The sequence below is a fragment of the Pseudomonas sp. B16(2017) genome (assembly GCF_002113205.1).
Taxonomy (GTDB): Bacteria; Pseudomonadota; Gammaproteobacteria; order Pseudomonadales; family Pseudomonadaceae; genus Aquipseudomonas; species Aquipseudomonas pharyngis.
In genome coordinates, this window is the sequence record NZ_NEKA01000018.1 from 1 (window position 1) to 107090 (window position 107090).

The 107090-nt window shown below is 61.0% G+C and carries 117 protein-coding genes and 2 pseudogenes; 65 read left to right on the forward strand and 54 right to left on the reverse strand.

Translation table 11 applies throughout. The features are described from left to right. Positions 1 to 174: 174 nt before the first annotated feature. Together CAG25_RS24675 and CAG25_RS24680 are read right to left on the reverse strand one after the other, a co-directional pair. Positions 175 to 417, reverse strand: coding sequence for a DUF1652 domain-containing protein (locus CAG25_RS24675; protein ID WP_085613184.1), 243 nt, complete (start codon positions 415 to 417; stop codon positions 175 to 177). Between the two features lie 190 nt (positions 418 to 607). After that, positions 608 to 2098: a helix-turn-helix transcriptional regulator gene (locus CAG25_RS24680; protein ID WP_085613185.1), complete on the reverse strand. Its 1491-nt coding sequence runs from the start codon at positions 2096 to 2098 to the stop codon at positions 608 to 610. A gap of 170 nt (positions 2099 to 2268) precedes the next feature. On the opposite strand from CAG25_RS24680, the gene CAG25_RS24685 reads away from it, so the two are divergent. After that, the gene (locus tag CAG25_RS24685; protein WP_039767201.1) at positions 2269 to 2475 is read left to right on the forward strand and encodes a hypothetical protein; all 207 of its coding nucleotides are present in this window, start codon (positions 2269 to 2271) and stop codon (positions 2473 to 2475) included. 60 nt (positions 2476 to 2535) lie between these two features. On the opposite strand, the gene CAG25_RS24690 is transcribed toward CAG25_RS24685, so the two are convergent. Beyond that, on the reverse strand, positions 2536 to 3819 hold the full coding sequence (locus CAG25_RS24690) for a Zn-dependent hydrolase (RefSeq protein WP_085613186.1): 1284 nt from the start codon (positions 3817 to 3819) through the stop codon (positions 2536 to 2538). Positions 3820 to 3849: 30 nt separating this feature from the next. Next, the gene (locus CAG25_RS24695; protein ID WP_085613187.1) at positions 3850 to 5334 is read right to left on the reverse strand and encodes an NCS1 family nucleobase:cation symporter-1; all 1485 of its coding nucleotides are present in this window, start codon (positions 5332 to 5334) and stop codon (positions 3850 to 3852) included. Positions 5335 to 5954: 620 nt separating this feature from the next. Here CAG25_RS24695 and hydA point away from each other — a divergent pair. The 3 genes from hydA (at position 5955) to preA (ending at position 10122) form a co-directional block, all read left to right on the forward strand. After that, positions 5955 to 7394, forward strand: a complete 1440-nt coding sequence (hydA, locus tag CAG25_RS24700) for a dihydropyrimidinase (RefSeq protein ID WP_085613188.1) — start codon at positions 5955 to 5957, stop codon at positions 7392 to 7394. Positions 7395 to 7479: 85 nt separating this feature from the next. Next, positions 7480 to 8847: an NAD(P)-dependent oxidoreductase gene (locus CAG25_RS24705; RefSeq protein WP_085613189.1), complete on the forward strand. Its 1368-nt coding sequence runs from the start codon at positions 7480 to 7482 to the stop codon at positions 8845 to 8847. Then, positions 8848 to 10122: an NAD-dependent dihydropyrimidine dehydrogenase subunit PreA gene (preA, locus tag CAG25_RS24710; RefSeq protein WP_085613190.1), complete on the forward strand. Its 1275-nt coding sequence runs from the start codon at positions 8848 to 8850 to the stop codon at positions 10120 to 10122. A gap of 109 nt (positions 10123 to 10231) precedes the next feature. Here the strand turns inward: preA and CAG25_RS24715 are convergent, their stop codons facing one another. Further along, positions 10232 to 10852: a TetR/AcrR family transcriptional regulator gene (locus CAG25_RS24715; RefSeq protein ID WP_007952885.1), complete on the reverse strand. Its 621-nt coding sequence runs from the start codon at positions 10850 to 10852 to the stop codon at positions 10232 to 10234. A gap of 146 nt (positions 10853 to 10998) precedes the next feature. Here CAG25_RS24715 and CAG25_RS24720 point away from each other — a divergent pair, with 146 nt between their 5' ends. From CAG25_RS24720 to copD, 3 genes are read left to right on the forward strand one after another with little or no spacing between them, the layout of a single operon-like run. Beyond that, on the forward strand, positions 10999 to 11433 hold the full coding sequence (locus tag CAG25_RS24720; RefSeq protein WP_085613191.1) for a GNAT family N-acetyltransferase: 435 nt from the start codon (positions 10999 to 11001) through the stop codon (positions 11431 to 11433). A 47-nt stretch (positions 11434 to 11480) separates the two neighbouring features. After that, positions 11481 to 11843 carry a copper homeostasis periplasmic binding protein CopC gene (gene copC / locus CAG25_RS24725; RefSeq protein WP_085613192.1) on the forward strand — a complete coding sequence of 121 codons (363 nt, stop codon included), beginning with the start codon at positions 11481 to 11483 and terminating at the stop codon, positions 11841 to 11843. A gap of 3 nt (positions 11844 to 11846) precedes the next feature. Then, positions 11847 to 12704 carry a copper homeostasis membrane protein CopD gene (gene copD / locus CAG25_RS24730; RefSeq protein WP_085613193.1) on the forward strand — a complete coding sequence of 286 codons (858 nt, stop codon included), beginning with the start codon at positions 11847 to 11849 and terminating at the stop codon, positions 12702 to 12704. A gap of 2 nt (positions 12705 to 12706) precedes the next feature. On the opposite strand, the gene CAG25_RS24735 is transcribed toward copD, so the two are convergent. After that, positions 12707 to 13849, reverse strand: a complete 1143-nt coding sequence (locus CAG25_RS24735) for an HlyD family secretion protein (RefSeq protein ID WP_085613194.1) — start codon at positions 13847 to 13849, stop codon at positions 12707 to 12709. Further along, positions 13846 to 15501: an MFS transporter gene (locus tag CAG25_RS24740; RefSeq protein ID WP_085613195.1), complete on the reverse strand. Its 1656-nt coding sequence runs from the start codon at positions 15499 to 15501 to the stop codon at positions 13846 to 13848. Before CAG25_RS24740 ends, CAG25_RS24735 begins: the two co-directional genes overlap by 4 nt. 203 nt (positions 15502 to 15704) lie before the next feature. Between CAG25_RS24740 and CAG25_RS24745 the strand changes: the two genes are divergently transcribed. The 7 genes from CAG25_RS24745 to CAG25_RS24775 all read left to right on the forward strand — a co-directional run bounded on the left by CAG25_RS24745 (position 15705) and on the right by CAG25_RS24775 (position 22949). Further along, on the forward strand, positions 15705 to 16655 hold the full coding sequence (locus tag CAG25_RS24745; protein WP_085613196.1) for a polysaccharide deacetylase family protein: 951 nt from the start codon (positions 15705 to 15707) through the stop codon (positions 16653 to 16655). Between the two features lie 171 nt (positions 16656 to 16826). Beyond that, positions 16827 to 18122, forward strand: coding sequence for an OprD family porin (locus tag CAG25_RS24750; RefSeq protein ID WP_085613197.1), 1296 nt, complete (start codon positions 16827 to 16829; stop codon positions 18120 to 18122). A 149-nt stretch (positions 18123 to 18271) separates the two neighbouring features. Beyond that, entirely contained in the window at positions 18272 to 19096 is an 825-nt protein-coding gene (locus CAG25_RS24755) for an NAD(P)-dependent oxidoreductase (protein WP_085613198.1), read from the forward strand. Between the two features lie 41 nt (positions 19097 to 19137). Then, entirely contained in the window at positions 19138 to 20031 is an 894-nt protein-coding gene (locus CAG25_RS24760; RefSeq protein ID WP_085613199.1) for an SMP-30/gluconolactonase/LRE family protein, read from the forward strand. A gap of 60 nt (positions 20032 to 20091) precedes the next feature. Next, positions 20092 to 21063 (forward strand): TRAP transporter substrate-binding protein, encoded by a 972-nt coding sequence (locus tag CAG25_RS24765; RefSeq protein WP_039767234.1) that lies wholly within the window; start codon positions 20092 to 20094, stop codon positions 21061 to 21063. A 78-nt stretch (positions 21064 to 21141) separates the two neighbouring features. Next, the gene (locus CAG25_RS24770; protein ID WP_039767235.1) at positions 21142 to 21669 is read left to right on the forward strand and encodes a TRAP transporter small permease; all 528 of its coding nucleotides are present in this window, start codon (positions 21142 to 21144) and stop codon (positions 21667 to 21669) included. Then, positions 21669 to 22949 (forward strand): TRAP transporter large permease, encoded by a 1281-nt coding sequence (locus CAG25_RS24775; RefSeq protein ID WP_039767236.1) that lies wholly within the window; start codon positions 21669 to 21671, stop codon positions 22947 to 22949. Before CAG25_RS24770 ends, CAG25_RS24775 begins: the two co-directional genes overlap by 1 nt. A 48-nt stretch (positions 22950 to 22997) precedes the next feature. Here CAG25_RS24775 and CAG25_RS24780 read toward each other — a convergent pair whose 3' ends face one another. Genes CAG25_RS24780 through CAG25_RS24790 form a run of 3 tightly spaced genes read right to left on the reverse strand, consistent with a single transcriptional unit; the run spans position 22998 to position 25429 of the window. Then, the gene (locus CAG25_RS24780) at positions 22998 to 23798 is read right to left on the reverse strand and encodes a sulfite exporter TauE/SafE family protein (RefSeq protein WP_085613200.1); all 801 of its coding nucleotides are present in this window, start codon (positions 23796 to 23798) and stop codon (positions 22998 to 23000) included. Positions 23799 to 23807: 9 nt separating this feature from the next. Then, positions 23808 to 25052, reverse strand: a complete 1245-nt coding sequence (locus tag CAG25_RS24785) for an FAD/NAD(P)-binding oxidoreductase (protein ID WP_085613201.1) — start codon at positions 25050 to 25052, stop codon at positions 23808 to 23810. A 38-nt stretch (positions 25053 to 25090) separates the two neighbouring features. Beyond that, positions 25091 to 25429 carry a helix-turn-helix transcriptional regulator gene (locus CAG25_RS24790; RefSeq protein ID WP_007952897.1) on the reverse strand — a complete coding sequence of 113 codons (339 nt, stop codon included), beginning with the start codon at positions 25427 to 25429 and terminating at the stop codon, positions 25091 to 25093. Positions 25430 to 25527: 98 nt separating this feature from the next. On the opposite strand from CAG25_RS24790, the gene CAG25_RS24795 reads away from it, so the two are divergent. Both CAG25_RS24795 and CAG25_RS24800 read left to right on the forward strand, forming a co-directional pair. Next, positions 25528 to 26391, forward strand: a complete 864-nt coding sequence (locus CAG25_RS24795; RefSeq protein WP_085613202.1) for an MBL fold metallo-hydrolase — start codon at positions 25528 to 25530, stop codon at positions 26389 to 26391. A gap of 127 nt (positions 26392 to 26518) precedes the next feature. Continuing rightward, the gene (locus tag CAG25_RS24800) at positions 26519 to 27364 is read left to right on the forward strand and encodes a tyrosinase family protein (protein ID WP_085613203.1); all 846 of its coding nucleotides are present in this window, start codon (positions 26519 to 26521) and stop codon (positions 27362 to 27364) included. Between the two features lie 12 nt (positions 27365 to 27376). Here CAG25_RS24800 and bkdR read toward each other — a convergent pair whose 3' ends face one another. Continuing rightward, positions 27377 to 27865, reverse strand: coding sequence for a Bkd operon transcriptional regulator BkdR (bkdR, locus tag CAG25_RS24805; RefSeq protein WP_007915088.1), 489 nt, complete (start codon positions 27863 to 27865; stop codon positions 27377 to 27379). A gap of 185 nt (positions 27866 to 28050) precedes the next feature. On the opposite strand from bkdR, the gene CAG25_RS24810 reads away from it, so the two are divergent. The 5 genes from CAG25_RS24810 (at position 28051) to CAG25_RS24830 (ending at position 34190) form a co-directional block, all read left to right on the forward strand. Then, a complete protein-coding gene (locus tag CAG25_RS24810; protein WP_007965287.1) occupies positions 28051 to 29286 on the forward strand; it encodes a 3-methyl-2-oxobutanoate dehydrogenase (2-methylpropanoyl-transferring) subunit alpha in 1236 nt (411 codons plus the stop codon). 1 nt (position 29287) lies between these two features. Continuing rightward, positions 29288 to 30346 carry an alpha-ketoacid dehydrogenase subunit beta gene (locus CAG25_RS24815; RefSeq protein ID WP_003224000.1) on the forward strand — a complete coding sequence of 353 codons (1059 nt, stop codon included), beginning with the start codon at positions 29288 to 29290 and terminating at the stop codon, positions 30344 to 30346. After that, positions 30347 to 31627 carry a dihydrolipoamide acetyltransferase family protein gene (locus tag CAG25_RS24820; RefSeq protein ID WP_085613204.1) on the forward strand — a complete coding sequence of 427 codons (1281 nt, stop codon included), beginning with the start codon at positions 30347 to 30349 and terminating at the stop codon, positions 31625 to 31627. Between the two features lie 4 nt (positions 31628 to 31631). Next, a complete protein-coding gene (gene lpdA / locus CAG25_RS24825) occupies positions 31632 to 33005 on the forward strand; it encodes a dihydrolipoyl dehydrogenase (RefSeq protein WP_085613205.1) in 1374 nt (457 codons plus the stop codon). A gap of 165 nt (positions 33006 to 33170) precedes the next feature. Beyond that, entirely contained in the window at positions 33171 to 34190 is a 1020-nt protein-coding gene (locus CAG25_RS24830; RefSeq protein WP_085613206.1) for a branched-chain amino acid aminotransferase, read from the forward strand. Positions 34191 to 34242: 52 nt separating this feature from the next. On the opposite strand, the gene CAG25_RS24835 is transcribed toward CAG25_RS24830, so the two are convergent. Both CAG25_RS24835 and CAG25_RS24840 read right to left on the reverse strand, forming a co-directional pair. Next, positions 34243 to 35082 (reverse strand): TIGR03915 family putative DNA repair protein, encoded by an 840-nt coding sequence (locus tag CAG25_RS24835; RefSeq protein ID WP_085613207.1) that lies wholly within the window; start codon positions 35080 to 35082, stop codon positions 34243 to 34245. Next, entirely contained in the window at positions 35079 to 36299 is a 1221-nt protein-coding gene (locus CAG25_RS24840; RefSeq protein WP_085613208.1) for a putative DNA modification/repair radical SAM protein, read from the reverse strand. The genes CAG25_RS24835 and CAG25_RS24840 overlap by 4 nt, the downstream gene beginning before the upstream one ends. 261 nt (positions 36300 to 36560) lie before the next feature. Between CAG25_RS24840 and CAG25_RS24845 the strand changes: the two genes are divergently transcribed. Then, complete coding sequence (locus CAG25_RS24845; RefSeq protein ID WP_085613209.1) at positions 36561 to 37304, forward strand: SDR family NAD(P)-dependent oxidoreductase; 744 nt, start codon at positions 36561 to 36563, stop codon at positions 37302 to 37304. Here CAG25_RS24845 and CAG25_RS24850 read toward each other — a convergent pair. Beyond that, positions 37301 to 38062: a helix-turn-helix transcriptional regulator gene (locus CAG25_RS24850; RefSeq protein ID WP_085613210.1), complete on the reverse strand. Its 762-nt coding sequence runs from the start codon at positions 38060 to 38062 to the stop codon at positions 37301 to 37303. The two genes, CAG25_RS24845 and CAG25_RS24850, sit on opposite strands and share 4 nt — an antisense overlap. 79 nt (positions 38063 to 38141) lie before the next feature. Here CAG25_RS24850 and CAG25_RS24855 point away from each other — a divergent pair, with 79 nt between their 5' ends. From CAG25_RS24855 to CAG25_RS24865, 3 genes are all read left to right on the forward strand, one after another. Then, positions 38142 to 39242 (forward strand): cytochrome P450, encoded by a 1101-nt coding sequence (locus CAG25_RS24855; RefSeq protein ID WP_085613211.1) that lies wholly within the window; start codon positions 38142 to 38144, stop codon positions 39240 to 39242. A 437-nt stretch (positions 39243 to 39679) separates the two neighbouring features. Next, positions 39680 to 40051: a DUF6124 family protein gene (locus CAG25_RS24860; RefSeq protein WP_085613212.1), complete on the forward strand. Its 372-nt coding sequence runs from the start codon at positions 39680 to 39682 to the stop codon at positions 40049 to 40051. A 9-nt stretch (positions 40052 to 40060) separates the two neighbouring features. Then, the gene (locus CAG25_RS24865; protein ID WP_064597585.1) at positions 40061 to 40342 is read left to right on the forward strand and encodes a hypothetical protein; all 282 of its coding nucleotides are present in this window, start codon (positions 40061 to 40063) and stop codon (positions 40340 to 40342) included. Between the two features lie 85 nt (positions 40343 to 40427). Here the strand turns inward: CAG25_RS24865 and CAG25_RS24870 are convergent, their stop codons facing one another. The 3 genes from CAG25_RS24870 to CAG25_RS24880 form a co-directional block, all read right to left on the reverse strand. Continuing rightward, a complete protein-coding gene (locus tag CAG25_RS24870; protein ID WP_064380576.1) occupies positions 40428 to 40766 on the reverse strand; it encodes an FKBP-type peptidyl-prolyl cis-trans isomerase in 339 nt (112 codons plus the stop codon). Positions 40767 to 40921: 155 nt separating this feature from the next. Then, on the reverse strand, positions 40922 to 41386 hold the full coding sequence (locus CAG25_RS24875) for a hypothetical protein (protein WP_085613213.1): 465 nt from the start codon (positions 41384 to 41386) through the stop codon (positions 40922 to 40924). 100 nt (positions 41387 to 41486) lie between these two features. Then, on the reverse strand, positions 41487 to 41795 hold the full coding sequence (locus CAG25_RS24880; protein ID WP_064597595.1) for an RcnB family protein: 309 nt from the start codon (positions 41793 to 41795) through the stop codon (positions 41487 to 41489). Positions 41796 to 41995: 200 nt separating this feature from the next. Here CAG25_RS24880 and CAG25_RS24885 point away from each other — a divergent pair, with 200 nt between their 5' ends. The 5 genes from CAG25_RS24885 to CAG25_RS24905 all read left to right on the forward strand — a co-directional run bounded on the left by CAG25_RS24885 (position 41996) and on the right by CAG25_RS24905 (position 46970). Next, positions 41996 to 42592: a LemA family protein gene (locus tag CAG25_RS24885; RefSeq protein WP_074688846.1), complete on the forward strand. Its 597-nt coding sequence runs from the start codon at positions 41996 to 41998 to the stop codon at positions 42590 to 42592. A gap of 24 nt (positions 42593 to 42616) precedes the next feature. Continuing rightward, positions 42617 to 43663 carry a M48 family metallopeptidase gene (locus CAG25_RS24890; RefSeq protein WP_085613214.1) on the forward strand — a complete coding sequence of 349 codons (1047 nt, stop codon included), beginning with the start codon at positions 42617 to 42619 and terminating at the stop codon, positions 43661 to 43663. A 28-nt stretch (positions 43664 to 43691) separates the two neighbouring features. Continuing rightward, entirely contained in the window at positions 43692 to 44753 is a 1062-nt protein-coding gene (locus CAG25_RS24895) for a M48 family metallopeptidase (protein WP_085613215.1), read from the forward strand. Between the two features lie 143 nt (positions 44754 to 44896). After that, positions 44897 to 46189, forward strand: a complete 1293-nt coding sequence (locus tag CAG25_RS24900) for an MFS transporter (RefSeq protein WP_064597597.1) — start codon at positions 44897 to 44899, stop codon at positions 46187 to 46189. A 10-nt stretch (positions 46190 to 46199) separates the two neighbouring features. After that, a complete protein-coding gene (locus CAG25_RS24905; protein WP_085613216.1) occupies positions 46200 to 46970 on the forward strand; it encodes a substrate-binding domain-containing protein in 771 nt (256 codons plus the stop codon). On the opposite strand, the gene CAG25_RS24910 is transcribed toward CAG25_RS24905, so the two are convergent. Then, complete coding sequence (locus CAG25_RS24910) at positions 46960 to 47874, reverse strand: LysR family transcriptional regulator (RefSeq protein ID WP_064597602.1); 915 nt, start codon at positions 47872 to 47874, stop codon at positions 46960 to 46962. The genes CAG25_RS24905 and CAG25_RS24910 overlap by 11 nt on opposite strands. Before the next feature lie 303 nt (positions 47875 to 48177). On the opposite strand from CAG25_RS24910, the gene CAG25_RS24915 reads away from it, so the two are divergent. Then, entirely contained in the window at positions 48178 to 49986 is a 1809-nt protein-coding gene (locus CAG25_RS24915; RefSeq protein ID WP_085613217.1) for a monovalent cation:proton antiporter-2 (CPA2) family protein, read from the forward strand. 111 nt (positions 49987 to 50097) lie between these two features. Here CAG25_RS24915 and hcnC read toward each other — a convergent pair whose 3' ends face one another. The 4 genes from hcnC to CAG25_RS24940 all read right to left on the reverse strand — a co-directional run bounded on the left by hcnC (position 50098) and on the right by CAG25_RS24940 (position 54415). Next, positions 50098 to 51357, reverse strand: coding sequence for a cyanide-forming glycine dehydrogenase subunit HcnC (gene hcnC / locus CAG25_RS24920; RefSeq protein WP_085613218.1), 1260 nt, complete (start codon positions 51355 to 51357; stop codon positions 50098 to 50100). After that, complete coding sequence (gene hcnB, locus CAG25_RS24925) at positions 51350 to 52759, reverse strand: cyanide-forming glycine dehydrogenase subunit HcnB (protein ID WP_085613219.1); 1410 nt, start codon at positions 52757 to 52759, stop codon at positions 51350 to 51352. Before hcnB ends, hcnC begins: the two co-directional genes overlap by 8 nt. Next, the gene (hcnA, locus tag CAG25_RS24930) at positions 52756 to 53070 is read right to left on the reverse strand and encodes a cyanide-forming glycine dehydrogenase subunit HcnA (protein ID WP_085613265.1); all 315 of its coding nucleotides are present in this window, start codon (positions 53068 to 53070) and stop codon (positions 52756 to 52758) included. Before hcnA ends, hcnB begins: the two co-directional genes overlap by 4 nt. A 406-nt stretch (positions 53071 to 53476) precedes the next feature. Next, positions 53477 to 54415 carry a hypothetical protein gene (locus CAG25_RS24940; protein ID WP_085613221.1) on the reverse strand — a complete coding sequence of 313 codons (939 nt, stop codon included), beginning with the start codon at positions 54413 to 54415 and terminating at the stop codon, positions 53477 to 53479. 297 nt (positions 54416 to 54712) lie between these two features. Here CAG25_RS24940 and CAG25_RS24945 point away from each other — a divergent pair, with 297 nt between their 5' ends. Beyond that, positions 54713 to 55396 (forward strand): response regulator transcription factor, encoded by a 684-nt coding sequence (locus CAG25_RS24945; protein ID WP_007952956.1) that lies wholly within the window; start codon positions 54713 to 54715, stop codon positions 55394 to 55396. Next, entirely contained in the window at positions 55374 to 56768 is a 1395-nt protein-coding gene (locus tag CAG25_RS24950) for a HAMP domain-containing sensor histidine kinase (RefSeq protein WP_085613222.1), read from the forward strand. The genes CAG25_RS24945 and CAG25_RS24950 overlap by 23 nt, the downstream gene beginning before the upstream one ends. A 122-nt stretch (positions 56769 to 56890) precedes the next feature. Here CAG25_RS24950 and CAG25_RS24955 read toward each other — a convergent pair whose 3' ends face one another. From CAG25_RS24955 to CAG25_RS24965, 3 genes are read right to left on the reverse strand one after another with little or no spacing between them, the layout of a single operon-like run. Beyond that, positions 56891 to 57301 carry an SRPBCC family protein gene (locus tag CAG25_RS24955; protein WP_064597619.1) on the reverse strand — a complete coding sequence of 137 codons (411 nt, stop codon included), beginning with the start codon at positions 57299 to 57301 and terminating at the stop codon, positions 56891 to 56893. Positions 57302 to 57326: 25 nt separating this feature from the next. Further along, positions 57327 to 58124: an SDR family NAD(P)-dependent oxidoreductase gene (locus CAG25_RS24960; protein WP_085613223.1), complete on the reverse strand. Its 798-nt coding sequence runs from the start codon at positions 58122 to 58124 to the stop codon at positions 57327 to 57329. Further along, positions 58121 to 59143, reverse strand: a complete 1023-nt coding sequence (locus tag CAG25_RS24965; RefSeq protein ID WP_085613224.1) for an aldo/keto reductase — start codon at positions 59141 to 59143, stop codon at positions 58121 to 58123. The genes CAG25_RS24960 and CAG25_RS24965 overlap by 4 nt, the downstream gene beginning before the upstream one ends. Before the next feature lie 112 nt (positions 59144 to 59255). Between CAG25_RS24965 and CAG25_RS24970 the strand changes: the two genes are divergently transcribed. Both CAG25_RS24970 and CAG25_RS24975 read left to right on the forward strand, forming a co-directional pair. Continuing rightward, positions 59256 to 60149: a LysR substrate-binding domain-containing protein gene (locus CAG25_RS24970; RefSeq protein WP_085613225.1), complete on the forward strand. Its 894-nt coding sequence runs from the start codon at positions 59256 to 59258 to the stop codon at positions 60147 to 60149. Between the two features lie 63 nt (positions 60150 to 60212). After that, complete coding sequence (locus tag CAG25_RS24975; protein ID WP_085613226.1) at positions 60213 to 61139, forward strand: LysR substrate-binding domain-containing protein; 927 nt, start codon at positions 60213 to 60215, stop codon at positions 61137 to 61139. Here CAG25_RS24975 and CAG25_RS24980 read toward each other — a convergent pair. Continuing rightward, positions 61054 to 61653: a DinB family protein gene (locus CAG25_RS24980; RefSeq protein ID WP_085613227.1), complete on the reverse strand. Its 600-nt coding sequence runs from the start codon at positions 61651 to 61653 to the stop codon at positions 61054 to 61056. The two genes, CAG25_RS24975 and CAG25_RS24980, sit on opposite strands and share 86 nt — an antisense overlap. 108 nt (positions 61654 to 61761) lie before the next feature. Beyond that, positions 61762 to 61899, reverse strand: a pseudogene (locus CAG25_RS28955) (pyridoxal-5'-phosphate-dependent protein subunit beta); the annotation flags it as partial. Positions 61900 to 61986: 87 nt separating this feature from the next. Here CAG25_RS28955 and CAG25_RS24985 point away from each other — a divergent pair. Further along, entirely contained in the window at positions 61987 to 62646 is a 660-nt protein-coding gene (locus CAG25_RS24985) for an isoprenylcysteine carboxylmethyltransferase family protein (protein ID WP_039767303.1), read from the forward strand. On the opposite strand, the gene CAG25_RS24990 is transcribed toward CAG25_RS24985, so the two are convergent. After that, on the reverse strand, positions 62640 to 63308 hold the full coding sequence (locus CAG25_RS24990; protein WP_085613228.1) for an HAD family hydrolase: 669 nt from the start codon (positions 63306 to 63308) through the stop codon (positions 62640 to 62642). The two genes, CAG25_RS24985 and CAG25_RS24990, sit on opposite strands and share 7 nt — an antisense overlap. A gap of 63 nt (positions 63309 to 63371) precedes the next feature. Then, positions 63372 to 63785: a response regulator gene (locus tag CAG25_RS24995; protein WP_039767308.1), complete on the reverse strand. Its 414-nt coding sequence runs from the start codon at positions 63783 to 63785 to the stop codon at positions 63372 to 63374. A gap of 188 nt (positions 63786 to 63973) precedes the next feature. Here CAG25_RS24995 and CAG25_RS25000 point away from each other — a divergent pair, with 188 nt between their 5' ends. Continuing rightward, complete coding sequence (locus CAG25_RS25000) at positions 63974 to 64915, forward strand: class I SAM-dependent methyltransferase (RefSeq protein ID WP_085613229.1); 942 nt, start codon at positions 63974 to 63976, stop codon at positions 64913 to 64915. Positions 64916 to 64929: 14 nt separating this feature from the next. Here CAG25_RS25000 and CAG25_RS25005 read toward each other — a convergent pair whose 3' ends face one another. Then, positions 64930 to 65514 carry an NAD(P)H-dependent oxidoreductase gene (locus CAG25_RS25005; protein WP_085613230.1) on the reverse strand — a complete coding sequence of 195 codons (585 nt, stop codon included), beginning with the start codon at positions 65512 to 65514 and terminating at the stop codon, positions 64930 to 64932. Positions 65515 to 65614: 100 nt separating this feature from the next. Here CAG25_RS25005 and CAG25_RS25010 point away from each other — a divergent pair, with 100 nt between their 5' ends. Continuing rightward, positions 65615 to 66247, forward strand: coding sequence for a TetR/AcrR family transcriptional regulator (locus tag CAG25_RS25010; RefSeq protein WP_085613231.1), 633 nt, complete (start codon positions 65615 to 65617; stop codon positions 66245 to 66247). Between the two features lie 193 nt (positions 66248 to 66440). Here the strand turns inward: CAG25_RS25010 and CAG25_RS25015 are convergent, their stop codons facing one another. Further along, entirely contained in the window at positions 66441 to 67067 is a 627-nt protein-coding gene (locus CAG25_RS25015) for a TetR/AcrR family transcriptional regulator (RefSeq protein ID WP_085613232.1), read from the reverse strand. A gap of 160 nt (positions 67068 to 67227) precedes the next feature. On the opposite strand from CAG25_RS25015, the gene CAG25_RS25020 reads away from it, so the two are divergent. Beyond that, the gene (locus CAG25_RS25020; protein ID WP_085613233.1) at positions 67228 to 67668 is read left to right on the forward strand and encodes a hotdog fold domain-containing protein; all 441 of its coding nucleotides are present in this window, start codon (positions 67228 to 67230) and stop codon (positions 67666 to 67668) included. A 66-nt stretch (positions 67669 to 67734) separates the two neighbouring features. Here CAG25_RS25020 and CAG25_RS25025 read toward each other — a convergent pair whose 3' ends face one another. Continuing rightward, positions 67735 to 68421: a GNAT family N-acetyltransferase gene (locus CAG25_RS25025; RefSeq protein ID WP_085613234.1), complete on the reverse strand. Its 687-nt coding sequence runs from the start codon at positions 68419 to 68421 to the stop codon at positions 67735 to 67737. Positions 68422 to 68603: 182 nt separating this feature from the next. On the opposite strand from CAG25_RS25025, the gene CAG25_RS25030 reads away from it, so the two are divergent. After that, positions 68604 to 68831 (forward strand): YXWGXW repeat-containing protein, encoded by a 228-nt coding sequence (locus CAG25_RS25030; protein WP_039767335.1) that lies wholly within the window; start codon positions 68604 to 68606, stop codon positions 68829 to 68831. Positions 68832 to 68837: 6 nt separating this feature from the next. On the opposite strand, the gene CAG25_RS25035 is transcribed toward CAG25_RS25030, so the two are convergent. Both CAG25_RS25035 and CAG25_RS25040 read right to left on the reverse strand, forming a co-directional pair. Beyond that, the gene (locus CAG25_RS25035) at positions 68838 to 69395 is read right to left on the reverse strand and encodes a YceI family protein (RefSeq protein WP_085613235.1); all 558 of its coding nucleotides are present in this window, start codon (positions 69393 to 69395) and stop codon (positions 68838 to 68840) included. An 85-nt stretch (positions 69396 to 69480) separates the two neighbouring features. Continuing rightward, positions 69481 to 70836 carry an MATE family efflux transporter gene (locus tag CAG25_RS25040; protein ID WP_085613236.1) on the reverse strand — a complete coding sequence of 452 codons (1356 nt, stop codon included), beginning with the start codon at positions 70834 to 70836 and terminating at the stop codon, positions 69481 to 69483. Between the two features lie 146 nt (positions 70837 to 70982). Here CAG25_RS25040 and CAG25_RS25045 point away from each other — a divergent pair, with 146 nt between their 5' ends. The 5 genes from CAG25_RS25045 to CAG25_RS25065 all read left to right on the forward strand — a co-directional run bounded on the left by CAG25_RS25045 (position 70983) and on the right by CAG25_RS25065 (position 73594). Next, a complete protein-coding gene (locus CAG25_RS25045; RefSeq protein ID WP_085613237.1) occupies positions 70983 to 71549 on the forward strand; it encodes a chorismate mutase in 567 nt (188 codons plus the stop codon). Positions 71550 to 71675: 126 nt separating this feature from the next. Next, a complete protein-coding gene (locus tag CAG25_RS25050) occupies positions 71676 to 72116 on the forward strand; it encodes a phage infection protein (protein ID WP_085613238.1) in 441 nt (146 codons plus the stop codon). 113 nt (positions 72117 to 72229) lie between these two features. Continuing rightward, positions 72230 to 72631, forward strand: a complete 402-nt coding sequence (locus CAG25_RS25055; RefSeq protein WP_085613239.1) for a hypothetical protein — start codon at positions 72230 to 72232, stop codon at positions 72629 to 72631. 89 nt (positions 72632 to 72720) lie between these two features. Continuing rightward, positions 72721 to 73038 (forward strand): hypothetical protein, encoded by a 318-nt coding sequence (locus CAG25_RS25060; RefSeq protein WP_085613240.1) that lies wholly within the window; start codon positions 72721 to 72723, stop codon positions 73036 to 73038. Between the two features lie 115 nt (positions 73039 to 73153). Continuing rightward, the gene (locus CAG25_RS25065; RefSeq protein ID WP_085613241.1) at positions 73154 to 73594 is read left to right on the forward strand and encodes a phage infection protein; all 441 of its coding nucleotides are present in this window, start codon (positions 73154 to 73156) and stop codon (positions 73592 to 73594) included. A 72-nt stretch (positions 73595 to 73666) separates the two neighbouring features. Here CAG25_RS25065 and CAG25_RS25070 read toward each other — a convergent pair whose 3' ends face one another. Continuing rightward, positions 73667 to 74002, reverse strand: coding sequence for a hypothetical protein (locus tag CAG25_RS25070; RefSeq protein WP_039767351.1), 336 nt, complete (start codon positions 74000 to 74002; stop codon positions 73667 to 73669). 174 nt (positions 74003 to 74176) lie between these two features. Here CAG25_RS25070 and CAG25_RS25075 point away from each other — a divergent pair, with 174 nt between their 5' ends. Further along, entirely contained in the window at positions 74177 to 75856 is a 1680-nt protein-coding gene (locus CAG25_RS25075) for a diguanylate cyclase (RefSeq protein WP_085613242.1), read from the forward strand. A gap of 124 nt (positions 75857 to 75980) precedes the next feature. Here CAG25_RS25075 and CAG25_RS25080 read toward each other — a convergent pair whose 3' ends face one another. Beyond that, positions 75981 to 76367 (reverse strand): c-type cytochrome, encoded by a 387-nt coding sequence (locus CAG25_RS25080; RefSeq protein WP_085613266.1) that lies wholly within the window; start codon positions 76365 to 76367, stop codon positions 75981 to 75983. Between the two features lie 55 nt (positions 76368 to 76422). Beyond that, positions 76423 to 77754 (reverse strand): PLP-dependent aminotransferase family protein, encoded by a 1332-nt coding sequence (locus CAG25_RS25085; protein ID WP_085613243.1) that lies wholly within the window; start codon positions 77752 to 77754, stop codon positions 76423 to 76425. 89 nt (positions 77755 to 77843) lie between these two features. Between CAG25_RS25085 and CAG25_RS25090 the strand changes: the two genes are divergently transcribed. Beyond that, positions 77844 to 78737, forward strand: coding sequence for a DMT family transporter (locus CAG25_RS25090; protein WP_085613244.1), 894 nt, complete (start codon positions 77844 to 77846; stop codon positions 78735 to 78737). Positions 78738 to 78740: 3 nt separating this feature from the next. Here the strand turns inward: CAG25_RS25090 and CAG25_RS25095 are convergent, their stop codons facing one another. Then, positions 78741 to 79562 carry an AraC family transcriptional regulator gene (locus CAG25_RS25095; RefSeq protein WP_085613245.1) on the reverse strand — a complete coding sequence of 274 codons (822 nt, stop codon included), beginning with the start codon at positions 79560 to 79562 and terminating at the stop codon, positions 78741 to 78743. Positions 79563 to 79696: 134 nt separating this feature from the next. On the opposite strand from CAG25_RS25095, the gene CAG25_RS25100 reads away from it, so the two are divergent. After that, the gene (locus tag CAG25_RS25100; protein WP_085613246.1) at positions 79697 to 80215 is read left to right on the forward strand and encodes a carboxymuconolactone decarboxylase family protein; all 519 of its coding nucleotides are present in this window, start codon (positions 79697 to 79699) and stop codon (positions 80213 to 80215) included. Between the two features lie 19 nt (positions 80216 to 80234). On the opposite strand, the gene CAG25_RS25105 is transcribed toward CAG25_RS25100, so the two are convergent. After that, the gene (locus tag CAG25_RS25105) at positions 80235 to 81680 is read right to left on the reverse strand and encodes a SulP family inorganic anion transporter (protein ID WP_085613247.1); all 1446 of its coding nucleotides are present in this window, start codon (positions 81678 to 81680) and stop codon (positions 80235 to 80237) included. A 174-nt stretch (positions 81681 to 81854) separates the two neighbouring features. On the opposite strand from CAG25_RS25105, the gene CAG25_RS25110 reads away from it, so the two are divergent. Beyond that, entirely contained in the window at positions 81855 to 82151 is a 297-nt protein-coding gene (locus tag CAG25_RS25110; protein ID WP_064600887.1) for a hypothetical protein, read from the forward strand. 79 nt (positions 82152 to 82230) lie between these two features. Next, positions 82231 to 82776, forward strand: coding sequence for a hypothetical protein (locus tag CAG25_RS25115; RefSeq protein WP_039767367.1), 546 nt, complete (start codon positions 82231 to 82233; stop codon positions 82774 to 82776). A gap of 57 nt (positions 82777 to 82833) precedes the next feature. Here CAG25_RS25115 and CAG25_RS25120 read toward each other — a convergent pair whose 3' ends face one another. Both CAG25_RS25120 and CAG25_RS25125 read right to left on the reverse strand, forming a co-directional pair. Further along, on the reverse strand, positions 82834 to 83448 hold the full coding sequence (locus CAG25_RS25120; RefSeq protein ID WP_074688914.1) for a hypothetical protein: 615 nt from the start codon (positions 83446 to 83448) through the stop codon (positions 82834 to 82836). Between the two features lie 123 nt (positions 83449 to 83571). Beyond that, complete coding sequence (locus CAG25_RS25125; protein WP_085613248.1) at positions 83572 to 84030, reverse strand: GNAT family N-acetyltransferase; 459 nt, start codon at positions 84028 to 84030, stop codon at positions 83572 to 83574. A 123-nt stretch (positions 84031 to 84153) separates the two neighbouring features. Here CAG25_RS25125 and CAG25_RS25130 point away from each other — a divergent pair, with 123 nt between their 5' ends. Then, on the forward strand, positions 84154 to 84795 hold the full coding sequence (locus CAG25_RS25130) for a TetR/AcrR family transcriptional regulator (RefSeq protein WP_085613267.1): 642 nt from the start codon (positions 84154 to 84156) through the stop codon (positions 84793 to 84795). A gap of 55 nt (positions 84796 to 84850) precedes the next feature. Then, positions 84851 to 85123, forward strand: coding sequence for a DUF3630 family protein (locus CAG25_RS25135; protein WP_085613249.1), 273 nt, complete (start codon positions 84851 to 84853; stop codon positions 85121 to 85123). Between the two features lie 121 nt (positions 85124 to 85244). On the opposite strand, the gene CAG25_RS25140 is transcribed toward CAG25_RS25135, so the two are convergent. After that, positions 85245 to 85778, reverse strand: a complete 534-nt coding sequence (locus tag CAG25_RS25140; protein ID WP_085613250.1) for a cysteine hydrolase family protein — start codon at positions 85776 to 85778, stop codon at positions 85245 to 85247. A 66-nt stretch (positions 85779 to 85844) separates the two neighbouring features. Beyond that, positions 85845 to 87572: a gamma-glutamyltransferase gene (gene ggt, locus CAG25_RS25145; RefSeq protein WP_085613251.1), complete on the reverse strand. Its 1728-nt coding sequence runs from the start codon at positions 87570 to 87572 to the stop codon at positions 85845 to 85847. Positions 87573 to 87707: 135 nt separating this feature from the next. Here ggt and CAG25_RS25150 point away from each other — a divergent pair, with 135 nt between their 5' ends. After that, positions 87708 to 88223: a methylated-DNA--[protein]-cysteine S-methyltransferase gene (locus tag CAG25_RS25150; RefSeq protein ID WP_085613252.1), complete on the forward strand. Its 516-nt coding sequence runs from the start codon at positions 87708 to 87710 to the stop codon at positions 88221 to 88223. Here the strand turns inward: CAG25_RS25150 and CAG25_RS25155 are convergent. From CAG25_RS25155 to CAG25_RS25170, 4 genes and pseudogenes are all read right to left on the reverse strand, one after another. Beyond that, positions 88220 to 88810 (reverse strand): NUDIX domain-containing protein, encoded by a 591-nt coding sequence (locus tag CAG25_RS25155; protein WP_085613253.1) that lies wholly within the window; start codon positions 88808 to 88810, stop codon positions 88220 to 88222. The genes CAG25_RS25150 and CAG25_RS25155 overlap by 4 nt on opposite strands. A gap of 167 nt (positions 88811 to 88977) precedes the next feature. Then, positions 88978 to 89979 (reverse strand): annotated as a pseudogene (locus CAG25_RS25160) (chitinase); the annotation flags it as partial. 40 nt (positions 89980 to 90019) lie between these two features. Continuing rightward, positions 90020 to 90655, reverse strand: coding sequence for a lytic polysaccharide monooxygenase auxiliary activity family 9 protein (locus tag CAG25_RS25165; protein ID WP_085613255.1), 636 nt, complete (start codon positions 90653 to 90655; stop codon positions 90020 to 90022). A gap of 223 nt (positions 90656 to 90878) precedes the next feature. Next, the gene (locus CAG25_RS25170; protein ID WP_085613256.1) at positions 90879 to 91316 is read right to left on the reverse strand and encodes a hemerythrin domain-containing protein; all 438 of its coding nucleotides are present in this window, start codon (positions 91314 to 91316) and stop codon (positions 90879 to 90881) included. A gap of 137 nt (positions 91317 to 91453) precedes the next feature. Here CAG25_RS25170 and CAG25_RS25175 point away from each other — a divergent pair, with 137 nt between their 5' ends. Then, on the forward strand, positions 91454 to 91879 hold the full coding sequence (locus CAG25_RS25175; protein WP_064597705.1) for an N-acetyltransferase: 426 nt from the start codon (positions 91454 to 91456) through the stop codon (positions 91877 to 91879). Positions 91880 to 91940: 61 nt separating this feature from the next. On the opposite strand, the gene CAG25_RS25180 is transcribed toward CAG25_RS25175, so the two are convergent. After that, positions 91941 to 92291 carry a hypothetical protein gene (locus CAG25_RS25180; RefSeq protein WP_011334933.1) on the reverse strand — a complete coding sequence of 117 codons (351 nt, stop codon included), beginning with the start codon at positions 92289 to 92291 and terminating at the stop codon, positions 91941 to 91943. Positions 92292 to 92426: 135 nt separating this feature from the next. Here CAG25_RS25180 and CAG25_RS25185 point away from each other — a divergent pair, with 135 nt between their 5' ends. The 8 genes from CAG25_RS25185 (at position 92427) to CAG25_RS25220 (ending at position 97050) form a co-directional block, all read left to right on the forward strand. Then, positions 92427 to 92756 carry a DUF6388 family protein gene (locus CAG25_RS25185; RefSeq protein WP_085613257.1) on the forward strand — a complete coding sequence of 110 codons (330 nt, stop codon included), beginning with the start codon at positions 92427 to 92429 and terminating at the stop codon, positions 92754 to 92756. Between the two features lie 24 nt (positions 92757 to 92780). Then, positions 92781 to 93482 (forward strand): YoaK family protein, encoded by a 702-nt coding sequence (locus CAG25_RS25190; protein ID WP_085613258.1) that lies wholly within the window; start codon positions 92781 to 92783, stop codon positions 93480 to 93482. A 100-nt stretch (positions 93483 to 93582) separates the two neighbouring features. Further along, positions 93583 to 93975: a sulfurtransferase complex subunit TusD gene (gene tusD / locus CAG25_RS25195; protein ID WP_085613268.1), complete on the forward strand. Its 393-nt coding sequence runs from the start codon at positions 93583 to 93585 to the stop codon at positions 93973 to 93975. Position 93976: 1 nt separating this feature from the next. Next, positions 93977 to 94333, forward strand: a complete 357-nt coding sequence (tusC, locus tag CAG25_RS25200) for a sulfurtransferase complex subunit TusC (protein ID WP_039767393.1) — start codon at positions 93977 to 93979, stop codon at positions 94331 to 94333. Further along, positions 94333 to 94626 carry a sulfurtransferase complex subunit TusB gene (tusB, locus tag CAG25_RS25205; protein ID WP_085613259.1) on the forward strand — a complete coding sequence of 98 codons (294 nt, stop codon included), beginning with the start codon at positions 94333 to 94335 and terminating at the stop codon, positions 94624 to 94626. The genes tusC and tusB overlap by 1 nt, the downstream gene beginning before the upstream one ends. After that, the gene (locus tag CAG25_RS25210) at positions 94623 to 94958 is read left to right on the forward strand and encodes a TusE/DsrC/DsvC family sulfur relay protein (protein WP_085613260.1); all 336 of its coding nucleotides are present in this window, start codon (positions 94623 to 94625) and stop codon (positions 94956 to 94958) included. The genes tusB and CAG25_RS25210 overlap by 4 nt, the downstream gene beginning before the upstream one ends. After that, positions 94955 to 95956, forward strand: coding sequence for a glycosyl transferase family protein (locus CAG25_RS25215; RefSeq protein ID WP_085613261.1), 1002 nt, complete (start codon positions 94955 to 94957; stop codon positions 95954 to 95956). The genes CAG25_RS25210 and CAG25_RS25215 overlap by 4 nt, the downstream gene beginning before the upstream one ends. A 92-nt stretch (positions 95957 to 96048) precedes the next feature. Further along, positions 96049 to 97050, forward strand: coding sequence for a glutathione S-transferase family protein (locus tag CAG25_RS25220; RefSeq protein WP_085613262.1), 1002 nt, complete (start codon positions 96049 to 96051; stop codon positions 97048 to 97050). Between the two features lie 45 nt (positions 97051 to 97095). Here the strand turns inward: CAG25_RS25220 and cysG are convergent, their stop codons facing one another. The 6 genes from cysG to CAG25_RS25250 all read right to left on the reverse strand — a co-directional run bounded on the left by cysG (position 97096) and on the right by CAG25_RS25250 (position 104615). After that, entirely contained in the window at positions 97096 to 98490 is a 1395-nt protein-coding gene (cysG, locus tag CAG25_RS25225) for a siroheme synthase CysG (RefSeq protein WP_085613263.1), read from the reverse strand. Further along, a complete protein-coding gene (serS, locus tag CAG25_RS25230) occupies positions 98491 to 99771 on the reverse strand; it encodes a serine--tRNA ligase (RefSeq protein ID WP_074688938.1) in 1281 nt (426 codons plus the stop codon). 15 nt (positions 99772 to 99786) lie between these two features. Next, entirely contained in the window at positions 99787 to 100161 is a 375-nt protein-coding gene (crcB, locus tag CAG25_RS25235) for a fluoride efflux transporter CrcB (RefSeq protein ID WP_007958188.1), read from the reverse strand. Further along, positions 100161 to 101483 (reverse strand): replication-associated recombination protein A, encoded by a 1323-nt coding sequence (locus tag CAG25_RS25240; protein WP_007958186.1) that lies wholly within the window; start codon positions 101481 to 101483, stop codon positions 100161 to 100163. The genes crcB and CAG25_RS25240 overlap by 1 nt, the downstream gene beginning before the upstream one ends. 24 nt (positions 101484 to 101507) lie before the next feature. Next, entirely contained in the window at positions 101508 to 102128 is a 621-nt protein-coding gene (gene lolA / locus CAG25_RS25245) for an outer membrane lipoprotein chaperone LolA (protein WP_011334944.1), read from the reverse strand. A 78-nt stretch (positions 102129 to 102206) separates the two neighbouring features. Further along, a complete protein-coding gene (locus tag CAG25_RS25250; protein ID WP_045121862.1) occupies positions 102207 to 104615 on the reverse strand; it encodes a DNA translocase FtsK in 2409 nt (802 codons plus the stop codon). Positions 104616 to 105136: 521 nt separating this feature from the next. Here CAG25_RS25250 and aat point away from each other — a divergent pair. The 3 genes from aat to infA all read left to right on the forward strand — a co-directional run bounded on the left by aat (position 105137) and on the right by infA (position 106914). Continuing rightward, a complete protein-coding gene (gene aat / locus CAG25_RS25255; RefSeq protein ID WP_085613264.1) occupies positions 105137 to 105817 on the forward strand; it encodes a leucyl/phenylalanyl-tRNA--protein transferase in 681 nt (226 codons plus the stop codon). 58 nt (positions 105818 to 105875) lie between these two features. After that, positions 105876 to 106583: an arginyltransferase gene (locus CAG25_RS25260; RefSeq protein WP_007958178.1), complete on the forward strand. Its 708-nt coding sequence runs from the start codon at positions 105876 to 105878 to the stop codon at positions 106581 to 106583. A gap of 112 nt (positions 106584 to 106695) precedes the next feature. Beyond that, on the forward strand, positions 106696 to 106914 hold the full coding sequence (gene infA / locus CAG25_RS25265) for a translation initiation factor IF-1 (protein ID WP_002553999.1): 219 nt from the start codon (positions 106696 to 106698) through the stop codon (positions 106912 to 106914). The last annotated feature ends 176 nt before the right edge of the window (positions 106915 to 107090 follow it).

Here is a 107090-nt window from a genome sequence, read left to right on the forward strand (position 1 = left end):
TTTAAGGGCTCAACTGGCTAACAACGATTGGAACAAGGCGACAGGTGCCTTGACACGCACCGCGTTTGCCAAAAGTGACCCGCCGTAAGGGCGGAACCCCAAGAAGCCGTTACCGCAGCAGCGGATATTCACCCAAACCGAACAAGAATCTGGTCGGCCCAAAGGCCGCCAAGTTTAACTGGGCGAACGCAAAGAATTACTCTCAAGCTCATACCGCAACTCATCAACCAAAGCATCCACCGCTTCCGAAGTACGCAAGGCATCCAGACTCAACCCACTAATCACCAGATCAACCTGCCCTGAAGCCGGGTGATACAACTTCACAGTAAGGGAATGATCCCCATCCACCACACACTCACAAGCCAACGGCGAAAAACTACGCTCAAGTTGCGCCCGCAACTGCGCCAGATAAATCATCGCGCCAGCTCCGAAAATCGACGCAACACGCCAGGTTCAATGACAAACAACACATTCATGGTCTGATCCAATAACAACGACGGAAGGGACACGATCACGAACGAAACCCGCATCGCACCCCATCAGACTAAGAACTGCCTGCCTCGTGAGACACCCGAATTTGCACCCCATGAACTAGTGCATTTGCACCTTAACGCTGTCCCCGGCTGCTCCCCGAGAACAACCCCCGTTCGCGGGCCCAGACAATCGCCTCGCTGCGGCTGTGCACATCCAGCTTGGAATAAACCGTCGCCACATGATTGCGTACTGTATTCGGCGCCAGTTTCAACCGTGCAGCAATTTCCTTGTCCGCCAGCCCCTCGCAGATCAGCCCCAGAACATCGCGCTCGCGGGCGGTGAGATCGGTGAACGAAACGCTGGGCAACTGCGGCGAGTTGATCTTCTTCACATTGGCCAGCTTTTCGATCAGCGTGCGGCTGAACCACGACGCATCCTTCATCACCTCTTCAATCGCTGCCACAAGTTCAAGCTCAGTGTGCTTGCGCTCGGTGATGTCCATCAGCACCAGCAGATAGCACACCGTGTCCTGGATGTTGACGGTGTCAGCGGACACCGCGCACTCCAGCACTTCGGCGTTTTTCTTGCGGATTCGCATATCGGCGCGATCGACCCGGCCGGTCTTCTCCAGCGCCGCCAGCAAGCGGGCGCGCTCAGCCTGTTCATCGATGAAGTCCAGTTGCGCGACGGTCTTGCCGAGCACGTCGTCGCTGTCGTAAGCCAAGGTATCGAGGAAGGCCTGGTTGACATCGATCAGCCGCTGCTCGTCGGCACTGCAAATCAGGATCGGCACCGGCGTCAGGCGAAAGGCCTTGGCGAACCGTTCCTCACTCTGGCGCAGGGCGACCTCGGCCTTGTGCCGGGGCTCCATGTCGACGAACGAAAACAGCATGCAGTCTTCGTCGTTGAGCACCAACGGCTGGCCGGCGACGATAACCTGTTTGCTGCCACCGTCCGGCAGACGCAGTTCGGCCTGCATCTGCGGAATGGTCGCGACATCACGCAGGCGCTGGATCGCCAGATCCTTGCGCTCGGCCCGTTCGAGAATATCCAGCTCATAAGTCGAGGCGCCGATCACCTGATCGCGGGCGTAGCCGGTCATTTCCAGAAATCCCGGATTGACCTTGATATAACGCAGATCGCTGAGGCGGCAGATCACCGCAGGCGCCGGGTTGGCATTGAAGGTTTTTTCAAAGCGCTGCTCGGCGTTGGCCCAATCGGTGACGTCGCTCATGATCAGCACCAGCGACTCGATGTCGCCGTCGCGATCGGTCAGCACCATGCTCCGCACGCTGTGTACCCAGGTGCGTTCCTCGTCACTGCACGGGGAGACTTCGACCAGCACGTCGCTGAAGGTTTCGCCGGCGGCCACACGGCAGATCGGGTACTGCTCCGGTGCCAGCGCGTGGTTGTTGCGATACCGCAGATTGAAGCGCTCGGCATATTCCCCGGCGTTGTTGCCCAGCTCTCCGATGCGGCTGACGCCATGCATCGCCAGCGCCGCTTCATTGGCCCAGAGAATCGTCTGGTCGATCTCCAGCAGAATCACCCCGTCGGACAGCCCGGCAATGATTTGCTGCAACTGACGGCGATTGGTTTCGGTGGTCAGGACGTCCCGGCTCATTGATTCTCCACAAGTTCGCGCATGTGAAATTTACGACCGCGGACGGTTGTGATCGTGCCAACCACGATTGAGCGTTGACTATTCGCGCCTCGCGGCTTTCTCGTCTAACGTTAGTACCTCGACGGATTGTGTCCGCGCCTGCGGCCGGGCATCTGATCAAGGAGAGACAAATGACGAGCGACCGTATTACCGAACGGACCTATCGCACGTGGTCCACACCCATTCTGTTGGAGCTGAAAAAGCGCGAACACCAGATGGACCCGGCAGAGCGGCAGGCACTGGAAAACGTGATGATCGAAAGAAGGCTGTTGAACATCGGCAGCCCGGATGGCAAGGAACGGCGCAAGGCAGAGCTGAGCCACAAAAGAACAACTTGAGCCGGGTGTCTGTGGCGATCTGCCAGATCGCCACAATCTCTTGCCTACCCAACCCTGGCTTTACGCCGCGCGTTGCTTGCCCGCCACCGCCGCCGAAGCCGCCAGCATCGCCCGCAGCAACACCGCACAGCCGGCCGCCAGATCGTCCGGCGCGGCGTTTTCGATTTCGTTGTGGCTGATACCGCCTTCGCACGGCACGAAAATCATCCCGGCCGGGCCCAGTTCGGCGAGGAAAATCGCGTCGTGGCCGGCGCCGCTGACAATGTCCATGTGCGACAGGCCCAGACCTTTGGCGGCGCCGCGCACGGCTTCGACGCAGCCTTTTTCGAAGTACAGCGGCGGGAAGTCGGCGGTCGGGGTCAGTTCATAGGTCAGGCCGTGTTCTTCGCAGGTGGCTTCGATGACTTGCTTGACCTCGGCGATCATCGAGTCGAGGCGTGCCGGTTCCAAATGCCGGAAATCGAGGGTCATGCGCACTTCGCCGGGAATGACGTTGCGTGAGCCGGGATAGGCTTGCAGGCAACCGACCGTGCCGCAGGCGTGGGGTTGGTGGCCGAGGGCAGCGCGATTGACCGCGCCGACGATCACCGAGGCGCCGACCAGAGCGTCCTTGCGCAGGTGCATCGGGGTCGGACCGGCGTGGGCTTCGACGCCGCGCAGTTTCAGGTCGAACCACTTCTGCCCCAGTGCGCCGAGTACTACGCCGATGGTTTTGTGTTCGTCCTCAAGAATCGGGCCTTGCTCGATATGCGCTTCGAAATAGGCGCCGACCTTGTGCCCGCTGACCTTGCGCGGTCCGGCGTAACCGATGGCGTTCAACGCTTCGCCAACCGTTATGCCGTCGGCATCGACCTTGGCCAGGGTTTCTTCGAGGGTGAATTTTTCTGCGAACACGCCGGAGCCCATCATGCACGGGGCGAAGCGCGAGCCTTCTTCGTTGGTCCAGACCACCACTTCCAGCGGCGCCTCGGTTTCCACGCCCAAATCATTGAGGGTGCGCAGCACTTCGACGCCGGCGAGCACGCCGAAGCAGCCGTCGAACTTGCCACCAGTGGGCTGGGTGTCGATGTGGCTGCCGGTCATCACCGGGGGCAGGTTCGGGTTGCGGCCGGGGCGGCGGGCGAAGATGTTGCCGACTTCATCGACCGTGACGCTGCAACCGGCGTCCTTGCACCACTGCACGAACAGGTCGCGGGCCTGGCGGTCGAGGTCGGTCAGGGCCAGGCGACAGACCCCGCCCTTGACCGTGGCGCCGAGCTTCGCCAGCTCCATGAGCGACGCCCATAAGCGGTCGCGGTTGATGTGCTGATGGGTCGATTGCAGAACGTCTACGGCTGCGTTCATGGGGATCTCCTCAGGCAGTTCTTATGGGAATTACAACGGCGATTTGACGGCCACCGGCGTCGCACGCATCGCGCACAACCCGTAATAGATCAACCCGCCCAGCGCCGAGCCGGTGAACCAGCCGTAGCTGTAGAACCAGCTGAATGCGCTGCTGCCCAGCGACAGCAGGGTCAGCACCACCGGCACGCCAAAGGCGATGAATCCGGACCAGTTCCACGCCGGGTACACGTCGTCGCGGTACAGGCCAGCCAGGTCCAGTTGCTGTTTCTTGATCAGGAAATAGTCCACCACCATGATCCCTGCAATCGGTCCGAGCAGGCTGGAATAGCCCAGCAGCCAGTTCGAATACACGGTTTCCAGGCTGACATCGGAGACGATCAGCCCGAGCTTCTTCAGCAGCTCATGGCCCATCAGCGCCAGACCGACGAACCCGGTGAGAATCACCGCTTTGGTGCGGTTGATGACTTTGGGCGCGATGTTCTGGAAGTCGTTGGTTGGCGAGACGATGTTGGCGGCAGTGTTGGTCGACAGCGTAGCGATGATGATCAGCGCCATGGCCACCGCGACCCACACCGGGCTCTGGATATGACCGATCAAAGTCACCGGATCGGAGACGCTGACGCCCACCAGTTTCACCGAGGCGGCGGTCATCACCACGCCCAGTGCGGCGAACAGGAACATGGTCAGCGGCAGACCGAAAATCTGCCCGAGGATCTGATCCTTCTGGCTGCGGGCATAACGGCTGAAGTCAGGAATGTTCAGCGACAACGTGGCCCAGAAACCGACCATCGCCGTCAGCCCGGCGGCGAAGTAGCTCACCACGCTCGCGCCTTCGGGACGCTTCGGCGGAATCGCCAGCAACTCGGTCATTGACACATTCGGCATGGCCCACACCAGCAACCCGATGCCAACCGCCACCAGCAGCGGCGCCGACAGGGTTTCCAGCCATTTGATCGACTCGGCGCCACGGATCACCACCCACAGGTTGAGCGCCCAGAAGACCATGAAACCGATCACCTCTCCCGTCCCGCCGAGGGATTTCCAGCCCTCGAACACCGAGCCGAGAAACAGGTGAATCGCCAGCCCGCCGAACATGGTCTGGATGCCGAACCAGCCGCACGCCACCAGCGCGCGGATCAGGCACGGTACGTTGGAGCCGAGAATGCCGAACGACGAACGCAGCAGCACCGGAAACGGAATCCCGTATTTGGTGCCGGGAAACGCGTTGAGCGTGAGAGGAATCAGGACGATGACGTTGGCAAACAGAATCGCCAGCAAGGCTTCGCCGACGGTGAGGCCGAAATACGCGGTGAGCACACCACCGAGGGTGTAGGTCGGCACGCAGATCGACATGCCGACCCACAGCGCGGTGATGTGCCATTTGTTCCAGGTTCGTTCGCGCACCTTGGTCGGTGCCATGTCGTGGTTGTAACGGGGACTGTCGAGGACGTCGCTGCCGGCTTCGAGTTCGAACAAGCCGTCGCGCTCGGTCACTTGCGATCTGTTCTGCTGCATGGCCGCTCCACTGTTCTTCTGATTATTTTTTGCTCATCAGGCGGCTGCACACGCAGGTGCGAGCCGGACGATGGCCGGAGGAACTGACAACTTTCATGCACCGGCCATGGTGTCAGCGGCGGCATCAATAAACGTGCCGGGGGAACCGCTTGGCGCTGGGACCGTGCTTCGATCTTTTTGTAACTGACTGATGTTTATCAGTTTTAATTATTCACCTTGTGAGGCCGCGAAAACTTGACTGAACACTCAGGCTAAATGCCAGGCAAGTTGTCCGAACTGTCAGGACTCAATCTGGTGCACTGCATTATTTTTCTTCAGGACGCCTCACTCTCCGCTTAACTTCAAGCGGCTGATTTCACATAGGAAATCTTGCTCATATTTCCAACCTGTCAAGTGCGTCAAAATGGTGAAGCGCCTCACCATTTTGGTGATTTCGTATTTTTATCTTTATTTATCAGCCACTTAAAACAGTCATAAGCTTATAAAAAATAATCTTGATCAATTGCAGAACTGCGACTAGCGTCTATTCCTGACAGCGCTGACAAGATTACGCATTTGGCGCTGCAGACAATAAAACACTAGAACCGGCACAAGTCGGTCATGCCTGCGAGGAACTCGGAATGTCTCTGTTGATCCGTGGCGCCACCGTTGTTACCCATGATGAAAGTTACCGCGCCGATGTCTATTGCGCTGACGGCGTGATCAAAGCCATTGGTGAAAACCTGGATGTTCCCGCCGGCGCCGAAATGCTCGACGGCAGCGGTCAATACCTGATGCCCGGCGGCATCGATCCGCACACCCACATGCAACTCCCGTTCATGGGCACCGTGGCCAGCGAAGACTTCTACAGCGGCACCGCCGCTGGCCTGGCCGGCGGCACCACCTCGATCATCGATTTCGTGATTCCCAATCCGCAGCAATCGCTGCTCGAGGCGTTTCACCAGTGGCGCGGCTGGGCGGAAAAGTCCGCCTCCGACTACGGCTTCCACGTCGCGATCACTTGGTGGAGCGAGCAGGTGCGGGAGGAAATGGCCGAGCTGGTCAGCCATCACGGGATCAACAGCTTCAAGCATTTCATGGCCTACAAGAACGCGATCATGGCCGCCGATGACACGCTGGTGGCGAGCTTCGAGCGCTGCCTGGAGCTCGGCGCGGTGCCGACCGTGCACGCGGAAAACGGCGAGCTGGTTTATCACCTGCAACGCAAGTTGATGGCCCAGGGCATCACCGGGCCGGAAGCGCATCCGCTGTCGCGGCCATCTCAGGTCGAAGGTGAAGCCGCGAGCCGGGCAATCCGGATCGCTGAAACCATCGGCACGCCGCTGTACCTGGTGCATGTTTCGACCAAAGAGGCCCTCGACGAAATCACCTATGCCCGCAGCAAGGGCCAACCGGTTTACGGCGAAGTGCTGGCCGGGCATCTGCTGCTGGACGACAGTGTCTACCAGCACCCGGACTGGCAGACCGCCGCCGGTTACGTGATGAGCCCGCCGTTCCGTCCGCGCGGGCATCAGGACGCGCTTTGGCATGGCTTGCAGAGCGGCAATCTGCACACCACCGCCACCGACCACTGCTGCTTCTGCGCCGAGCAGAAAGCCGCCGGCCGTGACGATTTCAGCAAGATCCCCAACGGCACCGCCGGCATCGAAGACCGCATGGCGGTGTTGTGGGATGAAGGGGTGAACTCGGGGCGGTTGTCGATGCAGGACTTCGTCGCCCTCACCTCCACCAACACCGCGAAAATCTTCAATCTCTATCCGCGCAAGGGCGCGATCCGCGTCGGCGCCGATGCCGACCTGGTGCTGTGGGACCCGCAAGGCACTCGCACCATCTCTGCCAAGACCCACCATCAGCAGGTGGACTTCAACATCTTCGAAGGCAAGACCGTGACCGGTGTGCCGAGCCATACCGTCAGCCAGGGCCGGGTGGTCTGGGCCGACGGCGACCTGCGCGCCGAGCGTGGCGCAGGCCGCTATATCGAACGGCCGGCGTATCCGGCGGTGTTTGATTTGCTGAGCAAGCGGGCGGAGTTGCACAGGCCTGTGACCGTCAAGCGCTGATCAGAGCGTGGGAACGATCAACACTACAAAAAAACCACTGCCCGACAGAGGCAGAAAACCTCAATTAACCGTGAGGCAAAAAATCGTGATCGAGACCCTGAACCATCTCCCGCACCCGCACGAAAGTGCGGCCGCCCTCGCCGGCCATTTCACCGATCTGGCGCCGCCGCTCAACGACCGCCAGGCACATCTGGAAGCCTCGCGCTGCCTGTATTGCTACGACGCGCCGTGCGTGAACGCGTGCCCGAGCGAGATCGACATTCCGTCGTTCATCCGCAATATCCATCAGGACAACGTGCCAGGCGCGGCGCAGAAAATCCTTTCGGCAAACATCCTCGGCGGCAGTTGCGCCCGAGTCTGTCCGACCGAGATCCTCTGCCAGCAAGCCTGCGTGCGCAACAACGCCCACGAATGCGCGCCGGTGCTGATCGGCCTGCTGCAGCGTTATGCCGTGGACAACGCGCACTTCACCGAGCATCCGTTCCAGCGCGCCGCCGCCACCGGCAAACGCATCGCCGTGGTCGGTGCCGGCCCGGCGGGTTTGTCCTGCGCGCATCGCAGCGCCATGCACGGCCATGACGTGGTGATTTTCGAAGCGCGGGAGAAGGCTGGCGGGCTCAACGAATACGGGATCGCCAAATACAAACTGGTCGACGACTACGCGCAGAAGGAGCTGGATTTCCTCCTGCAGATCGGCGGCATCGAAATCCGCCACGGACAGAAACTCGGCGACAACCTGACTTTGAGCGAACTGCATCAACAGTTCGACGCAGTGTTCCTCGGCCTCGGTCTTAATGCGAGCAAGCAACTCGGCCTGGCCCACGAAGACGCCCCCGGCCTGCTCGCCGCCACCGACTACATCCGCGAACTGCGTCAGGCCGACGACCTGTCGCAACTGCCGTTGGCCGAACACTGCATCGTCCTCGGCGCCGGCAACACCGCCATCGACATGGCCGTGCAAATGGCCCGCCTCGGTGCCCGCGACGTCAACCTGGTCTATCGCCGTGGCGCAGCGGACATGGGCGCCACCGGCCATGAACAAGACATCGCCAAGGCCAATCAGGTGCGGCTGCTGACCTGGGCACAACCGGAGGAAGTGCTGCTCGACGCTCAAGGCAAAGTACGCGGCATGCGCTTCGCCCGCACCCAGCTGGTGGACGGTCGCCTGCAAAACACCGGCGAGACTTTCGAGCTGGCCGCCGATGCGATCTTCAAAGCCATCGGCCAGGCCTTCGACGGCAGCGCCCTCGCCGACCCACTGGCCCGCGAACTCAAGCGTCAGGGCGAACGGATTCAGGTCGATGAAAACCTGCGCACCAGCATCCCCGGCGTCTATGCCGGCGGCGACTGCACCGGCCTCGATCAGGACCTGACCGTGCAAGCGGTGCAACACGGCAAGCGCGCCGCCGAGGCGATCAACGCTCAACTGATGCTCAATGTGGAGGCTGCGTAAATGGCCGATCTCTCGATTGTCTTCGCCGGTATCAAAGCCCCCAATCCGTTCTGGCTGGCCTCCGCGCCGCCGACCGACAAGGCCTACAACGTGGTGCGCGCCTTCGAAGCCGGCTGGGGTGGCGTGGTCTGGAAAACCCTGGGTGAAGACCCGGCGGCGGTCAACGTGTCTTCGCGTTATTCGGCGCATTACGGCAACAACCGCGAAGTGCTGGGCATCAACAACATCGAACTGATCACCGACCGCTCGCTGGAAATCAACCTGCGGGAAATCACTCAGGTGAAAAAGGATTGGCCGGACCGCGCGCTGATCGTTTCGCTGATGGTGCCGTGCGTCGAAGAGTCGTGGAAACACATCCTGCCGCTGGTGGAAGCCACCGGCGCTGATGGCATCGAACTGAATTTCGGCTGCCCCCACGGCATGCCGGAACGTGGCATGGGCGCGGCGGTCGGTCAGGTGCCGGAGTACGTCGAACAGGTTACGCGCTGGTGCAAGACCTATTGCTCGCTGCCGGTGATCGTCAAGCTGACGCCGAACATCACCGACATCCGCGTCGCCGCCCGCGCTGCGCACCGGGGTGGCGCGGATGCAGTATCGCTGATCAACACCATCAACTCGATCACCAGCGTCGACCTGGAACGCATGGTCGCCCTGCCCACCGTCGGCAGCAAAAGCACCCACGGCGGGTATTGCGGTTCGGCGGTCAAGCCGATCGCGCTGAACATGGTCGCGGAAATCGCCCGTGATCCGCAGACCCAGGGCCTGCCGATCTGCGGCATTGGCGGCATTGGCAGCTGGCGCGACGCGGCGGAGTTCATCGCTTTGGGCAGCGGCGCGGTGCAGGTGTGCACGGCGGCGATGCTGCATGGCTTCCGGATTGTCGATGAAATGAAGGATGGCCTGTCGCGGTGGATGGACAGTCAGGGTTACGCCAGCATCGCCGAGTTTTCCGGGCGTGCGGTGGGCAATACGATCGACTGGAAGTACCTGGACATCAACTATCAGGTGATCGCGAAGATCGACCAGGAGGCGTGCATCGGTTGCGGGCGTTGCCACATTGCCTGCGAGGACACGTCACACCAGGCGATCATCAGCCTGAAACAGGCCGATGGTACGCATAAATATGAAGTGATCGATGATGAGTGTGTGGGGTGCAATCTGTGCCAGATCACTTGTCCGGTGGCGGATTGCATCGAGATGGTGCCGATGGAAACGGGCAAGCCGTTTCTGGACTGGAATCATGATCCGCGCAATCCCTATCACGTCAGCCCTTGAATGATCGTTCCCACGCTCCGCGTGGGAATGCAGCCCGGGACGCTCTGCGTCCCACTGGAACGCGGAGCGTCACTTGAGGCATTCCCACGCGGAGCGTGGGAACGATCAGTTACGGTTCTAATCCGATCCCCCGCAAAATCACGCTAGTCACCGTCTGCACCGCCCGCTCGAACTGCATGTCCGACAACGGCTGGTGCTCATTCAGAATATTCACCTGATGATCAAAGTCGGCATAGTGCTGGGTTGAGGCCCAGATCATGTACAGCAGGCTCGACGGCTCCACCGGCAGAATCCGCTTGTCCTCCACCCACTGCCGGATCTTCGCCTCCTTCATCTTCGCCCAGTCGTACAGGCTCACATCCAGCGCCTCGCCGAGGGTCGGCGCGCCGTGGATGATTTCGTTGGCCCAGACTTTCGACCCGTAAGGCCGGCTGCGCGAGTGGTTCATCTTGGCGCGGATGTAGCTGCTGAGCACCACGCGCGGATCGTCGAACATCTCGAAGCACAGCGCGTCCTGCTTCCACACTTCCAGCAGGTCGAACAGCACCGCGCTGTACAGCTCGCTCTTGGTCGAAAAGTAGTAATGCAGGTTGGATCGCGGCAATTGCACTTCAGCAGCGATGTCGGCCATGGCGGTGCCGCCGAAACCTTTTTCGGCGAAGACTTTTTCCGCCGCCAGCAGGATCTTGTCGACGTTGGTGCGGCGGATTTCGATCTTGTGATTGCCCATGAGGGCTCCCTGAAGACAACGTGGTTGAAGACTAGCATCCGCTCTGGGCAAGGGGCGACAGCCAAGAACGATTCTTCACACACTTGGGCTTTTTTCTGGTTTAGGATCGCCCTCCTTCTCCCCGTCAGACACTGAAGGATCTGCCCATGACCATTCGAAAGCGCATCGCTGCGGATGATCCGCAGCTCGCCGCACTGTGGGAGCGCTCGGTCCGCGCCACCCACGATTTCCTCCCGGAAGACGACATCCATAGGCTGTTCCCGCTGGTGCGTGACACCTACCTGCCCGCGCTGGATGTGCAGGTTTTCGAAAACCCCGATCAATCCCCGGCAGGCTTCATCGCCACCGACGACGACACCGTGCAGATGCTATTCATCGACCCGGCCCAGCGTGGCCAGGGGATCGGCCGGCGCTTGCTCGACCATGTCCGCCGCCCACTGCTGAAGGTCGACGTCAACGAACAGAACCCGCAAGCCCACGGCTTCTACCGTCACTACGGATTCGAAGACATCGGCCGCTCGGCACTCGACGGCGAAGGCCGGCCCTTTCCGGTCATTCACATGCGCCTGAAAGCCCTGTGATCCAGGTTCTATACTCAGCCCGCCATTTCACTGAAAGGAATCTTTCCATGCCGATGAAAAAACTCTTCACCGCTGGCGCGCTGCTGGCTTCGCTGATCGTCACTTCCCAGGCGTTCGCACACGCCCATCTGAAAAGCCAGACTCCGGCTGCCGACAGCACCGTCGCCGCACCGGCAGATCTGCGCCTGGTGTTTTCCGAAGGCGTCGAAGCCAGCTTCACCAAAGTCACCGTGACCCACGACGGCAAGCCGGTGGCGGTCAAACCGCTGACCACCGAAGGTGACAAGAAAACCCTGATCGTCACCCCCGAAGCACCGCTGACCGCTGGCGAATACAAGGTCGAATGGCATGCGGTGTCGGTCGACACACACAAAAGCGAAGGCGCCTATCAGTTCAAGGTTGGCCAGTAATTCATGAGTGAAGCGCTGCTGCTGTGCCGGTTCCTGCATTTCATCGTGGTGTTGATGCTGTTCGGGGCCTGGCTGTTCCGGCCGCTGCTGCTCAAAGGTGAAGCGCCGGCGCTGGATCGGCAGCTGGCGCGACTGTCCCGCTGGTTGGCGGCGATTGCCTTGGCCAGCGGCGTCACCTGGGCGTTGTTGATTACCGCAAGCATGGCCGGTTCGGCGGCTGCCGCGTTTGATCCGCCCACCGTCGAGCTGGTTCTCGGTCATACGTTTTTCGGTCAGGTCTGGCGCTGGCATCTGCTGATCAATGCCCTGTTGCTGGCGTTGCTGTTTACGCCGTGGCGTTCGAACCGGCCATTGCGGTTGGGCCTGAGCGCGCTGCTGCTGATGACGCTGGCACCAGTCGGACACGGCGCGATGCTCGACGGTTTCAGTGGCCAGATGCTGATCCTCAATCAGGTCATTCACCTGACCTGCGTCGGCGCCTGGCTCGGTGGGTTGTTGATGCTGGTGATGATCCTGCGCCAACCTGACAAAGACATGCGCGAAGTCTTGCAGCGTTTCAGCGGGCTCGGTTACGCACTGGTCGCCGGCCTGCTGATCACTGGTTTGATCAACGTGCGCGTGCTCACCGGCCAATGGTGGCCGACACCGCTGTTCTCGGGCTTCGCCCTGATCCTGTTGATCAAGGCGCTGCTGGTGTTTGGCATGCTCGCCCTGGCGCTGTTCAATCGCCTGCGGATCAACGATTGCGAACAGCGGCTCGACACCCTCAAGCGCAGCGTCATGCTCGAATGGCTGCTGGGGATCGGCGCCGTGGCGGCGGTTTCCGTGCTTGGCACCTTGCCGCCGATGATCGCCGCCTGAGGTCAGTGTTTCTGGGTGTCACCCGCCGCCGTATCAATGCTGACCACCACCGACATCCCCGGCCGCAGGCGCTCGCTCTCCTGCTGATCCGGATCGATGGTGATGCGCACCGGCACCCGCTGGGCGATTTTCACGAAGTTGCCGGTGGCGTTATCGGCCTGCAACAACGCGAATTCGGAACCGGTGCCCGGCGAGATGTGCTGCACGTGGCCGGTGAATTTGCGGTGGTTCAAACCATCGACGGTGAAGCTCGCCGGTTGCCCGACGCGCACATTGTCCATCTGGGTTTCCTTGAGGTTGGCGATCACCCATTTCTGGTTCGGCACCAGCGCCATCAACTGCGCCCCGGAGTTGACGTAGGCGCCGAGACGCACGCCGATCTGCCCGAGCTGACCGTCGCGCGGGGCGATGATCCGGGTGTTGGACAAATCGATCCGCGCCAGCTGCACCGCCGCCTCGGCGCTGGTCACCGCCGCTTCCAGCGAGCCGCGATTGACGATCACCGTTTGCAGATCCTGCCGGGCGATTTCCAGATTGGCCTTGGCCTGCGCCACCGAAGCAATGCTTTGTGCGTTGGCGGCCAGCGCCACGTCCATCTCGCGCTTGGACACGGAACCGTCATTGACCAGCGCCTTGTTGCGTCGCAAGTCAGCCTCGCTTTTGCGCAGCTGCGCTTCACTGTCGGCCACCACCGCCTGCCGCAGTTTGATCGTGGCTTCGGCGCTGTTGCGCTGCTGCACCACGTTGGCCAGCGAGGCCTTCTGTACCGCCAGTTGCGCCAGCGACTGGTCGAGACGTTGCTGATAGATGCGGTCATCGAGACGTACCAGCAAATCGCCCTCCTTCACAAACTGGAAATCCTGCACCGGCACTTCAAACACATAGCCACTGAGCTGCGGGCCGATGATCGTTACCTGACCGCGCACCAAGGCGTTTTCGGTGGTCTCAACTGCGCTGCTGAACGGCGGTAGCTGCCAGGCGTAAAGCACGATCAGCACGCCGACGATGGCAATCGCGGCAAACCCCAGCGATGAGATGATCCGCACCCGCAACGAGCGCGGCTCGGTGTTCGGTGATGACGGCGGCGCCACACCTTCAGGGGTGGCGGCGATGGCATTGGTGGTCGTAGTGGTCGGTTCGGTCATGAAGAAGTGGCACCGCTGGAAGGTACGGAAGGTGTCGGGGCGACGGCTTTGGTGGTACTGATCAGCCACAGCGCACGGATGGAAATCCAGATCATGGTCAGGATCGCGATCACCGCAATCAGCATGAACACATCGTTATAGGCCAGTACGTTGGCTTCGCGGGTGGCGGCATTGGCCAGACTGCGAATGCCTTGCAGGTTGCGCAGGCTCGGGTCGGCAATCACGGAGCCGACCGCCGATCCGCCGCTCTGTACCCGGGCGGCGACACGCGGGTCGGACATCACCAATTGCTCGACGATATGGCTGGAATGAAACTTCTCGCGCACGATCTGGAACGTCCCCAGCAACGCCGCGCCGATCAGGCCGCCGAGGTTGTTGCAGATCCCGAACAACACCGAAAAACTCACAAGGTTGCGCGGGTTGGTCAGCACGTTGCGCGTGCCCAGCACCATGGTCGGGCCGAGGAAGAACGTACTGCCGAACGCCAGCAGGAACTGGCTGAAATACAGGTTGCCGGGGCGGGTCAGGTTGTTCGATGAGCTGTCCATGATCGAGCCGGTGGCCATCAACGCCAGCGAAATGATCAGCGGCATCAACAGGTGTTTCGGGTCGATGGTCAGCGCACTGGTCAGCAGCCCGGCGACGCTGCCGATCAGCATCACCACATACAGGCTATGAAGCTGCTGGCTGCTCATGTTCAGGTTCTGCATGAAGCCCACGGCGCCGGTGGATTGCTCCGAGGTCACCATGCGAATCAGGATCACCGCCAGCGCCAGGCGGATCATCACCCCGCTGCCGAGCCAGCGGGTCATCAGCATCGGGTTGCTGCGGTTATGTTCGATGGCCAGCCCCGCGAGAATCAGCGCAATCGACGCGGCGAGGGCGATACCGATCCAGTCGGCCTCCAGCCACCAGTCGATCCGCCCCAGGGACAACACCGCGCACAACAGCGCGACGCCGCTGGCGAGGATCGCGAAGGTCAGGAAGTCGAGCGGTTCGAAGGTCTTGAACCGGTCACCCGGCGGCAGTTTGAGCATCAGGACGCAGCCCAACGACAGCAGCGCCATACCCAGTTCAAACAGGTACAGGCCGCGCCATTCGGCGATCTGCAGCAGGTCTTCGGAAAACAGTCGCGCCAGTGGCAAGGCCAGCTGTGAGGTGCCGAGGCCCAGCACCAGCGCCTTCATCCGCCATTTGGCCGGGAACGCCTGCACCATGTAATACAGGCCCAGTGAACTGAGCGCCGCGCCAACCATGCCGTGGGCCGCACGCACGGCGATCGCCGAATTCAGGTCATTGACGAACAGATGGCCGAAGGTCACCAGCGCATACAGCACCAGAAACACCTCGGTGAACGCCCGCAGGCCGAACTGCTGGCGAAACTTCACCAGCAGCAGGTTCATCGACACGTTGGTCATCACATACGCCGCCGGCAGCCAGGCCATCTCCGCCGTCGTCGCCCCGAGCGCGCCTTGCAGATAAGGCAGGTTGGCGACCACCAGCGCATTACCCAGCCCACCGGTTACCGCCACCAGCAAGCCCACCAGCGCATAAGCCAGACGCTTGGGGTTGGAGTGCAGCGGCGTCGAGGGGGAACCGGGCAGACTGGGCTTCTCGTGCGGCTGCCAGTTGCGCGGGGCGTATTGATCCATTGAAAGGCCTTGTCTTGTAGTCGCTTAAGTGTGCCGCAAATCCTGGCCAAACACCTATCCAGTGTGGGAGCGAGCCTGCTCCCACAAGGGATTTTGGGTGGATTCGTAAATTTTGTTTAAAGGTCATCTCGCCCGCAGCGGATTTTTCCCAAGCGTAGCGGATGCCAACCTTGCAGCACTTCTCAACCTGCAAGGTGCCCGATATGACCTCTCCCCGTTGGCAACGCTCCCCGCGTCTGCTGAAAAACCTGCTGGCCGCCGCGCTGTTGCTGCCAGCCCTCGCTTTTGCCCAGGAACGCCCGTGGCCGGACGGCTCGCAACTGGTGATTTCGGTGTCGATGCAATTCGAAACCGGCGGTCAGCCCGAAGGCGCTGAAAGTCCGTTTTCCGGTACACCGCTGCCAAAAGGCTACCCGGATCTACCGGCGCAGACCTGGTTCGATTACGGCTACAAGGAAGGCCTGTGGCGCATGCTCGATCTGTGGGATCGCACCGGCATCAAAGTCACCTCCCACGTGGTCGGCGAAGCGGCGCTCAAGCACCCGGAACTGGCCAAGGCGATTGCCGAGCGTGGCCATGAACTGGCGGCCCACGGCATGCGCTGGGCCGACTCGTACAACATGAATTACGCCCAGGAAAAACAGTTCATCGGTGATGGCGTCGCGGCGGTGGAAAAAATCACCGGTCAGCGCTCGGTCGGCTACAACGCCAACTGGCTGCGCCGCAGCCCCAATACGTTGAAGGTGCTGCAGGATCTGAATTTCACCTATCACATCGACGATGTCAGCCGCGACGAGCCGTTCGTGACCATGGTTCGCGGGCGAAAATTCGCCGTGGTGCCGTACACCCTGCGCAACAACGACATCGTGCTGGTCGAGGGCCGGCATTTCTCTGCCGAGCAGTTCTATCAGCAACTGGTGCTGGAATTCGATCGCCTCTACGCCGAAGGCGCGAGCAAGCGGCGGATGATGTCGGTGAGTCTGCACGACCGCATCGGCGGCACCCCGGCGATGATCGAGGCCATGGAGCGCTTCATCCGGTACGCCCAGTCGCATTCGAAGGTGAGTTTCATGCGCAAGGATCAGATCGCGCAGATAGTGCTGACCGAAAAAAATCCCCTGATCGATAACACTGAAGCGCTCTACAACCAGTAAACGTGCCGACAGCAGCCCTCTTCACAGCGCTTTGAGGGCTGCCCGCTCACCCAAAGTCATCGTACGACACCCTGTTGACTTTTCCGGAAAACCTCGCAAATATCCGCAACCATGTTGTACGACGACGTATAACAAATAATAAAAACAACAAATGAAACAGGGAGCGTCACAGTGAGCACACTCGTCTGCAATTCCGTCCGCACGTCCCGTTTTTCTATCCCCCGCCCGCGTTCCACCCTGAGCCTGATCGGCTGCGGCAGTCTCGCCCTCGCCTTGCCGATGAGCGCCGATGCCGAGGGCTTCCTCGAAGACAGCAAAGCCACGCTGAACCTGCGCAACGCCTACTTCAACCGCAACTTCGTCAACCCGAACTATCCCCAGGGCAAGGCTGAAGAGTGGACGCAGAACTTCATCCTCGACGCCAAATCCGGTTTCACCCAGGGCACCGTCGGCTTTGGCCTGGACGTGCTGGGTATGTATTCGCAGAAGCTCGATGGCGGTAAAGGTACGGGCGGTACGCAGTTGTTGCCGATTCACGATGACGGGCGTCCGGCGGACAACTTCGGGCGCCTCGGCGTAGCACTCAAGGCCAAGGTGTCGAAGACCGAATTGAAGGTCGGCGAGTGGATGCCGGTGTTGCCCATCCTGCGCTCGGACGACGGCCGCTCCCTGCCGCAGACGTTTCGCGGCGGCCAGATCACGTCTACCGAAATCAATGGCCTGACCCTTTACGGTGGCCAGTTCCGTGGCAACAGCCCGCGCAACGATGCCAGCATGGAAGACATGTCGATGAACGGCCGCGGCGCCTTCACCTCCGACCGCTTCAATTTCGGCGGCGGTGAATACACCTTTAACGACAAACGCACGCTTGTCGGTCTGTGGTACGCCGAACTCAGCGACATCTACCAACAGCAGTACTTCAACCTCAGCCACAGCCAGCCGCTGGGCGACTGGACGCTGGGCGCCAATCTCGGTTTATTCACCGGCAAGGAAGACGGCAGCGCCCAGGCCGGCGACCTCGACAACAAAACCGCATTCGCCATGCTCTCGGCCCGGTACGGCGGCAACACGTTCTACATCGGCCTGCAAAAGCTCAGCGGCGACGATGCCTGGATGCGCGTCAACGGCACCAGCGGCGGCACCCTGGCCAACGACAGCTACAACGCCAGTTACGACAACGCGCAGGAGCGTTCCTGGCAGATCCGCCACGACTACAACTTCGTAGTCCTCGGCGTCCCCGGGCTGACGCTGATGAACCGCTACATCAGCGGTGACAACGTGCACACCGGCACCATCACCGACGGCAAGGAATGGGGGCGCGAGTCGGAGCTGGCCTACACCGTGCAGAGCGGTCCGCTGAAAAACCTCAACGTCAAATGGCGCAACGCGACGATTCGCCGGGACTTCAGCACCAATGAATTCGACGAGAACCGGATCTTCATCAGTTACCCGATTTCGTTGTTGTAAACCCTGGCATGGGGTGAACGGAGGGTGAATCGGCCTTCCGTCACTTACACCGAAAGTCGCGTTGACAAGTTCCGGAAACCCTACCGATACTTCAGCGCAGTCATACGACAACCTACAACAAACCTAATAACAACGTGTAAGGGATTGCCATGACGTCCACCTCCACCGCCCCAACTCCGTTCAATCGCCTGCTGCTGACCGGCGCCGCCGGTGGCCTGGGCAAAGTCTTGCGTGAACGTCTGCGCCCGTATGCCAACGTGCTGCGCCTGTCGGACATCGCGGCCCTCGCCCCGGCCATCGATGACCGGGAAGAAGTCGTGCTCTGCGACCTCGCCGACAAAGCTGCCGTGCATCAGCTGGTCGAAGGCGTGGATGCGATCCTGCACTTCGGTGGCGTCTCGGTGGAGCGCCCCTTCGAAGAAATCCTCGGCGCCAACATCTGCGGCGTATTCCATATCTATGAAGCGGCACGCCGACACGGTGTGAAGCGGGTGATTTTCGCCAGCTCCAACCATGTCATCGGCTTCTACAAACAGAACGAACACCTCGACGCCAGCTCTGCTCGCCGTCCCGACGGCTACTACGGTCTGTCCAAGTCCTATGGCGAAGACATGGCCAGTTTCTACTTCGATCGCTATGGCATCGAAACTGTCAGCATCCGCATCGGCTCGTCGTTTCCCGAACCACAGAACCGCCGAATGATGCACACCTGGCTGAGCTTCGACGATCTCACCCAACTGCTCGAACGTTCGCTGTACACCCCCAACGTCGGCCACACCGTGGTTTATGGCATGTCCGCCAACAAGGATGTGTGGTGGGACAACCGCTTCGCCAGTCACCTCGGTTTCGAAGCCAGGGACACCTCCGAAGTGTTTCGCGAAAAGGTCGAGGCGCAGCCCATGCCGGCAGCCGATGACCCGGCGCGGATCTACCAGGGCGGAGCCTTCGTCGCGGCCGGCCCGTTCGGCGATTGACCGGCGCGATTCACGTCTCCAATAAAACCAAGGGAATGAGTATGCAAGCCGAATTGATCGTCGACGCCCGCAACGCGGTGGGTGAAAGCCCGGTCTGGGTATCGCAGGAGAACGCCTTGTACTGGGTCGATATCCCCAACGGTGGCCTGCAGCGCTGGAGTGCCGACACTGGCCATGTCCATGCCTGGAAGACTCCCGAAATGCTTGCCTGCCTCGCCCGCCACAGCAAGGGCGGTTGGGTTGCCGGGATGGAGAGCGGGTTCTTTCACTTGCAACCGCATGCCGATGGCAGCCTTGACAGCGACTTGCTCGCGACCGTGGAACACAGCCGCCAGGACATGCGCCTGAACGACGGTCGCTGCGACCGCCAGGGCCGGTTCTGGGCCGGCAGCATGGTGCTGAACATGGGCCTGAATCTGCCCGAGGGCCGGCTCTATCGTTACGGTGCCGGGCAAACAGGCGTGATCGAGGCACAGCTTGATGGCTTCATCGTGCCCAATGGCCTGGGCTTCAGCCCGGACGGCAAAACCATGTACCTGTCGGACTCGCACCCGAACGTCCAACTGATCTGGGCTTTCGATTACGACAACGAGACAGGCACACCCTCCAACCGGCGGGTGTTCGTGGACATGAACCATTTTTACGGCCGCCCCGACGGCGCTGCCGTGGATGCCGATGGCTGCTACTGGATCTGCGCCAACGACGTCGGCCTGATCCATCGTTTTACCCCCGACGGTCGCCTTGACCGCTCGCTGCAGGTACCGGTGAAAAAACCCACCATGTGCGCCTTCGGCGGCAGCCGGATGGACACCTTGTTCGTGACTTCGATTCGCCCCGGCGACGACCAGGATCCGCAGTCCCTGGCCGGCGGCGTGTTCGCCCTCAACCCCGGCGTCAAAGGCCTGCCGGAGCCAATGTTCGACGATCTGCTGTAACCCGCCCTTGCTGCATTGCTGTGCCTTGAACACAAAAATAACAAGACTGGAGAACCCCTCATGGACTTCAAACGCACGTTGCTCGCCGCCGCCCTCCCCCTCGCGCTCACCTTCGGCAGCGCGGCCCAGGCGCTGGAAATCAAATTCGCCGACATCCACCCCGCCGGGTATCCGACCGTGGTCGCCGAAGAACAGTTGGGCAAGACCCTGGTTGCCGAAAGTGACGGCAAGCTGACCTTCAAGATGTTCCCCGGCGGTGTACTCGGCTCGGAAAAGGAAGTGGTCGAACAGGCCCAGGTCGGCGCCATCCAGATGGCCCGTGTCAGCCTCGGGATTGTCGGCCCTGTGGTGCCGGACGTGAACGTGTTCAACATGCCGTTCGTGTTCCGTGACCAGGCGCACATGCGCAAAATCATCGACGGTGAAATCGGTGACGAGATCCTCGACAAGATCACCAACTCCGAATTCAACCTCGTGGCGCTGGCGTGGATGGATGGCGGCACGCGCAACATCTACACCAAGAAACCGGTGCGCAGCCTGGCGGACCTCAAGGGCATGAAAATCCGCGTGCAGGGCAACCCGATGTTCATCGAAACCATCAACGCCATGGGCGGCAACGGTATTGCCATGGACACCGGCGAAATCTTCAGTGCCCTGCAGACCGGCGTCATCGATGGCGCGGAAAACAATCCGCCGACCCTGCTTGAACACAACCACTACCAGAACGCCAAGTTCTACAGCCTGACCGGGCACCTGATCCTGCCCGAGCCCATCGTGATGTCGAAAATCACCTGGGAAAAACTCAGCCCCGATCAGCAGACGCTGGTGAAAAAAGCCGCCAAGGCTGCGCAGGCCCAGGAGCGCACCTTGTGGGATGCCAAGTCGGCCAGCAGTGAAGAGAAACTCAAGGCCGCTGGCGTCGAGTTCATCACCGTCGACAAGAAACCCTTCTACGAGGCCACCGCTTCGATCCGCGAAAAATACGGCGCGCCCTACGTCGACCTGATCAAACGCATCGAAGCCGTTCAGTAACCTCCCTGCCCTCAATACAAGGCCCGGCAGCGCTGGCGTCGCTCGACGCTCACGCCTGCCCGGTTACGGTGGAACCCGATGAAGAATTTGCTGCTGCGCATCAATGACCGGATCTACATGGCCTGCATCTGGGTCGCCGGTCTGTCGGTGCTGACCATTTCCCTGATCATTCCCTGGGGCGTGTTCGCCCGTTACGTCCTCGGCACCGGTTCAAGCTGGCCGGAGCCCACCGCCATCCTGCTGATGATGGTTTTCACCTTCATCGGTGCCGCCGCCAGCTATCGCGCCGGCGCGCACATGGCGGTGGCGATGGTCACCGACCGCCTGCAACCGAACATGCGTCGAACCATGAGCATCGTTTCCCAAGTGCTCATGGGCACCATCTGCCTGTTCATGACCATCTGGGGCACCAAGCTCTGCCTGTCGACGTGGAACCAGTTCATGAGCGCCCTGCCGACATTGCGCGTCGGCATCACCTACATGCCGATCCCGATTGGCGGCGCGCTGACGCTGATTTTCGTGCTGGAAAAACTCTTGCTCGGCGATCAAAGCAATCGCCGCGTGGTGCGATTCGACCTGGTTGAAGAAAACGAAGGGGCTGCCTGATGGACGCATTGATTCTGCTGGGCAGTTTTATCGCACTGATCCTGATCGGCATGCCGGTGGCCTATGCGCTCGGGCTGTCGGCCCTGATTGGCGCTTGGTGGATCGACATCCCGTTCCAGGCCTTGATGATCCAGGTGGCGGGCGGGGTGAACAAATTCTCGCTGCTGGCGATTCCGTTCTTCGTGCTCGCCGGCGCAATCATGGCCGAGGGCGGCATGTCGCGACGGCTGGTGGCGTTCGCCGGGGTTCTGGTGGGCTTCGTGCGTGGCGGGCTGTCGCTGGTCAACATCATGGCCTCGACGTTTTTTGGTGCGATTTCCGGCTCGTCGGTGGCCGATACCGCGTCGGTGGGTTCGGTACTGATCCCGGAAATGGAGCGCAAGGGTTATCCCCGGGACTTCTCCACGGCAGTGACCGTCAGTGGTTCGGTGCAGGCCTTGCTGACTCCGCCGAGTCACAACTCGGTGCTCTACTCGCTGGCAGCCGGCGGCACCGTGTCCATCGCTTCGCTGTTCATGGCCGGTGTCGTGCCGGGCCTGCTGATGAGCGCGTGCCTGATGGTGCTTTGCCTGATCTTCGCGCGCAAACGCGACTATCCCAAAGGCGAAGTGATCCCGATGCGCGAAGCCTTGAAGATCTGCGGCGAAGCGCTGTGGGGGCTGATGGCGATGGTGATCATTCTCGGCGGGATTCTCTCGGGGATCTTCACGGCCACCGAGTCGGCGGCCATCGCCGTGCTGTGGTCGTTTTTCGTCACCATGTTCATCTACCGCGACTACAAATGGAGTGAGCTGCCGAAACTGATGCATCGCACGGTGCGCACCATTTCCATCGTGATGATCCTGATCGGCTTCGCCGCCAGCTTCGGCTACATCATGACCCTGATGCAGATCCCGGCGAAAATCACCACGCTGTTCCTGACCCTGTCCGACAACCGCTACGTGATCCTGATGTGCATCAACGTCATGCTGCTGTTGCTCGGCACCGTGATGGACATGGCGCCGCTGATCCTGATCCTTACGCCGATTCTGATGCCGGTGATCCTCGGAATCGGCGTCGACCCGGTGCAGTTCGGCATGATCATGCTGGTCAACCTCGGCATCGGCCTGATAACGCCGCCGGTGGGCGCCGTGCTGTTCGTGGGTTCTGCGGTGGGCAAGGTCAGCATCGAAAGCACCGTGAAGGCGCTGCTGCCGTTCTATGCGGTGCTGTTCCTGGTGCTGATGCTGGTGACCTATGTTCCGGCACTGTCGCTGTGGTTACCGCACCTGGTGTTGTAACGCGATCACTGTGGCGAGGGCGCTTGCTCCCTCGCCACAGGTGTTGTCTCACGCCCGCAGCAACATATAAGCCGCAACCACCAGGCACACACTGGCAAACCCCACCTGCAACGTCCTCGCCGGTACTCGCGCGCAAAGTTGGCGACCGATGATCATGCCGATGATGCTCGCCACAATGAACGCAGCACCCAGTCGATCTATCCGCACACCCGCGTGAAACGCTCCGATCACGCCGATGGCGGAAATCAGGCTGATGACCATCAGTGAAGTAGCGACGATCCCGCGCATCTGTACATCGGTCAGTTGCTTGAACGCCGGCACGATCAGAAACCCGCCGCCCACCCCCAGCAACCCGGACACTACACCGGTGACAGCGCCCAGCGCCGCAAGGGTCGCGGTGCATTTGGCGGTCCAGTCGAAACGCCCAGTCTGTTCATTGAGCATGCAGTTCTTCTGGCCCCAACTGGCGTGGCCATGGTCGCTCGGGCCCTCCTGCTGGCGTTCGCGGCGCAGCATTCGCCACGCCACCATCACCATCAGCAGGCTGAACAGAATCATCAAAACTTTTTCCGGCAACTGATGGGCGAAGTAGATGCCCACTGGCGAAAACACCGCGCCGAGCGCTGCAATCAGCAGCGCCGCGCGATAGCGCACCAGACCGTGGCGCAAACCATCAATCGCGCCGACTGCCGCCGCGCTGCCCACTGCAAACAACGCCACTGGCGCCGCTTGCGTCATCGTCCAGCCCAGCCCCAGCACCAGCGCCGGCACGGCGAGAATCCCGCCGCCGGCCCCGGTCAGACCAAGGACCAATCCCATCACCACGCCAAACAGACTTGCCAGCAACATAGAGTGTTCTCAGTCGACCCTGGACAGACGCGTCAGCCATTCGCGGCCCTTGAGCATGCCGTTCCAGTAGAACCACGGCAGCAGCGTCGCCTTAAGCCACCACGCGGAGCGGCGCGGCACGGTCGGGTCGAGGGGAAAGGTCGGCAGCAATTTTCCACCGTAGCCGAACTCGGCGAGGATCACCTTGCCCTTCTCTACCGTCAGCGGGCAGGAACCATAGCCGTCGTACTTCAGCGGCAGTGCCAGATCCTTGCGCAGGGCCAGCAGGTTTTCCGCCACCACCACGACCTGTTTGCGCACTGCTGCGGCGGTTTTCGCATGGGTGGTGCCGCAGATATCGCCCAGGGCAAACACGTCGGGATAACGCGGATGTTGCAGCGTGTGCGGGTCGACCTCGCACCAGCCGCTGGCGTCGGCCAACTGACTCTGCGCGATGAAATCCGGCGAAACCTGCGGCGGGACGACGTGCAACAGATCGAAGGTTTTCGCCTGACGGGTGACATTGCCGTCCGCGTCCTTGACGTCGAACCAGGCGGTTTTCGCCGGGCCGTCGACCTTCACCAGATTGGAATTGAACGCCAGCCGCGCGTTGTATTTTTCGATGTACTTCATCAGCGGCGGCACGAAGGTCGGTACGCCGAACAATGCGGCGCCGGCCAGATTGAACTCGACCTCGACCTTGCTCAGCACGTTGCGCTTGAGCCAGTGATCGCAGGACAGGTACAGCGCCTTCTGCGGCGCGCCGGCGCACTTGATCGGGATCGGCGGTTGAGTGAACAGGGCTTTGCCGCCGCGCAGTTTCTGCACCTGATCCCAGGTGTATTGCGCGTGCTGATAGCTGTAGTTGGAAGTGACGCCGTACTGGCCGAGGCTTTCCTGCAAGCCTTCGATGTTCTCCCACGCCAGGCGCAGGCCGGGGCAGACGATCAGGTTCTGATAGGTGACGCTGCGTTGGTCGTTGAGGGTGAGGCGGCGCTGGTCGGGGTCGATGCCGGTCACTGCAGCCTGAATCCAGGTGGCCTGACGCGGCATCACTTTGTTCATCGGTCGGGCAGTGTCTTTGGCGTCGAAAGCGCCACCGCCGACCAGCGTCCAGGCCGGCTGGTAGTAATGCAGGGTGCTCGGCTCGATCACCGTGATTTTCAGGCCGGGATCGCGCTTGAGCAGGCTCGCGACAAAACCGATACCGGCAGTGCCGCCGCCGATGACCACGATGTCCGCACTGATGGATGGGCCCCAGTGTTGATCGTTCATTGTTTGTTCCTTATGGCTGCACGCAAGGATAGCCGGGTCTATTGCGCCCAGCTTTTGAGCACGGCTCCGCAGTAGAGTCCGGAAAGGGTTTTCATCACCTGGATCACTTCGTGACTGGCGAGACCGTAAAAAATGTACTTGCCTTCACGACGGGTCGCGACCAGCCCTTCATCACGCAGGATGCCCAGTTGCTGGGACAGGGTCGGCTGCCGCACGCCGGTCATTTTCTCCAGCTCGCCGACGTTGCGCTCGCCCTGGGTCAACTGGCACAGGATCAGCAGCCGATCCTCATTGGCCAGGGCCTTGAGCAAAGAACAGGCCTTGGAAGCCGAGGCGCGCAGTTGCGCCACTTCACATTCGGTCAGACTGGATTGCATTTGCAGGATGCCTTCAACGTCACTTAAGCTGCGGACATTATGTGTTTACATAAAGTGTTGCAACCCTGACTTCCCACCTTCTGCACAGGACCGTGTTCATGCCCGCGCTGATTGAAGCTTTCCTCGACCCCGCCTCCTCGACCTACAGCTATGTGGTCTACGAGGCCGACGGCGGGCAGTGCGCAATCGTCGATCCGGTGCTCGATTACGACGGCGCCGCCGGCCGCACCTGCACGGCTCAGGCCGACAAGATCATCGCCTTCGTTCGCGCCCACAACCTGCAAGTGCAATGGCTGCTGGAAACCCACGCCCACGCCGATCACTTGTCCGCCGCGCCGTACCTGCGCCGGGAACTGGGCGGGAAAATCGCGATTGGCGAATCGATCAGCAAAGTGCAGAACGTGTTCAAGGCGCTGTTCAACCTGGAGCCGGAATTTCGCGTCGACGGCTCACAGTTCGATCATCTGTTCGCACCCAACGAGTCGTTCCGAATCGGCAATCTCAAGGCCACCGCCCTGCACGTCCCCGGCCACACCCCGGCGGACATGGCCTATTTGATCGATGGCGAGCAGATCCTGGTCGGCGACACGCTGTTCATGCCCGACGTCGGCACCGCCCGTTGCGACTTTCCCGGCGGCAACGCCCATCAATTGTTCAATTCGATTCACAAGCTGCTGGCTTTCCCGGCCAGCGTGAAGCTCTACGTCTGCCACGACTACCCGCCGCAAGGCCGTGACTCGCAGTGCCAGACCACCGTCGGCGAACAGCGCAAAAGCAATATCCATGTGCATGACGGCATCGATGAAGCCACGTTCGTTGAAATGCGCACACGGCGGGACGCGGGGTTGGGAATGCCGACGCTGTTGCTGCCGGCGATTCAGGTCAATGTCCGGGCGGGAAACCTGCCGCCGGCGGAAGGCAATGGCGTTGTCTACCTGAAGATCCCCATCAACTCTGTGTAGGAAAAACTCAATTCAAGAAACGGGAATAACGGTTTTCGTACCTGTCGCGTCGGATGCGATGAACTGGGCGTATTCTCGGCCAGAAGGCAGACTTCATGGGGTAATCAACCCATGGAGATTTGGCAATATGGATATTCGCCGCAACCACCGGGATCTGTCCCCGGAGGAAAAGGCCGCCTTCGTCAACGCGGTTCTGACGCTGAAAAACAACGTGAACAGCGTGCTGCGTCCCGGCCAGCAAAGCCGTTACGACGATTTTGTACAGATCCACAAGAATTCAATGGGACGAGGTAATCCTCTTGTTCCCAATCCGCATCGCAGCCCCCTGTTCTATCCGTGGCACCGTGTGCTGATCCGCCAGTTCGAGTTGGCGCTGCAGGCCGCGGCTGATGACCCTCGCATCACCCTGCCCTACTGGAACTGGCAACTCGGCGGCGCCGACAATCCGTTCACTTCGGACTTCATGGGCGGCAACGGTGACAATACCCAAAACATGCTGGTAACAACCGGTCCCTTTTCCAGTACACAGTCGTCATTCATTGTCTCCGTATGGGACGAGGGGTTCGGTAACGCCGGGGTGCGCCGCAATCTCGGTGCTGCGGGTGCCTTGCCGTCACCAGAAACCGTCATTTCGGCGCTGAACAGAACGTCCTACTGGATGGAGCCGGGCGGTTGGGAAAACGTCTCCGAGCGCGAACTGCACAATCAGGTACATGCCTGGATCGGGGGCAGCATGATGGAAGCATCGTCCCCCAACGACCCGATATTCTTCCTGCATCATTGCTATCTGGATCTGCTCTGGGAGCGCTGGAAGAAGCTGCATCCGAACGTCCCCTCCTTCACGCAGGACGACCTGAGTCACTCGACACTGGTCTTTCACCCGGAAAACGAACCCGCTCCCTGGCCTCAGAGCTTTACCGTTCAGCAGACACTTGTTACCAAAGACCTGGAATATCGCTATGAATACCTGTGAACTGCATCGCACTCAGTTACCCAGCGTCAAGCCATTCGCCGGCAACGGCAACGCCGTCTTGTAGCGCACCTGCTTGAGCGCAAAACTTGACCGGATGTTGGCCACGCCCGGCACCTTGGTCAGAAAGTCCATCATGAAGCGTTCGAGCGACTGGATGGTCGGCACCAGCACCCGGATCAGATAGTCCGGGTCGCCGGCCATCAAGTAGCACTCCATGACTTCGGGCCGATCGGAAATCGCCTCTTCGAAATGCTGCAGGGCCTCTTCCACCTGCTTCTCCAGGCTGACGTGGATGAACACGTTGACGTGCAGCCCCAGCAGGTCGGCATCCAGCAGGGTCACCTGCTCGCGGATCAGCCCCAGCTCTTCCATTGCCTTGACCCGGTTGAAGCACGGGGTCGGTGACAGATTGACCGAACGGGCCAGGTCGGCGTTGGTGATACGCGCGTTCTCCTGAAGGCTGTTGAGAATGCCGATATCGGTACGGTCCAGTTTGCGCATGAGACAAAACCACCTGTTTTTTATGTTTATGCAGAATTTCTATCTGCAAATGATCTTGAGCGCAACGAAACAGAGAGAAATATTCTTCTTGCCCGGGCCTATGATTGTTGTAGGACAAGATTTCTTTTATCGAAGAATGACTGCCAGCTCACTACAAGAAATTCACAAGATCGAGCGTAGAAGCCATGACCCAAGCGTATGAACCGCTGCGTCTGCACGTCCCTGAACCCTCGGGCCGCCCAGGCTGCAAAACCGATTTCTCCTACCTGCATCTGACCGATGCCGGCACGGTGCGCAAACCTTCCATCGACGTAGAACCCGCCGACACTGCCGACCTGGCCCGTGGCCTGATCCGCGTGCTTGACGACCAGGGCAACGCCCTCGGCCCATGGGCTGAAAACGTGCCGGTCGAGATCCTGCGCAAAGGCATGCGTGCCATGCTCAAGACCCGGATCTACGACAACCGCATGGTGGTCGCCCAGCGTCAGAAAAAAATGTCGTTCTACATGCAAAGCCTCGGCGAAGAAGCCATCGGCAGCGCCCAGGCCCTGGCCTTGAACATCGACGACATGTGCTTCCCGACCTACCGCCAGCAAAGCATTCTGATGGCCCGCGACGTGCCATTGGTCGACCTGATCTGCCAACTGCTGTCCAACGAGCGCGATCCGCTCAAGGGCCGTCAGCTGCCGATCATGTACTCGGTCAAGGACGCCGGTTTCTTCACCATTTCCGGCAACCTCGCCACCCAATTCATTCAGGGCGTGGGCTGGGGCATGGCTTCGGCGATCAAGGGCGATACCAAAATCGCCTCGGCCTGGATCGGCGACGGCGCCACCGCCGAATCGGACTTCCACACCGCCCTCACCTTCGCCCACGTTTACCGGGCGCCAGTGATCCTCAACGTGGTCAATAACCAGTGGGCGATCTCGACCTTCCAGGCCATCGCCGGTGGTGAAGCCACCACCTTCGCCGGACGCGGCGTCGGTTGCGGCATCGCTTCGCTGCGGGTTGACGGCAACGACTTCTACGCGGTCTACGCAGCCTCCGCCTGGGCTGCCGAACGCGCGCGCCGCGGCCTCGGCCCGACCATGATCGAATGGGTCACCTACCGCGCCGGCCCGCACTCGACCTCCGACGATCCGTCCAAATACCGTCCTGCCGACGACTGGAGCCACTTCCCGCTGGGCGACCCGATTGCCCGCCTGAAACAGCACCTGATCAAGGTTGGCCACTGGTCGGAAGAAGAGCACGCCGCCGTCAGCGCCGAGCTCGAAGCCGAAGTGATCGCCGCACAGAAACAGGCCGAACAGTACGGCACCCTCGCCGGCGGGCAGATTCCGAGCGCCGCGACCATGTTCGAAGACGTCTACAAAGAGATGCCGGAGCACTTGAAGCGCCAGCGTCAGCAGTTGGGGATCTGACATGAACGATCACAACAACAATATTCAGTTGGAAACCGCCATGACCACGACCACCATGACCATGATCCAGGCCCTGCGCTCGGCCATGGATGTGATGCTTGAGCGTGACGACAACGTGGTGGTGTTCGGCCAGGACGTCGGTTACTTCGGCGGCGTGTTCCGTTGCACCGAAGGCTTGCAGACCAAGTACGGCACCTCGCGGGTGTTCGATGCGCCGATCTCCGAAAGCGGTATCGTCGGCGTCGCGGTGGGCATGGGCGCTTATGGCTTGCGTCCGGTGGCCGAGATTCAGTTCGCCGACTACGTGTACCCGGCGTCCGACCAGATCATTTCCGAAGCCGCCCGCTTGCGTTATCGCTCGGCCGGCGAGTTCACCGCCCCGATGACCCTGCGCATGCCGTGCGGCGGCGGCATCTACGGCGGCCAGACCCATAGTCAGAGCATCGAGGCGATGTTCACTCAGGTCTGCGGCCTGCGCACCGTCATGCCGTCCAACCCGTATGACGCCAAAGGCCTGCTGATCGCCTCCATCGAAAACGATGACCCGGTGATCTTCCTCGAGCCGAAACGCCTGTACAACGGCCCGTTCGACGGGCACCACGACCGCCCGGTAACCCCGTGGTCGAAACACCCGCAAGCCCAGGTGCCGGACGGTTACTACACCGTGCCGCTGGACGTGGCCGCCATTACCCGTCCGGGCAAGGACGTGACCGTGCTGACCTACGGCACCACCGTGTACGTGTCGCAAGTCGCCGCCGAAGAATCCGGCGTGGATGCGGAAGTCATCGACCTGCGCAGCCTGTGGCCGCTGGACCTGGAAACCATCGTCAAATCCGTGAAGAAAACCGGCCGTTGCGTCGTGGTTCACGAAGCCACCCGCACCTGCGGTTTCGGCGCCGAACTGGTGTCGCTGGTGCAAGAGCATTGCTTCCACCACCTGGAGGCGCCGATCGAACGCGTCACCGGTTGGGACACCCCCTACCCGCACGCGCAGGAGTGGGCGTATTTCCCTGGGCCGTCCCGAGTGGGCGCGGCGCTGAAACGGGTCATGGAGGTCTGAATGGGCACGCACGTTATCAAGATGCCGGACATCGGCGAAGGCATCGCAGAAGTAGAACTGTCGCAGTGGCACGTCAAGGTTGGCGATCTGGTCGTTGAGGATCAGGTGCTGGCGGATGTGATGACCGACAAGGCGATGGTCGATATTCCCTCGCCAGTCCACGGCAAGGTGATTGCGCTGGGCGGTCAGCCGGGTGAAGTGATGGCGGTCGGCAGTATGCTGATCAGCATCGAGGTCGAGGGCGCCGGCAATCTGAAGGAGTCGGACAAACCGGCGCCAGTTGCGGCGAAAGAAACGCCAGTCGCACCCAAAGTTGAAGCTGTCGTTGAAAGCAAATCTGCTGCCGCCGCACCGCGTCCGGCGGCTGCCGTTTGCCAAGGCCCGATGGTCGCTCGCGAAGCCGATGAGCGCCCGCTCGCCTCGCCGGCCGTGCGCAAACATGCGCTGGATCTGGGCATTCAATTGCGTCTGGTGCGCGGCTCCGGCCCAGCCGGTCGCGTGTTGCACGAAGATCTCGAGGCGTATCTGGCGCAAGGTCAATCGAACGCTTCGGCGCCGGTCGCTGCCGCGTACGCCCAGCGTCACGATGAAGAACAGATTCAAGTGATCGGCATGCGCCGCAAGATTGCCCAGCGCATGCAGGACGCCACTCAGCGTGCCGCGCACTTCAGTTATGTTGAGGAAATCGACGTCACCGCGATTGAAGAACTGCGTGCCCAACTGAACGAAAAACACGGCGCCAGCCGTGGCAAGCTGACCTTGCTGCCGTTCCTGGTGCGTGCGCTGGTCGTTGCCCTGCGCGACTTCCCGCAGATGAACGCCCGCTACGACGATGAAGCCCAGGTCATCACCCGCCTCGGCGCGGTGCATGTCGGCGTCGCGACCCAAAGCGATGTCGGCCTGATGGTGCCGGTGGTGCGTCACGCCGAGGCTCGCAGCCTGTGGGACAGCGCGGCGGAAATCTCCCGCCTGGCCACCGCCGCGCGCAATGGCAAGGCCAGCCGCGATGAACTGTCCGGCTCGACCATCACCCTGACCAGCCTCGGCGCCCTCGGGGGCATCGTCAGCACCCCGGTGCTGAACCTGCCGGAAGTGGCGATCGTCGGCGTCAACAAGATCGTCGAACGCCCAATGGTCGTCAAAGGCCAGGTGGTGATCCGCAAGATGATGAACCTCTCCAGCTCCTTCGATCACCGCGTGGTCGACGGCATGGACGCGGCGCTCTTCATCCAGGCCATTCGTGGTCTGCTCGAACAACCCGCGACCCTGTTTGTGGAGTGATCGCATGCAAACTCTGAACACCACGCTGCTGATCATCGGCGGCGGCCCCGGCGGTTACGTAACGGCCATTCGCGCCGGGCAACTGGGCATCCCGACCATTCTGGTCGAAGGCGAATCGCTGGGCGGCACCTGCCTGAACATCGGCTGCATTCCGTCGAAAGCGCTGATCCATGTGGCCGAGCAGTTTCATCAGACTCAACATCACAATCAGCATTCGGCACTGGGCATTAGCGTTTCGGCGCCGACCCTCGACATCACCAAGAGTGTCGAGTGGAAGGATGGCATCGTCGATCGCCTGACCACCGGCGTCGCGGCGTTGCTGAAGAAGCACAAGGTTCAGGTCATCAACGGCTGGGCCAAGGTCATCGACGGCAAGACCGTGGAAGTCGGCGACACCCGCATCCAGTGCGAGCATCTGGTGCTGGCCACCGGATCGAAAAGCGTCAACCTGCCGATCCTGCCGATTGGCGGGCCGATCATTTCGTCCACCGAAGCGCTGGCACCGAAGTCGGTACCGAAACGCCTGATCGTGGTCGGCGGTGGTTATATCGGTCTGGAGCTGGGCATTGCCTATCGCAAGCTCGGCGCCGAGGTCAGCGTGGTCGAGGCGCAGGATCGGATTCTGCCGGCCTACGACGCCGAACTGACCCAACCGGTGCACGACGCGCTGAAGCAACTGGGCGTGAAGTTGTACCTCAAGCACAGCGTGCTGGGCTTCGACGGGACATTGCAGGTGCGCGATCCGAACGGCGACACCCTCAACCTGGAAACCGATCAGGTGCTGGTGGCTGTCGGCCGCAAACCCAATACCCAAGGCTGGAACCTCGAAGCGCTGAACCTGGACATGAACGGCTCGGCGATCAAAGTCGACAGCCGCTGCCAGACCAGCATGCGCAATGTCTACGCCATCGGCGACCTGAGCGGCGAGCCGATGCTGGCCCACCGCGCCATGGCCCAGGGCGAGATGGTTGCCGAGCTGATCAGCGGCAAGACCCGCGAATTCAACCCGACCGCCATCGCTGCCGTGTGCTTCACCGACCCGGAACTGGTGGTCGTCGGCAAGACCCCGGACGAGGCCAAAGCGGCAGGACTGGACTGCATCGTGTCGAGCTTCCCGTTTGCGGCCAATGGCCGGGCCATGACCCTGGAATCGAAATCCGGCTTCGTGCGGGTGGTCGCTCGTCGGGACAATCATGTGATTGTCGGTTGGCAGGCGGTCGGTGTCGGGGTTTCGGAATTGTCGACTGCGTTCGCGCAAAGCCTGGAAATGGGTGCGCGACTGGAAGACATCGGCGGCACCATCCATGCGCACCCGACCCTGGGTGAAGCGGTGCAGGAAGCGGCGTTGCGTGCCCTCGGGCACGCGTTGCACCTGTAAAAACCCGACACGGGGGAGTTTTTTCATAAGCAGGCTAATAAATCTGCTGCTCCCCCCATCGCCCGGGCTGCGAAACCGCTCAAGAATGAAGTATTGTTGTGCCCATCCAAAAAAACGTCAGAAGCCTTGAACCGCTTCGGCGGTTGTTCAGTGATAGAGGGTGTCATGGGTAACGAAAGCATCAACTGGGACAAGCTGGGTTTTGACTACATCAAGACCGACAAACGCTATCTGTCGTACTTTCGCAACGGCGAGTGGGACAAAGGCACCCTGACCGAAGACAACGTGCTGCACATCAGCGAAGGCTCCACTGCCCTTCACTATGGCCAGCAATGCTTCGAAGGCCTGAAGGCCTATCGTTGCAAGGACGGCTCGATCAACCTGTTCCGTCCGGACCAGAACGCCGCGCGCATGCAACGCAGCTGCGCCCGCCTGCTGATGCCACATGTCTCCACCGAGCAGTTCATCGAAGCATGCAAGCAAGTGGTACGCGCCAACGAGCGTTTCATCCCGCCTTACGGCACCGGCGGCGCGCTGTACCTGCGTCCGTTCGTGATCGGCGTGGGTGACAACATCGGCGTGCGTACCGCACCTGAGTTCATCTTTTCGGTATTCGCGATCCCGGTCGGCGCCTACTTCAAGGGCGGCCTGACCCCGCACAACTTCCAGATCTCCACCTTCGACCGTGCCGCGCCACAAGGCACCGGTGCCGCCAAGGTCGGTGGCAACTACGCTGCCAGCCTGATGCCGGGCTCCCAGGCCAAGAAAGCGCACTTCGCTGACGCCATCTACCTGGATCCGCTGACCCACAAGAAGATCGAGGAAGTCGGTTCGGCCAACTTCTTCGGGATCACTCACGACAACAAGTTCGTGACCCCGAACTCGCCGTCAGTACTGCCGGGTATCACCCGTCTGTCGCTGATCGAACTGGCCAAGTCCCGCCTGGGCCTGGAAGTGGTCGAAGGTGATGTGTTCATCGACAAGCTGTCGGACTTCAAAGAAGCCGGCGCCTGCGGTACCGCTGCGGTGATCACCCCGATCGGCGGCATCAGCTACAACAACCACCTGCACGTGTTCCACAGCGAAACAGAAGTCGGCCCTGTGACCCAGAAGCTCTACAAAGAGCTGACCGGCGTGCAGACCGGCGACGTCGAAGCGCCAGTAGGCTGGATCGTCAAGGTTTGATCTGACGGCCAGATGCACAAAAGCCCCCATCGAGTGATCGATGGGGGCTTTTTCATTCGCCTCGCTCGCCGGCCTTCATGGCAATCCGCTTGCCCGCGCGACCGGCGATCCCGCTCGCCTGCCCGTTCTGCTGCTTGCCCATTCGTGCCTGGGTAATCAATCCGGGAATCAGTTCCCCCTCCGGCAGGTTCTTCCAGAACCGCGTCGGCAAATGCCCCTGCATGACTTTCTCGTTCAAACGCGCCGGGTTGAAGATGTGGCTGTAGTACGTCAGCCACAAGTCACCGTGGGGATCATTGACGTTCTGCGCCAGTTGCTGCCACTCCAGCGGACACTGACGTTCATGGATCAGTTGTTCACCATCGTAATAAACCCCGTCGCGGGGCGTGGCGATCAGCCAGCGATGCCGGCCCATGCGCCCGATGAAGTGTTCGCTGGCACTGTGCAGAATGTCATGGGCCGGTTCGTGCCACGCGACGTATTGCGGGCCCGGCAATTCTGGCGGGCGCTCGATGAAACGCACGAATGCATGCAGATGATGGGCTTCGCGCTGCACCTGCTTGATCCGCCGCTGCAACTCGCTGCCCAGTTTGTCGCCGGCCATCATTGCGGTGCGATCACCATGGCTGACCCGCCACAGCACTTCATACAACAGACTCCAGCGTTGATCGCCACGGTAGCGTGACGCTTGTTCCAGGGTGTCGAGCAACACACGCGGAATCCGCGCCTGAAACGGCCCCTGCCCTTCGGGCACCGACACATCACTGGCAAACAGATCACTTACCCCTTCTGACGCCCAGCTCACCAGACTCGGGTCGATTTCATGGCTGAGCAGCCAGCGCGCCTGCTGGCGCCAGGTGTCAAACAGGTCGTCGCAATCGAGGTTGATCATCCCCACAGCCCCATCTGCTGCGGCATCGGCCGGTCGCGCAACTGCTGATAGAGCATCTGGCTGGTGACTTCTGCCTGCTGCGGGTGGTAATCGCTGGTGATGATGAACGGCTTGGCCTTGGCCAGCACACAACGCATGCGCGCCACGTCTTCGTAGCGAATGCGCCGCTGCCGGCGCAGCTCCACCAGACGTTCGGTGGTGCGCAGGCCGATGCCGGGAATGCGCGAGATCAGCGCCGGTTCAGCGCGATTGAGGTCCAGCGGAAACACCTCACGATTCTGCAGCGCCCAGGCCAGTTTCGGGTCGATGTCCAACGCCAGATTGCCCGGCCCCTGAAGCAACTCACCAGCGCTGTAGCCATAACTGCGCAACAGGAAATCAGCCTGATACAGGCGGTGCTCGCGCATCAGTGGCGGCGCGGCCAGAGGTACGCTTTTCGGGCTGTCGGGGATCGGGCTGAAGGCCGAGTAATAGACCCGGCGCAGGCGGAAGTTGCCATACAGGGCCTGAGCGCTGTGCAGGATGGTGCTGTCGTCGGTGTCATCGGCACCGACGATCATCTGCGTGCTCTGCCCGGCCGGGGCGAACTTCGGAGCGCGGGGTTCGTTGAGCACGGTCTGCACGCCGGTGTAGATGGTATTCATCGCCTGCTTGATCGAGCCGATGTGCTTCTCCGGCGCCAGGGTTTGCAGGCTGACATCGGTGGGCAATTCGATGTTGACGCTCAAGCGGTCGGCGTAACGCCCGGCCTCTTCGATCAGCGCGGGATCCGCGTCAGGGATGGTCTTGAGATGAATGTAGCCACGGAACTCATGCTCTTCGCGCAACAGCTTCGCGACACGCACCAGTTGCTCCATCGTGTAGTCCGCCGAACGAATGATCCCCGAGCTGAGGAACAACCCGCTGACGCAGTTGCGCCGATAGAAATCCAGGGTCAGCGTCACCACTTCCTCGGGCGTGAAACGCGCACGCGGTACGTCGCTGGAGCGGCGGTTGACGCAGTATTGGCAGTCGTATAGGCAGAAATTGGTCAGCAGAATCTTGAGCAGCGACACACAACGCCCGTCCGGCGTGTAGCTGTGGCAGATGCCCATGCCATCGGTCGACCCCAGCCCGCTCTTGCCCTCGGAGCTGCGCTTGGGCGCGCCACTGCTGGCGCAGGAGGCGTCGTACTTGGCGGCGTCGGCGAGGATGCTGAGCTTGTCGATGATTTGCATGGCACGGACTCAATACTGTTCGCATATACAGTATAGACAGCGATTTGCTCACACAAGGCGCAATGCCGCTCTTCGTCGGAATGTCGCGCCGCAGCAGTCAGGTCAATTTGACTCAGCAGGAGTCGGATTGACTCGATTCCACAAGCGTCATAATGACTATCAAACCTGCGCAGCCCTTGATATCAAAGGCTGTCCGGCATGGCCCGAAAATTGACTGACTCTCGGTAGCCATTTGGCTGAAGACCAAAACGGGAGTCGAAAATGGATCATGTTTTTCAGGGCAAGCTGGCCGTCATCACCGGTGCCAGTTCGGGCATAGGCCTGGCCGCTACCGAACGCCTGCTGGATCAGGGCGCGCGCGTATTGGCCATATCGCGAAAACTCGGCGCACTGGCCGAACTGCTTGAGCGGTATCCGCAGCAACTGGTGTGGAAACCCGGCGATGTCACTCAAGCTTCCGACCTAAACGCTTTGGCCGAACAGGCTACACGCCTCGGTCCGGTGAATTTCGTAATCCCTAACGCCGGTATTGCGGAGCTCGCTGACGGGCTCAACAGCTCGGCGTTCGATCGCCAATGGGCAGTGAACGGCGCCGGCGCCCTGAACACCTTGGCCGCCCTGCGCCCGCACCTTGCAGACAAGGCGTCAGTGGTGTTCATCGGTACTTTTCTGGCCGGAATCAGTTTCGCGGGACTGGCCGCCTATATCGCATCAAAAGCAGCATTGATCGCCCACGCCCGAACCCTCGCGGTCGAGCTGGCACCCCACGGTGTGCGCATCAATTGCGTCTCCCCCGGCCCGACCGCAACGCCGATCTGGTCGACACTGGGTCTGAGCGAAGAAGCGCTCGGAGACGTAGCCCGAGGCGTCAACCAACGACTATTGGGCGGACAATTCCTGGAACCTGCGGCAGTGGCCGATGTCATTCTTTTTCAGTTGGGCAATGGCGCACGCGGCGTCATCGGTCAGGATTGGGTGGTCGATAGCGGATACACCTTGAGCTAACGCGTATGCAGCGATCCGGGCGTGGAATCCGTCAGCTGGCGGCATGACGATTCCCGCCCGGACTCCGGCAAAACCAGACCCCAGCGCGACGCCAGTTCCCGGCGCCCCTGCACCGTCAGGGTCAGTGCGCGACTGTCCAGATCCTGCGTCACCCATTTGCGCTTCAACGCGGCCTGCAACAACGCGGCCCCGAGCGAACCGCCCAAATGCGGCCGACGCATGCTCCAGTCGAGACACGGGCAAGCGAAGCGGCGGCGCAGCGTCGACAGATCCTTGACCTCAATGCCCAGCTCTTCAAAAAACGCCTCCCCGCTTTCACTGAGGCGATAAACCTGCTCATCGGTTTCCACCAGCCATCCCGCCTCAAGCAGGCGGTCATGCAACAACACCGCGAGCGTCCCGGCCATATGGTCGTAGCAGGTGCGGGCAAATTGCAGGCGATCCGGCGTGTGCGGTTTGAAGGTCGGCTCGGGGTTCTGACCGATCACCATCAGCGCTTCGAGCGCCTGGGCCACGCGCTTGTCGGCGAGGCTGTAATAACGGTGGCGGCCTTGTACATGCAGACGCACCAGCGCCAGGTCCTTGAGCTTGGACAGGTGCGCGCTGGCGGTCGAGGCGCTGACGTCGGCGAGGGTCGCCAGCTCTGTGGCGGTTCGGGCGTGGCCGTCCATCAGCGAACACAGCATTTTGGTCCGCGCCGGTTCCGCGATGGCGGCGGCCACTTGCGAAACGCCAATGTCTTGATGTTCTGCGTGCATATTTCGCTCCCGGACGAATCATCGCCCTCAAGGACTGGAGATAGTAGCAACACTTTCCCCACCGACAAGGTTGCGATCCATGGACCCGATCATCGCTGCGACTCACGCCGACCCCTACCCCTATTACGCCGAACTGCGCGCGGCGGGCGGGCTGACTTTTCATCACGGACTGAAACTGTGGGTCGCCAGCAGCGCCCGGGCGGTGTGCGCGGTGCTGGCGCATCCGGATTGCCGGGTGCGTCCGGTGCAGGAGCCGGTGCCCAAAGCCATCGCCGATGGCATGGCGGGCAAGGTGTTCGGCCAGTTGATGCGCATGAATGACGGCGAAGCTCAGCGCTGCCCGCGTTCGGCCATCGAGCCGTCGTTGGGGCTGTTTGATCGGGAAGAAGTCAGCGCACTGGTGTCCGCGCGGCTGATAACGAACGATGCCGACGGCCTCTATAACGCCATGTTTCGCGGCCCGGTGTGCGTGGTTGCATCGCTGCTCGGATTCACCCCGGCGCAGGCACGCGTAATCAGTGAACTGACGGCGGATTTCGCGGCGTGTCTGTCGCCGTTGAGCAATGACCTGCAACTGGCGGCAGCGCATCGGGCGGCGGAGCAATTGCGCGGGTATTTCATTGAAATGTTGGCGGATCCGAACCCGTTTCTCGCCGACATTCGCCAGCGGTTTGTCGGCGATGAAGACGTGCTGCTCGCCAACCTGATCGGCCTCTGTTCACAGACGTTCGAGGCCACTGCCGGGCTTATCGGCAATGCGTTGGTGGCTTTACAGCGTTTGCCTGAATTACGCGCGGCGTCAGTGGATTCGTTACTGGCTGAAGTCCAACGCTTCGATCCATCGGTGCAGAACACCCGCCGATTTGTGGCGAACACCTGCGAAATCGACGGCGTGCGGCTGGTAGCCGGCGATGTGATTCTGGTGCTGCTGGCCTCGGCCAATCGCGACCCGGCACTCAATGAAAACCCGGATCGCTTTATGCCGGATCGCCCGAATCGTCGCAGTTTCACGTTCGGCAGCGGTCGGCATCAATGTCCCGGACAGATGCTGGCAATGACGATCGCCAGCGCCACGCTCACCGAAATCCTCGCCCGCGACATTGATCCGGGAAGACTCGCGTGGCACTACCGGCCTTCGCTGAATGGACGAATTCCGATGTTCAGCATTGTCGGTGCATGAACATTTGCCATCGCGAGCAAGCTCGCTTCCACAGGGAATTTGAGAGAACGCACAACTCTGTGAGAGCGAGCTTGCTCGCGATGGCGGACTGAAAAATGAAGCATCATTTTGCCCTCATCCGAGAGGCTACATCGCCTTGCGCCTTTGCCTACAACTACGCCAGAATCCGCCGGCTTGTGCGGCTTGGGGCCTGCCAGTAACTTGATTCGCATCACTGAATGGTCAGTGAACGGGTTTAGTCGCTCGGGAACCACAAACCATGCACAAGCTCCATCCAGTCAGATATTTCGCATATCTGCACTCTATGGCGGCCGTGCGCAGGGCACCTTCGGGTGCACCGGGTTTGGTGTGTTCCCCGGTCGACTAACCTGCGTACAGCTGCCACCTCACTGTTTAGTCGCAAGGTGGTGTCAGCATCATTTACGGATACCACCAAAATGTTCAAACCTACGCCTAATCCACCCGAAACTGACGTACCCAACGAATCCGACCCAACCTCTCCCTACTCCACAACCGACTCAAAAAAACTCCACGAAGCCGCCGAGCGCGCCCTCGACCATTACCTGAAACCCACCGCCCCGAAACAACACTGCCCCGGCCGCATGTTCCTCGTCGCCCCCGACCTGGATCAGCATGCCCTGCTGGCCCACGCCTGCGAATCGATGACTTCGGCCAGCGTGATGCTCAGCGACTTCGCCGCGCTGCTGGACCCGCCCTACCGCAGCACCGTGCTGGGCATCGCCCAAGTGGTGATGTGTGGCGAACTCGCGGTGAACCGGGCGCTGGACACTCTCGATGCCACGACCTGAGGAACACCCATGGAAAGCAAATCCGATGCACACATCGTCGCCGCCCTGATCTCCATCGGCCTCAACGAGAAAGACAGCCAATGGGCCCAGAAAGCCTGTCTGCTACTGCTCGAGAGCGAACGGAAATCCATCGTCAGCGCCGCCCTCACCGCCCTCGTCCAGATTGCCCGGGACCATGGCGAACTGGACCGCAACCGCCTGCTGCCGGCACTCGCCAGCGTAAAACGCAGGTTCCCAAGCCTGACCGGCACGGTTGCCGCGACGCTGGATGAGATGGCAATGGCTGCGTAATAACCTGCGCACAAGGCAAGAAAAACCCGCTGTCTCCGTGAAGGGAGGCAGCGGGTTTTTAAGACTTCAGCGATGAAACGGGCAATCAATCCTCCCGCGTCAAAACCTCAAGCAACTCAATCTCAAACACCAGATTCGAATTCGGCGGAATCTTGCCCATCGTCCGTTCGCCGTAACCCAGATGCGCCGGCACCAGCAGTTTGCGCTTGCCGCCAACCTGCATCCCCATGATCCCCTGATCCCAACCCTTGATCACCCGACCGGTGCCGATCACACACTGAAACGGCTTGCCCCGGCTCCAGGACGAATCGAATTCGGTGCCGTCTTCCAGCCAACCGGTGTATTGGGTGGTGATCAACGCGCCTTTGACGGCGGCTTTTCCGTCTCCGGTCTGAAGATCGATTATCTGCAGTTCATCATTCATAACATTCGCTCTATTGTTCCGCTGGCCGCCGTTTTCCCAGAAATGCCGGCCATTGGCAACCGTTTGACCCAAGGTTACCGCTGTTTCCGGTGTTGACCGCGAATGAGGATTGTGTGGCGGACAGGCGCTGAGTCATGACCGGGCTGATTGAATTTTCAGCGCTCGGGCGTGCCGAATACAACGCCATTAAAGGTATGCGTGCAGCACTGGCACGTAGGCGTCATGTCTTCGGCTTTCAGGGCGGGATTTACGATTTGCAGGCGCTTGTTCTCATCGACGTATAACCCGCTGTAGATGCTGGACTCACCCACCCCCACCACATCCCTTCGCTCGTGTTCATGCAGAGCGACCATCCAGAACACCGGTTCCTGCCGATCCAGCCGCGACACCGCCTCACTGAAAATCTCGTCCCAATCACCGCCGACACGCGACAACAGAAAGCGAAACAACGGCGTGTAATCGTAGCCATGATGCTTGATGCCATGCATCGAACCGCGTGCAGCCTCGCTGTGGATTTCAGCCTTGGTGTTTCGCTGATGCCGATAATGCCCGCCCGGGTTGTTGCGCCAAACGTTGTGGGCGGTGGTGTTTTCTTTGCGATAAAGGGGTTTCTTGTTCAACGATTTGCTCCTGACATCCAGTCACTCGAAACGCCCCTCGCGTTTTACCGGAACGGCGCTCGAATGCAATCAACCGTCCATGGCCAATTGTTGCTTGAGGTCAGCGCTCCACCGGCTGAATCGCGACAATCGTCCCGTTGGTGATCATCACCATCACGTATTTGTCATTGATCTGCACCCACTGCGCCTGCGGTTCCGGCTGCTTGAGGCCTTTCTGTTTCCAGTTTTTGATGGCTTTTTCGCTGCGCTGGTAGATATCCGGGGCGCGGTCGTTGACGTTCAGTTCGCGGTTGCCGGTCGGTGATTGTTCGACGGTATCGTTCGAGGTTTGCGCCGCTTGAACGAGAGGGCTGATCCCGGCGATGCCGGCGACGAGGGCCAGGCTGGCGATTAGGGTCTTGTTGTTCATCGGTGAACCTCCTTCAGATGTGTGATACCTGAACTCCGACTGCTGAGTTCCGGAATCATTCCTTGTTTATTGATGGAAGTTGAGATTGTAGCCACGCTCCGGAACGCGATCCGGGCTAACCCGCCACCGGGCCAATACAGTCAACGGCATCCATTTGCGATAAGATCGCGCGCCCCCACAGAGTGAACAAGGACATCACCGTGAAAATCTATCTCATCGTCAATCTGGTGTTGCTGGCGCTTCTGGGGCTCTACGCTGTCAGTCTTTTCAACAAACTTGTTGCCCGGCGCAACGAGATCAAGAACGCATTTGCCCAGGTCGAAGTGCAGCTCAAACGCCGCTATGACCTGATCCCCAATCTGGTCAGCATCGCCAAGGGTTATCTGGCCCATGAGCGCGAAACCCTCGAAGCGGTGATCGCCGCGCGCAATGCCGCAGTGGCCGGACTTGAGGCTGCACAGGCGAAACCGGGCAGCGCCCAGAACATCGCGCAATTGGGGCTGGCGGACAGCGCACTCAGCAGCGCGGTGGGTCGATTGAACCTGACGCTGGAAGCTTATCCGGAACTCAAGGCGTCGCAGAACATGCAACAACTGAGTGAAGAGCTGAGCAGCACCGAAAACAAGGTGAGCTTCGCGCGCCAGGCGTTCAACGACGCGGTGATGACCTACAACACGCTCAAGCAGAGTTTTCCGGCGGTGCTGCTGGCGGCCAGTTTTGGCCATCGCGAGGATGCGGTTCCGTTGAAGTTCGCCGATACGCTGGCCATCAAGACCGCGCCCAACGTTTCTTTCTGACTTCTTCTCTCCATGGATGGCCCGATGAATTTTTTTGAACGACAAACCCAGGCCCGAAACCAAACGTCACGGCTGGTTTACCTGATGATTCTGGCGATTGTCATGCTGATCGGGATGACCAGCCTGCCCTTCGTCTTCAATGGTTTTGAGGATTACCTGAGCGGGACCGGCACGCTGGCGGATGCGTTTCTGGCAATGGCCGTTATCGCATCGTTCATCAGCAGCATCGTGGTGATTGGCGGTCTGCTCAAATATCGGCAACTGCGCGCGGGCGGCAAAGTCGTCGCGGAGAAACTGGCTGGCCGCCTGCTCAATGGCAATGTGCGAACCCTGGACGAGCAGCGGTTGATGAACGTCGTCGAAGAAATGGCGATTGCCTCCGGCACCTGCATGCCAGCGGTGTATCTGTTGCCCGACGAAAGCATCAACGCCTTCGCGGCCGGATTTACACCGGAGGACGCGGCGATTGGTGTGACCCGTGGCGCGGTGAAGCTGCTGACACGAGAAGAACTGCAAGGGGTGATCGCCCATGAATTCAGCCACATTTTCAACGGGGACATGCGCCTCAACACGCAACTGGTGGCGGTGGTGCACGGCCTGTTGGTGCTGGGGCTGGCTGGCACTTACATAATGGTCAGCCTGCTCAAGCGCGACAAACGCGACGTGCGGTTGATGCTGGTGGTTTTTGCGCTCGGTTTCGCACTGTGCGTGGCCGGGTTTATCGGGAATCTGTACGGCAATCTGATCAAGGCGGCTGTCAGTCGTCAGCGTGAGTTCCTCGCTGATGCCAGCGCGGTGCAGTACACGCGCAATCCGCAAAGCATTGTCGGTGCCCTGAAAAAAATCGGCGCCCATGCACAAGGCTCGGTGATCAGCTCGCCCCGTGCCGCCGAGTTCAGTCATTTATTTTTCAGCACCGGCGGCTCAGGTTTGCTGAGCCGGATGTTTGCGACCCACCCTGATCTGAGCGTACGGATTCGTCGGATCGATCCGCAGTGGGACGGGAGTTTTACGACGGCTGCCGCAGCGGGCAAACCGGTGCCAGATCAGATGGCGGCAACCGCGGATTGATTCAGCCTCCACGTCCACGGATGGTCAGATGAATTTCTTTGAACAACAGTGCCGGGCCAAACGTCGCTCGGTGCAGCTCGTGATCTTGATGTTTCTCGCCGTACTCGGCTTGATTCTCGTGTCCTTCATGCTCCTGATTCTGCCGATCTCGTACGGCAAAACGCTCGAGGATCTGGCGGAAAACTGGCAGTTTTTCGCGATCATTGCAGCGCTGGTAACGGCTGTTGTGTTGCTCGGCGGACTGTTCAAATACGTCGAACTGACAGGGGGCGGAAAAGTGGTCGCGCGCCGTTTGGGTGGTCGTCTGATCAACCATGACGCGCGGACTTTGGAAGAGCGCCGCCTGGTCAACGTGGTGGAGGAAATGGCCTTGGCCTCTGGCACCGCCGTTCCTTGCGTGTACCTGTTGCCGGATCAGGGCATCAATGCATTTGCCGCCGGTTTCACCCCTCAGGATGCAGTGATCGGCGTCACTCAAGGTGCGATAAGCCTGTTGTCACGCGATGAACTGCAAGGCGTGATCGCCCACGAATTCAGCCACATCTATAACGGCGACATGCGCCTGAACACTCAACTGGTCGCGGTCGTCCACGGGATCATGGTGATCGGGCTGGCGGGAAACCATCTCTTGCGCTGTCTTGAGGACACACCACACTCATCTGCCAATCGTAAACAGCCGACCATTCTGGCCAGTATGTTTGGCACTGCACTGTGCATTGTCGGATTCTCCGGGACGTTCTTCGGCAACCTGATCAAGGCTGCGGTCAGCCGGCAACGCGAATTCCTGGCCGATGCGACCGCCGTGCAATACACCCGCAACCCCGACAGTATCGCCGGGGCACTGAAGAAAATCGGCGGGTATAAAATGGGCTCGACCCTCAAGGCAGCCCGCGCCGCCGAGTTCAGCCACCTGTTTTTCGGCCCTGGCACTTCCAGCGCTCATCTGCTCTCGGGCCATCCGGATCTGCGTGAACGCATTCGCAGGATAGACCCTGACTGGGACGGGGCTTTTGTGAGCATCGCCGCACCAGCGCAAGACTCGATGGTAGCCAGAACCATACGGGCAGCGCCGCCGAAACAGCTGCCATAGCACGCCATTGATCTGCATAGCGCATCAATCCATGCCAACAATGCAATTAACAAATCGATCCCTGCGCGCCACTATCCGCCCCAATAAGAACCGTGCGCCGCCTCCCCGTCGCGCACGTCATAAAAGCGGTGGAGTACTTTTCTATGACAGCCTCAATCCCACACGGCGGCTCGCGGGCCGGCGCCATTTTCCGGGTGACCTCGGGTAACTTCCTCGAACAGTTCGACTTCTTTCTGTTCGGTTTCTACGCCACGCAGATCGCGGCGGTGTTCTTTCCGGCGAGCAGTGAGTTCGCGTCCCTGATGATGACTTTTGCGGTGTTCGGCGCAGGCTTTTTGATGCGTCCGCTGGGGGCCATCGTGCTCGGCGCGTACATCGATGACGTCGGTCGTCGCAAAGGTTTGATCGTCACCCTGTCGATCATGGCCAGCGGCACGATATTGATTGTGCTGGTGCCCGGATACGAAACCATCGGCCTGTTTGCCCCGGCACTGGTGTTGATCGGCCGCCTGCTGCAAGGCTTCTCCGCCGGTGCAGAGCTGGGCGGGGTTTCGGTGTATCTCTCGGAGATCGCCACACCCGGTCGCAAAGGCTTTTTCACCGCCTGGCAGTCGGCCAGTCAGCAGGTGGCGATCGTCGTCGCCGCAGCGCTGGGTTATGGCTTGAACCAGTGGATGGCGCCGCAAGCCGTCGCCGATTGGGGCTGGCGGATTCCGTTTTTCGTTGGCTGCATGATCGTGCCGTTCATCTTCTTTCTGCGGCGCAATCTCGCGGAAACCGAAGAGTTCGCCGCTCGCAAACATCGCCCGAGCATGAAGGAAGTGTTCCGCACCCTCGGCCAGAACTGGGGCGTGGTACTGGGCGGGATGCTGATGGTTGCCCTGACCACCACCGCGTTTTACTTGATTACCGTGTACGCACCGACCTTCGGCAAAACCGTGCTGCACCTGAGCACTTCCGATGCGTTGCTGGTGACGCTGCTGGTGGGTGTTTCCAACTTCTTCTGGCTGCCGATTGGCGGTGCATTGTCCGATCGCGTCGGCCGCCGTCCGGTGCTGATCGCCATGGCGCTGCTGGCGCTGGCCACCACGTATCCAGCGCTGTCGTATCTGGTGCAGGCGCCTAGCTTCAGCCACATGCTGCTGTCGCTGTTGTGGCTGTCGTTTATCTACGGTCTGTACAACGGCGCGATGATCCCGGCGCTGACCGAAATCATGCCGGTGGAAGTGCGGGTGGCCGGTTTCTCCCTGGCCTATAGCCTCGCCACTGCCGTGTTCGGCGGGTTCACCCCGGCAATGTCGACCTTCCTGATTGAGTACACCGGCGACAAAGCCGCACCGGGTTATTGGATGAGCATCGGCGCACTGTGTGCATTGTGCGCCACGCTTTATCTGTATCGCCGGGCCGGCGGTCGTCTGCAACCTGTTACTGCCTGAGAACATCACCATGAAAAAACTGTTTACCGTTACAGCCCTGCTCGCCGGTCTTGCGTTCAACGTTGCGGCCCAGGCCGAAGAACTGCGCGTCATGACCTCCGGTGGTTTCACCGCCGCCTACAAGATCCTCGGGCCGAAATTCGCCGCCGCCACCGGCAACACGCTGGACACCCAACTCGGTCCGTCGATGGGCAAGGCGCCGGAGGCAATCCCCAATCGCCTCGCCCGTGGCGAAAAGGCTGACGTAGTGATCATGGTCGGCTATGCCCTCGATGACTTGATCAAGCAAGGCAAGGTCGACCCGGCGTCGCGGGTGGAACTGGCGGACTCGCGAATCGGCCTGGTGGTGCGCGAAGGCGCGCCGAAGCCGGACATCAGCAACGTCGACGCCCTGAAGAAAACCCTGCTCGACGCCCAGTCGGTGGCCTACTCCGACAGCGCCAGCGGCGTGTACATCGAGCAGCAATTGTTCAAGAAACTCGGCATTGAAGATCAGCTGAAACCCAAGGCGAAGATGATCCCGAAAATCCCGGTGGGCTCGGTGGTCGCCACCGGCGACTATCAACTGGGCTTCCAGCAGGTCAGCGAATTGCTGCCGGTGCCGGGAGTGAGTTTTGTGGCGAAGATTCCTGAATCGGTGCAGTCGGTGACCCGGTTTGCAGCAGGAATTCCGGTGGGTGCGCAGCATCCACAGGAAGCCAAGGCGTTGCTCGCTTATCTGGCCGCACCTGCCGCCCAGGCCGACGTGCAGGCCACCGGGCTCGACTCGGTCAAGCGCTGACGGTTGGCGGCTGGACTTTCATCTCCACCACCAGCCGCTCCAGTTCCAGTGCCGCCGGGGTCAGCGTACGACCCCGGCGTTTGATGATGCCGACGCTGCGCATCACTTGCGGCTCGGTCAGCGGCACCCGCGTCAGGATCGGATGATCCGCCGCCGGCATCGCCATCAGCGGCACCGCCGCCACACCCAACCCCGCTTCCACCAGACCGATCATGGTCGTCACATGCCGCGTCTCGCAGATGCTCGGGCGCTGCGGCACCACTTTCGCCAAGGCCTGATCCAGCAGAAAACGGTTGCCCGAGGTTTTGTCGAGCGAGATGTAATCCTGCCGGTAGAACTCGTCCCAGGTCACGCTGCTGCGCCCGGCCAGCGGATGATCGCGGCGACAGGCAACGACGTAGCTCTCCTGCACCAGCGGTTCGAAATCCACGCCCGCCTCCTGGGTGCCCATGAAACTCAGACCGAAATCCGCCTCGCCGTTGACCACCGCGCTCAGCACGTCGTGGGCGCTGGAATCGAGGACTTTGACTTTGATGCGCGGAAACTGCCGGTGATAACGGGCGACCACGCTCGGCATGAAGTAGTACGCCGCCGACGGCACGCAGGCAACGGTTACGTGGCCCTGCCGATTCGAGGCGACTTCGCTGATGCCCAGCAACGCGACGTCCAGATCGTCGAGCAAACGTTCGACGCTCGGCATGAAACCGCGTCCGGCCTGGGTCAGGCTGACCTTGCGCGTGGTGCGCTCGAACAGCTTCACGCCGAGGGCGTCTTCGAGCTTTTCGATGCGCCGGCTCAGGGCCGGTTGCGACAGGCGCACGGTGTCGGCGGCCTTGCGGAAACTGCCCTGCTCGACCACGGCGCGAAAGGCTTGCAGGTCGTTGAGGTCGAAGTTGATGGCCATGGAAGACTCGAAAGGAATTGATTCGCTGAGGCTATAAATGTAACCAATTGATGCAAATTATTACAGAAGCACATCTGCTCAAGCATGTGCTGCCCTGGAGTGTTCACATAGCCTGGGATCATCTCAGTCTCCCTTGTGGGAGTGGGCTTGCTCGCGAAGAAGTCGTCAGGCAACTGATCTGCGGAATGACACACCGCCTTCGCGAGCAAGCCCGCTCCCACATCAGGATCTGCGGTGGATCTTGAATCGTTGCAACCTTTATCCTTGTCGCCCCCGCCGTACCGCGTTACTGGAGTTCCGCTCATGCCCCATGAAGGCAATCTGTTACAAGCCGCCGTCGTCTTTCTCTTCGCCGCCGTGCTTACCGTTCCCCTGGCCAAGCGCCTGCAACTGGGCGCGGTGCTCGGTTATCTGTTTGCCGGGGTGATCATCGGCCCATCGGTGCTGGGCCTGATCGGCAATCCGCAAAGCGTCAGCCATATCTCGGAACTGGGCGTGGTGCTGCTGTTGTTCATCATCGGTCTGGAGCTGTCGCCGCGACGTTTGTGGGTGATGCGCAAATCGGTGTTCGGCGTGGGTCTGGCGCAGGTGCTGCTGACCGGTTCGGTGATCGGGGTGCTGGCGTTGTCGGTGTTCGGTCAGCCGTTGAACAGCGCGATTGTCTTGGGCCTGGGTCTGGCGCTGTCGTCCACCGCGTTCGGGTTGCAAAGCCTCGCCGAGCGAAAGGAGCTGACCAGCCCCCACGGTCGTCTGGCGTTTGCGATTCTGCTGTTCCAGGACATCGCCGCGATCCCGCTGATCGCGCTGGTGCCGATGCTCGCGGGGGTCGATCACCACACCAGCACCGCCGACGACGTGCGCCACAGTTTGCAGGTGCTCGGCGGCATCGCGGTGGTGGTGATCGGTGGACGTTACCTGTTGCGTCCAGTGTTCCGCATCGTGGCGAAAACCGGTCTGCCGGAAGTCTCCACCGCCACCGCGTTGCTGGTGGTGATCGGCACCGCGTGGCTGATGGACATGGTCGGTGTGTCAATGGCGTTGGGCGCGTTTCTTGCGGGCCTGCTGCTGGCGGATTCGGAATATCGCCATGAGCTGGAAGCGCAGATCGAGCCGTTCAAGGGCCTGCTGCTGGGACTGTTTTTCATCAGTGTCGGCATGGGCGCCAACCTCAGTCTGCTGCTCAGCGCGCCGATCACGGTGCTGGGGCTGACGCTGCTGCTGATCGCCCTGAAGTTGCCGCTGCTGTTTGTGGTCGGGCGTCTGGCCGGCGGGTTGAACAAGGTCAGCGCGATTCGCCTCGGCATCGTGCTGGCGGCGGGCGGTGAATTTGCGTTTGTGGTGTTCAAGATCGGTCGCGATCAGGGGCTGTTCGAACCGCGCCTGTATGACCTGCTGGTGCTGACTATCACCCTGTCGATGGCGGTCACGCCGCTGTTGCTGTTGGTCTGCGCACGACTGGTCAGCCCGAAGGTGCAGCCGGTGGAAGTGCCGGAGAAATTCCGCCAGATCGAGACCGAAACCCCACGAGTGGTGATCGCCGGTATGGGTCGGATGGGCCAGATCGTGGCGCGGATCCTGCGGGCGCAGAACATCAAGTTCGTGGCGCTGGATACCTCGGTGGAGACTATCGAACTGTCGCGCAGTTTTGGTGGCGTGCCGGTGTTCTACGGTGACCCGATGCGTCCGGAAATCCTTAGTGCGGCCAAGGCCGGGGAAGCGGAGTATTTCGTGATTGCCACGGACGATCCGGAAACCAACATCAAGACCGCCGAGATCGTGCGCAAGCTCTACCCGCACATGAAGATCATCGCCCGCGCGCGTAACCGGCAGCATGTGCATCGGTTGGTGGATGTGGGGGCTGATCCGATTCGGGAGACCTATTACTCAAGCCTCGAAATGAGCCGCCGTACGCTGGTTGGCCTCGGTTTGACCCAGGCCCAGGCCGATGCGCGGATCAAGCGCTTCAAGCACCATGATGAACAGGTGCTGGAAGCTCAACACGCGGTGTACGACGACGCGGCCAAAGTCCTGCAGACCGCCCAGGAAGCGCGGGCGGAACTGGCCCGGTTGTTCGAGTCGGATCAACTGGAAGAACAATCGGGCCAGTCCTGAAGGTTGCAGAGTTCCAAATGTGGGAGCCAGCCTGCTGGCGATTGCGACAGCTCGGCCACCATCAAGGGTGGCTGAACCGGCCTCATCGCCAGCAGGCTGGCTCCCACAAGTTCAGGCTATCTCCAGCTCCCTCTCTTCTTTGGCCGGCGCCACTTCAAACCGATCCGCCAGAAACGGCGTGATGTCCAGCGGCAGCGGTTCATCGTTGACCAGTTTGTCCAGCAACACCCCGGTGATCGCCGACGTCAGCACGCCGGTGCGGAAATGCCCGCAGGCGTTGAGATACCCCTCTACCCCGGCCATCGGCCCGAGAATCGGCAACTCGTCCGGCGAGCCCGGCCGCAGCCCGGCCCAGGTGCGCTTGAGGTTGATATCCGCCAGTTCCGGCAAACAACGCACGGCGCCCTGCACCAGTCCGGCGATTTCCGGCCAGGTGGTGGTGACGTCGAAGCCTTTGTCCTCGGTGGTGCTGCCGATCAGGATTTCGCCGTTGTCCTTCTGCGCCATGTAGCAATCGCTGGTGGTCAGGCAGCCGTTGAGGATTTTCGGCAGACGTTCGGTCAGCAGGATCTGGCCTTTCACCGGTTTCACTGGAATCCGGATGCCCGTGGCCCACTCACTCAAGTCCGCTGCCCAGGCGCCGGCGGCGTTGATCAGGGTTTTGCAGTGGAACACCCCGGCTTCAGCCGTCTGCACCCCGGTCACCCGCGTGCCGTGATGCAACACGCCGGTGATGTTGGTGTTGACGAACATGTCCACGCCATTCTGCCGGGCGCCTTCGGTGTAGGCGTCGGCCAGGCGGAACGGGCTGACCTGATGGTCGCAGAGAAACTCCAGCGCCCCGCGCGCTTCATGGCTGACGCTCGGCTCGGACTCGCGCAATCCCGCCTGATCCAGCCAGCGCACCTGATCGGCCAGATGCGGAATGCAGCCGACGATGTGCTCGGCGTACAACCGGTCTTCATCGTCATAGATCACGAACTTGAGCCCGGTCTTTTCGAACTTGAAATCCATCCCGTGGTTGTCGCGCAGCTCACGGTGCAACGCCGGGTACAGCGCGTTGGACTGCAAGGCGAAATCGAAGAACGACGGCGGCAGAATGTGCGGCGTGCTGGCGTCCACTGCCACCGCCGCGCCCTGGGTTTCGCGCTTGCGGTTGGCCGACATCATGCGGAAGAAAATCACCCCGCAGCCCAGCCCCACCGACTCGCCGATGGCCCACAAGCCACCGGCCGAAGCGCGGGTCGCGTTGCCGGGGCGCTTGGCGTCGATCAGCGCGACCTTGAGGCCTTTGCGCTTGGACAATTGGTAGGCGATGGACGCGCCGATCACACCGCCGCCGGCAATGACCACGTCATAGAACTTACTCATGGGAAACGGCCTCCGTGCCGAGGGACTGGAATGCTGAAAAAGGAATCGGATCGATCGGGAAACGCGGCCGCAGCCAGCCGACATCCTGGCGCCCGGTGGCCTGACGCAAACGGTCGCTGCAATAGCCGACGCACATCCGACCCTGGCAGTCGCCCATGCTCACGCGAGTGCGCATTTTCAGGCTGGCGATGTCTTGCACGCCCTGCTCCAGCGCACGGTCGATGTCGGCGCGAGTCGCGTGTTCGCAACGGCAGATGACCGTGTCGGCCGCCGGCAAGGCGGTCTGCCCGACGCCGCGTTCGGTGTAGCGATCCACCGCTGCGCGGAAACGCACGATGGCTTTGAGTTTGCCCAAGTAGCGGTCGCGACGGACGCGCGCCAGCTCTTCTTCCAGCACGCCGCGTTGCAGCAGGATCGAAGTGGCGGCGATCTTGCCGGCGAGCATCGCCGCTTCGCCGCCGCGAATCCCGCCCATGTCACCGGCCAGGTGCACGTGGGGCTCGCTGCTTTGCTGCCAGATGTTGGCATTGGCGCGCAGGTAACCGTCGTCGCTGAAGCCGTGATCCAGGCCCATTTGCTGACTCAGTTGCGTACGCGGAATGAAGCCGTAACCGACCGCCAGCGTCTTCGCTTCGAAGCGCTCAACGCGGCTCATGTCCGGCTCCCACGTCGCCGAATATGGCGCCACGCTGACGCTTTTCAGTTCGCCTTCGCCATGCGCTTCGACCACGCCCCAGCCGTAGTGCATCGGGATGCCGTGCAGTTTCAGATAGGCGAGCATGCTCAAGCCATCGAGGAACAGCTGCGGCTTGTTGAGCAGCGCCAGACTTTCCTTGGCGATCTTGCCGAACGCGCAGGCCTCGTAGACCCCTGCCACGCTCACGCCCGACGCATGCAACTGGGTCGCCACCAGCGGCAACAATGGCCCGGTGCCGGCGATCACCACCGGCCCCTGCGGTTTGACCACGCCACTTTTGATCTGCAATTGCAGGCCGCCGAGCATGATCACACCGGGCAAGGTCCAGCCGGGAAACGGCACGCTGCGCTCATGGCAACCGGCGGCCAGCAGCAATTGCGGGTATTCGATTTCGTGCAGACGCTCGTCGCCGTCCAGCACCACCAGCGAGCGCGTGCCTTCGGCGCCGACCACGCGATGGTTGAGGCGCACGTCGATCAGCCCGGACTGCTCCTGGAAATCGCCGTGCAGTTTGCCCAGCGCCTCGGCATAGCGCGGCCCCAGGTAATCCAGCTGCACACCATCACGCAGCGGCCCGCGATAGACCACGCCACCCAGGCGCGAAGCTTCTTCAAGCAAGGTGCAGCGCACCCCGTGCCGGGCCAGTTCGATGGCCGCCGCCATGCCCGCCGGACCACCGCCGACGATTACCGGATTGAGGCTCATACCACCTCCTGCCCGTGAATGCGGTTGACCTGGGTTTCGATCAGCATGCCGTCGCGCACCACGGTCTGACAGGCGCGGCGCTTGTGCCGACCGTTGATTTTCACCAGGCAGCACTGGCACACGCCCATGCCGCAATAGGCACCGCTGATCTGGTTGTGATCGTTGCGCGCGACCTGGCGCACGCCGAGGGACTGAATGACGCTGAGCACGGTTTCGCCGATGGCAGCGCTGACCGGCTGGCCGTTGACGTGGACAGTCATATCCGCCTGCGTCAAAGGCTGGATATCGAAGGTTCTTTCTAGGCAGTGCATTGCAATGATCATCCGTGAAAAGTTCAGGTGAGGTTGAAACAGCTCCTTGCTGCACTACACCTCGCCGGCTCGTGGGGGTTATCGCTCTCTATCGGGCCGGCAGGCGGGTTTTGCTCGCGCAGCAAAGTGCGCGCAAGCAATGTAGTCGATCCAGCGGCAAGGGCCTGGAAATTTCACGGTAGGGGATATTGCGCCGACGAATATTGATCCAGGCCATGGAAATGACTGTACGGTTCTGCGACCTCGACACTGCGCAGAAAGCAAAAAGCCGCTTCAACCCGAAGGTTGAAGCGGCCAAGGCATATGCCTCAAGGAATCAGTGCACGAACAGGGCGATCAGGATGATGATCGGGATCGGTACGCCGAGGAAAAACAGCAGTAGTGAGCGCATGGTGAGTCTCCTTGATTAACGGACTGGCGGCAGCGTGGTCGTGGTGTAGGTTTCGACTTCGACGTACTCGACCGCATCCCGGCGGCGACCGCCGAAGGTGGCCGAAAGGCTGGCGAAGAACGCACCGGCCAGCAGCGCGATGAACATCCACAATGAGGTCCAGGCAGCGACTTTGGCGGCGGTGTCGGCGGCTTGTTGCGCTTTCACCTTGGCGTCGGCGATTGCTTTCTGGGTGCGGGCGTAGATTTCATCGACCCGACGTTCGGCGTCAGCCTGGGTCAGGTTGGTACGCTGAGCGACCAGTTGGGCGAGGTAGGTACGATCTTCGGCGCTGAGCTGACCGTTGGCCAGGCTCTGGGCGAAGATCCGGGTCACGGTGCCACGGGCGGCGTCATCGCTGACAGCGGCGGGACGATCATCGCGGAACAGGCTGTCGACGAAGTAACCGTACTGGTCACTGTCGGTATTGCCCGCTGCGGTTCCGGCCGCTTGCGTCATGGCACCGGCCGCACCGCCAACAACACTCGCACCGGCCTGCACGCCGCCGCTGACGATGCTGCTGACCGAACCGACCACCAGCGTCGCGGTGACCAGCGTGGCCACGCACCAGGCGAGGAAGCCATGGGCGGTGTCGCGGAAATACACCTCGTCACCGTGCATGTTGGCCCACTTAACCCGCAGGCGACCGGCGATGTAGCCACCGAGCCCCGAGGCGATGATTTGCGTGGCGGCCAGCCAGATGATGGTGGAAATGCCCAGGCCTTTGGCGCTGACGCCCTCCCCGGCCCACGGTGAAACGGCGGAGAAGCCCAGACCGAAACCCAGCAGCACGAGAATCAGCGACAGCGCCGCAGCCGCGGCCGCCCCGGCGAAGATCGCGCCCCAGGACACGCCCGAGACGTTGCTCGACTCTCCTTCGTAGGCAGGATAAAACCCATCAGAGGATCTATTCATTGTTGTAGTGCTCCAGGCATGAAAAATGGTGTTACAACTCGTCATCAGATGAATTGCAGTGACCGTGCCAGTCGCCAACATTAAATAAATCGTTTTAATTCAATCAGTTAAAAACTCTGAACTTCTTAGGACCATGCAATTTGCAACAACGGCTCGATAACAGCGGGTTTTATGCATTGGCACAAAAGCCCGGTCGTAGCGTTTGTATCCGCTAAAACATGAAAGTTAATTTAAAGCGCAGGCGCAAAATCTTGGCAAAATGCTGCCATTGCGTTTGAACAGACCAGCAGGCCCACCATGACTCGCATCCTCACCATCGAAGACGACGCCGTGACCGCCCGGGAAATTGTCGCCGAACTGAGCAGCCACGGCCTCGACGTGGACTGGGTCGACAACGGCCGTGAAGGCCTGGACCGCGCCGTCAGCGGCAACTACGACCTGATCACCCTCGACCGAATGCTGCCGGAGCTCGATGGCCTGGCCATCGTCACCACGCTGCGGACCATGGGCGTGGCGACGCCGATCCTGATGATCAGCGCCCTCTCCGACGTCGACGAGCGCGTGCGTGGCTTGCGCGCCGGCGGCGATGACTACCTGACCAAACCGTTCGCCACCGATGAGATGGCGGCCCGGGTCGAAGTGCTGCTGCGCCGGCAGAACAGCAACGGAGCACAACCGACCACGTTGCAGGTGGCGGATCTGCAACTCGACCTGATCAGCCACGAAGCCCGCCGCGCCGAGCAGGTGCTGACGCTGTTGCCGACCGAGTACAAGCTGCTGGAATTCCTGATGCGCAACAGCGGCCAGATCCTGTCGCGGATGATGATTTTCGAGGAGGTCTGGGGCTATCACTTCGACCCTGGCACCAACCTGATCGACGTGCACATCGGCCGCCTGCGCAAGAAGATCGACCCGCCGGGCAATGTCCCGCTGATCCGCACGGTGCGAGGCTCGGGTTATGTCATTGCCGAACCCGTCTGACGGTTGGCGTTCTTCCAGCAGTCGCTTGCTGGCGCTGTACAGTTCGTTGTTCGTGGCCTGGAGCGCGATCCTGATGGGGGTCATGTACTTCGAGGTCTCCGGTTACCTCGACAACCTGGCCAAGCATTCGCTGATGCAACGTCAGCATCTGTTTTCGCACTTTCGCGGCGATCAGTTGGAAGACGCGCTCGCCGCCAGCATGACCTTCGACATTCGTGGCATCGACGCCTACGGTCTGTTCGACGCCCAGCATCGCTACCTCGGCGGCGCGCTGCAGAGGATCCCCGAGGGCCTGCCGCTGGACGGCAAGATCCATATGCTCAGCGAATGCGCCGACTCCGACGACCCGACCCTGCCCGCCGACAGCTGCGACGCAGTCGCCACCCCGACCCGCGACGGTCGCTGGCTGGTGCTGCTGCGCGACAATGGTTCGCTGTTCGCGGTGACCAGGATCATTCTGCATGCGTTGCTCTGGGGCGTGTCGCTGACGATTGTGCCGGGGATCATTGGCTGGCATCTGCTGCGTCGGCGGCCGCTGCGGCGGATCCGGGCGATCCAGGCCAGCGCCCAGTCGATTGTCGCCGGCGACCTGACCCACCGCTTGCCGCTGTCCAATCGCCGCGATGAACTGGACATGCTCGCCGCCATCGTCAACGCCATGCTCGATCGCATCGAGCGCTTGATGAACGAAGTCAAAGGCGTGTGCGACAACATCGCCCATGACCTGCGCACCCCGCTGACCCGTTTGCGCGCGCAGTTGTATCGCATGCAGCAGCAGGCCGGCGAAGGTTCGCCGGAAGCGGCGCAACTGGATCTGGTGCTGGCCGAGGCCGATACGCTGATGGCGCGGTTTCGCGGGTTGCTGAGGATTTCCGAGCTGGAAGATCGTCAGCGGCGCTCGGGGTTTGTCGAACTCGATCCGGTGTTGTTGCTGCAGGAATTGCACGAGTTCTATCTGCCGCTGGCTGAAGACGACGAGTTGCGCTTCGAGCTGAACATGCCGGAAACCCTGCCGATGCTGAACGGTGATCGAGCGTTGCTGTTTGAAGCGCTGGCGAACCTGTTGAGCAATTCGATCAAGTTCACCCCGGCCGGTGGCACGGTGGTGTTGCGCGGGGTCAATGATGCAGGGCATACGCGGATCGAAGTGCATGACTCCGGCCCCGGTATTCCCGAGACCGAACGGGAGGCGGTGTTCCAGCGGTTCTACCGCGCCGAGGGTGGGCAGTTGCAGAATGGCTTTGGCCTGGGGCTGTCGATTGTCGCAGCGATCGTCAACCTGCATGGGTTCAGTCTTGAGGTGGGGCGCAGCGATCTGGGCGGGGCGAAGCTGGTGCTCGATTGTCGGCAGAGCTTGATTTCACAGTCCTGAACTTCATGTATTCCCCATGTGGGAGCCAGCCTGCTGGCGATGACGGTGTGTCAGTCAATGAATATGAATGATCGACCGTTATCGCTAGCAGGCTAGCTCCCACAAGGGGTTCTTGCAGAAACTCAGGCGGGATAGTTCGCGCGCAGCGCTTCGAGGCCACCCTGATAGATGCCGCTGAACAGCGCCACCACTTCCTCATCGCTCACGCCCTTGGCCGTGAAGCGCCCCGACCACGTCACCTTCGCGCCCTGCCCCTGGGCTTCAACACGAATCGTCGCCAGATAATCGGTGGCCGGAAACGGTGCCTGCAGAATCGAATAACTGTAGGTTTTGCCCGCGTTATCGAACGTCTCCAGACGCTCGACCACCACGCCACCGTCAGCGGTTTGCAAGGTGCGCACACGCCCGCCTTCACTCAGTTCGCTGTTGGGAATGAACGGCAGCCAGTCCGGCAGGGTGTTGAAGCCGCCAATCAATTGCCAGACCTGATCGGCCGAAGCCGGGATGTCGATCGTTGCTGATGCTGTTGCCATAAATAAAAAGTCTCTCTCGATAAATTCAGATAGTCAGGCTGTCGACCACGCCGCCGTCGACCCGCAACGCGGCGCCGGTGGTGGCTGAAGACAGCGGTGAAGCGATGTAGGTGACCAGGTGCGCGACCTCTTCGACATCCGCCACGCGCTGGATGATCGAGCTCGGACGGGCCCGGCGGACAAAGGCGTCAGCCTCGTCCCGCAGGCTGCGGCCAGATTCGGCGGCGGCATCCTTGAGCATTTCCTCGACACCGTCGGTGAAGGTCGGCCCGGGCAAAATCGCATTAACCGTAACCCCGGTGCCAGCCAGACGTTTAGCCAGGCCATGGGACACCGCTAGGTTGGCGCTTTTGGTCACGCCGTAGTTGATCATGTCGGCCGGAGTGGCCACGCCGGATTCCGAAGACAGGAAGATCACCCGGCCCCAGCCCTGCTCGACCATCGCCGGCACGTAATGCCGCGACAGGCGCACGCCGGAGATCACGTTGATTTCGTAGAAGCGCGTCCACTCATCGTCCGGCGCGTCGAAGAAATCCACGGCGTTGTAGATGCCGAGGTTGTTTACCAGGATGTCGGCTTTCGGTTCGGCGGCGAACAGTTTCTGCGCGCCTTCGGCCGTGCCCAGATCCGCCGTCAGACCGCGCAGTTGCGCCCCCGGCACCTTGTGGCGAATGCTTGCCAGCGCCTGCTCGACCTTGGCCGCGTCGCGACCGATCACCACCACCGTGGCGCCCGCCTCGGCCAGCGACTGGCTGATGCCCAAACCGATGCCCGCCGTGCTGCCGCTGACAATCGCCAGTTTTCCGCTCAGATCGATCTTCATGCTTTCACCTCGTCGATGGGTAATGGTGCACGTTCGGACACCAGTTTCGCTTCACGCATGGCCTGCCAGAAGCCGGCCGGAATGACCGCCGACAGCGCCGCCACATCTTCAGCGATGCGCCCCGGTTTGCTCGCGCCGGGAATCACGGCTGCCACGGCCGGATTGGCCAGCGAGAATTGTAGTGCAGCCGCTTTGACATCCACGCCATGGGCCGCAGCAATGCGTTTGATCTGCTCGACCTTCGCCACGATCTCAGGGCTGGCCTTCTGGTATTCGAAGTGCGCGCCGCCGGCCAGGATCCCCGAGCTGTAGGGGCCGCCGACCACGATTTCAACATTCTGCGCCCGCGCCGAATCCATCAAACGCTGCAAGGCGCGGTCGTGGTCGAGCAAGGTATAGCTGCCGGCCAGCAGGAAGCCGTCAGGCTGCGCCTCGGTCAGGTCCAGCGTCAACTCGCACGGCTCGACCTTGTTCACGCCCAGGCCCCAACCCTTGATCACGCCTTCTTCACGCAGACGGGTCAGGACTTTAAAGGCACCGGTGCGGGCGTGATTGAGGTACTCGAGCCATTGATCGCCGTAGAAATCCTGAGCGATGTCGTGGACCCAGACGATGTCGAGGCGATCGGTTTTCAGACGCTTGAGGCTGTCTTCGATCGAGCGCAGCGTGGCGTCGGCGCCGTAGTCGTTGACGATATTGTTCGGGCGGCCGTGTTCGAACACCCCACTTTTCTCGCCCAGATCCCGGGCGGCGGCGTCTTCGACTTCATCGAGAATCACCCGGCCGACTTTGGTGCTGAGCACATAGTCGTCGCGCTTGTAGCGGGACAGTGCTTCGCCGAGGCGGATTTCCGAGAGGCCCGAGCCGTAGAACGGTGCGGTGTCGAAGTACCGCACGCCGGCATCCCACGCTGCGTGCACGGTGGCTTGCGCTTCTTCTTCAGGAATGGCGCGAAACATGTTGCCCAGTGGCGCGGTGCCGAAGCCGAGTTGGCCGGGGAGTTTGTCTTTCAAGCTCATGATGCTGTCCTCGTAGTTCGTGGTCGGTGTTGACCGTTGAGCAGATCCTAGATTGCGCCACTCAGACCGTCCAAGACATAATCCGCAGCACTTGAGTCCCCGAAGGTCTGACATGATCGACATCCGCCAATTGCGCTACTTCGTCGCCGTCGCCGAGGAAGAACACGTCGGCCGCGCCGCCGAGCGCCTGCACATTTCCCAGTCGCCCCTGAGCCGACAGATCGCCCAGCTCGAAGAACGCCTGGGCCTGACCCTGTTCGAACGCAGCCAGCAGCGCATACGCCTGACCCGCGACGGCCAGACCTTTCTCGCCGAAACCCGCGCCCTGCTGACCCACGCCAACCGCCTGGAATCCCTCGGCAAACGCTTGGGCCGTGGCGAAGAAGGCGGCCTGTGCATCGGCTACATCGAGAACGCGATGCACGCCGGGGTTTTGCCCAATGCCTTGCGCGTACTGCGGGTCGACCGGCCTAACGTGCATGTCGCGCTGTACAACCTGAGTTCCGCCGAACAACTGGAAGGCCTGCGTCAGCGTAGCCTCGATATCGCGCTGGTCAGCGAACCGCCGACGATCGACGATCCCGACCTGCTGGGCTTTCAGGTGCTGGACGACCCGATGCTGCTGGCGCTGCCCGAAGGACACCCGCTGAACCAACTGGCGTCGCTGACCCCGGCGGATCTGGCCGATCAGGAATGGATCGGCGTGCAGCCGCGCCAAGGGGCCGACGATGAGTTCGTCAGCGCCTGCATCCGTGCAGGCTTCACCCCGGATGTGCGGATGCAGGCCACCGAGCCGTTTACCGCGCTGGGGCTGGTCGCTTCGGGCCTGGGGATCGCGATGATCCAGAAAGGCCTGAGCCACAACGCACCGCCGGGCGTGGTGCTGCGGGAAGTGCCGTGGCTGGCGTTCACCACACCGTTGTGGGCGGCGTGGCACCGGATCAACCTGCGGCCGCTGGTGGAAACGTTTCGCAAGGTATTGACCGGCGTCGATCCCGCCCAGTGACCCGACAGCGAAAGACTTTGCTGCTTTACTGAAAAGACTCAAAAAACCAGCGAGTCTTCCGGCATGAACCGCAATGACCTGCGTCGCGTGGACATGAACCTGTTGGTGATTTTCGAAACCCTGATGTTCGAAAAGAACCTGACCCGCGCCGGGGAAAAGCTGTTCCTTGGCCAACCCGCCGTCAGTGCGTCACTGGCGAAACTGCGCGACCTGTTCGACGACCCGTTGCTGGTGCGCAACGGCCGCGTGCTGGAGCCCACCCAGCGGGCGCTGGCGATCCTCAAGGAATTGCAGCCGGCGATGGACACCATTTCCGGGGCGGTCAGCCGAGCCAAGGATTTCGACCCGCTGAGCAGCCGCGACGTGTTTCGCATTGGCCTCTCGGACGATGCCGAGTTCGGCCTGTTGCCGCCGTTGCTCAAGCAATTGCGCGAAGAGGCGCCGGACGTGGTGGTCGTCATCCGCCGGGTTAATTTCCTGCTGATGTCGTCGATGCTGGCGTCCGGGGAGATTTCCGTCGGCGTCAGTTACACCACTGAACTGCCGGCCAATGCCAAACGCAAAAAACTGCGGGACCTGCGCTGCAAGATCCTGCGCGGCGATGATCGTCCCGGCGCGCTGACCCTCGACGACTACTGCGAACGGCCCCATGCGCTGGTGTCGTTTTCCGGCGATCTGGGCGGGGCCATCGACAGCGATCTGGCGCGAATCAACCGTGCACGTCGTGTCGTGCTGGCAGTGCCGCAATTCGCTCCGCTGCGGGCGATTCTGGCCGGCACCGACATGCTCGCCACCGTGCCGGATTTCGCCGCTTGTGCGCTGATCGAAGGCAGCAGCGTGCTGCGCGCCGACGATCCGCCGTTCGACATCGTGCCTTCGGAGCTGTCGATGGTCTGGAACGGGGTCAACGACAACGATCCGGCGGAACGCTGGTTGCGCTCGCTGATTGCCCATCACATGTCGGCGCCGCTTCCGCCACAGGCGCACTGATCGGCTTGAACCCCGGATCGACCTCGCGCAGGTACACCGGCAGGTCGGTCATCGGCGGCATCTGCGGGATCTCGAAATACATCTGCACCACCCAGCCACGGTGGTAGTTGTTGTGGTTGATCACGTGCATCAGAATCGCCCCGGCGTTCATGGTGCCGCCATCGCCGGAAACAAATTTGAAATCGATCGAGCGGTTCAGCGAGGCTTCGGTCTGCTGCGCGCTCCAGGTGCGATACCAGCCATCGACTTGCTGCTGAGCCTGGCGCAACTCGCCGAGGTCGGCGTGCACCAGATCATGGGACGTCGTGAAACCGTGCTCGCGCCCTTCGAGGTGCGCCTGCCAGATCCGGTCGACCACGTAGATGTGGTTCAACGTACCGATCATGTTCTTGAAAACCGTCTTGCGCTCCTTTGTAGTCTCCCCCGCCGGCAGCGCTTGCAGGCTGTCGAACAGACGCTGATTGGCCCAGGTCTTGTAGTCCGTGAGCAGATGGGCCGTGGCCAGATTGATCATCGCGGGTCACCGTAGGCACGAAAAAGGGCTCCGCCTAGGATAGACCTCTCTCGCGGGAATGGCGGTGGTGCTGACTATTGGTCGAAGAGTAATAACCTCCACTTTCGCTCAAGCCCCCAACCGCGCCCACCCCGCCACCAATCGCGCACTGATACGCACCCCGCCACAAACAATGATCACCACATCCCGTGCCCCCGCCAGCGCCGGGAGGTCAAGATACGCCACCGCCAGTAAAAGCCCGCACGCCGTTGATCCGCCCTCCGCCGCTGCCAGCGGTTAAACGCCGGGGATCGTGCCGGGATCTACACTGAACGGAACAGCCGTGAGGTGCCTATGAAAATGTCTGCGCAAATGACCGTGGTCGCCGTGCTCGCCACCCTCGCCTATCTGGGCCTGGCGATGTGGGGCATCGGTGGCGTGGCGGTGTTTTTTTCTCACGGCGCATTGGTCGTGGTGGCCCTGGCCACGCTGGCCATGGTGGTGGCGTCGCTGTTCACGGAAGTGAATCTGAGCACCGGCGAGCGCGAGGACCGGGCCAATCGCTGGGTGATTCCGGCGTTCGCCGTAATCGGATTGGTCAGTGCCTTTCTGCCGGCTTACTGCGACCGCATCGGCTTTTGGACCATCGGCCGCGAAGGCACCCGTTGGCTGGGAGCGCTGTTGTTTATCGTCGGCGGCGGATTGCGTTTATGGCCGGTGTTTGTGCTGGGCCATCGGTTCAGCGGGTTGGTGGCGATTCAGCCGGGGCACAGGTTGGTCACCGAAGGCATCTACCGGCATCTGCGCAACCCCAGTTATCTGGGGCTGGTGATCAATGCGATCGGCTGGGCACTGGCGTTTCGTTCGGTGGTCGGCCTGTTGCTGGCGGCGCTGACGCTGATCCCGCTGATCGCCCGCATCCACGCCGAAGAGGCCCTGCTGCGTGCGCAGTTCGGCGCCGAATACGACGCTTATTGCGCGCGCAGCTGGCGACTGGTGCCCGGGGTTTATTGAGGTTGCAGGCGCAGCTGGCCGTCGCTGTCGATGCTCAGCGCAATGTCGCGGTAACTGGCGATGGTCGCGTGTGCGGTTTCAAGCGGATGCTGGTGAGTCGTGGTGATGATCAGCAACGGCGCACCGGCGGCTTCAGCGGCCTGGATGCCGACGGTGGCGTCTTCGAAAATCAGGCAGTCCGCCGGCTCCAGGCCCAGGCGTTTGGCCGCCAGTCGATAACCGGCCGGATCAGGCTTGCCGGCGCTCACGTCTTCAGCGGTGATCATCACCACCGGTTCAGGAATTCCCGCCGCCGCCATCCGCCGCAACGCCAGATCACGTGGCGCCGAGGTCACCATGGCCCAGCGATCCGCCGGCAACGACTTGAGAAACGCCGCAGCACCGGGAATCTCGACAATGCCTTCGACGTCTTCGATTTCCGCCGTGGTGATGAACGCCGCTTGCGCCTCGGCGTCCACGCCCGGCAGGTTCAAACGCGTGATGGTGTCGATGGCGCGCACGCCATGGATGGTCGGCAGGAACGTTTCGACGTTCACCCCGTGGCGCACGGCCCAGGCGGACCAGATCCGCTCGGCGGCGGCGATGGAGTTGAGGACGGTGCCGTCCATGTCGAACAGGAACGCGCCGAACGCGCGGTTGAAAATAGTCTCGTGAGCTGACAAAAGATCACTTCCTCGCAAGGGGCCGGGCAACGATGCCCGGCAATGTAGCACTTGCAAGGCACTTCAGTGCAGACGCGGCGCCCTGGATTTGAACGCACTGTCCACGCAATCGAGCAACTGGCCGATTGCCCAAGGCTTCTTGATGAACGCCACCGGATGTTTCACCCCTGAGGTTTCCGGCGTTTCATAACCGGACATGACCATCACCGGTTTGTCCGGCCAGCGATCGCCGACCAGATTGGCCAGGTCCGCGCCGTTAAGGGTGCCGGGCATGGTGATGTCGGTCAGCAGCAGCGCCACTTCCGGCGCGTGCTCTTCCAGGTATTGCGAGGCCGCATCGGCACTGGTCTGCGGCTCGACCTTGAAACCTTCCTCCTGAAGAATTTCGCAAAGAAACTCCAGAATCAACGGATCGTCCTCGACTACCAGAATCAATCCGCCAGGAAGGTGCGCGCTCGACGTCGAAATTGGACACATGAACTGGCACTCCCTGAATTGCATGAACGATTTAGCGGCTTGATTCCGCTACTTATCAGGTATGAGCAGCACCTTCTACAGAAATTCATTTTTGATACAGGTCTTTTCGATAACAGCCGTTCGACGGGCAGTCGCCGGCGCATAATTGCGGTTAAAATGCGCGCCCTTTTGCTGGCCGATCCTGATTGATGAACCCTCAAGCCCTCGCCGTTCTCCATGCCCACCTGCTCACTGCGCTGACTTCGGCCCCGGCCGAAACCCGGCGTCTGTTCCATGGGCGCGGGCGTTGCTGGCCGGGGCTGGAGCAAGTCACTGTGGATTGGCTGCAGGGCGTGGTGCTGGTGTCCTTGTTCAAGGAGCCCGAGACTTCGCAGCTGGAAGACCTCAAGCGTCTGTTGCTGGAAATCACCGCTTCGGCGCCATGGCAGCAGTCCGGCGCCCACACTTTGTTGATCCAGCACCGTTACCTGCCGCAGAGCACCGCCGAATGGCTGTTGGGCGAAGAAATCGACGAGATGACCATCGTCGAGGGCGGGCTGAAATATCGGGTGGATCTGGGCCGCAAACAGAACGCCGGGCTGTTCCTCGACATGCGTTACGGGCGCAACTGGGTACGTGAACAGGCGGCGGGCAAACGGGTGCTGAACCTCTTCGCCTACACCTGCGGCTTCTCGGTGGCGGCCATCGAAGGTGGCGCCAGCCATGTGGTCAACCTCGACATGTCCCGCGCGGCCCTGAGCCGGGGCCGCGACAATCACCGGTTGAACGGGCATGACCTGAGCAAGGTGAGCTTCCTCGGCCACGACCTGTTCAAATCCTGGGGCAAGGTGATCAACAGCGGCCCGTACGATCTGGTGATCATCGACCCGCCGTCGTTCCAGAAAGGCAGCTTTCTGCTGACCAAGGATTACCAGCGTGTGCTGCGTCGTCTGCCGGAATTGCTGACGGCACAGGGCACGGTGCTGGCCTGCATGAACGATCCATCGTTCGGTTCCGACTTCCTGATCGACGGCGTGACCCAGGAAGCGCCGAGCCTGCGCTTCGAGCAACGGCTGGAAAATCCGCCGGAGTTTCCCGACGTCGATCCTGAAAGTGGTCTGAAGGCGCTAGTCTTCAAGCGCACTGAATAACTTCCTCGCCGGTTTCAGCGGAACAGTCCGAGGCCCATTTCGCGCGCCGCCTGCAGCTGCACCGCAGGATCGCTCGACTCGGACTCCAGCAACAACGCCGAGCCCGCCACCGTCGCCCCGCAATAATCGAAAATGCCGTGATCGATCTGCGCTTTCATCGCCGTGTCGTAGCCGTGGCGCTCGTAGGTGCCTGCATCCGCCCCGCCCAGTGCGACCATGTGCACACGCAGTCGTCCGAGTTTTTTCAGCGTCTTATCACCGTCGAAATCGTACGCCCAACCGTTGCTGAACACCCGATCGATCCAGCCTTTGAGCATTGCCGGCATCGACCACCAGAACACCGGATAGACCAGCACCAGCGCGTCGGCGCGTTCAATGCGGGCCTGCTCGGCCAGCACGTCCGCCGGTGGCGCGGATTCGCGGTGATGCACCGCCCAGTCAGCCACGCCGAAGCGCGGGTCGAATTCTTCGGCGTGCAGGTCGGCGATTTCGAAGGTGTTGGAGGGATCGCTTTCCGACAGGCCTTTGGCAATCTGTTGCGCCAACGCGCGTGTCAGCGAACGTGGATCATCGTGGTCTACAACAATCAATGCGTGCATGGGGAAATCTCCGGTTGGTGATTGCTGACCAAGGGCTTATCCTTTCGATAAGCTACGATTGGTAAGTTACCATCAGTAAGTTACGTTTGGTATATAAGCAATGTCAACCACTGAAATCCCCGAACCCGCACAACCCCGTCGCCGCCTGTCCCGGGAAGATCGCCAGCGCCAGTTGCTCGACATGGCCTGGCAGCTGATTCGCGAGGAAGGCACCGATGCCCTGACTCTCGGCTACCTGGCGGAAAAAGCCGGCGTGACCAAACCGGTGGTCTATGACCACTTCACCACCCGCGCCGGTTTGCTCGCGGCGCTGTACCAGGATTTCGACCGGCGCCAGACGGCGCTGATGGACGCGGCGCTGGCCAATGCCGAAGCGACCTTGAATGGCATCGCGACGGTGATTGCCACGGCGTATGTCGATTGCGTGCTGACTCAGGGCAACGAGATTCCGGGGGTGATTGCGGCCCTGGCGAGCACGCCGGAACTGGAGAGGATCAAGCGCGAATACGAGGCGATTTTCCTGGAGAAGTGCCGCAACGTGCTGTCGCCTTTCGCTGAAGGCGCAGAGATCGGACAGGCAGGATTACGCGCCATGCTCGGCGCCGCTGAAGCGCTGTCGCAAGCGGCAGCCACCGACGAAATCAGCGCAGTACAGGCCCGTGACGAGCTATTGGCAACCATCATTGCGATGGTCGAAAGAGCCGCCGCCCGCGCCGCCAAAGCAGGTGACTGACGGTACTTGAGCCCGCCCTCCCGGCTTCCTACGATGAAGCTACGCAGCTTCTTGGTCCGCCAAGCCGTTGCGTAGGTGCGGGTGCTCTGAACCCCAATCAAGCCTGCACCTGGCTTCATGCGCATCTTGAGCCTCGCGGGCTCTACTTCCTCCCCATCAAAGAGTCTTGAGGCTCTTTTTTTGTCTCGGAAAATCAGTGTTCGGGGTCGCGTCGTATCGAACGCCACGCGGCCTGAGCCAGCAATTCACGATGAGCCTTCGGACTGCCCTGCACTCGCCCGGACAACCACGCGCGGCAATAGCTGTCGGCCTGACCGACGATCAGCGACGGCAACAGTTCGGCCGGGCATTGGTTGAGTTCATCTGCGCGCCCGGACTCGCCCAGCCAGGTACGCAGCCCCAGGTTGCGGGTCTTGTTGCGCTCGGCCAGTTCATCCTTGTGCGGCCCCCGGGTCACGGCATAACGCGCGTGATACTGGAACCGCGCCCACTCCGGCTGGTTCTCGACCCAATCCACATAGCTGTAGACCAGCGCCTGCACGCCCTCTTCGGTCGTCGTCGCGTCGGCCAGATAGGCGTCGCGCAGGCGCGCCTGGTCCTCCAGCGCAGTGAAGAACAGCGCGGCCACCAGCCCTTCCTTGTTGCCGAAGTGGTGGTAGATCGCCCCGACGCTGGTGTCGCACTCGGCACGGATCATTTCGATGGTGGTGGCCTCGATGCCCTGCTCGTTGAACAGGCGCAGGGCCTTGCGAAAGATGTCGCGCTTGAGTTCGGCGCGGCGGCCGGGGTAGCTGCGTTCGAGTAGATCTACGGTGTCCATGGGCCTTGAAAATCCGGGTAAAGGGCACGTCCGTGCCGGTGATCCAAACGCGCACAGGTTGACAGATTTCCCGCAGACAGAATACCGTTCCGTTACAGAACAATATTCTGTTACGGAACATGATTCTGTAAATCCCCTAACCGCGAGGCTCTCCCCCCCCATGAGTCAGTTTCTCAGCATGTTCAACAGTGTCGGTTCCCAGGCGTTCAGCCAGATGGCCTGCCAGGTCGCGCCGTACTTCAGCACCATCAACCCGCTGGTGACCGAATTGCGGGCAGGTTCGGCGCAGGTGCAGGTGCCGTTTCGCCGCGAGATCACCAACCACCTCGGCACCGTGCACGCCATCGCGCTGTGCAACGCCGCTGAACTGGCGGCCGGGATGATGACCGACGTGTCGATTCCCGCCGGCGCGCGCTGGATTCCCAAAGGCATGACCGTCGAATACCTGGCCAAGGCCAAGACCGACGTGACCGCCGTGGCCAATGGCGAAGCGCTGGACTGGCAGACCGAAGGCGACAAGATCGTGCCGGTGGATGTGCACGACGCCGAAGGCAAGAAAGTGTTCACGGCGCGCATCACCATGAACGTGAAACTGGCCTGAAATCATCGGCACAAAAAAAACCCTTGCTGCGCTAAGCGCAACAAGGGCTTTTTGCCGCTGCCCGGATCAGTGGACGGTCAGACGCTGGCGGACAAATTCTTCGGTGCGCCGAGTGACTTGATCCAGATGCCGGTCGCGCTGTTTCTCGGCATCGAGCATCGCGCGCTTGCCGTGCTTTTGCAGAAGGTAGGTGTGGATCTGCTGCACTTCCAGCGAACGGTAGATCGGTGTCGTGTCGATAAAACCGCGCAGCCCGTTGCTGCGGTAATGCCGAGTGCTCATCAGCACCTGCGTTTCGAGCTGGCCCAGCACCTCGAAGCCCAGCGCCTCGAAATACGGCACCTTGCCGACGCTGCAGGTCAGTTCGGCATGGGGGTAACGCGCCACCATGTCCGCGATCAACGAACGGGCCACACCCTGACGCCGATGCCCCTCGCGCACCGCCAGATAGGCCACGTTGCACGCCTCCCAATCGCCCTGCACCGGCAGGTACAACAGGAAGCCGATCACCTGCTCCGGATCATCGTCGTCGGTGGCCACCAGCAGCTCCACTTCGGTGCCCTTCTCGCCGTTCAACGCCTCCAGGTACAGATGCACCTCGTAGCCGACCGCGTACTGATAAACGTTGTACAGCAGATTGCTCGGGCCCAGCCCTACAGCGCTGATGTCGGTGAGATAGTCGACCACCATCTGCAGGATCTGGCTGTTGACGCCTTCGGGGCATGGGGATTTGTAGTGGGTGATGCGGGGCATGGCGGGCGGACTCCAACGGTAAAACACAGGTTGCCGGGCGAGTTGAGCGACCGGCGAACCGCGACATCATACCTTGTGCACGCCTGACAAAAATTTCATCTGCCCGAGAACGGATCTTTCGCCGATTTGGCGTCCAATTTTTCAGCTGCGTTCATTCCCGACGCACGCCTTGAGGAGTTGCCATGAACGTTCTGCGTTCCGCGAAAACCATCAAATCCTTGCTCGCTGCCGCGCTGGTAGCGATCACCCTCTCGGGCTGTGTCGTCGAACCGGTTCGCCCGCATCGGCCACCACCGATCGTTGAGGTGGTTCCGGTCATGCCTGCGCCGGGTTATCACTGGGTCGCCGGGCATTACCGCTGGGCCGGCAACCAATGGCGCTGGATGCCAGGGCATTGGCGAGCGTACTGAGGCCGGTCACTGCGCGGGGGCAACGACCTTGAACCTGATGTCGATGTCCTTGGAAACCACGGTGTCCGCCCACTCCCCTGCACCGAGCCCGAACTGGTCGCGCTTGAGCACCAGTTCGCCGTCAAAAATGCCGATGCTGCTGTCGGGTTTGAGTTGCACCGGCACCTGCACCTCACGGGTGATGCCTTTGAGCGTGAGATGGCCGTTAACCAGATAACGGTTGTCGCCGGCCGGGCTGAAGCGGGTCGATTCGAACACAGCCACCGGGAATTTCTCGGTGTCGAACCATGCCGGTTTCACCAGCTCGGTGTTGGCGTCCTCACTGCCGGCGTCGATGCTGGTCAGGTCGATGTGCAGCGTGGTGCGGGCATTGGCGAGATTGTCGCTGTCGAAATCCAGCGTCGCATCGAACTTGCCGAACGTGCCGTACATCCGCGAGCCCATCTGGTTGTAGCTGAAACTGATCTGACTGGCGGTGGTATTGACGCGGGTGTACTCCACCGCCTGCACAGCAGGGACGACAATCAGGCAACACGCGGCAGCCAATAACAATTGAATCGACATGGAGAGCTCCGGCGCCCGATGGGGCTCGAATGACTTAAGCAAACATCCGGCACTTGCGCCAGCCCCGCCAGGCCCACCCGGCCCGTCACACCAATCGCTCGATCTTCTGATGCTGCCAGACCCGTCTGTAATACAGCGTCTGCAGCACCAGCATCCCCAGATAGGCAATCGGAAACGCCATCCACACACCCTGCAGACCGAACTGCCCGTCCAGCCAGTAGGCCGCCGGCAACTGCACACCGAGCACACAGATGATCGCCACGCCCACCGGCACCAGCACCGTGCCGCTGGCGCGCATGATGCCGCCGATGATCGCCTGGAAACCGAAGATCAACAGGCTCCACAACATGATGTGCAACAGGTGCTCGGCCATCGCCCGGGTCGAGTCTTCGGTCAGGAACAGCCCCAGCAACCAGTGCGACAACAGGTAACCCGCCAGGATCAAGCCACCGGTCAGGCACACGTTGATCCACAGCCCGGTGCGCAGGATCGGGCCCATTCGCTCCAACCGCCCGGCACCGATCGCCTGGGCGCCGAGGATCGACGCGGTGATCGCAATCGACAGCGCCGGGAACTGCACGTAGTTGACGATCTGCGTCACCGCACCATAGGCCGCCGTCGCCTGCGAGCCGTGCTGGTTGACCAGCGCCAGAATCACCAGCTCCGACAGCGACAGAACAATCATCTGCACCCCGGTCGGCAGGCCGATACGCAACACCTTGCCGAGAATTGCGCCGTCCAGTCGCAGCGCCGCGAAGAACTCACGATCCGGCGCCAGTGGATGACCCTTGCGGATCAGGCTCCATGACAGCCACGCCATCGACGCCAGCGTACCGGCCAGACCTGCAACCGCCGCGCTCTGGATGCCCAGTTGCGGCAAGCCGATCCAGCCGCGAATGAACGCCGGAGTCAGCGCCAGCCCGACAACGGTCGACAGCAGCAGCGCCAACATCGGCGACAGTGTGTCGCTCACCCCGCGCAACAACTGGGTGAACAGCACGTACACCAGCACAAACGGCAAGGTCCACATCATCACCCGGGCATAGGCCACCGCATCGTCCAGCACATCCGCCGGCGTGCCCAAGCCCTGCAAGGCCTGACGCGCAAACACACTGCCCAGCACCGCCGCCACCAGCCCGATCAATACCCCAAGCAACAGCGTCGCCCCGGCAATCGCCTTGACCATGTGCGACTCACGCGCGCCCCACGCCTGACCGATCAACACCCCTGCCCCGGCGCCCAGGCCGATGACCAGCGCGATAAAGAAAAAAATGATCGGAAACATCCCCGACACCGCCGCCAGCGCCTGCGTACCAAGCATCTGGCCGATGTAGATGCTGTTGACCGTGCCCGACATCGATTGCAGGAAGTTCGACAGCACCATCGGGGCCAGGAACAGCAGGTAGGTTTTCCAGAGGGGGGATTGAGCGGGGGTTTGCATTGAGGTCCGTCTCGGGTGGGAGCTGATGACAGAGTCTAAGGTATGCGATGCCGTTCAGGTCGTACCGGTTTGCATTAAAACTTCGTAATCTGCACCTCGACCAATGTGCATAGCCTCCCCATCACGACAGGAAGTGAATCCCCCCCATGCGCCGTTCCCCATTTCTGCTGAGTTGCACCTTATTGACTGTTTTGACGACGACTGCCCACGCCGCTGCCGCCCCCTCGCCCGAGGTGGTGCAAGGATTGGTGAACACGTTGAACGAACGCCTGAACATCGGCGACCTCGTTGCCCTGACCAAATGGGACAGTGGCAAGCCGATCCAGGACAGTCCCCGTGAGGCGCAGGTGATCGACAACGCCCGCAAGTTGGCCGCCGAACGCAAGCTCGACCCGGAAGACGTCGCGCAGTTGATTGCCGCACAGATGGAGGCCAACAAACTGGTGCAGTACGGTTTGCTCGCACAATGGCAAGCGGCCGGTGCCGCGCCGGACACGCCGCGCCCGGATCTGGGCAAGCAGATTCGCCCGCGTCTGGATGAGTTGCAAACCCGTCTGCTGCAGCAATACGCCGACTTCACACCCTACCGTCACGACCCGAACTGCCCGGCGTGGTTGGCCAAGGCGCGCACCGGTCTGACCCGCGATGCGCTGCATGATCTGGCCCTGACCCGCGCCACCGGAGAGCTGTGCATTCGACCGCTAGCGCCCTAGAACAAGGGTCTTGGCATTCATTGCTGGCGTCGATAGTCACCATCAGTTCAATGAAGTTCTCATAAAAAATCCGCGGCGTAACATCGGCTTCATACCCAACAAACAACACCCCTGGAGCACACGATCATGAAACGCCAAATCCTTCTCGGCATCGCTTTCTCGGTTCTTGCAGTCAACGCTTTTGCAGCCAAACCCGCCCACACCATGATCGCCGAAGGCGGTTCGGATCGGTTGATTGAAAGTCGTTTAGCTGAGGGTGGTTCGGATCGTTTGATCGAACGCCGTGTTGCCGAAGGTGGCGCTGATCGTCTGATCGAACGCCGCGTTGCTGAAGGTGGTTCGGATCGTCTGATCGAACGTCGCGTTGCCGAAGGTGGCGCTGATCGTCTGATCGAACGCCGCGTGGCTGAAGGTGGTTCGGATCGTCTGATCGAACGTCGTGTTGCTGAAGGTGGCGCTGATCGCCTGATCGAACGCCGCGTTGCTGAAGGTGGTTCGGATCGTCTGATCGAACGCCGCGTTGCTGAAGGTGGCGCTGATCGCCTGATCGAACGCCGCGTTGCATAAGTAAGCAGCGCATAAAGATAAGCCCGGCCTGATCAGCCGGGCTTTTCTTTGCGCGCGCTTTTTGCGTTTGCTGGGTAAGCTCTTAGCCCGACGCTGCGAATTTCAGGTTTCCCGTGGACATTGAACGACTACTGAAGAAAAAACAGCTCAACGTGCAGGAGCAAAACGCAGTCGTTGCGCATCGTTTGATGCTTTGCGCCAGTGAATGGCGCAAACAGGGTGTACCTGTCGCCCTGGCCCGATACGGAGAATCCCAAGGCATCGACTGGTCGTCGTCCATCGTGCTGGAACTGGAAATCGACTTTCCCGGCATGCCTCGCCTGTTCGGACTTTTGCTGGATCAAAACGAATGTTTCATCGCATTTGAAATCGATACGGACGCCTCCCATGAACACATTGAATCCGTGGATCGCTGGGAGGACGTCTCGTCGATGCAAAATACTTCGACATCTAATCCGGGCACAGGTAAAGGCTTTGCCTCGATCGCGCTGGACGTGAAGCGTCAGCTTGTTTGATCGCTCTTTGCGCAACGCTCACTCTTCGGCGTCTTGAAGCCGTCACTGGTTGAGTATCTACGCCTCATCAAAAGGAGCACTCATTGAACATGGGCCCGAAAACCGAAACGCTGATCAAGGTACTGAATGAGTTAATCAGTGTTCTGGAAAGCGACGGAGAAGCGCACTGGAGCGCGTGGATGCGAAAAGCTCGCGCACGATTGCTGGACTCCGATTATTCCGGAATCACGTGGCTGCTCTCGGCCTATGGCGGGATGGGGTCCTTCAATGATGTCGTGCTCGGACAAACCAGTATCAACGGTGCATTTGCCTGGAAGCGCGGCTATGGCGAACTGAATGCAAAATTTGCCGAACTCCGTGAGCAAGCCTACGGGCTGGCCAATGAAATCAGGCACATGCAGCGATAACGGCATTCATTGCTGGCGTCGATAGTCACCATCAGCTCAATGAAGTTCTCATAAAAAATCCGCGGCGTAACATCGGCTCCATACCCAACAAACAACACCCCTGGAGCACACGATCATGAAACGCCAAATCCTTCTCGGCATCGCTTTCTCGGTTCTTGCAGTCAACGCTTTTGCAGCCAAACCCGCCCACACCATGATCGCCGAAGGCGGTTCGGATCGGTTGATTGAAAGTCGAGTGGCTGAGGGTGGTTCGGATCGTTTGATCGAACGCCGTGTTGCCGAAGGTGGCGCTGATCGTCTGATCGAACGCCGCGTTGCTGAAGGTGGCGCTGATCGCCTGATCGAACGTCGCGTCGCTGAAGGTGGCGCTGATCGCCTGATCGAACGTCGCGTTGCTGAAGGTGGCGCTGATCGCCTGATCGAACGTCGCGTTGCCGAAGGTGGCGCTGATCGCCTGATCGAACGTCGCGTTGCCGAAGGTGGCGCTGATCGCCTGATCGAACGTCGCGTCGCTGAAGGGGGTTCGGATCGTCTGCTGGAACGCCGCGTCGCCTGAATCAAACGCTCTACCGCTGTACAAACAAAAAGCCCGGCCTGATCAGCCGGGCTTTTTCACATCCACCGCCGCTTACTGAACGGTTTTCAGCTTGACCACGTCACCGGAGACCTTGGTGGTGTAGCCGCTCAGGACCCATGCCCAGAACCAGTTTTCCTGAATCTGAGTGTTGATCATGGCATCGCCGCCCTTGGCCTGGATGGCGGCCTCTTGCGCACGGACGAAACGGCTGTTCTGCCGGATCGGGATCACGCCGAACAGCATCAGGCCGGTGGCAGTGGCTTCGCTGTGGCCAATCACGGTGTATTGGCTGCTGTCGTAATGTCTGGTGTTCATCGGGGTGCCGGTGCAACCTGCCAGAACCACACCGAACAGTGCGGCGGCGACTACTTTGCTGAGGTATTTCACTGCAAGACTCCATGGGTAAACGCCCGGGATCCGTCTCTCGGGCGGCGCACACTCTACCGAACGAAGTGGCTCATTGATATCAGCCTCGGCAGATTTTCATTAAACGCTTTGCTGGCAGCCCGTCCGCGATGTCGCATACCATGGCGCCACTCCAATAAAGACAGACATTTCTCCATGCTCAAAGCCAGTCTGCGCAGCCACCTGACCCTTTGGTTTGCCGGTTTGTCTCTGCTGACGCTATTGAGCGTGGGCTTTTACGTCGGTGATATCGCCACTGAACAAATGAAACGCGCCAGCGGCAATGCGCTGCTGAGTACCGCGCGGTCGGCGGCGACGCTGCTGGGCGAGCAGTTGCGCGAGCGGCAACTGGAGGTCTATCTGCTCAGCCGGGCGCCACATCTGGAACGCGGCGATCTGGACAATCCGGCAATTCTCAAATCGATGCAGCTGCGCACCGAAGCCCGCTCCGAGTATGCGTGGATGGGGGTGACCGATGCTCAGGGGCTTGTGCATCAGGCAGTCAACGGTTTGCTGGTCGGTCAGGTCGTGCAACAGCGCCCATGGTTTCAGGCCGGTCTGCGCGGGGAATACACCGGCGATCCGCACGAAGCCATTTTGTTGGCGAAACTGTTGCCAGGTCTGCCCAACGGCGAGCCACTGCGCTTCATCGACTTCGCCGCGCCCATCCGCAACGCCGATGGCCAGGTGATCGGTGTGCTCGGCGCCCATGCGCACTGGAGCTGGGTCACGCACATCGTCGAATCGGCAGCGATGTCGCACAAGGGGGCGGAGCCGGATATCGAAGCGCTGATAATCGATCACGACGGCAAGGTGCTGTACCCGGAAGCGCTGGTTGGCCAACAAATGCCGGCCAAGGATCCGAAGTCCCCAGGCTGGGTCGTCGGCAACGGGTACCTGACCAGCGAGGTGACTGTGCCGACGCCTACGGGCACTGCGCTGTCGTGGTCGATTGCGGTGCGTCAACCACTGGACACTGCACTGCAACCGGCGCGACTGCTGTTTTATAAATTGCTGTTGCTGGGTGTTTTCGCTGCCGTGGCATTCGGATTCGTGGCGTATTACCTGGCGCTGTACCTGAGTCGGCCCATCGAGCACCTCGCGCGCTCAGCCCAAAAAGTGCAGAACAACCAACCGGGGGCCCACTTCCCTCTCCAGCATCCCGTGCGGGAAATTGCCCAGCTCGGCCAGTCCATCGATGCTATGACCCAGTCGCTGCTTGCCAAGGAGCGTGAGCTGCAAGAGACCAACGCTTCGCTCGAAGCCACCGTCGCCCAACGCACGGCGGCCCTGACCCTGGCCAACGCCGAGCTGCTGAACCTGGCCACCCACGATGGCTTGACCGGTGTCTATAACCGCCGCCGCTTCGACGAAAAACTCACCGAATACAGCCTGCTGTTCCGTCGTACCGGGCGGCCGTTTGCATTGCTTCTGATTGATGCCGATCACTTCAAGCACATCAACGACACTCACGGCCATGCGGCCGGCGACGACGTACTGCAGCAATTGGCGCAGCTGATCCAGATCAGCATCCGGAGCACGGATTTCGTCGCCCGTTACGGAGGCGAAGAATTTGCGGTGCTGCTGCCGGAAATCGCCAAGCCCGATACGCCCGATATCGTCGCCGAAAAGATTCGATCAGCGATTGCCGCAGCGAGCTTTCCAACGGTCGGCCCGGTGACGGTCAGCATCGGTGTCGGCCTTGCCGACCCGGCCGACAATGCTCCGACAGCACTGCTCAAACGTGCTGATCAACAGTTGTATCAGGCGAAAGCCGCGGGTCGTAATCGCGTAGCCTGCCAGACGTCACTCACCGAAGTGGCCGGACTCGGCTGACCTGCAATTGAATCAGGTGTTGGTCTTCAACCGGGTCCAGAACCGTGTCATCAACCGGGCAATCACTGCCGGCAGTTCATCACAGTGAACGGGAACTGCATCGCGCAGCCCCTGCACAGATTCTTCATTGCCGAGAAAAGGTCTGAAGATACGCCAACAAATTATCAATCTTCTCCTCGTCACTCAGCCCCCAAAAGATCATCCGCGTCCCCGGCACCACGCCCTTCGGATCCTTCAGATACTTCGTCAGCGTTTCACGATCCCAGGTCAGGCCGGAGTTTTTCATGGCGTCGGAGTACACGTAATTCGCCGACGTCCCCGCCGGGCGGCCGATGATGCCGTTGAGTTCCGGACCGAATCCCGGCCGGGCAGATTCGCCGACTTGATGACAACCGCCGCACAGGCGCGGGAAGATTTTTGCGCCGGCCTCGGCGTCACCGGCAGCCAGTGTCGGCGTGCAGAACAGGCCAGCGTTGAGGATCAGGGCGAAAGTCAGTGCAGCGTTTTTCATCAGGGATTTCCAGGTCTTCGGCGGCGCCAAGGGTAATCCTGCGCGGTCACTTGCGCTACAGGTAGGCGCCCACGACCTGGCGGACTTTGAGCAAGGCTTGACGCAGGGCAAGCATGTCCACCGATCCCAACGCCAGACGAATCGCGTGGGGCACATGGGTGGACACGGTGAAGGGCTCGGCGGTGGTGACGGAAACCTGTTCGTGCATCAACTCGACCACGATGTGGTCGGCCCGAATATCTTCCGGCAGCGGCAGCCAAAGAAAATACGAAGAGGGATGGCCGACAGTCGGCAGTCCTTCGAGAATCTGCGCGGCCAGGGCTTGCCGGGCCTGGGCGTCGCTGCGTTTTTGTGCTTCGAGCAAATTGACGGTGCCGTCGTCGAGCCAGCCGCAGGCGATGGCGGTCATCACGCCGGGGGTGTTCCAGGTGGTCGCGCGGATGATCCGCTCCAGCGCCGCCACCCGCTCGACCGGCGCGGCGATGAAGCCGACCCGCAGGCCGGTGGCGATGTTTTTCGACAGGCCCGACACGTAGACCGTGCGTTCCGGTGCCAGAACCGCCAACGGGGGTGGCGGGTTCTCGACCAGAAAGGCGTAGGCCGCGTCCTCGATGATTGTCAGATCATGCCGGCGGGCAATCGCGATCAAATCCTCACGTTGTTCCAGAGGCATCACCCAGCCCAGTGGATTGTGCAGGGTCGGCATGCTGTACACCGCACGCACCGGTCGTTGGCGGCAGAGTTTGTCGAGGGCCGCCAGATCGGGGCCCTGCTCATTGACGGGAATCGAGACCACTTCAAGGTGCAGCGCTTCGGCCAGCACTTTGAATCCCGAATAGGTCAAGGCGTCGGCGGCGATCACATCGCCGGGCTTGAACAGCGCCATCAACGTGACTGCCAGCCCTTGCTGCGCGCCGTTGACGATCAGCACCTGCTCGGCCTCGACACTCAAACCGCGTGTTTGCAGGTGCCGCGCCACCGAGGCCCGTTCATGCTGGCGACCGGCGTGGGGCTGATAGCGCAGCAGCGCTTCAAGGTCGCCGGACAATGCCAGTTGCCGCAACGCAGTGCGCAACAACTCGGCCTGCCCCGGCAATGACGGGTAGTTGAAGTTCAGATCGATCATGCCCACCGCGACGTCTTTCTGGTCGATGCCCTGCCCCGGCAACAACGACGTTTCCCGCACGAACGTGCCGCGCCCGGCTTCGCCGCTGACCAGGCCCATGGCCTCGAGCTCGGCGTATACGCGCGAGGCCGTGACCAGCGCCAGCCCTTCACTGGCTGCCAATTGCCGGTGAGTCGGCAAACGCGTGCCGGGCAACAGGCGACCAGCGCGGATGTCGGCGGCATAGGTGTCGACGAGGGTCTTGTAGCGGGAGCGCGGCATGTCGGCTTGTATCCATGACAATTTTTTGATTGTGCTGATTCTCAGCCCTAGGATCGATCCAACGCAACCCACCTCCGAGCGCCACATCCATGGAACGAACCACCCACCTCGGCACCCCGGCCCTGGAAAAAACCAGCGGCTGGATCAATGGCCTCATCGGCGTCGTGATTTTCAGCGGCTCGCTGCCCGCCACGCGGTTGGCGGTGCTGGAGTTCGACCCGGTGTTTCTCACCGTCATCCGCGCGACCATCGCCGGCGCCCTGGCGTTGTGCCTGTTGTGGCTGTTTCGCGAACGGCGTCCGGCGCGGGATCAGTGGTTCTCCTTGTTGATCGTGGCGCTGGGCGTGGTCGTGGGTTTCCCGCTGTTGACGGCCTTGGCGCTGCAATACGTGACGTCGGCGCATTCGATTGTGTTTGTAGGATTGCTACCACTGGCGACGGCGATTTTTGGTGTGTTGCGCGGTGGCGAACGTCCAAGTCCGGTGTTCTGGATTTTTTCGGTGCTGGGCAGCTCGCTGGTGGTCGGTTTTGCGATCTCACAAGGCCTGACCGCCTCGCCCACCGGTGATCTATTGATGCTGGCGGCGATTCTCGCCTGCGGCCTCGGTTATGCCGAAGGCGCCAAACTGTCGCGCACCCTCGGCGGCTGGCAGGTGATCTGTTGGGCACTGGTGTTGTCGTTGCCGGTGATGGCTGTGCTGAGTGTGTGGCTGGCGCCCGCCTCGTTCAGCGGTATAAGCCTGTCGGCGTGGGTGTGCCTGGCTTACGTTTCGCTGTTCAGCATGCTGATCGGCTTCGTATTCTGGTATCGCGGGCTGGCTCAGGGCGGGATTGCGGCGGTCGGACAGCTGCAATTGCTACAACCGTTTTTTGGCCTGGCACTGGCCGCGACCTTGCTGCATGAGCATGTTAGCGTGGGCATGCTGGTGGTTACGCTGGGGGTGATCCTGTGCGTGGCCGGGGCGAAGAAATTCGCCAGATAGTCTTCAACTCGCGCCAGCCTTCCATTCCCGCGGGCTGAGCCCGGTCTTGCGCCGAAATGCCCGGGCCAGCGCCGAGGGACTTTCATAACCGACTTCTTCGGCAATCAGGGCGATCGGTCGTCCCTCGCGCAGGCGTTTCTGCGCGAGGCTGATCCGCCAGTTCACCAGATAATCCACCGGCGTCTGCCCCACCACCCGCCGGAAGTGGTCGGCGAAACCGGCGCGGGACAGGTTGGCGGCGCTCGCCAGTTCGGCGACGCTCCAGGCCTTGGCCGGCTGGTCGTGCATCAGGTTCAAGGCGCGGGAAATCTTCGGATCGGCCAGCCCCGCCATCATGCCGGGCTGCTGGTTGCGACTGCTGATGAGGTGGCGCAGCAACAGGATCACCAGCAACTCGAACAACCGATCCATCACCGCTTCGCGCCCGCAGTGGCCGTCGAAAGCTTCCTTGAACAGCCACTCCAGGGTGTTGGCCATTTCCGGAAGGTCGGCGAGTTTCAGCACCAGATAATCCGGCAGCGCTGCTGCCAAAGCATTGCCAGCGCCGCCGTCGAAGGTCAGCGAAGCACACACCAGTTGCGTGCCCATGGCTTCGTTGGCGAACAAGCGATGGGCCATGGGGCGCGGGAAAAAGATCAGGGTCGGTTCTTTGAGCGAGATTTCAGGATCATTTCCCGGTTTGAGCAACAGCTCTCCCGCCTGGAGCAAATGCACATGCCCGCACACCTGATCGCCGCCGTAGGCGCTCACCCCGCAGAACGTGCCGCTGTGAAAGGTGCCGGCATTGACGCCGAAATGGCTGAGCAACGTAGAAAGGCGATCCATGACTGATTCTCGCAAGGACAGGTTTGGACGATCTGTCGCATATCCTCGACGATTTGCACCCAAAGCACCAGCCGCGCTCAATAACATGACCTCCATCCCCGGTGCACTTCGCACCGGACTTTCGGAGAATCACCATGAGCCGCATCGCCCCTCTCAGCCTCGAAACCGCCACCGACGCCACTCGCCCAGTGCTTGAAGGCGTGCAGAAAAAAATCGGCTTCCTGCCCAACCTGTTCAAGACCCTGGCCGTCGCACCTGTCGCGCTGGATGCCTACGTGCAAATCTCGGCAACCCTGGGCAAGACATCCCTGAGTGCCAAGGAAAAAGAGGCGGTGTACCTGGCCACCTCGCAAGTCAACGGTTGCGACTATTGCCTGGCAGCGCACACCCTGTTCGCCAGCAAGGCCGGGCTGGCAGCAGAAGAAATCATCGAAGCGCGTCATGGCCGGCTCAATGCCTTCGCCACCCTCGCCCAACAACTGACCGAGACTCGTGGTCATCTGAGCGATGAACAGATTGCCGCCGCCCGCGCTGCCGGCATCGACGACAAGAAGATCATCGAAGTGATCGCCCTCGTCGCTGTGCAAACCCTCACTAACTACCTGAACAACGCGGCGCTGACCGACATCGATTTCCCGGCAATCGATGCCTGACCAGTGACCGGGGTCGATCTCAGTCGTGATCGACCCCGGCGCGTTTCAGCAATTTCTTGCAGCGCTCGGACAGGTGAAACACCTGCAACTGCTTGCCCGCCTTGGCGTAGCGTTCGCGAAGGGTTTTCAGCGCAGCGATGGCCGAGTAATCGACAAAGCTCAGGTGCCGACAATCCAGCGTCACCCGTTGCGGATCGCTGGCCGGGTCGAACTGATTGAGAAACGGCGTGGTCGAGGCAAAAAACAGCGTGCCGTGCAGGCGATAGAGTTTGCTGCCGTCCGCTTCCAGATGCTCATCGGCGTACAGCTCGCGCGCTTGCTGCCAGGCAAAATTCAGTGCGGCGATGATGATCCCGCACAGCACGGCCGTGGCCAGATCGGTGAACACCGTGATGGTGGTTACCGCGATGATCACTAGCACATCGTTGAGCGGCACTTTGTTCAGCACCCGCAACGAAGCCCAGGCAAACGTCTGCTGCGACACCACGAACATCACCCCCACCAGCGCCGCCAGCGGAATCCGCTCGATCAGCGGCGACAGAAACAGAATGAACAGCAGAATCAACACACCCGCCACTACGCCGGACAAACGCCCGCGCCCGCCGGAACTGAGGTTGATCACGGTCTGGCCGATCATCGCGCAACCGCCCATGCCGCCGAATGCACCGGAGACCACGTTTGCCGCGCCCAGCGCCACGCATTCGCGATCCGGGTAGCCACGGGTTTCGGTGATTTCGTCGGTGAGGTTGAGGGTCAGCAGGGTTTCCAGCAAACCGACCAGTGCCATCAGAATCGCGTAAGGCGCGATGATGCGCAGTGTGTCCAGCGTCCACGGGATGTCCGGCAGCGCGAACGTCGGCAAGCCGCCGGCGATGTGCGCCATGTCGCCGAGGGTGCGGGTCGGCAGGCCAAGCAGATAAACCAGCAAGCCTACGCCGAGGATCGCCACCAGCGCCGGCGGCACCGCGCGGGTCAGGCGCGGCAGGATGTAGACGATGGCCATGGTCAGCAGCACCAGCCCGGTCATCAGGTACAACGGCGTGCCGCTGAGCCACTGTTCACCGCTCTTGAAATGCTCCAGTTGCGCCAGCGCGATGATGATCGCCAGGCCGTTGACGAACCCCAGCATCACCGGGTGCGGCACCATGCGCACCAGTTTGCCCAGCCGCAACAGCCCGAACGCCATCATGATCAAGCCGCCGAGCAACACCGTCGCCAACAGGTACTGCACGCCGTGCTGCACCACCAGCGCGACGATCACCACCGCCATCGAACCCGCCGCCCCGGAGACCATGCCCGGCCGGCCACCGAACAGCGCGGTCAGCGTGCAAATGATGAAGGCGCCGTACAGGCCCATCAGCGGATTGAGGTGAGCCACCAGCGCAAATGCAATGCATTCGGGCAACAGGGCAAACGAGGTGGTGAGTCCGGCCAGGACATCGGCGCGCAGACGAATCGGTTTCATGGCTTACCTGACAGAGTGGCCGACGGGCGCGGCCGCATGCATTGGCGCAAAAGAGCGCCGCGGAAAAAGAGGGTTGCGGATGTTACGCAAATGCACCGGCGTGGGCCAGTCGTCGCTGACAACCGCCGGCACGCGCTTTATGCTGGCGCGCAGTTTTTGCCAGTGGAGCCTCGGATGCCGAGCGAATTGACCAGCCGCGAAGTGTGCCAGCGATTGCGCGATGCCGCGCTGGGCGTGTGTGGTTTGCGGGTGATGGACGCGCGAGCGGATCGGGTTGCGGTCGACATTGAAGGCTGGCGCTTGCAGCTGGACTTCGACGGCCAGCGTCTGCATCACTGCGCTGATTGTCTGTGCCCGGACGGTCGCGAATGGACGCTCGACACCCGGCAGCGCTTCGGCACCGATCCGGTCAGTCTGTTGAGTACCTGGGAACTAGCGCAGATCGAGGGCTTGTTGCGGCAACGTGAATGAGGGACGGCAATCAGAGTTGCTCAATGATGGCACTCTGCCCATAATTCGCCCCCCCATCTTCTACGCGCAAGGAACTGCCGTGAAAAAATCGCTGTTGTTGATCCCGTTGTTTGCTCTGCTCCTGCAAGGCTGTGGCATGACCATGGCCCGTTACGAGCCAAGCTTCGACAATGTTCAGAAGCTCAAGCAGACCCCGCCGCTGCACGCGATCAGCAATCCACAGGTGACCGCTGAATCGGGCGAAGGCTCGTTGATGGTCCGCGCCAACCCGATCAAATCGCCGACCGGCAGCATCCCGGCGCATATCCAGGACGCGATCACCGAAGAACTGCGCAAGGCCGGTCTGCTTGATCCGCAGGCGACGCGTCATCTGCAAGTGCTGGTGGTGAAGAACCAGCTGAACGCCGGCATGGGTACCGGTGACGGCACCATCGCTGCACGCTTCACCCTGCGCAATGGCAACGACGTGGTGTACGACGCAACCAAAGATGTCAGCCATCAGTGGAACAGCAGCTTTTTCGGCTTTATCGCGATCCCCAACGCGACCAACGCCTACAACCCGATGCTGCAGGACTTGCTGAAGAATCTGTACAGCGATCCACAGTTCATTCAGGCCCTGAAGTAAGGGCCAAAAAAAAGAGCCGCGATTGCGGCTCTTTTTTTGCCCACTCGCTGGAGTGAGTCAGATGCCCGAATACTTCGGACGGTTGCTGTCGGCCCATTCCTTGAGCAACGCATTGACCTGCCGAGTGAATGTATCGGTCACCGCCGCTTTCGGCGTATTGAACGCCAGCGGGAGGAACCAGATGCCCATCCAGGTGCCGACCGCGTCATGGTTGCTGGCGGTGGACAGCGGCTGGCCTTGCTGATCGAGGGTTTCCAGGCTCATGGTGTACTGGTCGGTGGCATAGGCTGGAATGATCGTCATGCTCAGACCACTGATGAACGCCAGCACCAGCTGACCGCCATTCGGTGGATGGTTGTACATTTTCAGACGCAGGCTGTAGTCACCTGGCTGCTTCTCGAACTGGTCGAAGGTCACACGACCGAACAAACCCGAATCCTTCAGAACGGTTTGCAATTGCGGTTTGAGCATGTCCCGAGCTTGTGGCATTTCCACGGCGGAAGCGCTTTTCGGCTCGCCCTGGTAAAAGTCGAAATCGACATAGATGTTTGGCTTGTTGGCATAGCTGGCCATCGATGGCAGCGTGACCGGAGCCACTTCGTCCTGGGTGAAACTGGCACAGCCGCCCAGCGCGAGCACCAGACCCAGCGCCAGGATTTTCCCGAATTGCATGATGTCTTCCCTAAAGTGATATCAAAGAGCCTCCATTGCGGAGCGCCGGGGGCGGATTCTAGTGATCGTCTACGTTCGGGAAAAGACCTGATTCGGGAAAACCCTGAAAAAGATTGCGCCGGCTCAGCTTTGGCGCAAATCGAGGGTGTACGTGTAATAGCCCATATCGCGCACCCAACCGAGTGATTCGTACAAACCCTGTGCGCTGAAATTATCGGTGGCGGTTTCCAGCACCAGTCCCTTGGCACCGGTTTGCAGCGCAAAATCCCGGGCAGTGTTCATCAATAATCGGCCGACCCCGCGGCCCCGCGCGGCCGGCGCGGTGAACAGGTCGCTGAGCAGCCAGGTGCGATGGGCGTCAATCGAGGAAAACGTCGGGTACAGCTGCACAAATCCCAGCGCCTCACCGCTTTCATCCTCAACCAGAAAAATCGCCGATTCATTGCCAACCATGCGCTCGGCGATGAAGGTCCGTGATTGCTCGAGATTCGATGGCTGGCCGTAAAAGCCGCGATAGGCGTCGAACAGCTTCGCCACTGCGTCGAGGTGAATCGTCGTGGCGCGCAGTGCCTGAAGTGTCATTGTGATTTTCCTGATGTCACTGAAATTGAAACCAGCATAGCGCTGAGGAGCGAGTTCGCTGGCCTAATCGCTATATAGTTTTGTATATTGCGAAGCCGAAATGGCCAGACCTCCATGCCGTCCATGAGCAGCATCCGCGAACGCAACCAGCAATTGATCCTGACCGCCGCCAGTGAAGAATTCGCCGCCAACGGCTTCGACGCGACCCAGACCCGCGACATCGCCGCCCGCGCCGGTGTGCCCAAGGCCAATCTCTATTACTACTTCCAGAGCAAGGAAAACCTCTACGGCAAAGTGCTGCTCGGCTTCGTCGAGCCGTTGCTGGAAGCCTCGGCGATGCTACGCGAAAGCGACGATCCGCTGATCGGCCTGCGCGCCTACGTCGCCGCGCGCATCCGCATCGCCCGCGAGCATCCTGCGATCGCCAAAGTGTTCAGCGGTGAGTTGCTGCTCGGTGGCCGTCAGTTACCCGATGAATGCCGCGACTTGTTGCACGGTGAGGCCCGACGCAATGTCGAGTGCCTGCGCAGCTGGATCGACCGCGGTTTGCTGGCGCCGGTCGATCCCGAGCATTTGATGTTGTTCATCTGGTCGGCGACGCGCACCTACACCAACATTGGCTGGCAGATGGGGCGCATCACCGGGCGGGAGGTGCCGCAGGATGAGGATTATGCGGTGGCGGCGCAGACGATTACGCGGCTGGTGTTGAGCGGTGCGGTGTCCGAGCCGGTGAGTGATGTTCGCAGGTTGATGTTTGCGACCTGATTTCAGGCAGTGGCAGTATGCCCTCCCACCCTCATCGTCATTTAAGGAGCAGCTCGTGGCCGCTTCGGATATTCACCTGTCGGACAGCTCTGACAGAGAACTCTTCACGCGCATCGCCGATGAGCTCCAGCAGACGCTGAGCGGAACCTGGACAACCCAGGCCAGCGGTCTGGATCAGTATTACTGGGATCTGGCAGTCGATGGTCAGGTGATTACCCTGCACCTGGAGCATTATCTGGGGATCATGTTGTTGGTGGAGGACGCGGATCCGCAGTGGGTGGCGTCCGAACGGTTTCAGACCGTGGTGCGGCGGCTACAAATGGCGTGATCCGCATGCGTCATTGTGGGAGCGAGCTTGCTCGCGATAAGGGCAGCACATTCAACATCATCGGTGACTGAATGAATGCCATCGCGAGCAAGCTCGCTCCCAGTATGACTGCGACAACCCATCAGAACGTAATTTCGGCAGCCGGCTTCACATCGATCCGCGCCACGGAACCGGTCAGGTGCGCCCAGTCCTTGTTGTGTTCGGCGATGATGTCTTCGGCGCTCATGTTGCCGTTGTCGACGGTGGAATGCGCGTCGGCCGCCAGTTCCACGTCGTAGCCCAGTTGATGGGCCTGACGCACGGTGGCGTTGACGCAGTAATCGGTTTGCATGCCGCAGATCACCAAGCGGTCGAAGTCTTCCCGGGGGATCAGTTTCTGCAGATTGGTCTGGTAGAACGAGTCGTTGGCAGTCTTGTCGACGCGCAGATCGCCGGGCGCGGTGACCAGTCCGTCAGCCAGTTGCCAGCCTTCAGCACCGTGGGCGAACGGGCTGTCCTTTTCGTTGTGCTGGATCAGCACCACCGGCACACCCGACTGGCGCGCGCGGGCGGAGAGGCCGTTGATGGTGTCGATTACCCGTTTGGCGTCGTGGCACTCGTATTCGCCGGCGCACAGGGCGCGCTGGACATCGATGATCAGCAATGCGGTGGTCATGGTGAGCCTTCCTTGATCGGTCCTTGAGACAGGGGCGGACCTGTGCCCGCCCCCTTTTTACTCTGCTCAGTAACCCAATGACAACCCGGTGTTGCGCCGTGGGTCGTTGGCACCGTAGAAGCGGTTCTTGCCGACCGGTTTACCCCCCAGCGACGGTGCACCGACCAGAATCGCGGCGATGTGGTTGGCGTCCTGCGGGCCCGCGAACTTGTGGCCCCAGCTCTCGAGAATCTTCTTCGTGTCGGGGCTGGCGGCGAAGTCTTCGAGGTTGGTTTCCTCCGGCATCCACTGCTGGTGGAAACGTGGCGCATCGACCGCTTCCTGCAGGCCCATGCCGTAGTCGATGACGTTGAGCATGGTCAGCAACGTCGCGGTAATGATGCGACTGCCACCCGGCGTACCGACCACCATTACCACTTTGCCGTCCTTGGTGACGATAGTCGGGCTCATCGATGACAACGGTGCCTTGCCGGGAGCGATGGCGTTGGCTTCGCCCTGCACCAGGCCGTACATGTTCGGCACGCCGACCTTGGAGGTGAAGTCGTCCATTTCATCGTTGAGGATCACCCCGGTCTTGCTCGCCATCACGCCTGCGCCGAACCAGTCGTTGAGGGTGTAGGTGACCGAGACCGCGTTGCCCCATTTGTCGACGATCGAATAGTGCGTGGTGTTGCTGCCTTCATGGGGCGCGACACCGGGTTTGAGTTCCGCCGACACACCGGCCTTCTGCGGCTGGATCGCGTTACGCAGCTTGGTTGCGTAGTTCTTGTCCAGCAGGTGTTCGATCGGGTTCTTCACGAAATCCGGGTCGCCCAGATAACTGTTGCGATCCACGTATGCGTGGCGCATCGCCTCGATCTGATAGTGCATGCCCTGGGCCGAATGAAAGCCCAGATCCTTCATCGGATAGCCTTCGAGGATGTTCATGATCTGGCAGATCACGACGCCACCGGAGCTTGGCGGCGGAGCCGAGACAACGTGATAGCCGCGATAGTCGCACTCCACCGGGGCCAGTTCGCGGGTCTTGTACTTGTCGAGGTCGGCCTGGGTAATGATGCCCTTGTTGGCCTGACTGGAGGTGACGATGGCGTCGGCCACCCAGCCTTTGTAGAAGCCGTCGGCGCCTTTTTCGGAAATGGTGCGCAGGGTTTTGCCCAGGTCCTTCTGCACCAGTTTCTGCCCGACCTGCATCGGTTCGCCGTTGCTCAGAAAGATCGCGCCGGAATCCTTGATGTCTTTCTTGAACACGTCCGTGGCGTACTCCAAAAGCTCGACGTCGCCCTGTTCCAGTTCAAACCCTTCTTCAGCCAGTTTGATGGCCGGGGCAATCATTTCCTTGCGCGGTTTGGTGCCATACTTGCTCAGCGCCAGCTCCATGCCCGACACGGTGCCCGGAACGCCGACCGCGAGGTGGCCACGGGTGCTCAGATCAGGGATGACGTTGCCGTCCTTGTCGAGGTACATGTTGGCCGTCGCGGCCAGCGGGGCTTTTTCCCGGAAGTCGAGGAAGGTCTTGCGTCCGTCCGCCAGTTGAATGGTCATGAAACCACCGCCACCGAGGTTGCCCGCCGCCGGGTAAACCACTGCCAGTGCATAACCCACGGCGACCGCCGCATCCACCGCGTTGCCACCACTTTTCAGCACGTCGACACCCACGTGAGTGGCCAGGTGCTGGGCGGTGACCACCATGCCGTTTTCGGCGGCGACCGGGGCAACCGAGGCGGCGTGGGCCATGAGGCAGCTGAGCGCCAATGAGGTCGCAATCAGCGATTTGGCAAAACGTTCGTACTTCATGAGTCGGTCTCTTCTTTTTATAAGGTAGGAAAGCGCTTCAAGAGCATCAGCCAGTATGGTCGCGATTGCGGTTTGCGCCTCCCCGATCCGGCAGTATGCTGGGCGCAGTTTCCGCCCCGTCCCGGAGTTTTGCCCATGGCCTACACGTTCATCACCCTGCCCTCGCCTGTCGGCGAGTTGAAGCTGGTCGCGAACGGATCACGTCTGGCCGCCATCCTCTGGGAAAACGACAAACCGAACCGGGTGCGCCTGGGGCCGATGAGCGAGGCACCGGACAATCCGCTGTTGATGAAAACCGCGCAACAGCTGGAAGAATATTTTGCAGGAACGCGAAACGCGTTCGATCTGGAGCTGGACTTTGCTGGCACCGAATTCCAGAAAAAGGTCTGGGCCGCGTTGCTGACCATTCCGTTTGGCGAAACCCGCACCTACAGCCAGATTGCCGAACAGATCGGCCACCCGAGTGCGGTGCGTGCCGTCGGCGCGGCGAACGGGCGCAATCCGATTTCAATCATTGCGCCATGCCATCGGGTCATCGGCGCCTCAGGCAAACTGACCGGTTTTGCCGGAGGCCTGGAAGCCAAGGAGCGCCTGCTGACCCTGGAAGGTGGCCTGTGGTCGGACATCGGTAAAACCGGTGACTTGTTTTAACCGTCAAACAGGTTATTCATCGCCGCATATTGCAGCAGCATGATGGTCTTGGCATCGCAGATCTCGCCCCGCTGGAACGCCGCCAGCGCGTCGTCGAAACGCCACTCCAGCACTTCCAGTTCTTCGGTCTCTTCTTCCAGACCGCCCCCTTCACTGACCTTTGACGAGGCATCGTACTCGGCGATGAAAAAGTGCAATTTCTCGGTCACCGAGCCGGGGCTCATGTAGGCCTCGAACACCTTATTCACATCATGCACGCGGTAACCGGTTTCTTCCTCGGCCTCGTCGCGGATGCGCTGCTCCGGCGCCGCGCCTTCAAGCAGTCCGGCCGCCACTTCAATCAGCAAACCGTCGTGACCGTTGACGAACACCGGCAGACGAAACTGCCGTGTCAGCACCACGGTGCGCTGCTCGCGGTTGAACAGCAGAATCGCCGCGCCATTGCCACGGTCGTAGACCTCGCGCGTCTGGCGCTGCCAGTCCCCGTTGTTGCGGTGATAGTCGAAGGTGATTTTCTTCAGCAGATACCAGTCGTGGGACAACACCTGGGTATCGACGATGTTGACCCGCTCGGCTGTGTTGGACATGACGCCTGATCCTTTTTTGTCATCGGAAGATGGCCATGGTAGGTGAAATGTTGCGAACCGCCGACGAAAAAAAGCCCGGCAGCGCTACCGGGCTTTTCGTTCAATGACTACTGATGAGCGACGCTCACCGTTGCGGCATCAGCGCCCTGCACCGCAGACGGCACCCCGTGAATCAGTGGTCCATAACGCCGACTGAATTCCCAGTTGTACGGCACGCGATCCTTGCTGGTGCCGTTGTCCCAGTTCACCGACCAGGTCATCAGGCCCTTGATCGGATGCCCTTTGACCGCCAGGCGTTTCATCGCGTTGCCGACCACGGTCTTGTCGATCACGTAGCCGGTGGCGGCGGCATCGACGTTGGCCGGCAGGCCGATGACGAACTTGTCCGCCGGGATCTTCGTAAAGCCGCGAGTGCCGGTCACCAGGCTCTCGGTCAGGTAATAGAGGAAATCCTCTTTCATCGCGTCGTTGTTCTGCGCAATCCACGCCCCGTTGCCGTTATTGGCTTCCGGCACCCAGACCCCGTCGCCGCCCTGGTTGTAGAACTGCGGAGCGATGAAGTCGTAATAGCCTTCCAGCGCCTGCAGATATCCAACGTATTTGCCGGAGACGGTCAGGTACGGAAACTCCGGCGCCATGCTGATGATGAAATGCTTGCCTTGGCCTGCGTAGTGATCCTTGACCAGTTTCAGCGCGGCAGGCAGGACGGTCTTGTTGGCAGCGAAATCAATCGCGCTCTGCTCAAGATCGATGTCCAGGCCGTCAAAGCCGTAGGTTTCCACCAGACGGATGATTTCGTTGGCCAGCGGTTGCTCCTGACCGGCACGCAACTCGATGTGCGCATCGGCACCGCCCAGGGAAATCAGCACCGCCCGCCCCTGACTGTTGAGCACGCCGACCTGACGGCGAAACTCGGCATCGGAGACGTTGAACGGCTTGAAGGTCGGAATCCCGCTGCCCTTCATGAAGGCCACCGCAACCACGTTGTATTCCTTGGGCACGTTTTCCAGGGTGATGTTGGCGAACTGGCCGCGCTGGTAACCATCGCTCGGGCCGGCCGGCCAGTTGTGCCAGAAGCCCATGAGGATCTTCTTGCCGGCAAGGCTCGGCATCAGCGATGCCGCATCGCTGGCCTGGTTATTCAATAGGGTGAAGTCAATGTTTGACATGTTCTAATCCTTCAGAACGTGTGGGTTTGACGTTGCGGGCTTATTGGAAGTCCACATCGAAGGCCTGATAGAAGGCGTTGCCGGTGTTGGCGACGATCCACATCAGCACGATGACGTGATGACCCTGCTTGTTGCCCGGAAGTTTCACGGCGTGGTTGACCTTGGCTTTCAATTCCGCCGCATGACTGTAGTACGGCACTTGCGGATAGAAATCCTCGGCAAACGGTTGCGCTTCCAGTTGCGCCCGGGTGATGCGTTGTTTCGGGTCCCAGCCATCCCTGGTGATCAGCCAGCGGTAACCGCGAGTGGTATGCGGCGCGGTGTACTCCCATTTGACCTCAAGGGTCTGGCCGGGGGTGACATTGAGCAGTGGCCAGGAGAACGGGCGCCCGAGTTTCTTGCTCATTTCTTCTGCGGTGAAGTTCACACAGTCACGTGCGTCGTTCTTGCCGCCACTGAGAATATAGCCGTCAGCGGGCGGTACGACGCTCGGGTTGTCGCTTTCGAACGGCGCGGGGGACGGACCAGCCGCGAGTGCCGGGAAGTTCTTGCCGCCTTCCATTTCATTGACCTGCCAGCCGCCGAGCAATCCTTGCTCGATGGCCACCGCGCCGCGGCTTGCAGGGGAAATGACGCGACCGTGTCGCAGTTGGGTTTGAGCTTGTGGTTGGTTCATGTTTTTCACTCCGTTGATTTAAGAACTCTCCTGTCCGAGGAGAGGCTTTCAAGCTAACGGAGGGGGATTTTTTGTCCATCGGCGGTTATGTCGCAGTCGGCCTCGGCGAAACTTCAAAAATGCCGAAAATACTGTATATAAACACAGTGCATTGCGACGACGCTCACTCAACGCATGGCGAAAAGACTACACCGCGTCATTACAAACACCTGCGTTCACCGGTTCAGGGAAGCTGCGCTCTGAACTCCTTTTCATACTGCCCGGCGAGCTGTTCCTTTTGCTTGTCGTCGAGCAGCTTGCCGGCCATCTGGAAGAATTTCTGCTCTTCCTCCTGCAAGTGGTGATGGACCTTATCCGAGAGCTTTTTTGCCATCGCCAGCCAGGCCGGGCTGGACATGTCGGTCTCGTCGAGCTCTTCCATCATCTCGTCCATTTCATGGTGTTCGGCAATGGCATGGCGACTGAGGTCGACACCCTTGTCGATCTCCATCAACGGAATATAGAAATGGCGCTCTTCGGCGGTTTCGTGGGCCTGAAGCTCAGCCTTCAGTTGCTTGTAGGCCTCGACCCTTTCCGGGGTGTCACCGCTGGTCTTGATCAACGATTTCGCGTAGGTCCGCTGACGATCGTGGCTTTCACGCAGGGCTTCGAAAATATTCATGGAATCTCCCAGGCAAACGCGTTCCGGATGGACGCCCTGAAGGGCTAGACCGCGCCGCAGGAGCGACGGTTCCAAGCGATTGCTTCAATCGGCTGTGGCGCGATAGGCTGCCGATTCATTACTACAAGGAAGACAACATGACGTTGCGGATCGAGCTGTCGCAGGACCCCACCGAAGAACAGCGCGCGGCCATCCTGGCGCCGCTGCGTGCCTACAACATTGCCAAGGCCGGGCCGTCGCTGTACGAACCGGTCGCGCTGCTGGTGCGCGACGACAACGACGCAATCCTCGGTGGCCTTTATGGGCACACATTCTATCGGTGGCTGTTTATCGAGTTGCTGGCGGTGCCGGAACAAGGCCGGGGACAGGGCATCGGCTCGAAGCTGATGAACATGGTCGAGGAATTCGCCCGGGAAAAAGACTGCGTTGGGATCTGGCTCGATACCTTTGATTTTCAGGCGCCCGGATTCTACAAAAAACTGGGGTATACCGAGTGTGGCGAGATTGTGGATTATCCGCTGGGGCACAAGCGGCATTTCTTCCAGAAGCGTTTGATTGATTGAATTCAGCGACCCTCGCCCGCAGGCTGGTGAGGGTCGCAAAATCAACGCATCCAGCCGCCCGTTACAGACAGGTCGCCAGCGCCGCCAAGCGGCGCTTGGCCACAAAATCATCCTTCTGCGCGTAGTAATTCAATACGGTACCGGACGCATCCGTGGTCAAGTCGACAAACGACTCCGCCGAACGCGTGTAGACCGTCGAACCACCCTTTTTGCCCGGTTGCAGATACGCCGCCGCGTCCACGCCGAACACCGCTTCGTCCTGCCAGGCGAATTGCACGCACTGGGCCACGACTTTTTCGGGTTTGTCCGAATTCAGGGTCTTGTTAGGGGTTTGCGTGCGGGCGTCTTCCATCGCCGAACCCGCGCAACCGGCCAGCAGGGTTGCCGCCAGCGCCACCATCAGCATTCGCATTGCATTCGCTCATTCGGAAAAAACCGGACTGTATCACCGCAACGGCAAAAATCGTTCTGCTTTACTGCATTTAAAACGCGACACATGCCGGCGCCTGCGGCACATTAACGGTGACCAGCCTCACAAGGAAAGCCCATGGCGCCTACTGACCAGCGACACGAACAAGCCTTGAAACTGTTTATCGATGCACGCCCCGAGTTGCGCGAAGCCCTCGACCACCTCAACCCTTTGCTGGCCCAGGCCAAGGGCGAAACTCCGGCGCAGTACCGCGAAGAACGCCTGCACGAAGCTTTCGAAGCCGAGGCCGAAAGCCAAGGTTTGTTTGCCTGGGAATTGACGTTGCAACTGACTGCCACCACGCCCGAGGAGTATCAGGCACAACGCCTGGAAGTGCATCGCGAAGTGGCGGAAATGGCCGGGATGGACTGGCTGGAGTACTGCGATCTGTATGGCATAGAACCGTAAACCCCGCTCAAGGACGCTGCCTCGATGCTGCCTTCCACCTCGACCCACCGCGCCAGTCCCGGACATCTTCACATACAGAAATGGCGCGGCCGTGTGGGTCTGGCGCTGGTTGCCAGCCTGTCGGTACTGGCCGGCATGACCGACGCCATCGGCTTCATGGCCAGTGGCGATTTCGTTTCCTTCATGAGCGGCAACACCACGCGGCTGGCGGTGGCGATCAGCGATGGCGACAGCGCACTGACAGGGCGGCTGATCCTGCTCGTCGCAACGTTCATTGTCGGCAATGCCCTGGGTGTCGTGGTCAGTCGGTTGGGTGGTCGGCGGGCGCTGCCGTTGCTGTTGTCCATCGCCGCACTGCTCTGTGCCGCAGCCTGGCCCTTTGACACGCAACTGCCGGCCCTGCTGGCGGCGATCATTGCGATGGGCATGCTCAACGCGGCGGTGGAAGAAGTGAACGGCCTGCCGGTCGGGCTGACGTATGTCACCGGCGCCCTGTCCCGATTTGGTCGGGGATTGGGGCGCTGGGTGCTCGGCGAACGGCGAAGCGGCTGGCGGGTGCAACTGGTGCCGTGGAGCGGGATGCTGGTCGGGGCCATTCTGGGGGCGGTGCTGGAACATCATCTGGGGCTCAAGGCGATGTTGGTCAGCGGTCTGTTCGCCGCCGTTCTGGGGCTGGTGACCCTGAAGATTCCGCGGCGTTGGCAGCTGGGCTACATGCCACGCTGAAGGACGCCTGCTCGTATCGAGACGGGCGCGGGAAACATCCACTTCGCCGCCCCGCCGAGAAAGCTTTATCATGGCCGCAGTTTTGCTGATCGAGTCCGTCATGAAGTTCGCCATTGCGCTGTTTTCCGCCGCCCATGCGCCCTCCTCGCGCCGCGCCCTGCTGTTCGCCCAGGCTGCGCTCGCCGGCGGGCATGAGATTGTCCGGCTGTTTTTCTATCAGGACGGGGTCCACAACGCGTCCAACGCCGTGGTCACGCCGCAGGACGAACTGGACCTGCCCAAGCAGTGGCGCAATTTCATCACCGAACAAAACCTCGACGGCGTGGTGTGCATCGCCGCCGCCCTGCGCCGTGGCGTGTTGAATGCCGAGGAAGCCGGGCGTTATCAGCGTGATGCCGTGGCCGTCAGCGCGCCGTGGGAATTGTCCGGCCTCGGCCAGTTGCATGACTCGGTGCAGGATGCCGACCGCCTGATCTGTTTCGGAGGCGCATGACATGGCCAAATCCCTTCTGATTATCAGCCGTCAATCGCCGTGGTCCGGCCCCGGCGCCCGCGAAGCGCTGGACATCGTGCTCGCCGGCGGCGCCTTCGATCTGCCGATCGGCCTGCTGTTTCTCGACGACGGCGTGCTGCAACTGGCAGCCGGGCAAAACGCCAAGGCCCTGCAACAGAAAGACCTGAGCGCCAACCTGCAAGCGTTGCCGATGTTTGGCGTCGAAGAGCTGTTCTACTGCGCCGACAGCGCCAGTGTTCGCGGCCTCGGCGATCGTTCGCTGGACGAGGCGCAGCCTTTGGCCGCCGAGCAAATCACCGCCCTTATTGACCGTTACGACCAGGTGATCACCCTCTGATGTCGACTTTGCATGTGTTGTCCCACTCCCCGTTCGGCGACGAACGCCTGACCAGTTGCCTGCGCCTGCTCGGTTCTGCCGATGCGCTGTTGCTGTCTGGCGATGCCGTTTATGCGCTGCAGCCTGGCACCGCGCCGTTCAGTGCGCTGGAATCGCGTGAGGTGAAATTGTTCGTGCTGGCCGAAGACGCGCAAGCCCGTGCCGTGCAGGTTCCGGACTGGGCCGAAGCCATCGATTACCCGGCCTTCGTCGAGCTGTCGATCCACCACGACAAGGTCAACAGCTGGCTATGAATGCGCTGACCGTCGGCACCCGCGCCATTGAACTGGACAAGGACGGCTTTCTGGTCGACCTCAACGACTGGTCGGCCGAAGTCGCCAGCGCCCTCGCCGCTGCCGAAGACATCGAACTGAGCCCGGAACACTGGGAAGTCCTCGAATTGCTGCGCAGCTTCTACGCCGAATTCCAGCTGTCACCGGCCACCCGGCCGCTGATCAAGTACACCGCGCTCAAGCTCGGCGCGGAGAAAGGCAACAGCCTGCACCTGAACCGACTGTTCAAAGGCACCCCTGCCAAACTCGCCGCGAAACTGGCGGGCCTGCCCAAACCGACGAATTGCCTATGACCGACTATCCAGCGCTGACCCTCGAAACGCCCGCCGAGCATCCATTCGCCCAGTTCGTGCGCATCCTCGGCAAGGGCAAGCGCGGCGCCCGCGACCTGACCCGCGAGGAAGCCCGGCAAGCCATGGGCATGGTGCTCGACGAAGCGGTCGAAGAAACCCAGCTCGGAGCCTTCCTGATGTTGCTGCGGCACAAGGAAGAAAGCGCTGAGGAAATGGCTGGCTTCACCGAGGCACTGCGCGAACGTTTGCAGGCGCCAGCGCTGAAGGTCGATCTGGACTGGCCGACCTACGCTGGCAAGAAGCGTCACCTGCCGTGGTATCTGCTGTCCGCCAAGTGCCTGGCGCAGAACGGCGTGCGCATCTTCATGCACGGCGGAGGCGCCCACACAGCCGGGCGTTTGTATTCCGAACAACTGCTCGGTGAGCTGAACATTCCGCTGTGCCGCAACTGGCAACAAGTCGGCGCGGCGCTGGATAACGGTGGCCTGGCGTTCATGCCGCTGGTGGACTGGGCGCCGCAGCTGCAACGGATGATCGACCTGCGCAACACCCTCGGCCTGCGCTCGCCGATCCACTCGCTGGCGCGGATTCTCAATCCATTGGGCGCGCGTTGCGGCTTGCAGAGCATTTTCCACCCCGGCTATCAAGCGGTGCACCGCGATGCCAGCGGCCTGCTCGGCGACACGGCGATCGTGATCAAGGGCGACGGCGGCGAAATCGAGATCAACCCGGATGCCGACAGCCACCTTTACGGCACTACCGGCGGCGAGAGCTGGGACGAGGAATGGCCGCAGCTATCGGCGCAACGTCATGTCAAACCTGCGTCGCTGGATATCGAGCATTTGAAAGCCGTCTGGCGTGGCGATGTGGTCGACAGTTACCCGCAAATGGCGTTGATCTCGACCATGGCGCTGGCGCTGCGCGGCCTCGGCCAAAGCCGTGAACAGGCTTTTGAAACCGCCGAGCAATACTGGGCCGCGCGGGATAAATCGATTTAACCGATCATTAACGCCCGATCTTTGCGCTTTTTGTTCGAACTCATCGGAATAGACTCAACTCCAACGAATTATTGGTTTCTGGAGTCTTGATCATGGGTTTACTCGTCGACGGCCGCTGGCAGGACAAGTGGTACGAAAGCAGCAAGGACGGCGCGTTCCAGCGCGAACAGGCACAGCGCCGCAACTGGGTCACTCGCAATGGCGAGCCGGGCCCGAGCGGTGAAGGCGGTTTTGCCGCCGAAGCCGGGCGTTATCACCTTTATGTCTCTCTCGCCTGTCCGTGGGCGCATCGCACGCTGATCCTGCGCAAGCTCAAGGGCCTGGAAAGCCTGATCGACGTTTCAGTCGTCAGCTGGCTGATGCTGGAAAACGGCTGGACCTTCGATCAGAACCTCGGCTCGACCGGCGACAAACTCGACCACCTCGATTTCATGCACCAGCGCTACACCGCCGACACCGCCGACTACACCGGCCGCGTCACCGTACCGGTGCTGTGGGACAAGAAACTCAAGCGCATCGTCAGCAACGAATCGGCGGAGATCATCCGCATGTTCAACAGCGCCTTCGATGACTTGACCGGCAACGATCTGGACTTCTATCCGGCGCCGTTGCGCGGCGAGATCGATGCGCTGAACGAGCGGATCTATCCTGCCGTGAACAACGGCGTGTATCGCGCCGGGTTTGCCACCTCCCAAAAGGCCTATGAAGAAGCGTTCGATGATGTGTTTGCCGAACTGGATCATCTGGAACAGGTGCTGGACGCCAACCGTTATCTGACGGGCGAATACCTGACCGAGGCGGACGTGCGTCTGTTCACCACGCTGATTCGTTTCGACGCGGTGTATCACGGGCACTTCAAATGCAATCTGCGGCGGATCAGCGATTATCCGAATCTGTCGAACTGGCTGCGTGAGATGTACCAGTGGCCGGGCGTTGCCGAAACCGTGGATTTCCAGCACATCAAGCATCACTACTACGGCAGCCACAAGACCATCAACCCGACAGGGGTGGTGCCGAAGGGGCCGAAGCAGGATTTCACTGTTGCCCATGACCGGGACCGGTTGGGCGGCAAAGGGGTTTGGCGCAGAGGTTGAGAGCAGGATCGTTCCCACCGCGTGGGGACGATCCCTTCAGAGTCGTCAGATCTGACCCTGAGCGCCCTCGAACCACGCCAGTTTCTCGCGCAATTGCACCACTTCGCCGACGATCACCAGGGTCGGCGCATGCACTTCATGCTCCGCCACCAGCCGCGGCAGGTCGGCCAGCGTGCCGGTGAAGACCCGCTGATTGACCGTGGTGCCCTGCTGGATCAGCGCAGCCGGGGTATCGGCCGCGCGACCATGCTTGATCAATTGCTCGCAGATGATCGGCAGCCCCACCAACCCCATGTAGAACACCAGCGTCTGAGCCGGCGCGACGAGGTCCGACCACGGCAGATCGGTCGAACCGTCCTTCAAGTGCCCGGTGACGAAACGCACCGACTGAGCGTAGTCGCGATGAGTCAGCGGAATCCCGGCATATGCCGCGCAACCGCTGGCCGCCGTGATGCCCGGCACCACCTGAAACGGGATGCCGTGGGCCGCCAGTTCCTCGATCTCTTCGCCGCCACGGCCGAAGATGAACGGATCCCCACCCTTCAACCGCACCACACGCTTGCCGGCCTTGGCCAGATCCACCAGTTGCTGGTTGATCTGATCCTGCGGCACGGCGTGATCGGCGCGACGCTTGCCGACGTAGACCCGCTCGGCATCGCGACGGCACAGCTCAAGAATCGCCGGAGCCACCAAGCGGTCGTACAGCACCACGTCGGCTTGCTGCATCAGACGCAAGGCGCGGAAGGTCAGCAGATCCGGATCACCCGGTCCTGCCCCAACCAGATACACCTCACCGGTCGTGACCATGGCTTCGCCGTCAATCTTGGCTTGCAGCAAACGTTCGGCTTCGGCGCCCTGTCCTGCCAGCTGCCGGTCGGCAATCGGCCCCTGGAACACGTCTTCCCAAAAGCCCCGTCTCTGCTGCACATCGGGAAACAGGCCTTTGACCTGATCGCGAAACCGCGCGGCCAGACCGGCCAGATGGCCGTAGGTCGAAGGAATCCAGGTTTCGATCTTGGCGCGGATCAGCCGGGCCAGCACCGGCGCATCGCCGCCGCTGGAGACAGCGATGATCAGCGGTGAACGATCGACGATTGCCGGGAAGATCACGCTGCACAGCGCCGGCGCATCGACCACGTTGACCGGCACGCAACGCCGATGGGCATCGGCAGAGACTTGCGCGTTCAACGCTTCGTCGTCGGTGGCGGCAATGATCAGCCCGCAACCGTCCAGATCCTTTTCGGCGTAGCCCCGCAGCAGGCATTCGCCACCGCTGGCGGCAACCAGTTCGTGCAGTTGCGCTTCGATTTCAGGTGCGACCACCCGCAGCAGCGCACCGGCATCGGCCAGCAGGCGGGACTTGCGCAAGGCAATCTCCCCCCCACCGACAACCAACACACGACTGCCGCGCAGGTTGTGAAACAGCGGCAGATATTTCATTTAGCCGATGACCTCAAGGCCACCCATGTACGGCTTCAGCACGTCCGGCACACGGATCGAACCGTCGGCCTGCTGGTAGTTTTCCAGCACGGCCACCAGGGTACGACCGACTGCCAGACCGGAACCGTTCAGGGTGTGCACCAGCTCAGGCTTGCCGGTTTCCGGGTTGCGGAAACGCGCCTGCATGCGGCGGGCCTGGAAGTCGCCGCAGTTGGAGCACGACGAGATTTCGCGGTACTTGTCCTGGCTTGGGATCCACACTTCCAGGTCGTACGTCTTGACCGCGCTGAAGCCCATGTCGCCGGTGCACAGCGCCAGAGTGCGGTAAGGCAGCTCCAGCAGTTGCAGGACTTTCTCGGCGTTGGCGGTCAGGCTCTCGAGCGCTTCCATCGATTTCGACGGCTCGACGATCTGCACCATCTCGACCTTGTCGAACTGGTGCTGACGGATCATGCCGCGAGTGTCACGACCCGACGCGCCGGCTTCGCTGCGGAAGCACGGAGTGTGAGCGACGAACTTGATCGGCAGCTGTTTCGAATCGACGATTTCACCGGCCACGATGTTGGTCAGCGACACTTCGGCGGTCGGGATCAGGTACAGATCGGCTTCGCCTTCGCGAGCGATCTTGAACAGGTCTTCTTCGAACTTCGGCAGTTGACCGGTGCCTTGCAGCGCCGGGGCCTGAACCAGATAAGGCGTGTAAGCCTCTTCGTAGCCATGCTCGGTGACGTGCAGGTTGATCATGAACTGCGCCAGTGCGCGGTGCAGACGGGCAATCGGGCCGCGCAGCAGGGCGAAACGTGCGCCAGACAGCTTGGCGGCGGTTTCGAAGTCGAGCCAGCCGAATTTCTCGCCCAGGGCCACGTGATCCTGAACCGGGAAGTCGAAAGCAGTCGGAGTGCCCCAGCGGCGCACTTCGACGTTGCCGTCTTCGTCTTCGCCGACCGGAACCGATTCGTGCGGCAGGTTCGGGATGCCCAGCAGGATCGAATCCAGTTCGGTCTGGATCGCGTCCAGCTCGACTTTACCGGCGCTCAGTTCGCCCGCCATGCGCTCGACGTCCGCCATCAGCGGCGCGATGTCTTCGCCGCGCTGCTTGGCCTGACCGATGGATTTGGAACGCGCGTTACGCTCAGCCTGCAGTGCTTCGGTGCGGGTCTGGACGGTCTTGCGCTGTTCTTCCAGCGCTTCGATGCGCGCGACATCCAGGGCAAAGCCACGGGAAGCCAGGCGGTCCGCTACGTCCTGAAGGTTGCTACGTAACAGTTTGGAATCGAGCATGTCGGTTTCTCGTTATCAAAGTTTGGTCAGGGACAGGCCAGCCCAGGTCGCGAGCAGCCCGCCGAATACGCTGATGGCCGCATAGCCCAGGGCCAGCGGCACTTGCCCGCTTTCCAGCAGGCGCACCGTATCCAGTGAAAAGGATGAAAATGTCGTCAGCCCCCCGAGGAAGCCGACCATCAACCCGGCACGTACCTCGATCGGTACTTCCGGGCGTATCAAAAACAGGCCGTACAACACGCCAATCAGCAGACAGCCCACGATATTAACGGCCAGCGTCGCGGTATAGAAGTGCCGAGGCCAATTGGCGTTGACCCAATTACCGGTGGCGAAGCGCAACAAAGTGCCGGCAATCCCGCCGACGGAGACCGCAACAATCAATGGAACCACTATTTTCTCCGCTGCCGGGGGCTTAAACGATCAAGTTGGGCGAGGTGGTTGAGCTTTTCGCCGATCTTCAATTCCAGGCCACGGGGCACCGGCTGGTAGAACGGAATCGGGTCGAGTTCTTCCGGGAAATAGTCTTCGCCGGCAGCGTAAGCGTCCGGTTCGTCGTGGGCATAGCGGTATTCGTCGCCATAACCCAATTGCTTCATCAATTTGGTCGGCGCATTGCGCAGATGTAGCGGCACTTCCAGCGAACCGTGTTCGGCGGCAGCGCGCAGTGCGGTCTTGAAACCCATGTACACCGCGTTGCTTTTCGGCGCACAGGCCAGATAAGTGATTGCCTGCGCCACTGCCAACTCACCTTCCGGGCTGCCGAGACGTTCCTGCACTTCCCACGCGGCCAGGCACAGGCTCAGGGCGCGAGGATCGGCGTTGCCGATGTCTTCGCTGGCCATCCGCACCACCCGCCGGGCGAGGTACAGCGGATCGCAGCCGCCGTCGATCATTCGCGCAAACCAGTACAGCGCGCCGTCAGGATTCGAGCCGCGAACCGATTTGTGCAGCGCGGAAATCTGGTCGTAGAACGCTTCGCCGCCCTTGTCGAAACGCCGGCGAGTGTCGCCGAGCAGGCTTTGCAGCAGCTCGGTGCCCATCTCACTGTTGTCTTCGGCCAGGTCCGAGGCGTTTTCCAGCAGATTCAGCAGGCGCCGGCCATCGCCATCGGCGGCGGACAGCAGCATCTGAAAGCCTTCATCGCTGAGCGTCAGATGTCGCTTGCCCAGACCACGCTCTTCGGTGAGGGCGCGGTGCACCAGTTTGCGCAACGCCGCTTCGTCGAGGCTTTTGAGTACGTAGACCCGCGCCCGCGACAGCAATGCGTTGTTCAGTTCGAACGAAGGGTTTTCAGTGGTGGCGCCAATGAAGATCAGGGTGCCGTCTTCAACGTACGGCAGGAAGGCGTCCTGTTGAGACTTGTTGAAGCGGTGCACTTCATCGACAAACAGGATCGTGCGCTTGCCGTACTGGCCGGCCTGCTGCTTGGCGATTTCCACCGCCTGACGGATCTCCTTGACCCCGGCCAGCACTGCCGAAACCGTTTCGAAGTGCGCATCCGAGACTTCTGCCAGCAACCGCGCCAACGTGGTCTTGCCCACGCCCGGCGGGCCCCAGAAGATCATCGAATGCAGGGCACCCTGCTCCAGCGCTTCGCGCAGAGGCTTGCCGCGAGCGAGCACGTGTTCCTGACCGACGTACTCGTCCAGATTGGTCGCCCGCAAACGGGCGGCCAGGGGCTGGGCGATCGGTGCACTGCGAAACAGATCCATCACGTACCGTTGAAACCTCTGTGTTTATTCCTGGATCACATCGGCACCCTTCGGGATGTCGAACTTGAACTTCGATGCCGGGACCGCTTCGTTGGCCTTCACACCGGTAAACAGGATGTTGGTGCGCTGGCCGACGCTGTCGATCAGTTGCATGTCATTGACCAGACCGTTGCGGAACGACAAGCGCAGGCTGTCGAACAGGGTGTCCTTGGTTTTCGGCTTCAGGGTGAAGTCGATCACGCCACCGGCCTCTTTCGCGGTGATGTCAAAGCTCTGACTGATCTTCGATACGTCGCCAGACAGCAACAGCGCCGGGGTCTGGGTCAGACGCTCATCGAGCTTCTTGATGGTGGCCTGTTCCAGGTCCGGGTCCCACAGGGTGACTTTCTTGCCGTCGGACACCATGGTCTGCTCGGCTGGCGCATTGGTGTGCCAGTAGAACAGGCCCGGACGCTGCAGGGTCATGTCGCCGGTGGTTTCCTGCAACTGGGTGCCGCTGCCGTCGAGGGTCAGCTGGGAAAAATTGGCGGTCAGGGTCTTGGATGTTTCGAGCAATTGGGTCAGGCGAGCCACATCCTTGTCATCGGCGTGAGCCGTGAGGGTGGTCAGAGCCAGTACCGGCAGCAGCATGCGGATAAGACGCATGGGAGTCCTCTTGAATACTCGTGGGAAAGTGGACGGCGCTTCATGCACCGCCCATTGCATTTGGATCAGGGTATCGAATCAGTCGCGTACCGGGCCAGGGGCCAGGACTTCGCGGGAACCGTTGGTGTTCATCGACGTCACGACCCCGGCCATTTCCATGGCTTCGATCATGCGTGCGGCACGGTTGTAGCCGATCTTCAGCTTGCGCTGTACAGCGGAGATGGAGGCACGGCGGCTTTCGAGCACGAATTGCACGGCTTCGTCGTACAGCGCGTCGGCTTCCGGATCGTCGCCGTCACCGCCGCCGCTGCTGCCTTCGAAACCACTGCCCGCCTCTTCGACACCATTGAGGATGTCGTCGTTGTATTCCGGCGCGCCGCGCAGTTTCCAGGCTTCAACCACCCGGTGAACTTCATCGTCGGACACAAATGCGCCGTGAACCCGGATCGGCAGGCTGGTGCCCGGCGGCATGTAAAGCATGTCACCGTGGCCGAGCAGTTGTTCGGCGCCGCCTTGGTCGATGATGGTCCGGGAGTCGATCTTGCTCGATACCTGGAACGCCATCCGCGTCGGGATGTTGGCCTTGATCAGACCGGTGATCACATCCACCGACGGCCGTTGGGTCGCGAGGATCAGGTGGATACCGGCCGCACGCGCCTTCTGGGCGATACGGGCGATCAGTTCTTCTACCTTCTTGCCGACGATCATCATCATGTCGGCGAATTCGTCCACGACCACGACGATGGTCGGCAGCTTCTGCAACAGCGGCGCTTCGTCGTGGATGCTTTCGCGTTTGTACAGCGGATCGCTCAGCGGCTCGCCGGCGTCCTGGGCTTCCTTGACCTTGGCGTTGAAGCCGGACAGGTTTCGCACGCCCATCTTCGCCATCAGCTTGTAGCGACGCTCCATCTCGGCCACGCTCCAGCGCAGGGCGTTGGCGGCGTCCTTCATGTCGGTCACGACCGGGCACAGCAGGTGCGGAATGCCTTCGTAGATCGACAGCTCGAGCATTTTCGGGTCGATCATGATCAGCTTGGCGTCATCCGGGCCGGACTTGAACAGGATCGACAGAATCATCGCGTTCACACCCACCGACTTACCGGAACCGGTGGTACCGGCCACCAGCAGGTGCGGCATTTTCGCCAGGTCAGTGATGACCGGTTTACCGCCGATGTCGTGACCCAGGGCCAGGGTGACCGGCGATTTGAAGTTGTCGTACTCAGGGGTCGACAGCACTTCAGAGAAGCGCACGATCTGCCGGTCTTCGTTGGGAATTTCGATACCGACCGTGGTCTTGCCCGGAATCACTTCCACCACCCGCACACTGGTCACGGCCAGCGAACGTGCAAGGTCTTTCGCCAGGTTAGCGATACGGCTGACCTTCACGCCCGCAGCAGGCTGGATTTCGTAACGGGTAATGACCGGGCCCGGATGGATCGAATCCACGGTGACTTCGACGCCGAATTCCTTGAGCTTGATCTCCAGCAAGTGGCCGACCGCCGCCAGGGATTCAGGCGAATAATTGAGTTGTTTCTTTTCCGCAGGATCGAGAATCGAGATCGGCGGCAAGGTGCCTTCCACGGCGCTGTCGACGAACAACGGCACCTGCTTCTCTTTCTGCACGCGCTTGCTTGGCTCCGGCGCCTTGACCGGGGCCGGGGCGATGACCGGCGGCACCTGTTTCTCGCGCTCGGACATGTGCTTGCTCAGGGCCTGTTCGCGCTCGATCAGACGTTCCTTGACCTTGGCCTGCTCGCGTTTGTCGGTGACCGTCGGTGCAACAACGTCATGTACGCGATCGTCGACTTCCCGAAGTTGCGCAACCAGTTGCTTGCGCTCGGTACGCGCCGACCACCAGCGGTTGACCGCGCCCTGGAACAGTTCGAACAGGTCGAGGGTGATCTTGCCGGTGATGTCCATCACCTTGAACCACGACAGGTCGGTGAACACCGTCAGGCCGAACAGGAACAGTGCAATAAACAGCAACGTGCTGCCCTGAATGTTCAGGGCGTTGCGGGCCAGGTCACCGAGGCTTTCACCCAGCGCACCACCCGCGCCGGCCGGCAATCCGGTGGCTGCATGGAAATGAATGTGCGCCAGTGCAGCGCCGGACAACACCAGAAACACCAGACCGATCAGGCGCCAGGAAAACAGCCAGCCGCTCCACTGCCAGGGCTCATGACGCTGACGAAAGATCTGATACGCCTTGATCGCCAGCAGCAACGGGAAGATGTATGCGAAGTACCCCAGCACCATGAACAGGATGTCGGCGCTGTAGGAACCGGCAGGGCCGCCGAAGTTCTGCACGTCGTCGATCTTGCTGTTGTGGCTCCAGCCCGGATCGTCCTTGCCGTAAGTCAGCAAGGCCATCATCAGGAACAGGCACAAGGCGCCGATGGCGATCAATGCACCTTCCTTGAGCCGGTAGTGCAACTGTTGACGCCATAGCGGAACGACTGTTTTTGGTGCTTCCGTGGATTTCTTCAAAACGCTTCTTTTCCTGCGCCAGAGGCGCGTCCATCTATTGAATGACGAAAAAAACTGCCCAATCCAGGCAGGTAAAAAAATTGACGGGCGCAACGGAGACTACTTTTAACACTGCGCCCCGCCTTTTATAAACACGGCACGCGGCGAATATTCTGTAACAGCCCGGCATTGTACGGGTTTGCGCGTTCGATGCCATGCTTCCAGGTCTCTGGTTCAAGCATAGCCAAACGCACAACACCCGGCGTTCAATTTGAGCATGCATTGTCTTTTGTGACAAAGGCTTATGAGGTGTATTTGATGAACGTAGCGAAGCATTCGCGCCTCATCTCCCATGAACGCCACACATTGACGTCGGCAAGCTTGCTCGCACCGGTGTTGCGCCCGATTACGACCGCATCCGGATGCTCAAGTTGCAGCTACGCAAAAGCCGTACTGCAACGGAGGACATTCGCGTCATTTCCCGGCACACTTTACCGCGGGCCCACTGCCCACCGCCCTCCCCTTCTGCAAGCCTGGACGCCATGCTGACTTGGTTACAACGCAACTCACTGACTTTCCCGCCACTGGAAAAGGCCATGCGCGATCCCAACGGATTGCTGGCGGCCGGCGGCGACCTATCCGCCGATCGCTTGATCCAGGCCTATCGCCATGGCTGCTTTCCATGGTTTTCCGAAGGTCAGCCGATTCTCTGGTGGTCGCCGGATCCGCGCACCGTGCTTTTTCCCGACGAACTGCACGTCTCGCGCAGCCTCGGCAAATTGATGCGCAAACAGCGTTATCAAGTGACCTTCGATCAGGATTTCGACGCCGTGATCCGCGCCTGCGCCGCCCCCAGGGAATACGCCGACGGCACCTGGATCACCGAGGCGATGCAGAACGCCTATATCGAACTGCATCGGCGCGGCTTTGCTCACTCGGTGGAGGTACGGGATCAGGGCGAACTGGTCGGAGGCCTGTACGGCCAAGCGATGGGGCAACTGTTCTTTGGCGAGTCAATGTTCAGTCGTGCGGACAATGCTTCCAAGTACGGCTTTGCCACGCTGGTGCAACATCTTAAGGAAGCGGGTTTCGTGCTGATCGACTGCCAGATGCCGACCGATCACCTGCACAGCCTTGGCGCCCGGGCCATTTCACGGCAGACATTCGCCGACTATCTGGCCCGGCACCTCGATCAACCCAATCATGCGACCTGGGTTTGCTGAGCGACTTTTGCGCGCGTGGCTTACACTTAATTCACCAGCTTACCCTTGAGGGTTGATCATGACCGAGTTGGCGCGTTTGAAGTTTTATGCCACTCAGCCTCACTCTTGCAGTTATCTGCCCGAGGAACAGGCGACGACCCTGTTTCTCGATCCGAGCCAGCCCATGGATGTGCATGTCTACGCAGATCTGTCGGAAATGGGCTTTCGTCGCAGCGGCGATCATCTTTACCGCCCGCATTGCCAGAACTGCAATGCCTGCGTGCCTGCGCGCATTCCGGTGGCACAGTTCAATCCCAACCGGCAGCAGAAACGCATTTTCAAGCGCAACATCGATTTGCAGGTGCGCCCGGTCAAGCCGGCGTTCAGCGAAGAGTACTTCGACCTCTATCAACGCTACATCGAACAGCGCCACGCGGATGGCGACATGTACCCGCCGAGCCGCGATCAATTCTCGACTTTTCTGGTACGCGACCTGCCCTTCTCACGCTTTTATGAGTTCCGGCTCGACGGACGGTTACTTGCAGTCGCCGTCACCGACCTGCTGCCCAACGGCCTGTCCGCGGTCTACACCTTTTACGAACCGCAGGAAGAACGCCGCAGCCTGGGGCGCTACGCCATCCTCTGGCAAATCGCCGAAGCCCAACGCCTGGGGCTTGAAGCGGTGTACCTGGGCTATTGGATCAAAAACTGCAAAAAGATGAACTACAAGACCCAATATCGGCCCATCGAACTGCTCATTAATCAGCGCTGGGTCATCCTGAACTGAATGCAGACCCTAAACCCCTTGGCGTAAACCCCATTTTTCGGGCACAATGCACGCCGCTTTTGCCTGGCGCAGTTGCACCGGGCCATTCATTGGATACCGAGGGCTTTACTGCATGTCGAAAGAAGACAGCTTCGAAATGGAAGGCACTGTCGTCGACACCCTGCCCAACACCATGTTTCGTGTGGAGTTGGAAAATGGGCACGTCGTAACCGCGCATATTTCCGGCAAGATGCGCAAGAACTACATTCGTATTCTTACCGGTGACAAAGTGCGCGTCGAGCTGACGCCCTATGACTTGAGCAAAGGGCGTATTACTTACCGCGCTCGCTAATCAAGTCAATACAAGACGCCCGGCATTTGCCGGGCGTTTTTGTTTGTCTGGGTTTTGGGTTTGCGCTTGAGTTTTGGGTGTATATCCGTTGCTGCGGTAACGGCTTCTTATGGTTTCGCTCTTACAGCGACTCACTTTTCCAAACGCCGAAAAGTAAGCAAAAGGCTTTTGCCCCG

What these genes read in the sequence shown, in the direction of transcription:
- preA (WP_085613190.1), top strand. Translation starts at nt 8,848, where the DNA reads ATGGCCGATCTCTCGATTGTCTTCGCCGGTATCAAAGCCCCCAATCCG.
- CAG25_RS25190 (WP_085613258.1), top strand. Translation starts at nt 92,781, where the DNA reads ATGCTGCCTTCCACCTCGACCCACCGCGCCAGTCCCGGACATCTTCAC.
- CAG25_RS25090 (WP_085613244.1), top strand. Translation starts at nt 77,844, where the DNA reads ATGGAACGAACCACCCACCTCGGCACCCCGGCCCTGGAAAAAACCAGC.
- CAG25_RS25040 (WP_085613236.1), bottom strand. Translation starts at nt 70,836, where the DNA reads ATGCAAACCCCCGCTCAATCCCCCCTCTGGAAAACCTACCTGCTGTTC.
- CAG25_RS24950 (WP_085613222.1), top strand. Translation starts at nt 55,374, where the DNA reads ATGTCATTGCCGAACCCGTCTGACGGTTGGCGTTCTTCCAGCAGTCGC.
- CAG25_RS24970 (WP_085613225.1), top strand. Translation starts at nt 59,256, where the DNA reads ATGATCGACATCCGCCAATTGCGCTACTTCGTCGCCGTCGCCGAGGAA.
- CAG25_RS24785 (WP_085613201.1), bottom strand. Translation starts at nt 25,052, where the DNA reads ATGAACGATCAACACTGGGGCCCATCCATCAGTGCGGACATCGTGGTC.
- CAG25_RS25130 (WP_085613267.1), top strand. Translation starts at nt 84,154, where the DNA reads ATGAGCAGCATCCGCGAACGCAACCAGCAATTGATCCTGACCGCCGCC.
- CAG25_RS24840 (WP_085613208.1), bottom strand. Translation starts at nt 36,299, where the DNA reads ATGCAAATCATCGACAAGCTCAGCATCCTCGCCGACGCCGCCAAGTAC.
- CAG25_RS24955 (WP_064597619.1), bottom strand. Translation starts at nt 57,301, where the DNA reads ATGGCAACAGCATCAGCAACGATCGACATCCCGGCTTCGGCCGATCAG.
- CAG25_RS24675 (WP_085613184.1), bottom strand. Translation starts at nt 417, where the DNA reads ATGATTTATCTGGCGCAGTTGCGGGCGCAACTTGAGCGTAGTTTTTCG.
- CAG25_RS25260 (WP_007958178.1), top strand. Translation starts at nt 105,876, where the DNA reads ATGACCGAGTTGGCGCGTTTGAAGTTTTATGCCACTCAGCCTCACTCT.
- CAG25_RS25210 (WP_085613260.1), top strand. Translation starts at nt 94,623, where the DNA reads ATGAATGCGCTGACCGTCGGCACCCGCGCCATTGAACTGGACAAGGAC.
- hcnA (WP_085613265.1), bottom strand. Translation starts at nt 53,070, where the DNA reads ATGCACTGCCTAGAAAGAACCTTCGATATCCAGCCTTTGACGCAGGCG.
- lpdA (WP_085613205.1), top strand. Translation starts at nt 31,632, where the DNA reads ATGCAAACTCTGAACACCACGCTGCTGATCATCGGCGGCGGCCCCGGC.
- CAG25_RS24895 (WP_085613215.1), top strand. Translation starts at nt 43,692, where the DNA reads ATGAATTTCTTTGAACAACAGTGCCGGGCCAAACGTCGCTCGGTGCAG.
- CAG25_RS25050 (WP_085613238.1), top strand. Translation starts at nt 71,676, where the DNA reads ATGAAACGCCAAATCCTTCTCGGCATCGCTTTCTCGGTTCTTGCAGTC.
- CAG25_RS24905 (WP_085613216.1), top strand. Translation starts at nt 46,200, where the DNA reads ATGAAAAAACTGTTTACCGTTACAGCCCTGCTCGCCGGTCTTGCGTTC.
- CAG25_RS25060 (WP_085613240.1), top strand. Translation starts at nt 72,721, where the DNA reads ATGGGCCCGAAAACCGAAACGCTGATCAAGGTACTGAATGAGTTAATC.
- CAG25_RS24855 (WP_085613211.1), top strand. Translation starts at nt 38,142, where the DNA reads ATGGACCCGATCATCGCTGCGACTCACGCCGACCCCTACCCCTATTAC.
- CAG25_RS24685 (WP_039767201.1), top strand. Translation starts at nt 2,269, where the DNA reads ATGACGAGCGACCGTATTACCGAACGGACCTATCGCACGTGGTCCACA.
- CAG25_RS25240 (WP_007958186.1), bottom strand. Translation starts at nt 101,483, where the DNA reads ATGGATCTGTTTCGCAGTGCACCGATCGCCCAGCCCCTGGCCGCCCGT.
- CAG25_RS25185 (WP_085613257.1), top strand. Translation starts at nt 92,427, where the DNA reads ATGGCGCCTACTGACCAGCGACACGAACAAGCCTTGAAACTGTTTATC.
- bkdR (WP_007915088.1), bottom strand. Translation starts at nt 27,865, where the DNA reads ATGCGCAAACTGGACCGTACCGATATCGGCATTCTCAACAGCCTTCAG.
- CAG25_RS24690 (WP_085613186.1), bottom strand. Translation starts at nt 3,819, where the DNA reads ATGAACGCAGCCGTAGACGTTCTGCAATCGACCCATCAGCACATCAAC.
- CAG25_RS24775 (WP_039767236.1), top strand. Translation starts at nt 21,669, where the DNA reads ATGGACGCATTGATTCTGCTGGGCAGTTTTATCGCACTGATCCTGATC.
- CAG25_RS25025 (WP_085613234.1), bottom strand. Translation starts at nt 68,421, where the DNA reads ATGCCCCGCATCACCCACTACAAATCCCCATGCCCCGAAGGCGTCAAC.
- CAG25_RS24810 (WP_007965287.1), top strand. Translation starts at nt 28,051, where the DNA reads ATGACCCAAGCGTATGAACCGCTGCGTCTGCACGTCCCTGAACCCTCG.
- CAG25_RS24735 (WP_085613194.1), bottom strand. Translation starts at nt 13,849, where the DNA reads ATGACCGAACCGACCACTACGACCACCAATGCCATCGCCGCCACCCCT.
- CAG25_RS24800 (WP_085613203.1), top strand. Translation starts at nt 26,519, where the DNA reads ATGGATATTCGCCGCAACCACCGGGATCTGTCCCCGGAGGAAAAGGCC.
- CAG25_RS24865 (WP_064597585.1), top strand. Translation starts at nt 40,061, where the DNA reads ATGGAAAGCAAATCCGATGCACACATCGTCGCCGCCCTGATCTCCATC.
- CAG25_RS24945 (WP_007952956.1), top strand. Translation starts at nt 54,713, where the DNA reads ATGACTCGCATCCTCACCATCGAAGACGACGCCGTGACCGCCCGGGAA.
- CAG25_RS25095 (WP_085613245.1), bottom strand. Translation starts at nt 79,562, where the DNA reads ATGGATCGCCTTTCTACGTTGCTCAGCCATTTCGGCGTCAATGCCGGC.
- CAG25_RS24765 (WP_039767234.1), top strand. Translation starts at nt 20,092, where the DNA reads ATGGACTTCAAACGCACGTTGCTCGCCGCCGCCCTCCCCCTCGCGCTC.
- CAG25_RS25035 (WP_085613235.1), bottom strand. Translation starts at nt 69,395, where the DNA reads ATGTCGATTCAATTGTTATTGGCTGCCGCGTGTTGCCTGATTGTCGTC.
- infA (WP_002553999.1), top strand. Translation starts at nt 106,696, where the DNA reads ATGTCGAAAGAAGACAGCTTCGAAATGGAAGGCACTGTCGTCGACACC.
- ggt (WP_085613251.1), bottom strand. Translation starts at nt 87,572, where the DNA reads ATGAAGTACGAACGTTTTGCCAAATCGCTGATTGCGACCTCATTGGCG.
- CAG25_RS25180 (WP_011334933.1), bottom strand. Translation starts at nt 92,291, where the DNA reads ATGCGAATGCTGATGGTGGCGCTGGCGGCAACCCTGCTGGCCGGTTGC.
- CAG25_RS24745 (WP_085613196.1), top strand. Translation starts at nt 15,705, where the DNA reads ATGACCTCTCCCCGTTGGCAACGCTCCCCGCGTCTGCTGAAAAACCTG.
- CAG25_RS24820 (WP_085613204.1), top strand. Translation starts at nt 30,347, where the DNA reads ATGGGCACGCACGTTATCAAGATGCCGGACATCGGCGAAGGCATCGCA.
- CAG25_RS25005 (WP_085613230.1), bottom strand. Translation starts at nt 65,514, where the DNA reads ATGCACGCATTGATTGTTGTAGACCACGATGATCCACGTTCGCTGACA.
- CAG25_RS24980 (WP_085613227.1), bottom strand. Translation starts at nt 61,653, where the DNA reads ATGATCAATCTGGCCACGGCCCATCTGCTCACGGACTACAAGACCTGG.
- CAG25_RS25085 (WP_085613243.1), bottom strand. Translation starts at nt 77,754, where the DNA reads ATGCCGCGCTCCCGCTACAAGACCCTCGTCGACACCTATGCCGCCGAC.
- CAG25_RS24880 (WP_064597595.1), bottom strand. Translation starts at nt 41,795, where the DNA reads ATGAACAACAAGACCCTAATCGCCAGCCTGGCCCTCGTCGCCGGCATC.
- CAG25_RS25140 (WP_085613250.1), bottom strand. Translation starts at nt 85,778, where the DNA reads ATGACCACCGCATTGCTGATCATCGATGTCCAGCGCGCCCTGTGCGCC.
- tusD (WP_085613268.1), top strand. Translation starts at nt 93,583, where the DNA reads ATGAAGTTCGCCATTGCGCTGTTTTCCGCCGCCCATGCGCCCTCCTCG.
- CAG25_RS25045 (WP_085613237.1), top strand. Translation starts at nt 70,983, where the DNA reads ATGCGCCGTTCCCCATTTCTGCTGAGTTGCACCTTATTGACTGTTTTG.
- CAG25_RS24975 (WP_085613226.1), top strand. Translation starts at nt 60,213, where the DNA reads ATGAACCGCAATGACCTGCGTCGCGTGGACATGAACCTGTTGGTGATT.
- CAG25_RS25105 (WP_085613247.1), bottom strand. Translation starts at nt 81,680, where the DNA reads ATGAAACCGATTCGTCTGCGCGCCGATGTCCTGGCCGGACTCACCACC.
- CAG25_RS24680 (WP_085613185.1), bottom strand. Translation starts at nt 2,098, where the DNA reads ATGAGCCGGGACGTCCTGACCACCGAAACCAATCGCCGTCAGTTGCAG.
- CAG25_RS24790 (WP_007952897.1), bottom strand. Translation starts at nt 25,429, where the DNA reads ATGCAATCCAGTCTGACCGAATGTGAAGTGGCGCAACTGCGCGCCTCG.
- CAG25_RS24780 (WP_085613200.1), bottom strand. Translation starts at nt 23,798, where the DNA reads ATGTTGCTGGCAAGTCTGTTTGGCGTGGTGATGGGATTGGTCCTTGGT.
- CAG25_RS24755 (WP_085613198.1), top strand. Translation starts at nt 18,272, where the DNA reads ATGACGTCCACCTCCACCGCCCCAACTCCGTTCAATCGCCTGCTGCTG.
- CAG25_RS24915 (WP_085613217.1), top strand. Translation starts at nt 48,178, where the DNA reads ATGCCCCATGAAGGCAATCTGTTACAAGCCGCCGTCGTCTTTCTCTTC.
- CAG25_RS24770 (WP_039767235.1), top strand. Translation starts at nt 21,142, where the DNA reads ATGAAGAATTTGCTGCTGCGCATCAATGACCGGATCTACATGGCCTGC.
- CAG25_RS25165 (WP_085613255.1), bottom strand. Translation starts at nt 90,655, where the DNA reads ATGAACCAACCACAAGCTCAAACCCAACTGCGACACGGTCGCGTCATT.
- CAG25_RS25155 (WP_085613253.1), bottom strand. Translation starts at nt 88,810, where the DNA reads ATGTCCAACACAGCCGAGCGGGTCAACATCGTCGATACCCAGGTGTTG.
- copC (WP_085613192.1), top strand. Translation starts at nt 11,481, where the DNA reads ATGCCGATGAAAAAACTCTTCACCGCTGGCGCGCTGCTGGCTTCGCTG.
- CAG25_RS25175 (WP_064597705.1), top strand. Translation starts at nt 91,454, where the DNA reads ATGACGTTGCGGATCGAGCTGTCGCAGGACCCCACCGAAGAACAGCGC.
- CAG25_RS24965 (WP_085613224.1), bottom strand. Translation starts at nt 59,143, where the DNA reads ATGAGCTTGAAAGACAAACTCCCCGGCCAACTCGGCTTCGGCACCGCG.
- hydA (WP_085613188.1), top strand. Translation starts at nt 5,955, where the DNA reads ATGTCTCTGTTGATCCGTGGCGCCACCGTTGTTACCCATGATGAAAGT.
- CAG25_RS24715 (WP_007952885.1), bottom strand. Translation starts at nt 10,852, where the DNA reads ATGGGCAATCACAAGATCGAAATCCGCCGCACCAACGTCGACAAGATC.
- CAG25_RS25100 (WP_085613246.1), top strand. Translation starts at nt 79,697, where the DNA reads ATGAGCCGCATCGCCCCTCTCAGCCTCGAAACCGCCACCGACGCCACT.
- cysG (WP_085613263.1), bottom strand. Translation starts at nt 98,490, where the DNA reads ATGAAATATCTGCCGCTGTTTCACAACCTGCGCGGCAGTCGTGTGTTG.
- aat (WP_085613264.1), top strand. Translation starts at nt 105,137, where the DNA reads ATGCTGACTTGGTTACAACGCAACTCACTGACTTTCCCGCCACTGGAA.
- CAG25_RS24720 (WP_085613191.1), top strand. Translation starts at nt 10,999, where the DNA reads ATGACCATTCGAAAGCGCATCGCTGCGGATGATCCGCAGCTCGCCGCA.
- CAG25_RS24830 (WP_085613206.1), top strand. Translation starts at nt 33,171, where the DNA reads ATGGGTAACGAAAGCATCAACTGGGACAAGCTGGGTTTTGACTACATC.
- CAG25_RS24900 (WP_064597597.1), top strand. Translation starts at nt 44,897, where the DNA reads ATGACAGCCTCAATCCCACACGGCGGCTCGCGGGCCGGCGCCATTTTC.
- CAG25_RS24815 (WP_003224000.1), top strand. Translation starts at nt 29,288, where the DNA reads ATGAACGATCACAACAACAATATTCAGTTGGAAACCGCCATGACCACG.
- CAG25_RS25030 (WP_039767335.1), top strand. Translation starts at nt 68,604, where the DNA reads ATGAACGTTCTGCGTTCCGCGAAAACCATCAAATCCTTGCTCGCTGCC.
- CAG25_RS25020 (WP_085613233.1), top strand. Translation starts at nt 67,228, where the DNA reads ATGAGTCAGTTTCTCAGCATGTTCAACAGTGTCGGTTCCCAGGCGTTC.
- CAG25_RS24845 (WP_085613209.1), top strand. Translation starts at nt 36,561, where the DNA reads ATGGATCATGTTTTTCAGGGCAAGCTGGCCGTCATCACCGGTGCCAGT.
- CAG25_RS24850 (WP_085613210.1), bottom strand. Translation starts at nt 38,062, where the DNA reads ATGCACGCAGAACATCAAGACATTGGCGTTTCGCAAGTGGCCGCCGCC.
- CAG25_RS24995 (WP_039767308.1), bottom strand. Translation starts at nt 63,785, where the DNA reads ATGTGTCCAATTTCGACGTCGAGCGCGCACCTTCCTGGCGGATTGATT.
- CAG25_RS24890 (WP_085613214.1), top strand. Translation starts at nt 42,617, where the DNA reads ATGAATTTTTTTGAACGACAAACCCAGGCCCGAAACCAAACGTCACGG.
- CAG25_RS25000 (WP_085613229.1), top strand. Translation starts at nt 63,974, where the DNA reads ATGAACCCTCAAGCCCTCGCCGTTCTCCATGCCCACCTGCTCACTGCG.
- hcnC (WP_085613218.1), bottom strand. Translation starts at nt 51,357, where the DNA reads ATGAGTAAGTTCTATGACGTGGTCATTGCCGGCGGCGGTGTGATCGGC.
- CAG25_RS24835 (WP_085613207.1), bottom strand. Translation starts at nt 35,082, where the DNA reads ATGATCAACCTCGATTGCGACGACCTGTTTGACACCTGGCGCCAGCAG.
- CAG25_RS25080 (WP_085613266.1), bottom strand. Translation starts at nt 76,367, where the DNA reads ATGAAAAACGCTGCACTGACTTTCGCCCTGATCCTCAACGCTGGCCTG.
- CAG25_RS25125 (WP_085613248.1), bottom strand. Translation starts at nt 84,030, where the DNA reads ATGACACTTCAGGCACTGCGCGCCACGACGATTCACCTCGACGCAGTG.
- CAG25_RS25150 (WP_085613252.1), top strand. Translation starts at nt 87,708, where the DNA reads ATGGCCTACACGTTCATCACCCTGCCCTCGCCTGTCGGCGAGTTGAAG.
- CAG25_RS24795 (WP_085613202.1), top strand. Translation starts at nt 25,528, where the DNA reads ATGCCCGCGCTGATTGAAGCTTTCCTCGACCCCGCCTCCTCGACCTAC.
- CAG25_RS24695 (WP_085613187.1), bottom strand. Translation starts at nt 5,334, where the DNA reads ATGCAGCAGAACAGATCGCAAGTGACCGAGCGCGACGGCTTGTTCGAA.
- CAG25_RS25110 (WP_064600887.1), top strand. Translation starts at nt 81,855, where the DNA reads ATGCCGAGCGAATTGACCAGCCGCGAAGTGTGCCAGCGATTGCGCGAT.
- serS (WP_074688938.1), bottom strand. Translation starts at nt 99,771, where the DNA reads ATGCTCGATTCCAAACTGTTACGTAGCAACCTTCAGGACGTAGCGGAC.
- CAG25_RS25010 (WP_085613231.1), top strand. Translation starts at nt 65,615, where the DNA reads ATGTCAACCACTGAAATCCCCGAACCCGCACAACCCCGTCGCCGCCTG.
- CAG25_RS24960 (WP_085613223.1), bottom strand. Translation starts at nt 58,124, where the DNA reads ATGAAGATCGATCTGAGCGGAAAACTGGCGATTGTCAGCGGCAGCACG.
- tusC (WP_039767393.1), top strand. Translation starts at nt 93,977, where the DNA reads ATGGCCAAATCCCTTCTGATTATCAGCCGTCAATCGCCGTGGTCCGGC.
- CAG25_RS25075 (WP_085613242.1), top strand. Translation starts at nt 74,177, where the DNA reads ATGCTCAAAGCCAGTCTGCGCAGCCACCTGACCCTTTGGTTTGCCGGT.
- CAG25_RS24870 (WP_064380576.1), bottom strand. Translation starts at nt 40,766, where the DNA reads ATGAATGATGAACTGCAGATAATCGATCTTCAGACCGGAGACGGAAAA.
- CAG25_RS24940 (WP_085613221.1), bottom strand. Translation starts at nt 54,415, where the DNA reads ATGAATAGATCCTCTGATGGGTTTTATCCTGCCTACGAAGGAGAGTCG.
- CAG25_RS24740 (WP_085613195.1), bottom strand. Translation starts at nt 15,501, where the DNA reads ATGGATCAATACGCCCCGCGCAACTGGCAGCCGCACGAGAAGCCCAGT.
- lolA (WP_011334944.1), bottom strand. Translation starts at nt 102,128, where the DNA reads ATGCGTCTTATCCGCATGCTGCTGCCGGTACTGGCTCTGACCACCCTC.
- tusB (WP_085613259.1), top strand. Translation starts at nt 94,333, where the DNA reads ATGTCGACTTTGCATGTGTTGTCCCACTCCCCGTTCGGCGACGAACGC.
- CAG25_RS24760 (WP_085613199.1), top strand. Translation starts at nt 19,138, where the DNA reads ATGCAAGCCGAATTGATCGTCGACGCCCGCAACGCGGTGGGTGAAAGC.
- CAG25_RS24910 (WP_064597602.1), bottom strand. Translation starts at nt 47,874, where the DNA reads ATGGCCATCAACTTCGACCTCAACGACCTGCAAGCCTTTCGCGCCGTG.
- hcnB (WP_085613219.1), bottom strand. Translation starts at nt 52,759, where the DNA reads ATGAGCCTCAATCCGGTAATCGTCGGCGGTGGTCCGGCGGGCATGGCG.
- CAG25_RS25015 (WP_085613232.1), bottom strand. Translation starts at nt 67,067, where the DNA reads ATGGACACCGTAGATCTACTCGAACGCAGCTACCCCGGCCGCCGCGCC.
- CAG25_RS25220 (WP_085613262.1), top strand. Translation starts at nt 96,049, where the DNA reads ATGGGTTTACTCGTCGACGGCCGCTGGCAGGACAAGTGGTACGAAAGC.
- CAG25_RS25170 (WP_085613256.1), bottom strand. Translation starts at nt 91,316, where the DNA reads ATGAATATTTTCGAAGCCCTGCGTGAAAGCCACGATCGTCAGCGGACC.
- CAG25_RS25065 (WP_085613241.1), top strand. Translation starts at nt 73,154, where the DNA reads ATGAAACGCCAAATCCTTCTCGGCATCGCTTTCTCGGTTCTTGCAGTC.
- CAG25_RS25215 (WP_085613261.1), top strand. Translation starts at nt 94,955, where the DNA reads ATGACCGACTATCCAGCGCTGACCCTCGAAACGCCCGCCGAGCATCCA.
- CAG25_RS25120 (WP_074688914.1), bottom strand. Translation starts at nt 83,448, where the DNA reads ATGCAATTCGGGAAAATCCTGGCGCTGGGTCTGGTGCTCGCGCTGGGC.
- copD (WP_085613193.1), top strand. Translation starts at nt 11,847, where the DNA reads ATGAGTGAAGCGCTGCTGCTGTGCCGGTTCCTGCATTTCATCGTGGTG.
- CAG25_RS24860 (WP_085613212.1), top strand. Translation starts at nt 39,680, where the DNA reads ATGTTCAAACCTACGCCTAATCCACCCGAAACTGACGTACCCAACGAA.
- CAG25_RS24985 (WP_039767303.1), top strand. Translation starts at nt 61,987, where the DNA reads ATGAAAATGTCTGCGCAAATGACCGTGGTCGCCGTGCTCGCCACCCTC.